At 63.3% G+C, this 110,639-nt stretch carries 109 protein-coding genes and 1 pseudogene (2 of these 110 only partly in view); 66 read left to right on the forward strand and 44 right to left on the reverse strand.

What is annotated here, in order from left to right:
* Positions 1 to 16, forward strand: the final stretch of a protein-coding gene (gene recX / locus ACVRRC_RS07990; RefSeq protein WP_013982303.1) for a recombination regulator RecX. Its footprint begins 452 nt before the window's first position; the window shows 16 of its 468 coding nt (coding positions 453-468); its start codon lies off the left edge, out of view; its stop codon occupies positions 14 to 16.
* Positions 17 to 92: 76 nt separating this feature from the next.
* On the opposite strand, the gene ACVRRC_RS07995 is transcribed toward recX, so the two are convergent.
* Both ACVRRC_RS07995 and ACVRRC_RS08000 read right to left on the reverse strand, forming a co-directional pair.
* Complete coding sequence (locus tag ACVRRC_RS07995) at positions 93 to 1,184, reverse strand: LOG family protein (protein ID WP_045158483.1); 1,092 nt, start codon at positions 1,182 to 1,184, stop codon at positions 93 to 95.
* A gap of 112 nt (positions 1,185 to 1,296) precedes the next feature.
* A complete protein-coding gene (locus ACVRRC_RS08000; RefSeq protein WP_014596282.1) occupies positions 1,297 to 2,706 on the reverse strand; it encodes an MBL fold metallo-hydrolase RNA specificity domain-containing protein in 1,410 nt (469 codons plus the stop codon).
* 132 nt (positions 2,707 to 2,838) lie between these two features.
* Here ACVRRC_RS08000 and ACVRRC_RS08005 point away from each other — a divergent pair, with 132 nt between their 5' ends.
* Positions 2,839 to 5,256, forward strand: a complete 2,418-nt coding sequence (locus ACVRRC_RS08005) for a phosphoketolase family protein (RefSeq protein ID WP_472996839.1) — start codon at positions 2,839 to 2,841, stop codon at positions 5,254 to 5,256.
* Between the two features lie 54 nt (positions 5,257 to 5,310).
* Here ACVRRC_RS08005 and ACVRRC_RS08010 read toward each other — a convergent pair whose 3' ends face one another.
* On the reverse strand, positions 5,311 to 5,706 hold the full coding sequence (locus tag ACVRRC_RS08010) for a PA3611 family quorum-sensing-regulated virulence factor (RefSeq protein ID WP_011912676.1): 396 nt from the start codon (positions 5,704 to 5,706) through the stop codon (positions 5,311 to 5,313).
* Between the two features lie 125 nt (positions 5,707 to 5,831).
* Between ACVRRC_RS08010 and ACVRRC_RS08015 the strand changes: the two genes are divergently transcribed.
* Positions 5,832 to 6,551 carry a tRNA-uridine aminocarboxypropyltransferase gene (locus ACVRRC_RS08015; protein ID WP_423566103.1) on the forward strand — a complete coding sequence of 240 codons (720 nt, stop codon included), beginning with the start codon at positions 5,832 to 5,834 and terminating at the stop codon, positions 6,549 to 6,551.
* Between the two features lie 4 nt (positions 6,552 to 6,555).
* Here the strand turns inward: ACVRRC_RS08015 and ACVRRC_RS08020 are convergent, their stop codons facing one another.
* A complete protein-coding gene (locus ACVRRC_RS08020) occupies positions 6,556 to 7,467 on the reverse strand; it encodes a DMT family transporter (RefSeq protein WP_011912678.1) in 912 nt (303 codons plus the stop codon).
* A 244-nt stretch (positions 7,468 to 7,711) separates the two neighbouring features.
* Here ACVRRC_RS08020 and erdR point away from each other — a divergent pair, with 244 nt between their 5' ends.
* Positions 7,712 to 8,362, forward strand: coding sequence for a response regulator transcription factor ErdR (gene erdR / locus ACVRRC_RS08025; RefSeq protein ID WP_013982309.1), 651 nt, complete (start codon positions 7,712 to 7,714; stop codon positions 8,360 to 8,362).
* A gap of 18 nt (positions 8,363 to 8,380) precedes the next feature.
* Here erdR and ACVRRC_RS08030 read toward each other — a convergent pair whose 3' ends face one another.
* Entirely contained in the window at positions 8,381 to 9,307 is a 927-nt protein-coding gene (locus ACVRRC_RS08030) for a LysR family transcriptional regulator (protein WP_013982310.1), read from the reverse strand.
* Between the two features lie 112 nt (positions 9,308 to 9,419).
* On the opposite strand from ACVRRC_RS08030, the gene fpr reads away from it, so the two are divergent.
* On the forward strand, positions 9,420 to 10,196 hold the full coding sequence (fpr, locus tag ACVRRC_RS08035; RefSeq protein ID WP_013982311.1) for a ferredoxin-NADP reductase: 777 nt from the start codon (positions 9,420 to 9,422) through the stop codon (positions 10,194 to 10,196).
* A 60-nt stretch (positions 10,197 to 10,256) separates the two neighbouring features.
* Here fpr and ACVRRC_RS08040 read toward each other — a convergent pair whose 3' ends face one another.
* Positions 10,257 to 10,742 carry a YchJ family protein gene (locus tag ACVRRC_RS08040; RefSeq protein WP_013982312.1) on the reverse strand — a complete coding sequence of 162 codons (486 nt, stop codon included), beginning with the start codon at positions 10,740 to 10,742 and terminating at the stop codon, positions 10,257 to 10,259.
* A 1-nt stretch (position 10,743) separates the two neighbouring features.
* A complete protein-coding gene (locus ACVRRC_RS08045) occupies positions 10,744 to 11,244 on the reverse strand; it encodes a DUF6231 family protein (protein ID WP_011912683.1) in 501 nt (166 codons plus the stop codon).
* 133 nt (positions 11,245 to 11,377) lie between these two features.
* On the opposite strand from ACVRRC_RS08045, the gene ACVRRC_RS08050 reads away from it, so the two are divergent.
* Entirely contained in the window at positions 11,378 to 12,016 is a 639-nt protein-coding gene (locus tag ACVRRC_RS08050; RefSeq protein WP_011912684.1) for an OmpA family protein, read from the forward strand.
* Between the two features lie 59 nt (positions 12,017 to 12,075).
* Here ACVRRC_RS08050 and ACVRRC_RS08055 read toward each other — a convergent pair whose 3' ends face one another.
* Positions 12,076 to 12,540 carry a CopD family protein gene (locus tag ACVRRC_RS08055; protein ID WP_014596287.1) on the reverse strand — a complete coding sequence of 155 codons (465 nt, stop codon included), beginning with the start codon at positions 12,538 to 12,540 and terminating at the stop codon, positions 12,076 to 12,078.
* An 86-nt stretch (positions 12,541 to 12,626) separates the two neighbouring features.
* On the opposite strand from ACVRRC_RS08055, the gene dinG reads away from it, so the two are divergent.
* From dinG to pdxH, 4 genes are all read left to right on the forward strand, one after another.
* Positions 12,627 to 14,771 carry an ATP-dependent DNA helicase DinG gene (dinG, locus tag ACVRRC_RS08060; RefSeq protein ID WP_472996840.1) on the forward strand — a complete coding sequence of 715 codons (2,145 nt, stop codon included), beginning with the start codon at positions 12,627 to 12,629 and terminating at the stop codon, positions 14,769 to 14,771.
* Positions 14,772 to 14,882: 111 nt separating this feature from the next.
* Entirely contained in the window at positions 14,883 to 16,031 is a 1,149-nt protein-coding gene (locus tag ACVRRC_RS08065) for an EstA family serine hydrolase (protein ID WP_013982317.1), read from the forward strand.
* A 135-nt stretch (positions 16,032 to 16,166) separates the two neighbouring features.
* Positions 16,167 to 16,796, forward strand: coding sequence for an OmpA family protein (locus ACVRRC_RS08070; protein WP_013982318.1), 630 nt, complete (start codon positions 16,167 to 16,169; stop codon positions 16,794 to 16,796).
* Positions 16,797 to 16,987: 191 nt separating this feature from the next.
* Entirely contained in the window at positions 16,988 to 17,635 is a 648-nt protein-coding gene (pdxH, locus tag ACVRRC_RS08075) for a pyridoxamine 5'-phosphate oxidase (protein WP_011912689.1), read from the forward strand.
* Between the two features lie 176 nt (positions 17,636 to 17,811).
* Here the strand turns inward: pdxH and ACVRRC_RS08080 are convergent, their stop codons facing one another.
* A complete protein-coding gene (locus ACVRRC_RS08080) occupies positions 17,812 to 18,048 on the reverse strand; it encodes a hypothetical protein (RefSeq protein WP_011912690.1) in 237 nt (78 codons plus the stop codon).
* 165 nt (positions 18,049 to 18,213) lie between these two features.
* Here ACVRRC_RS08080 and ACVRRC_RS08085 point away from each other — a divergent pair, with 165 nt between their 5' ends.
* From ACVRRC_RS08085 to ACVRRC_RS08115, 7 genes are all read left to right on the forward strand, one after another.
* Complete coding sequence (locus tag ACVRRC_RS08085; protein WP_011912691.1) at positions 18,214 to 18,675, forward strand: outer membrane lipoprotein; 462 nt, start codon at positions 18,214 to 18,216, stop codon at positions 18,673 to 18,675.
* Positions 18,676 to 18,895: 220 nt separating this feature from the next.
* On the forward strand, positions 18,896 to 21,688 hold the full coding sequence (locus tag ACVRRC_RS08090; protein WP_014596292.1) for a monovalent cation/H+ antiporter subunit A: 2,793 nt from the start codon (positions 18,896 to 18,898) through the stop codon (positions 21,686 to 21,688).
* Positions 21,688 to 22,017: a Na+/H+ antiporter subunit C gene (locus tag ACVRRC_RS08095; protein WP_011912693.1), complete on the forward strand. Its 330-nt coding sequence runs from the start codon at positions 21,688 to 21,690 to the stop codon at positions 22,015 to 22,017. The genes ACVRRC_RS08090 and ACVRRC_RS08095 overlap by 1 nt, the downstream gene beginning before the upstream one ends.
* Positions 22,014 to 23,513: a monovalent cation/H+ antiporter subunit D gene (locus tag ACVRRC_RS08100; protein ID WP_017244595.1), complete on the forward strand. Its 1,500-nt coding sequence runs from the start codon at positions 22,014 to 22,016 to the stop codon at positions 23,511 to 23,513. Before ACVRRC_RS08095 ends, ACVRRC_RS08100 begins: the two co-directional genes overlap by 4 nt.
* Positions 23,510 to 24,010 (forward strand): Na+/H+ antiporter subunit E, encoded by a 501-nt coding sequence (locus ACVRRC_RS08105; protein ID WP_011912695.1) that lies wholly within the window; start codon positions 23,510 to 23,512, stop codon positions 24,008 to 24,010. Before ACVRRC_RS08100 ends, ACVRRC_RS08105 begins: the two co-directional genes overlap by 4 nt.
* Positions 23,995 to 24,264: a K+/H+ antiporter subunit F gene (locus ACVRRC_RS08110; protein ID WP_011912696.1), complete on the forward strand. Its 270-nt coding sequence runs from the start codon at positions 23,995 to 23,997 to the stop codon at positions 24,262 to 24,264. Before ACVRRC_RS08105 ends, ACVRRC_RS08110 begins: the two co-directional genes overlap by 16 nt.
* A 9-nt stretch (positions 24,265 to 24,273) precedes the next feature.
* Positions 24,274 to 24,603: a Na+/H+ antiporter subunit G gene (locus tag ACVRRC_RS08115; RefSeq protein ID WP_011912697.1), complete on the forward strand. Its 330-nt coding sequence runs from the start codon at positions 24,274 to 24,276 to the stop codon at positions 24,601 to 24,603.
* Positions 24,604 to 24,645: 42 nt separating this feature from the next.
* Here ACVRRC_RS08115 and ACVRRC_RS08120 read toward each other — a convergent pair whose 3' ends face one another.
* Together ACVRRC_RS08120 and map are read right to left on the reverse strand one after the other, a co-directional pair.
* The gene (locus ACVRRC_RS08120; protein ID WP_011912698.1) at positions 24,646 to 27,348 is read right to left on the reverse strand and encodes a [protein-PII] uridylyltransferase; all 2,703 of its coding nucleotides are present in this window, start codon (positions 27,346 to 27,348) and stop codon (positions 24,646 to 24,648) included.
* Between the two features lie 36 nt (positions 27,349 to 27,384).
* Positions 27,385 to 28,167, reverse strand: coding sequence for a type I methionyl aminopeptidase (map, locus tag ACVRRC_RS08125; RefSeq protein ID WP_011912699.1), 783 nt, complete (start codon positions 28,165 to 28,167; stop codon positions 27,385 to 27,387).
* A 286-nt stretch (positions 28,168 to 28,453) separates the two neighbouring features.
* Between map and rpsB the strand changes: the two genes are divergently transcribed.
* From rpsB to ispD, 23 genes are all read left to right on the forward strand, one after another.
* Complete coding sequence (rpsB, locus tag ACVRRC_RS08130; RefSeq protein ID WP_011912700.1) at positions 28,454 to 29,194, forward strand: 30S ribosomal protein S2; 741 nt, start codon at positions 28,454 to 28,456, stop codon at positions 29,192 to 29,194.
* A 128-nt stretch (positions 29,195 to 29,322) separates the two neighbouring features.
* Positions 29,323 to 30,186 carry a translation elongation factor Ts gene (tsf, locus tag ACVRRC_RS08135; protein WP_011912701.1) on the forward strand — a complete coding sequence of 288 codons (864 nt, stop codon included), beginning with the start codon at positions 29,323 to 29,325 and terminating at the stop codon, positions 30,184 to 30,186.
* Positions 30,187 to 30,385: 199 nt separating this feature from the next.
* On the forward strand, positions 30,386 to 31,129 hold the full coding sequence (pyrH, locus tag ACVRRC_RS08140; RefSeq protein ID WP_011912702.1) for a UMP kinase: 744 nt from the start codon (positions 30,386 to 30,388) through the stop codon (positions 31,127 to 31,129).
* Positions 31,126 to 31,683 carry a ribosome recycling factor gene (gene frr / locus ACVRRC_RS08145; RefSeq protein WP_013982327.1) on the forward strand — a complete coding sequence of 186 codons (558 nt, stop codon included), beginning with the start codon at positions 31,126 to 31,128 and terminating at the stop codon, positions 31,681 to 31,683. The genes pyrH and frr overlap by 4 nt, the downstream gene beginning before the upstream one ends.
* 127 nt (positions 31,684 to 31,810) lie before the next feature.
* Positions 31,811 to 32,572: a polyprenyl diphosphate synthase gene (gene uppS / locus ACVRRC_RS08150; protein WP_017244593.1), complete on the forward strand. Its 762-nt coding sequence runs from the start codon at positions 31,811 to 31,813 to the stop codon at positions 32,570 to 32,572.
* Entirely contained in the window at positions 32,566 to 33,381 is an 816-nt protein-coding gene (locus tag ACVRRC_RS08155) for a phosphatidate cytidylyltransferase (RefSeq protein ID WP_013982329.1), read from the forward strand. Before uppS ends, ACVRRC_RS08155 begins: the two co-directional genes overlap by 7 nt.
* Complete coding sequence (gene ispC, locus ACVRRC_RS08160; protein ID WP_423566105.1) at positions 33,378 to 34,568, forward strand: 1-deoxy-D-xylulose-5-phosphate reductoisomerase; 1,191 nt, start codon at positions 33,378 to 33,380, stop codon at positions 34,566 to 34,568. Before ACVRRC_RS08155 ends, ispC begins: the two co-directional genes overlap by 4 nt.
* 60 nt (positions 34,569 to 34,628) lie before the next feature.
* Positions 34,629 to 35,981, forward strand: a complete 1,353-nt coding sequence (rseP, locus tag ACVRRC_RS08165) for an RIP metalloprotease RseP (protein WP_019407127.1) — start codon at positions 34,629 to 34,631, stop codon at positions 35,979 to 35,981.
* Positions 35,982 to 36,050: 69 nt separating this feature from the next.
* Complete coding sequence (gene bamA / locus ACVRRC_RS08170; protein ID WP_017244591.1) at positions 36,051 to 38,402, forward strand: outer membrane protein assembly factor BamA; 2,352 nt, start codon at positions 36,051 to 36,053, stop codon at positions 38,400 to 38,402.
* A gap of 48 nt (positions 38,403 to 38,450) precedes the next feature.
* Positions 38,451 to 38,954: an OmpH/Skp family outer membrane protein gene (locus ACVRRC_RS08175; protein WP_003295019.1), complete on the forward strand. Its 504-nt coding sequence runs from the start codon at positions 38,451 to 38,453 to the stop codon at positions 38,952 to 38,954.
* Position 38,955: 1 nt separating this feature from the next.
* Entirely contained in the window at positions 38,956 to 40,014 is a 1,059-nt protein-coding gene (gene lpxD, locus ACVRRC_RS08180) for a UDP-3-O-(3-hydroxymyristoyl)glucosamine N-acyltransferase (RefSeq protein ID WP_013982333.1), read from the forward strand.
* 101 nt (positions 40,015 to 40,115) lie between these two features.
* A complete protein-coding gene (gene fabZ / locus ACVRRC_RS08185) occupies positions 40,116 to 40,556 on the forward strand; it encodes a 3-hydroxyacyl-ACP dehydratase FabZ (protein WP_013982334.1) in 441 nt (146 codons plus the stop codon).
* A complete protein-coding gene (gene lpxA / locus ACVRRC_RS08190) occupies positions 40,553 to 41,329 on the forward strand; it encodes an acyl-ACP--UDP-N-acetylglucosamine O-acyltransferase (protein WP_011912712.1) in 777 nt (258 codons plus the stop codon). Before fabZ ends, lpxA begins: the two co-directional genes overlap by 4 nt.
* Position 41,330: 1 nt before the next feature.
* Positions 41,331 to 42,464 carry a lipid-A-disaccharide synthase gene (lpxB, locus tag ACVRRC_RS08195; protein WP_017244589.1) on the forward strand — a complete coding sequence of 378 codons (1,134 nt, stop codon included), beginning with the start codon at positions 41,331 to 41,333 and terminating at the stop codon, positions 42,462 to 42,464.
* Entirely contained in the window at positions 42,464 to 43,102 is a 639-nt protein-coding gene (rnhB, locus tag ACVRRC_RS08200) for a ribonuclease HII (RefSeq protein WP_011912714.1), read from the forward strand. The genes lpxB and rnhB overlap by 1 nt, the downstream gene beginning before the upstream one ends.
* Positions 43,103 to 43,258: 156 nt before the next feature.
* On the forward strand, positions 43,259 to 46,780 hold the full coding sequence (gene dnaE / locus ACVRRC_RS08205; RefSeq protein ID WP_045158464.1) for a DNA polymerase III subunit alpha: 3,522 nt from the start codon (positions 43,259 to 43,261) through the stop codon (positions 46,778 to 46,780).
* A gap of 184 nt (positions 46,781 to 46,964) precedes the next feature.
* Positions 46,965 to 47,915: an acetyl-CoA carboxylase carboxyltransferase subunit alpha gene (locus tag ACVRRC_RS08210; protein WP_014596298.1), complete on the forward strand. Its 951-nt coding sequence runs from the start codon at positions 46,965 to 46,967 to the stop codon at positions 47,913 to 47,915.
* Between the two features lie 125 nt (positions 47,916 to 48,040).
* Positions 48,041 to 49,330 (forward strand): tRNA lysidine(34) synthetase TilS, encoded by a 1,290-nt coding sequence (gene tilS / locus ACVRRC_RS08215; protein ID WP_242630819.1) that lies wholly within the window; start codon positions 48,041 to 48,043, stop codon positions 49,328 to 49,330.
* Between the two features lie 167 nt (positions 49,331 to 49,497).
* Entirely contained in the window at positions 49,498 to 51,129 is a 1,632-nt protein-coding gene (locus tag ACVRRC_RS08220) for a CTP synthase (RefSeq protein ID WP_011912718.1), read from the forward strand.
* Positions 51,126 to 51,971, forward strand: a complete 846-nt coding sequence (kdsA, locus tag ACVRRC_RS08225) for a 3-deoxy-8-phosphooctulonate synthase (RefSeq protein ID WP_013982341.1) — start codon at positions 51,126 to 51,128, stop codon at positions 51,969 to 51,971. Before ACVRRC_RS08220 ends, kdsA begins: the two co-directional genes overlap by 4 nt.
* A 34-nt stretch (positions 51,972 to 52,005) precedes the next feature.
* Positions 52,006 to 53,295, forward strand: a complete 1,290-nt coding sequence (gene eno, locus ACVRRC_RS08230) for a phosphopyruvate hydratase (protein ID WP_014596300.1) — start codon at positions 52,006 to 52,008, stop codon at positions 53,293 to 53,295.
* Positions 53,296 to 53,446: 151 nt separating this feature from the next.
* A complete protein-coding gene (gene ftsB / locus ACVRRC_RS08235) occupies positions 53,447 to 53,725 on the forward strand; it encodes a cell division protein FtsB (RefSeq protein WP_013982343.1) in 279 nt (92 codons plus the stop codon).
* Positions 53,722 to 54,426, forward strand: a complete 705-nt coding sequence (gene ispD / locus ACVRRC_RS08240) for a 2-C-methyl-D-erythritol 4-phosphate cytidylyltransferase (RefSeq protein WP_013982344.1) — start codon at positions 53,722 to 53,724, stop codon at positions 54,424 to 54,426. The genes ftsB and ispD overlap by 4 nt, the downstream gene beginning before the upstream one ends.
* A 28-nt stretch (positions 54,427 to 54,454) precedes the next feature.
* On the opposite strand, the gene ACVRRC_RS08245 is transcribed toward ispD, so the two are convergent.
* From ACVRRC_RS08245 to ACVRRC_RS08255, 3 genes are all read right to left on the reverse strand, one after another.
* Complete coding sequence (locus ACVRRC_RS08245; protein WP_017245786.1) at positions 54,455 to 55,621, reverse strand: baeRF3 domain-containing protein; 1,167 nt, start codon at positions 55,619 to 55,621, stop codon at positions 54,455 to 54,457.
* A gap of 76 nt (positions 55,622 to 55,697) precedes the next feature.
* The gene (locus ACVRRC_RS08250; protein WP_011912724.1) at positions 55,698 to 56,012 is read right to left on the reverse strand and encodes an HPF/RaiA family ribosome-associated protein; all 315 of its coding nucleotides are present in this window, start codon (positions 56,010 to 56,012) and stop codon (positions 55,698 to 55,700) included.
* Between the two features lie 117 nt (positions 56,013 to 56,129).
* Complete coding sequence (locus tag ACVRRC_RS08255; RefSeq protein WP_011912725.1) at positions 56,130 to 57,029, reverse strand: LysR family transcriptional regulator; 900 nt, start codon at positions 57,027 to 57,029, stop codon at positions 56,130 to 56,132.
* Between the two features lie 151 nt (positions 57,030 to 57,180).
* Here ACVRRC_RS08255 and ACVRRC_RS08260 point away from each other — a divergent pair, with 151 nt between their 5' ends.
* Together ACVRRC_RS08260 and fghA are read left to right on the forward strand one after the other, a co-directional pair.
* Positions 57,181 to 58,296, forward strand: coding sequence for an S-(hydroxymethyl)glutathione dehydrogenase/class III alcohol dehydrogenase (locus ACVRRC_RS08260; RefSeq protein ID WP_020308662.1), 1,116 nt, complete (start codon positions 57,181 to 57,183; stop codon positions 58,294 to 58,296).
* 88 nt (positions 58,297 to 58,384) lie between these two features.
* Positions 58,385 to 59,230: an S-formylglutathione hydrolase gene (gene fghA, locus ACVRRC_RS08265; RefSeq protein ID WP_472996843.1), complete on the forward strand. Its 846-nt coding sequence runs from the start codon at positions 58,385 to 58,387 to the stop codon at positions 59,228 to 59,230.
* A gap of 94 nt (positions 59,231 to 59,324) precedes the next feature.
* Here fghA and ACVRRC_RS08270 read toward each other — a convergent pair whose 3' ends face one another.
* Both ACVRRC_RS08270 and ACVRRC_RS08275 read right to left on the reverse strand, forming a co-directional pair.
* Positions 59,325 to 60,374: an alkene reductase gene (locus tag ACVRRC_RS08270; protein ID WP_017245784.1), complete on the reverse strand. Its 1,050-nt coding sequence runs from the start codon at positions 60,372 to 60,374 to the stop codon at positions 59,325 to 59,327.
* A 37-nt stretch (positions 60,375 to 60,411) separates the two neighbouring features.
* The gene (locus ACVRRC_RS08275; RefSeq protein ID WP_014596308.1) at positions 60,412 to 60,714 is read right to left on the reverse strand and encodes an ArsR/SmtB family transcription factor; all 303 of its coding nucleotides are present in this window, start codon (positions 60,712 to 60,714) and stop codon (positions 60,412 to 60,414) included.
* A gap of 181 nt (positions 60,715 to 60,895) precedes the next feature.
* On the opposite strand from ACVRRC_RS08275, the gene ispF reads away from it, so the two are divergent.
* The 8 genes from ispF to ACVRRC_RS08315 all read left to right on the forward strand — a co-directional run bounded on the left by ispF (position 60,896) and on the right by ACVRRC_RS08315 (position 67,455).
* A complete protein-coding gene (gene ispF, locus ACVRRC_RS08280; RefSeq protein WP_472996844.1) occupies positions 60,896 to 61,369 on the forward strand; it encodes a 2-C-methyl-D-erythritol 2,4-cyclodiphosphate synthase in 474 nt (157 codons plus the stop codon).
* Positions 61,366 to 62,406, forward strand: a complete 1,041-nt coding sequence (gene truD / locus ACVRRC_RS08285) for a tRNA pseudouridine(13) synthase TruD (RefSeq protein WP_019407118.1) — start codon at positions 61,366 to 61,368, stop codon at positions 62,404 to 62,406. Before ispF ends, truD begins: the two co-directional genes overlap by 4 nt.
* The gene (surE, locus tag ACVRRC_RS08290; protein ID WP_011912731.1) at positions 62,406 to 63,155 is read left to right on the forward strand and encodes a 5'/3'-nucleotidase SurE; all 750 of its coding nucleotides are present in this window, start codon (positions 62,406 to 62,408) and stop codon (positions 63,153 to 63,155) included. Before truD ends, surE begins: the two co-directional genes overlap by 1 nt.
* A gap of 38 nt (positions 63,156 to 63,193) precedes the next feature.
* Positions 63,194 to 63,829, forward strand: coding sequence for a protein-L-isoaspartate(D-aspartate) O-methyltransferase (locus ACVRRC_RS08295; protein WP_014596311.1), 636 nt, complete (start codon positions 63,194 to 63,196; stop codon positions 63,827 to 63,829).
* Positions 63,830 to 63,848: 19 nt separating this feature from the next.
* Positions 63,849 to 64,784 (forward strand): polyprenyl-phosphate transporter, encoded by a 936-nt coding sequence (locus ACVRRC_RS08300; RefSeq protein ID WP_049326179.1) that lies wholly within the window; start codon positions 63,849 to 63,851, stop codon positions 64,782 to 64,784.
* A 67-nt stretch (positions 64,785 to 64,851) separates the two neighbouring features.
* Positions 64,852 to 65,667 (forward strand): peptidoglycan DD-metalloendopeptidase family protein, encoded by an 816-nt coding sequence (locus tag ACVRRC_RS08305; RefSeq protein ID WP_013982356.1) that lies wholly within the window; start codon positions 64,852 to 64,854, stop codon positions 65,665 to 65,667.
* 98 nt (positions 65,668 to 65,765) lie between these two features.
* Entirely contained in the window at positions 65,766 to 66,764 is a 999-nt protein-coding gene (gene rpoS / locus ACVRRC_RS08310) for an RNA polymerase sigma factor RpoS (RefSeq protein WP_013982357.1), read from the forward strand.
* 553 nt (positions 66,765 to 67,317) lie between these two features.
* Positions 67,318 to 67,455 carry a hypothetical protein gene (locus ACVRRC_RS08315; RefSeq protein WP_013982358.1) on the forward strand — a complete coding sequence of 46 codons (138 nt, stop codon included), beginning with the start codon at positions 67,318 to 67,320 and terminating at the stop codon, positions 67,453 to 67,455.
* Positions 67,456 to 67,459: 4 nt separating this feature from the next.
* Here ACVRRC_RS08315 and ACVRRC_RS08320 read toward each other — a convergent pair whose 3' ends face one another.
* Positions 67,460 to 68,320 (reverse strand): GNAT family N-acetyltransferase, encoded by an 861-nt coding sequence (locus ACVRRC_RS08320; RefSeq protein WP_472996845.1) that lies wholly within the window; start codon positions 68,318 to 68,320, stop codon positions 67,460 to 67,462.
* Positions 68,321 to 68,475: 155 nt separating this feature from the next.
* Between ACVRRC_RS08320 and ACVRRC_RS08325 the strand changes: the two genes are divergently transcribed.
* The gene (locus tag ACVRRC_RS08325) at positions 68,476 to 70,413 is read left to right on the forward strand and encodes a sodium:solute symporter family protein (protein WP_061373176.1); all 1,938 of its coding nucleotides are present in this window, start codon (positions 68,476 to 68,478) and stop codon (positions 70,411 to 70,413) included.
* A gap of 267 nt (positions 70,414 to 70,680) precedes the next feature.
* Positions 70,681 to 71,196: a hypothetical protein gene (locus ACVRRC_RS08330; protein ID WP_026012584.1), complete on the forward strand. Its 516-nt coding sequence runs from the start codon at positions 70,681 to 70,683 to the stop codon at positions 71,194 to 71,196.
* A gap of 66 nt (positions 71,197 to 71,262) precedes the next feature.
* Here ACVRRC_RS08330 and ACVRRC_RS08335 read toward each other — a convergent pair whose 3' ends face one another.
* The 3 genes from ACVRRC_RS08335 to ACVRRC_RS08345 form a co-directional block, all read right to left on the reverse strand.
* Complete coding sequence (locus tag ACVRRC_RS08335) at positions 71,263 to 72,054, reverse strand: SIR2 family protein (protein WP_125885700.1); 792 nt, start codon at positions 72,052 to 72,054, stop codon at positions 71,263 to 71,265.
* Between the two features lie 6 nt (positions 72,055 to 72,060).
* Complete coding sequence (locus ACVRRC_RS08340; protein ID WP_013982362.1) at positions 72,061 to 72,609, reverse strand: non-canonical purine NTP pyrophosphatase; 549 nt, start codon at positions 72,607 to 72,609, stop codon at positions 72,061 to 72,063.
* Between the two features lie 243 nt (positions 72,610 to 72,852).
* Positions 72,853 to 73,293, reverse strand: a complete 441-nt coding sequence (locus ACVRRC_RS08345) for a group II truncated hemoglobin (protein WP_048328815.1) — start codon at positions 73,291 to 73,293, stop codon at positions 72,853 to 72,855.
* Positions 73,294 to 73,426: 133 nt separating this feature from the next.
* Here ACVRRC_RS08345 and ACVRRC_RS08350 point away from each other — a divergent pair, with 133 nt between their 5' ends.
* Positions 73,427 to 73,858, forward strand: a complete 432-nt coding sequence (locus tag ACVRRC_RS08350; protein WP_270066659.1) for a universal stress protein — start codon at positions 73,427 to 73,429, stop codon at positions 73,856 to 73,858.
* 23 nt (positions 73,859 to 73,881) lie between these two features.
* Here the strand turns inward: ACVRRC_RS08350 and ACVRRC_RS08355 are convergent, their stop codons facing one another.
* On the reverse strand, positions 73,882 to 74,226 hold the full coding sequence (locus ACVRRC_RS08355) for a YajD family HNH nuclease (RefSeq protein ID WP_011912744.1): 345 nt from the start codon (positions 74,224 to 74,226) through the stop codon (positions 73,882 to 73,884).
* A 97-nt stretch (positions 74,227 to 74,323) separates the two neighbouring features.
* On the reverse strand, positions 74,324 to 75,022 hold the full coding sequence (locus ACVRRC_RS08360; protein ID WP_472996846.1) for a YebC/PmpR family DNA-binding transcriptional regulator: 699 nt from the start codon (positions 75,020 to 75,022) through the stop codon (positions 74,324 to 74,326).
* 201 nt (positions 75,023 to 75,223) lie between these two features.
* On the opposite strand from ACVRRC_RS08360, the gene ACVRRC_RS08365 reads away from it, so the two are divergent.
* Positions 75,224 to 76,108 carry an EamA family transporter gene (locus ACVRRC_RS08365; protein ID WP_045631934.1) on the forward strand — a complete coding sequence of 295 codons (885 nt, stop codon included), beginning with the start codon at positions 75,224 to 75,226 and terminating at the stop codon, positions 76,106 to 76,108.
* A 38-nt stretch (positions 76,109 to 76,146) separates the two neighbouring features.
* Here ACVRRC_RS08365 and ACVRRC_RS08370 read toward each other — a convergent pair whose 3' ends face one another.
* The 3 genes from ACVRRC_RS08370 to ACVRRC_RS08380 form a co-directional block, all read right to left on the reverse strand.
* Positions 76,147 to 76,281, reverse strand: coding sequence for a hypothetical protein (locus ACVRRC_RS08370; RefSeq protein WP_013982366.1), 135 nt, complete (start codon positions 76,279 to 76,281; stop codon positions 76,147 to 76,149).
* Positions 76,282 to 76,517: 236 nt separating this feature from the next.
* On the reverse strand, positions 76,518 to 77,207 hold the full coding sequence (locus ACVRRC_RS08375; protein WP_019407111.1) for an MOSC domain-containing protein: 690 nt from the start codon (positions 77,205 to 77,207) through the stop codon (positions 76,518 to 76,520).
* Positions 77,208 to 77,215: 8 nt separating this feature from the next.
* Complete coding sequence (locus ACVRRC_RS08380) at positions 77,216 to 77,404, reverse strand: hypothetical protein (RefSeq protein WP_013982368.1); 189 nt, start codon at positions 77,402 to 77,404, stop codon at positions 77,216 to 77,218.
* A 106-nt stretch (positions 77,405 to 77,510) separates the two neighbouring features.
* Between ACVRRC_RS08380 and dgt the strand changes: the two genes are divergently transcribed.
* Both dgt and ACVRRC_RS08390 read left to right on the forward strand, forming a co-directional pair.
* A complete protein-coding gene (dgt, locus tag ACVRRC_RS08385; RefSeq protein WP_125856555.1) occupies positions 77,511 to 79,007 on the forward strand; it encodes a dGTPase in 1,497 nt (498 codons plus the stop codon).
* 303 nt (positions 79,008 to 79,310) lie between these two features.
* Positions 79,311 to 80,519: an ammonium transporter gene (locus tag ACVRRC_RS08390; RefSeq protein WP_192476205.1), complete on the forward strand. Its 1,209-nt coding sequence runs from the start codon at positions 79,311 to 79,313 to the stop codon at positions 80,517 to 80,519.
* Positions 80,520 to 80,545: 26 nt separating this feature from the next.
* Here ACVRRC_RS08390 and ACVRRC_RS08395 read toward each other — a convergent pair whose 3' ends face one another.
* Positions 80,546 to 81,478: a 2-hydroxyacid dehydrogenase gene (locus ACVRRC_RS08395; RefSeq protein WP_472996847.1), complete on the reverse strand. Its 933-nt coding sequence runs from the start codon at positions 81,476 to 81,478 to the stop codon at positions 80,546 to 80,548.
* Between the two features lie 116 nt (positions 81,479 to 81,594).
* Between ACVRRC_RS08395 and ACVRRC_RS08400 the strand changes: the two genes are divergently transcribed.
* The gene (locus ACVRRC_RS08400; protein WP_011912753.1) at positions 81,595 to 81,831 is read left to right on the forward strand and encodes a DUF2789 domain-containing protein; all 237 of its coding nucleotides are present in this window, start codon (positions 81,595 to 81,597) and stop codon (positions 81,829 to 81,831) included.
* 47 nt (positions 81,832 to 81,878) lie between these two features.
* Here ACVRRC_RS08400 and ACVRRC_RS08405 read toward each other — a convergent pair whose 3' ends face one another.
* A complete protein-coding gene (locus ACVRRC_RS08405) occupies positions 81,879 to 82,274 on the reverse strand; it encodes a DUF3597 domain-containing protein (protein WP_013982372.1) in 396 nt (131 codons plus the stop codon).
* A gap of 182 nt (positions 82,275 to 82,456) precedes the next feature.
* On the opposite strand from ACVRRC_RS08405, the gene ACVRRC_RS08410 reads away from it, so the two are divergent.
* From ACVRRC_RS08410 to ACVRRC_RS08420, 3 genes are all read left to right on the forward strand, one after another.
* Entirely contained in the window at positions 82,457 to 83,260 is an 804-nt protein-coding gene (locus tag ACVRRC_RS08410) for an inositol monophosphatase family protein (protein ID WP_013982373.1), read from the forward strand.
* 177 nt (positions 83,261 to 83,437) lie between these two features.
* The gene (locus ACVRRC_RS08415) at positions 83,438 to 83,698 is read left to right on the forward strand and encodes a hypothetical protein (protein WP_013982374.1); all 261 of its coding nucleotides are present in this window, start codon (positions 83,438 to 83,440) and stop codon (positions 83,696 to 83,698) included.
* Positions 83,699 to 84,002: 304 nt separating this feature from the next.
* Positions 84,003 to 84,416: an HPF/RaiA family ribosome-associated protein gene (locus tag ACVRRC_RS08420; protein ID WP_011912757.1), complete on the forward strand. Its 414-nt coding sequence runs from the start codon at positions 84,003 to 84,005 to the stop codon at positions 84,414 to 84,416.
* Positions 84,417 to 84,458: 42 nt separating this feature from the next.
* Here ACVRRC_RS08420 and ACVRRC_RS08425 read toward each other — a convergent pair whose 3' ends face one another.
* Both ACVRRC_RS08425 and ACVRRC_RS08430 read right to left on the reverse strand, forming a co-directional pair.
* Positions 84,459 to 84,920: a DUF3597 domain-containing protein gene (locus ACVRRC_RS08425; RefSeq protein WP_017245769.1), complete on the reverse strand. Its 462-nt coding sequence runs from the start codon at positions 84,918 to 84,920 to the stop codon at positions 84,459 to 84,461.
* Between the two features lie 80 nt (positions 84,921 to 85,000).
* Entirely contained in the window at positions 85,001 to 85,369 is a 369-nt protein-coding gene (locus ACVRRC_RS08430; protein ID WP_472996848.1) for a SpoIIAA family protein, read from the reverse strand.
* Positions 85,370 to 85,666: 297 nt separating this feature from the next.
* On the opposite strand from ACVRRC_RS08430, the gene ACVRRC_RS08435 reads away from it, so the two are divergent.
* Complete coding sequence (locus tag ACVRRC_RS08435) at positions 85,667 to 87,262, forward strand: methyl-accepting chemotaxis protein (protein WP_048328821.1); 1,596 nt, start codon at positions 85,667 to 85,669, stop codon at positions 87,260 to 87,262.
* Between the two features lie 87 nt (positions 87,263 to 87,349).
* On the opposite strand, the gene ACVRRC_RS08440 is transcribed toward ACVRRC_RS08435, so the two are convergent.
* From ACVRRC_RS08440 to ACVRRC_RS08485, 10 genes are all read right to left on the reverse strand, one after another.
* Entirely contained in the window at positions 87,350 to 87,631 is a 282-nt protein-coding gene (locus ACVRRC_RS08440) for a peptidylprolyl isomerase (RefSeq protein ID WP_011912760.1), read from the reverse strand.
* Between the two features lie 99 nt (positions 87,632 to 87,730).
* Positions 87,731 to 88,702, reverse strand: a complete 972-nt coding sequence (locus ACVRRC_RS08445) for a PstS family phosphate ABC transporter substrate-binding protein (protein WP_472996849.1) — start codon at positions 88,700 to 88,702, stop codon at positions 87,731 to 87,733.
* Positions 88,703 to 88,723: 21 nt separating this feature from the next.
* Positions 88,724 to 88,951, reverse strand: coding sequence for a hypothetical protein (locus ACVRRC_RS08450; RefSeq protein ID WP_472996850.1), 228 nt, complete (start codon positions 88,949 to 88,951; stop codon positions 88,724 to 88,726).
* Positions 88,952 to 88,972: 21 nt separating this feature from the next.
* Positions 88,973 to 90,133 carry a Na/Pi symporter gene (locus ACVRRC_RS08455; RefSeq protein WP_472996851.1) on the reverse strand — a complete coding sequence of 387 codons (1,161 nt, stop codon included), beginning with the start codon at positions 90,131 to 90,133 and terminating at the stop codon, positions 88,973 to 88,975.
* A gap of 189 nt (positions 90,134 to 90,322) precedes the next feature.
* Positions 90,323 to 91,858, reverse strand: a complete 1,536-nt coding sequence (gene glpD, locus ACVRRC_RS08460) for a glycerol-3-phosphate dehydrogenase (RefSeq protein WP_125459722.1) — start codon at positions 91,856 to 91,858, stop codon at positions 90,323 to 90,325.
* A 430-nt stretch (positions 91,859 to 92,288) separates the two neighbouring features.
* Positions 92,289 to 93,047: a DeoR family transcriptional regulator gene (locus ACVRRC_RS08465; protein WP_013982384.1), complete on the reverse strand. Its 759-nt coding sequence runs from the start codon at positions 93,045 to 93,047 to the stop codon at positions 92,289 to 92,291.
* Between the two features lie 132 nt (positions 93,048 to 93,179).
* Positions 93,180 to 94,688 (reverse strand): glycerol kinase GlpK, encoded by a 1,509-nt coding sequence (gene glpK / locus ACVRRC_RS08470; RefSeq protein ID WP_011912765.1) that lies wholly within the window; start codon positions 94,686 to 94,688, stop codon positions 93,180 to 93,182.
* 12 nt (positions 94,689 to 94,700) lie between these two features.
* Positions 94,701 to 95,582, reverse strand: a complete 882-nt coding sequence (locus ACVRRC_RS08475; protein ID WP_011912766.1) for an MIP/aquaporin family protein — start codon at positions 95,580 to 95,582, stop codon at positions 94,701 to 94,703.
* Positions 95,583 to 95,766: 184 nt separating this feature from the next.
* Positions 95,767 to 96,531 carry a YoaK family protein gene (locus ACVRRC_RS08480; RefSeq protein ID WP_013982385.1) on the reverse strand — a complete coding sequence of 255 codons (765 nt, stop codon included), beginning with the start codon at positions 96,529 to 96,531 and terminating at the stop codon, positions 95,767 to 95,769.
* A 77-nt stretch (positions 96,532 to 96,608) separates the two neighbouring features.
* The gene (locus tag ACVRRC_RS08485) at positions 96,609 to 98,969 is read right to left on the reverse strand and encodes an SUV3 family DEAD/DEAH box RNA helicase (RefSeq protein ID WP_472996852.1); all 2,361 of its coding nucleotides are present in this window, start codon (positions 98,967 to 98,969) and stop codon (positions 96,609 to 96,611) included.
* A gap of 274 nt (positions 98,970 to 99,243) precedes the next feature.
* Here ACVRRC_RS08485 and ACVRRC_RS08490 point away from each other — a divergent pair, with 274 nt between their 5' ends.
* Positions 99,244 to 99,681 carry a hypothetical protein gene (locus ACVRRC_RS08490; RefSeq protein WP_017245759.1) on the forward strand — a complete coding sequence of 146 codons (438 nt, stop codon included), beginning with the start codon at positions 99,244 to 99,246 and terminating at the stop codon, positions 99,679 to 99,681.
* Positions 99,682 to 99,721: 40 nt separating this feature from the next.
* Here the strand turns inward: ACVRRC_RS08490 and ACVRRC_RS08495 are convergent.
* A pseudogene (locus ACVRRC_RS08495) lies at positions 99,722 to 100,516 on the reverse strand (ion transporter).
* Between the two features lie 90 nt (positions 100,517 to 100,606).
* Here ACVRRC_RS08495 and ACVRRC_RS08500 point away from each other — a divergent pair.
* Positions 100,607 to 101,332, forward strand: a complete 726-nt coding sequence (locus ACVRRC_RS08500; RefSeq protein WP_472996853.1) for a DUF72 domain-containing protein — start codon at positions 100,607 to 100,609, stop codon at positions 101,330 to 101,332.
* A gap of 3 nt (positions 101,333 to 101,335) precedes the next feature.
* Here the strand turns inward: ACVRRC_RS08500 and ACVRRC_RS08505 are convergent, their stop codons facing one another.
* Entirely contained in the window at positions 101,336 to 101,929 is a 594-nt protein-coding gene (locus tag ACVRRC_RS08505; RefSeq protein WP_170800539.1) for a hypothetical protein, read from the reverse strand.
* Positions 101,930 to 102,239: 310 nt separating this feature from the next.
* Here ACVRRC_RS08505 and ACVRRC_RS08510 point away from each other — a divergent pair, with 310 nt between their 5' ends.
* Positions 102,240 to 103,853, forward strand: a complete 1,614-nt coding sequence (locus ACVRRC_RS08510; RefSeq protein WP_234493196.1) for a methyl-accepting chemotaxis protein — start codon at positions 102,240 to 102,242, stop codon at positions 103,851 to 103,853.
* 101 nt (positions 103,854 to 103,954) lie between these two features.
* On the opposite strand, the gene ACVRRC_RS08515 is transcribed toward ACVRRC_RS08510, so the two are convergent.
* The 3 genes from ACVRRC_RS08515 to ACVRRC_RS08525 all read right to left on the reverse strand — a co-directional run bounded on the left by ACVRRC_RS08515 (position 103,955) and on the right by ACVRRC_RS08525 (position 107,693).
* The gene (locus tag ACVRRC_RS08515) at positions 103,955 to 105,952 is read right to left on the reverse strand and encodes a peptidase U32 family protein (RefSeq protein ID WP_472996854.1); all 1,998 of its coding nucleotides are present in this window, start codon (positions 105,950 to 105,952) and stop codon (positions 103,955 to 103,957) included.
* A gap of 147 nt (positions 105,953 to 106,099) precedes the next feature.
* Entirely contained in the window at positions 106,100 to 107,134 is a 1,035-nt protein-coding gene (locus ACVRRC_RS08520; RefSeq protein ID WP_472996856.1) for a MerR family transcriptional regulator, read from the reverse strand.
* 157 nt (positions 107,135 to 107,291) lie between these two features.
* Positions 107,292 to 107,693: a hypothetical protein gene (locus ACVRRC_RS08525; RefSeq protein ID WP_013982393.1), complete on the reverse strand. Its 402-nt coding sequence runs from the start codon at positions 107,691 to 107,693 to the stop codon at positions 107,292 to 107,294.
* Between the two features lie 151 nt (positions 107,694 to 107,844).
* Here ACVRRC_RS08525 and ACVRRC_RS08530 point away from each other — a divergent pair, with 151 nt between their 5' ends.
* Together ACVRRC_RS08530 and ACVRRC_RS08535 are read left to right on the forward strand one after the other, a co-directional pair.
* Positions 107,845 to 108,681, forward strand: coding sequence for a CAP domain-containing protein (locus ACVRRC_RS08530; RefSeq protein ID WP_011912779.1), 837 nt, complete (start codon positions 107,845 to 107,847; stop codon positions 108,679 to 108,681).
* Positions 108,682 to 108,805: 124 nt separating this feature from the next.
* Positions 108,806 to 110,639, forward strand: the 5' portion of a protein-coding gene (locus tag ACVRRC_RS08535; RefSeq protein WP_472996996.1) for a metallophosphoesterase family protein. Its footprint extends 77 nt past the window's final position; the window shows 1,834 of its 1,911 coding nt (coding positions 1-1,834); it begins with the start codon at positions 108,806 to 108,808; its stop codon lies off the right edge, out of view.

The raw sequence follows: 110,639 nt of genomic DNA on the forward strand, positions 1-110,639 counted from the left end.
TGGTTCGGCTGATTGATCGCTGGGTTTGAGCGCAGGCGTGCCTGATCCGGTTTCGCAGTTCGACAGAGCTGAGCCGTGGCGCTGGCGCGCCCTCAGTCCTCGTTGTCCAGCGGCCGCACCCAGTTGGCCGGTTCGTTGACGTAATCGGTGAGCTCGCGCAATCGACCATGGTTGCGGCCGTTGAATACGAAGCTCAAACGCGGCAGTCGCTGCAGTTCCGGTTCGTCCAGTTCGGACTCACAGCAGTTCTGCTGTTCGAACGAGCCTGTCAGGCACAGGTCGACGAATTCCTCGTTCAGGTATTCCATGGCCTGTTCGTTGAGCTTGTGGTTCAGGCGTAGAACGAAGCGATCCTTCAACCAGCGGCTGGAGTGGAAGTTGCGGTAGAAGTTGGCGATCTCCTTCGCCGCCTCGTTGGCATCATCCACCAGGCGCATCAGACGCATGTCGCTGGGCAGGATGTAGCGATTCTCTTCCAGCTGGCCGCGCATGAAGCGCAGTGCATCCTTCCAGTAAGTGCCACCGGGTTCGTCGAGCAGCACGACGGGCACCAGTGGGCTCTTGCCGGTCTGGATCAGTGTCAGCACTTCGAGTGCCTCGTCCAAGGTGCCGAACCCGCCAGGGCAGAGCACCAGGGCATCCGCCTCCTTGATGAAGAACAGCTTGCGGACGAAGAAGAAGTGGAACGAGAGCAGGTTTTCGGTACCGCCAACCGTCGGGTTGGGGTGCTGCTCGAACGGCAGGGTGATGTTCAGGCCCAGGCTGTTGTCGCGACCGGCCCCTTCGTGGGCGGCCGCCATGATGCCGCCACCGGCACCGGTGATGACCATGAAGTTGTAGTGCGCAAGCGTGGCGCCCAGCTGACGCGCCAAGGCGTACAACGGATGTTCGACCGGTGTGCGCGCGGAACCGAATACCGTGACCTTGCGCCGGCGCTTGAACTGATCGAGACGGCTGAATGCATGCTCCATCTCGCGCATGGTCTGCAGCAGGATCTTGGCGTCCCAGCGGCTGCGATCGGCCTGCGCCATGCGTGTGACGGTCACCAGCATTTCCCGATACAGCGGCAGGTTGGGACTGTTGGCCGGAACGACCATGGCCGCCAGCTCATCGATCTTGCTTTCCAGTTCGGCGCCGCTGGTTTGGAAGTGTCGCGACAGATAGTCATCCGGATCAAAGGACATACAACATCTCCATGTATGGGCGTCGCGTTCAGGCTATAGGCTGCGGCCGGTGGGCTCAAGCATTGGCGGCCGCTGGTGGCCCGGGCGCGGAGGCTCGGGCCAGCCGTCCCGCTCAGAGCGCGATGCGATCGCCGAGTTCCGGAATGCGGGCTTCCCAGCCAAGACGATCCCGGATGGCTTGTTGCAGGACCTGCATTTTTTCGGTTTCGCCGTGGACGAGGTAGAGCTCCGGCCGATTCTCGAAGTTGCTCACCCAGTCGATCAGCTGCGATTGGCCGGCGTGGGCCGAGAAACCGCCGAGGGTATGCACCTTGGCGTTCACCGCGATGCGCTGGTGCAGCAGCTTGACGCTGCCGGCACCATCGACGATCGCGCGGCCCAGAGTGCCTCTGGCCTGGAAACCCGGGATGACCAGGTGGCATTCCTCACGCCAGAGGTTGTGTTTGAAGTGATGCAGGATGCGCCCGCCGGTGCACATTCCGCTGCCCGCGATAATGATCACGCCGCTCTTGAAGCGGTTGATCGCCATGGACTCTTCGGGTGTCGGCGTGGACTTGAGAATCGGCAGCCAGCGCTCGGCGTAGAGCTTGCCGCTGGCGCCGCTCAAGGCCGGATCGATGCCGTTGAGATCCAATTGGTCCTTGTAATGTGCGTAGATGGCATTGGCGCCGATGGCCATGGGGCTGTCGAGAAACACTGCCTGCTGCGGCAGTCGCCCTTCACGGTAGAAGCGGCCCAGGTAGTAGATCAGGTCCTGCGTGCGTCCAACGGCGAAGGAAGGCATCAGCACGTTGCCGCCGTCGCGGTGGGCCTGCTGCAGGATACCGGCCAGCTCTTCGATGGTGTCCTCGTGGCTGCGATGGTCGCGGTCGCCGTAGGTCGACTCCATCAGCACCACGTCGGCCTCCTTGAGCACCGTCGGGGCGGGCATCAGCGGTGAGCAGACATTGCCCAGATCACCCGAGAAGACCAGTCGCCGCGTCCTGCCATGGTCGTGTACATCCATCTGGACGATGGACGAGCCGAGGATATGTCCGGCGTTGTGGAAGGTCACCGCGACGCCCCGGGCAACCTCGAAGGTTTCGCCGTAGGGGTGAGGGGCGCGCTGCCCGAGGGTTCGCTCTGCATCGACGCGGGTGTACAGCGGCTGAACCATGGGCTTGCCGATGCGTGCGCGCCACTTGTTTTCCCACTCGGCGTCCTTCTCCTGGATCTGCGCCGAGTCCAGCAGCATCAGCTCCAGCAGCTCGGCTGTCGCCTCGGTGCAGTGCACCGGGCCGCGGTAGCCGAGGGCGACCAGCCGTGGCAGCAGCCCGCTGTGGTCGATATGGGCATGGGACAGGACCACGGCGTCCAGGCTCTTCGGATCGAAGGCGAAGGCGGCGCGGTTGTCGCTTTCCTCCTCCCGGCGGCCCTGATGCATGCCGCATTCGAGCAGAACCCTTGCGCCGTCGTGTGTCTCAATGAGGTAGCAGGAGCCGGTTACCTGTTGAATGGCACCGAGAAAACTGAGCAAAGCCATGTTGCCTTCCTGTTCGTACGATGATGTCCACTGTGCCCGCTCGGTTGCCACGACCACTTGATACATATCAGAGATAACCAAACGAGCCCTGCCTAGACTACAGCACATCCCGCTTACCAACGGAGTGAACCCATGAGTCAGCTACTGCCCAGCCTCGTCGAGCTGGATCAACACGCGCAAGCCGAACCGGAGTTCGCCACCTGGCGTGGCGGCTTCGGGCCGTTCGAGCACGCGCTGGAGACCCAGGCGGCGGTGTTCCGTCTGGCCCATCAGCTGGTACAGGCAGGACATCAGCCGGATCTGGCGAGCGTCTATCGACTGCTGCAGGCGGTCGATCGCGTTGCCAGCGCCGGCCTCTGGCTGGTGGTGCACATGACCTATGCGCAGCAGGTGCACCTGGACGGCACGCCGCTGGCGGCCGACGACTTCAAGACCAATCCCGAAGGCCATACCGGCGGCGCGCTGAACATGGTGCCTGCCTATGCCGGCTATCTGGCGCTCAATGCGTTGACCGGCCGTACCCGAGCCTGGCTGATGGGGCAGGGCCATTGCGTGGCTGCGGTCGACGCACTCAACCTGCTGACCGGCAATCTGCACCCCGAGCAGGCGCAGGCTTATGCTGGCGGCGAAGCGGGCATCAACCGCCTGCTGCAGGACTTCTACGGTTATCGCCAGGCCGCCGATGGCAGCCCACTGGCGCCGCTGGGCAGTCATGTCAATCCGCATACCGCCGGTGGGATTGCCGAAGGCGGTTATCTGGGCTTCGCCGAGCTTCAATATGCCCACATGCCGCTGCCCGGCGAGACGCTGGTGGCGTTCCTGTCCGATGGTGCGGCCGAAGAACAGCGCGGCAGCGACTGGATTCCGCGCTGGTGGCGGGCCGAGGATTGCGGTGTGGCGCTGCCAGTGATGATCGCCAACGGCCGGCGAATCGAGCAGCGAACGGCGTTGGGGACCGAGCAGGGCCTGGAGGATTTTCGCCAGCACCTGAGCCAATGCGGCTTCGATCCGATGCCGTTCGATGGGCGCGACCCGGCCGCATTCGTCGCGACCCTTTGGGAAATGGAGCTGCGCCTGGAGCGCCGCGTGGAGGAAAAGGCACGCGGCATCCTCAACTATCCATTGCCGATTCCCTACGGCATTGCCGAGACGGTCAAGGGCTTCGGCTTCTATGGCGCGGGCAGCAATGCCGCACACAACCTGCCGCTGCCAGGCAACCCGCGCCTAGACGAGGTGTCCCGCAACCTGTTCAACGAGCATACGGCGCGGCTTTTCGTGCCGCAGGGCGATCTTCAGGCGGCCCTCGAGCTGTTCGTGCGCAGCCGTCAGGGACGCCTGCTCGAGCGCGACAATCCGCTGGCTCTGCGGCGCCCGCCGGCGCCGGTCATCCCGCAGCTCAAGTATCGTGACGATGCCTGCTCGCCGATGGCCGCGGTGGATCGCTTCTTCGTTGAGCTGACCGAGGCCAACCCTTCGCTGCGACCACGGGTGGGCAACCCGGACGAGCTGGCGAGCAACCGGCTGGGTGGCGTGCTCAAGGCGCTCAAGCACCGTGTGATCGAGCCGGAGAGCGAACTGGAGGCGATCGACGGCGCCGTCATCACCGCGCTCAACGAAGAGGCCGTGGTCTCCGCCTGCCTGGCCAACCAGGGAGGGTTGAACCTCGTGGCCAGCTATGAGGCGTTCTGCGTTAAGATGCTCGGCGTGGTGCGCCAGAGCATCATCTTCTCCCGTCAGCAGAAGGAGATCGGCAGGCCGGCAGGCTGGCTGGGGTGGCCGCTGATCGCGACGTCGCATACCTGGGAGAACGGCAAGAATCAGCAGTCGCACCAGGACACCACCTTCTGCGAGGCGCTGCTCGGCGAAATGAACGACATGGTCCGCGTGCTTTTCCCGGCGGACCACAACAGTGCTCTGGCGCTGCTGCCTTCGATCTATCAGGCGCGTGGCGAACTGGCCTGCATGGTCATGCCCAAGCGCGACCGGCCGTGCTACTTCAATCGGCAACAGGCCGAGCAGCTGGCCCGCGATGGCGCCATCGTGGTCGAGGAGGTGCCGGGCAGTGAGGCATTGCTGCTGATCGCCAACGGCAGCTACCAGCTGGGCGAGATGCTCCGCGCCGCCAAGCGGCTTAAGGAGGCCGACTGCGCTTACCGGTTGGTCTATCTGCAGGAGCCGGGTCGCTTCCGCGGGCCGCGCGATCATTGGGAAGTCGACGCACGGGCAAGCGAGGGGGTGGCGGAACGACTGTTTCCGGACTCGATGGAGATGCGTGTCTTGCTGACCCACATGCGCCCGGAAGTCGCGCGCGGCCACCTGTGGCCGATCCTGCCGGACGCTCGCAAGTGCTCGGCACTCGGCTATCGCAACCGTGGCGGCACGTTGGACGAGGTCGGCATGCAGTTCGCCAACCGCGCCAGCTGGGCCAATGTGCTGGCAGCCTGTGCGCGGTTGCGCAACGTGCCGCGTACCGCATTGCTCACTCGGGACGAAGCTGCCGCGGTGGCGGGCAAGGGTGATCCGCAGATCCTGCGGCACGACAAAGGCTGAGTTCGGCCCGGCGGGATGCGGCGTGTCCGCCGCTCCCGCCCATTTCTTGCAGCCTTACTTGCAGTCTGCGGCGGTGTAGCGCTCGCTGGCGATGGGCTTGTTGCTCTGGTATTCGCTGAAGTCGTAGCGCAGCACCGCGCCCTGGCTCATCAGCTTGCGCAGCCCCTCGTTGCCGCAGACGCTGACCGCGAGCTGGCTGCGCACGTCGGCGGGGTTGTCGCGCATCTGCGCTGCATGGCGTGGCTGCACACTGAGGTGGTTGACCAGCTGGTTGTTCTCTACGGTGTAACCCTGGTCGAGGATGTCTTCGTTGATCGCTCGAGGCGTGCCGACGTTGCTTTCGCGGGCTACCTGATCGAGCAACTGGCTCAGCTGCTGTTCTTGCAGCGAGGCGGCATGGGCAACGGGCAGGGCGAGGCTCAGGGCGAGCAGGGTGGTCAGACGATACATGGCGGTCTCCTTATGACTGCGCTAGTTCGACCGGCGGGCCGTGGCACGGTTCATTCGTCCGCCATGCCGCCGCCCTGTCCGCGCTGGTAGACTGCCGCGCTCCGCCGTCAATCCCGAGTCGATCCATGCCCCATGCCGTAGCCCGTTTGCGCGACGAGCGCCTGGCGAAAAGCCTGAAGCCCTTCGTCGCGCGCGGCTCGCGAGCACCGCGCTGTCTGCGTTGCCGAGTACCGTTCAGCCATTGCCTGTGCCCTTGGCTGCCCAGGGTCGACAGCGAGTGCGGCGTGTGCCTGTTGATGCACGACATCGAACCGTTGAAGCCGAGCAATACGGGCTGGCTGATCGCCGATGTGGTGCTGGATACCTTCGCCTTCACCTGGCAGCGCACCGGGGTCGATCCGCGCTTGCTGGATCTGCTGGCCGATCCGCAATGGCAGCCGCTGGTGATCTTCCCCGGTGAATACGCGGCCCCGCAGCGGGTGGTCGAGCGAGTCGAGCGACAGCCAGACAAGCGGCCCCTGTTCATCCTGCTGGATGCAACATGGACCGAGGCGCGCAAGATGTTTCGCAAAAGCCCCTATCTGGACGATTTGCCGGTGCTGAGCCTGCAGCCCGAAGCCTTGTCACGTTATCGGCTGCGGCGCTCGACCCGCAGCGATCATCTGTGCACCGCCGAGGTCGCTGCGCTCTGTCTGGAGCTGGCCGGGGATTCGGCTGCAGCCAACACGCTGGACGCCTGGCTCGACGTGTTCACCGAACACTATCTGGGCGCTAAGCACCATCGCCAGCCGGATCTGCACAACGCTGCGCACCGGGCACTGCAGGTACCTGACGGGGCGGAGTGAGGCCTCAGGCCTTGGCCGGGGCAGCAGTAGCCAGCGGTTCCGGTTTGCGCGGCCACAGCTGTGCGGCAAGCATTCCGATGAACATCAGTACACAGCCCATGTAGCCACGCAGGGTCAGACTCTCCTCGAGGAACAGGGCGCCGGCGATTGCCGCAAAGACCGCTTCCAGCGACAGAATGATGGCCGCGTGGGAGGCGATCGCATGCTTCTGTGCGACGACCTGCAGGGTGTAGCCGACCGCTACCGCGAACAGTCCGCCATAGATGAGGGCCGGGCCGGCGAGCCAGATGCTGGCCGGATTGATGTCTTCGAAGATCAGCGCCAGCAACAGGCTCACCACCGCGCAGGTCGCGAATTGCAGGAAGGCCAGCCGGATGGCGTCATGACGGCTGACGAAGAAGCTCACCAGCAGCACGTGCACACCCCAGACGAAGGCGCCGGCCAGCTGAATCCAGTCGCCCGAGGCGACGGTGAAATCCTCGCCGATGCTCAGCAATGCCATGCCGGCCACCGCGAGAAACGCACCGAGCCAGGTACCCAGACCGGTCTTGTGCCCGATGGCGAGCCCCAGCAACGGCACCACGATCACATAAAGGCCGGTAATGAAGCCTGAGTTGGTCACGCTCGTGAACAGCAGGCCGACCTGCTGCAGATTGATCCCCAGGGTGAGCGCGAGGCCCATGCTCAGGCCGCCCAGGATCAGGCCGCGCTGCAGGAAGGGCTCGTGCCGGGCCGCAGTGCGCCCCTGGTAGATCACCAGAGGAAGCAGCGCCAGGGCACCCAGAGCGAAGCGCAGACCGGTGAAAAGAAACGGGCCGATATTGTCCATGCCGATGCGCTGGGCCACGAAGGCGGTCCCCCAGATCATGGCGGTGATCAGCATCAGGAAGTCGGCGCGGAGGGCTTGGCTACGCATGTTTCGGCTCGTCAGGGAAAAGTCGCAGACTTTGCTACAAAGCGCCGCGCTTGACCACTTATTCATCGGTGGGCATGCTTGCGCCGCTTGATTTGTTGCAGCGGGCGGCCGATATTCGGTCTGTCAGTTGAAAATCTACATCGGACCACCCCCGGAGCGGTTTTACGGGGTTTTCTGCCGTCATCTTGTCGGCATCGGCTGCTCAAGCCGATGAAAAGCGCCAATAAAAATTACAGGTCTGCCAATGGCTGCTTACGAAATTATCATTGCCGATGATCACCCGCTTTTCCGCAGTGCGCTTCAGCAGGCGCTCACCATGGGGCTTGGTGAGAACGTACGTCTGGTGGAGGCGGCCAGCATCGCCGAACTGGAAGGCTTTCTGAACCAGGGTGCCGACTGGGATCTGGTCCTGCTGGACCTGAACATGCCGGGGGCCTATGGCTTTTCCGGCCTGGTGCTGCTGAGGGGGCAGTATCCGCATCTGCCGGTGGTCATGATCTCGGCTCAGGAAGACGCGGCGGTCGTTGCGCGTTCGCGCGAGTTCGGTGCCAGCGGCTTCATCCCCAAGTCCAGTTCGCTCGAGACGATCCAGGAGGCCGTACGGGCCGTGCTGGAAGGGGACGTCTGGTGGCCGAGCAACATTCAGGACGAAGCGAATGTCAGTGAGGAAGCCAAGGCGGCCAGCGCCGGACTGGCCAGCCTCACTCCGCAGCAATTCCGCGTCCTGACGATGGTCTGCGATGGCCTGCTGAACAAGCAGATCGCCTACGAACTCAGCGTTTCCGAAGCGACCATCAAGGCCCATGTGACCGCCATCTTCCGCAAGCTCGGCGTGCGCACCAGAACCCAGGCGGCCTTGCTGCTGCAGCAGATGGGTTCCATTCCCACCAGTTGAACTGCTGCCGCCGGCGCTTCAGGCGATCGGCGGCAGCTGGATTTCATCGCTGCGGCGCACGCCAGAGGTCAGCGCCCGGCACTGTTCGACGAACTCCTGCATCGCCGCGGTCTGGTACTTGTGCGTATGCCAGATGAAATAGAACTGGCGTCGCAGATCCAGCTCCGGTGTGGAAACCGGCACCAGGCTGCCGCGGCGGAACGCATCGCGTAGCGCCAGTCGCGAGATGCAGCCGATGCCAAGGCCTGATTCGACGGCGCGCTTGATCGCCTCGGTGTGCTCCAGTTCCAGGCGCACGTTCAGCTTCCCCGGGCGGTGCCGCACGGCCTGCTCGAAGGTCATACGCGTCCCCGAGCCCTGCTCGCGCAGAATCCAGGCCTCGCCCGACAGTTCGGCGAGATCCACCGCATCGCGTCCGGCCAGCGGATGTTGCGGCGCGCAGAACACCACCAGCTCGTCCTCGATCCAGGGCTGCACTTCCAGATCGGGATGCTGGCAGTCACCCTCGATCAGACCAAGATCAAGTTCGTGCTGAGCGATCTGATGCACGATATGCGCGGTGTTATGGACGTGCAGTTTGACCCGGCATTCAGGGTGACGCTGCATGAAGTTGCCGATCAACAGCGTGGCGAGATAGTTGCCGATGGTCAGCGTGGCGCCCACCGCGAGCGAGCCGAACCCGCTCTTGCCGTTCAGCAGATCCTCGATGGCCCGCGCCTGATCCAGCAGGGCGACCGCCTGCGGCAGCAGCTGCTGGCCCAGCGCGTTCAGGCAGAGCCGCTTGCCGGCCCGGTCGAACAGTTGGCAGCCGGATTGCCGCTCCAGCTCGGCCAGTGATGTGCTGGTTGCCGACTGGGACAGCGAAAGGCTTTGTGCAGCCTTGGAAACGCTTTCCTGACGAGCAATGGCGGCGAAAACTTCGATCTGGCGCAACGTGAAATGCATATCTATATAACCGATAACCTATATCTTTATTATCCAGTTAACGAATATGGCGCCGCTCGCTAGACTGCCGCCATTACCGACGTCCGTCGCGACACCATGAGGAATTCGCAGCATGAGCAACCTGAACGTAGAGCGCGTTCTCAGTGTGCACCATTGGAACGATACGCTGTTCAGCTTCAAGACCACTCGCAATGCAGGCTTGCGCTTCGAGAACGGTCAGTTCGTGATGATCGGCCTGGAGGTCGAGGGGCGTCCACTGATGCGCGCCTACAGTATCGCCAGCCCGAACTACGAAGAGTACTTGGAATTCTTCAGCATCAAGGTGCAGGACGGCCCGTTGACCTCCCGGCTGCAGCATCTGCAGGAGGGCGATTCGATCATGATCAGCCGCAAGCCGACCGGCACGCTGGTCCTGGACGATCTGCTGCCCGGCAAGCACCTCTATCTGCTCAGCACCGGTACGGGCCTGGCGCCGTTCATGAGCGTGATCCAGGATCCGGAAACCTATGAGCGGTTCGAGAAGGTCGTATTGGTGCACGGTGTTCGCTACGTCAATGAAGTCGCCTACCGCGAGTTCATCACCGAACACCTGCCGCAAAACGAATTCTTCGGCGAAGCGGTCAAGGACAAGCTGGTCTACTACCCGACCGTGACCCGCGAACCGTTCGAGAATCAGGGCCGTCTGACCGATCTGATGCGCAGCGGCAAACTGTTCAGTGACATCGGCCTGCCGCCGATCAACCCAGAAGATGACCGCGCCATGATCTGCGGCAGTCCGAGCATGCTGGATGAAACCAGCCAGGTGCTGGACAGCTTCGGTCTGAAAGTCTCGCCGCGCATGGGCGATCCGGGGCACTACCTGATCGAGCGGGCCTTCGTCGAGAAGTAAACGACTGCGCTCATGCCGCCGCTTTCACGCAGCGGCACGTCCGCTCATGCTCCGCGCCGCTCAGAGGTAAGCCGCACAGCACTTCTTGAACTTCAGACCGCTCCCGCAGGGGCAGGGGTCGTTGCGGCCGGCCTTGAGCGGTACCGTCGGATCGATGAAATACCAGCGCCCGTCCCGCTGGACGAATGCCGATCGCTCCTGGTGGGCATGTTCGCCGCTCTGGTCATGCCAGCGGGCGGTGAAGGTCACCAGCGCATGCTCGGGCTTGCCGCCCAGCACGCTGCTTTCGTTTACCTCCAGCCCCAGCCAGGTGCTCTCCAGGCTCCAGCGGCGCATCCCCTCTACATCCAGTTCATCCTGCTGCGCGGGAAGCGTAGTGGCCCGCAGATAGTCCACCAGCCCCAGTACATAAGCGCTGTAGCGCGAGCGCATCAATAGCTCGGCGCTCGGCGCGGCCATGCCTGCGTGATAGCGCCCGCAGCATTCGCCGAGGGCATCGCCGCTGCCGCAGGGGCAGTTCAGGTCGGTCGGACGCGGTTCGCTCATGTCACCACCAGTACTTGCCGAACATTTCAGGATTGGCCCAGAACCTGGCATTGAGCCAGTCCGGAACCTGCTTGTATTGCAGCAGGTCGTAAGTGAAGAGCGTCAAGGTCTGTCCGTCGCGCTGGAAGCGTTCGCTGACCTGCAGTGCCAGTGCATAGAAGTCCGTAGTCAGCCATTCGCATGCATCGAGATCGACGAGTACCGCCATCCGGCTGGTATTCAGATTGCGGATGCTGCCGAGCAGCTCCAGGCCGTTGCGCTTGGGCAGATGCTCGAGGCAGTCGACGAATATGGCCAGGTCGTAGCGCTGGTTCGCCAGATCGTCAGGCAGCGGTGCGGGATCGGCGCGATCGAGCTGACACTCCGGGTGGCATTCGGCGTAGGCAGCCAGAGCAGGTTGATCGCTGCGCCCCACGAGCAGCACGCGTGTTGGGGCGTAATGGTCGAGCATTGCCGCAAGCGCTTGCTGCGGCGTATGCAGCGGTACAGGGTTTTCGCTCAACAGAGAATCCTCGTTTCAAAGGTGAAGACTAGCGCGGTGCCGTTTGTCGGCCTAGTCTGAAAAGTAACCGGAGCCGCCCGGATTCCCATGCGTGGCGTTTCTGGCTGAATGTCCATACTGGAGGTTTTGATCGATGAGTACATTACGGACAGCAGTACCCGTTATTGTCATGACCACGTTCCTGGCCGGTTGTGCAGGCGTGCAGAAGCAGGACTGGCCGACCTGTGCGGCTGTAGGTGGCGTGACTGGTGCCGCGCTGGGGGCCATCGAAAGCAGCACCTACGCCGGTTGGGGTGCGCTGATCGGTGGTGGCGTCGCGGCGGCCTATTGTTGGGCCAACGGCATGGAAGAGGAAACCGTCGCGGTCGTGGAAACGGTCGAGCCGATGCCCCAGACCCAGCCTGAGCCGGAACCGGCTGCCGCGCCGGTGCGCGTCGAACTGGACGTCAAGTTCGACTTCGACCGCGACGTGGTCAAGCAGGACAGCTACAGCGACATCCAGAACCTGGCCGATTTCATGAAAGAATATCGCCAGACCACCACCGTACTGGAAGGCCACACCGACTCGGTCGGCACCGACGCCTACAACCAGCGCCTTTCCGAGCGTCGTGCCAACGCCGTTCGCAGAGTGCTGGTGGATGAACTGGGTGTCGAGGGCAATCGCGTGAACGCCGTCGGTTATGGCGAGTCTCGCCCGGTCGCCGACAACTCCACCGAGGAAGGTCGCGCGATCAACCGTCGCGTGGAAGCCGAGGTCGAAGCGCGTCCCTGATCAATCAAGTGAGTACTGATCCAGCCGGGCCTTGCGCCCGGCTTTTTTTTGGGGGCGAGTCAGAACAGGGGGCGGGCGCTGGCCAGTGCGACCACCAGCAGGCCCAGAATCAGGTTGATTCCCACCAGCCGGCGAATCTGCCCCAGCACTGCGCCGCCTGCTGGCCATTGCTCGGCCTCGACGGCTCTTTTGAGCGAGGGTAGCTGCAGCAGCTGGATACGCAGGAACAGCGCCAGCATCACCAGATACAGCCCCGCCATGATGTGCACATAGCGAGGCGCGCTTTCCAGCGCGCCGAATCGCATGTGCCACATGCCGATTCCGCTGATCGGCAGCACCAGCACCGCTACCCATACCCAGACGAAGAAACGGCGGAATACATCGGTCCACAGCCGCAGCCGCTCCGGCGCCTGCAGCATCGCCACGGCCGCTGGTCGCAGGACCATCCAGGCGAAGAACATGCCGCCGACCCACACCGTTGCGGCGAGTACGTGCAGTGCGTAAAGCAAGGCAAATGGTGTCATGGGCAAATCTCCGGTGGCGGTTGGGCGAACGCGCGCTATCATAGCCGCCCGATCGAAGTACTGAAAATATATACAGCTCCGCGCCCATGCTCAGCACCGAACTCAAGTCCCAGATCCAGGGCGCCTATACCCGTTTCCTCGAAGCCAAGGGGCTCAAGGCCCGCTATGGCCAGCGCCTGATGATCGCCGAAGTCGCCAAGGTGCTGGGCACGGTCAAGGTCGACGATGAAGGTCGTCGTAGCAGCGAGCCGGCTGTCGTTGCCGTCGAGGCGGGTACCGGCACCGGCAAGACCGTAGCCTACAGCCTGGCCGCGATCCCCACGGCCAAGGCTGCCGGCAAGCGGCTGGTGATTGCCACCGCGACCGTCGCGCTGCAGGAGCAGATCGTGCACAAGGATCTGCCTGATCTGATGCGCAACAGCGGGCTCAGCTTCAGTTTCGCCCTGGCCAAGGGCCGGGGGCGTTACCTGTGCTTGTCCAAGCTGGACATGCTGCTGCAGGAAGGTCAGGCACAGAGCGCCACCGCGCAGTTGTTCGAAGAGGAAGGCTTTCGCATCGAGGTCGACGAGCGCAGCCAGAAGCTGTTCACCAGCATGATCGAAAAACTGGCCGGCAATCGCTGGGATGGCGATCGGGACAGCTGGCCGGAAGAGCTGGGCGATGCGGACTGGGGACAGCTGACCACTGATCACAGCCAGTGCACCGGACGACATTGCCCCAACTTCCAGCAATGTGCCTTCTACAAGGCGCGGGAAGGCATGACCAAGGTGGATGTCATCGTCACCAACCATGACATGGTGCTGGCCGACCTCGCGCTCGGCGGTGGGGCCGTACTGCCCGACCCGCGTGACACCATCTATGTGTTCGATGAGGGGCATCATCTGCCCGACAAGGCCATTGGCCACTTCGCACATTTCACACGGCTGCGCTCGACGGCGGACTGGTTGGCGCAGGTGGAAAAGAACCTGACCAAGCTGCTGGCCCAGCATCCGCTACCGGGTGAGCTGGGGCGCCTGGTCGAAGGCATTCCGGAGATCGCCCGAGAGCTGCGTACCCAGCAACAGTTCATGTTCAGCGCCTGCGAGCAGGTCGCGGATTTCAAGGCTGGGGAGGACATGGAAGGGCGTGAGCGGCCGCGACATCGTTTCGTCGGTGGCGTCGTGCCAGGGCATCTGGTCGAGCTTGGCACTGAACTGAAGAAAGGTTTCGCCAAGCTGACCGATCTCTTCACCCGCATCGCCGAACTGCTCAAGGAGGCGATGGACGGCGAGACCGGCAGCGGCATCGCCAGCCACCAGGCGGAGGAGTGGTATCCCCTGTTCGGCAGCCTGCTGACGCGCTCGCAGGGCAACTGGGACCTGTGGACGGCCTTCACCGTCGAGGATCCGGAAGACAGCCCGCCGATGGCACGCTGGTTGACGCTGGCCGAAGGCGGCGCGCTGTTCGATATCGAGGTCAATGCCAGTCCGATCCTGGCTGCTGAAACGTTGCGGCGCAACCTCTGGAATGTCGCCTTCGGCGCCCTGGTAACCTCAGCCACGCTCACGGCGTTGAACAGCTTCGATCGCTACCGGATGCGAGCCGGCCTGCCCAAGGCGGCGGTCACTGCCATGGTGCCGAGCCCCTTTCATCATGCCGATGCCGGCGAGCTCAGGGTGCCGGATCTGCAGGCTGACCCTCGTGATGCGCCGGCGCACACCGCCGCCATCGTCCGCGAGCTGCCGAAGCTGGTGGAAGGCGCCCGAGGAACGCTGGTGCTGTTTTCGTCGCGCCGGCAGATGCAGGACGTCTTCGATGGACTGGAGCGGGACTGGCGCCGACGCGTGCTGATTCAGGGCAATCTGTCCAAGCAGGAAACGCTGAACAAGCACAAGGCGCGCGTGGACGAGGGCGAACCCAGTGTGCTGTTCGGCCTGGCCAGCTTCGCCGAAGGCGTCGACCTGCCTGGGGCCTATTGCGAACACGTGGTCATCGCCAAGATTCCGTTTGCCGTGCCGGACGATCCGGTCGAGGCGGCATTGGCGGAGTGGATCGAGGCCCGCGGCGGCAATCCGTTCATGGAGATCGCTGTGCCGGACGCTTCGCTGCGGCTGGTCCAGGCGTGCGGGCGTCTGTTGCGGACCGAACAGGACCGCGGGACCATCACCTTGCTCGACCGGCGAGTGGTGACGCAGCGCTATGGCAAGGCGATTCTCAATGCCCTGCCGCCATTCAGGCGGCACATCGGCTGATCGGGCAGGATCACGGGCTGCGATAGCTGTCCATCACGGCATTGGCTGCCGGTTCCCTTGCCGGGCCGCGCTTGCAAGAATCACCCGCAATCAAACATGAGGGGTAGCGACGTGCAGGTTCAGGGTTATTTCGATCTTCGCTTCGAAGCGGTTCGCGATGCGTTTGCCGCATTGTTCGACGGCACCCAGCAACGCGGCGCCGCACTCTGTGTGCAGATCGGCGGCGAAACGGTGGTCGATCTGTGGGCTGGCGTCGCCGACAACCAGGGCGAGCAGGCCTGGCACAGCGACACGCTGGTCAACCTGTTTTCCTGCACCAAGACCTTTACCGCGGTGGCCGCGCTGCAGCTGGTCGAGGAGGGCAAGCTGGAACTGGATGCCCCGGTCGCGCGGGTCTGGCCGGAATTCGCGGCCAATGGCAAGGAATCGATAACCTTGCGCCAGCTGCTTTGTCATCGCGCCGGGCTGCCGGCCATTCGCCGGCCGCTGGCGCCCGAGGCACTCTACGACTGGACGTGCATGACCGACGCGCTGGCCGCCGAGGAGCCCTGGTGGGCACCGGGTACCGACCAGGGTTACGCCGCCATGACCTACGGCTGGCTGGTCGGGGAGCTGCTGCGTCGTGTCGATGGCTGCGGAGCGGGCGAGTCGATCGTTCGTCGCACCGCGGCGCCCCTGGGGCTGGACTTCCATGTTGGCCTGGACGACAGCCAGGCCGATCGCGTCGCTTACCTGACCAGGACCAAGAACGACTTCGGCGACGCTTGCGCCCAGCGTCTGTTGAAGGCGCTGATGAGTGATCCTGCATCCATCAGCGCCCGCGCTTTCAACAATCCGCCATCCATCATGAGCAGCGGCAACAAGCCGGAATGGCGACGCATGGCGCAGCCGGCGGCCAACGGCCACGGCAACGCGCGCTCGCTGGCCGGCTTGTATACCGGTTTGCTTCAGGGCAGGCTGCTCGATGAGGCGGTCCTGCGTGAGATGACCCATGAGCACAGCGCTGGCGAGGACCGTACCCTGTTGGCCTCGACGCGCTTCGGCCTGGGTTGCTGGCTCGATCAGCCTGACGTTGCCAATGCGACGTTCGCCATGGGGCCGCGCGCGTTCGGCCATCCAGGTGCGGGTGGCTGCATTGGCTTCGCCGATCCGGAGCGTGAACTGGGGTTCGGCTTCGTCACCAATACTCTCGGGCCCTATGTGCTGATGGACCCGAGAGCGCAATCGCTGGCTCGCTGCGTGGCCGCCTGCCTGCATTGAACCACTCGTCACTTCAAAGCGGCCGGACTTTTCAAAAGAAGGACTTGCGTCCACAATTTCGAATCAAACTCAATAGTGGCATCTCATCTTCGATGTCCGTCCAAGAAACGCGTCTGGTGCACGGAAATTTTGCTCATGAACCTGCTGAAGAGCGCCTCCCTGATTCTCTGCATGATCGTCATCGCCGGCTGTAGCTCGAAGGGCGAGAAGAAACCCAGTGAGGCAGCGGCTCCGGTTGCGCCGAAGGTGGATTACGCCTGGCTTGACGAATATGAACCGAAGCTGCGCGATGCGCTGGTGGACAGCCGTTTCGAGGTCGAGCGCCGCGATAACGTGCTAGTGGTCACGGCACCAGTGGATTCCTCGTTCAATCCCGATCGTCCCGGCATGCTGTTGCCGGTGACCCTCGGCCCGATCACCCGCGTTGCGAAGCTGGTCGAGAAGGATGAGAAGACGGCGGTCGTCATCCTCGGGCATGCCGACAGCACCGGTGCGGACGACGTCAATCGCACCATCAGCCGTGAGCGCGCCAGCGCGGTCGCGGCGATCTTCCGCCTCAGTGGCTTCAAGCACGACCGCCTGCGTATTCGTGGGCTGGGCTCCGACATGCCGCGCGCGGCCAATGACAGCAAGGAAGGCCGGGCGATGAATCGTCGTGTGGAGATGGTGCTGGCGCCGCAGACCACGATGCTGGCACTTATCGCCAAGTACGAGCGGCCGGCAGAGCCTGCTACCCAGGTAGCCCAGGCCGAGGTCGCCAAGTAGGGGCTGGATCGAGTTCGACTGCAACAGGCCCGCATGCGGGCCTGTTTTCGTTGTGGCTGGTTGCCTTGAGTCAAGGCGTGACGGGCAAACGCGGATAAGCTTTTTCGGCAGGCCGGCTCGGTTCATGGTCGTCGCCCGATCCTGCGCCCTGATACGCTGAAAGCCTGCCTATTCGATGAAGGAGCCACGCGATGATCCAGACCCTGGCCGATATGCGCCGCGATTACACCCGTGACGGACTCAGCGAGGCCAACGCGCCCGACGACCCTTTCGGTCTGTTCCGTCAGTGGTTCACTGAGGCAACTCAGACCGAGCAGGCGCCCGTCGAACCCAATGCCATGTCTCTGGCAACCGTCGACGCCGACGGTCGGCCCCATTGCCGCATCCTGCTGCTCAAGGCGCTGGACGACCGCGGTTTTACGTTTTTCACCAACTACGACAGCGCCAAGGGGCAGCAGCTGGACGCGTCGCCCTATGCCGCCATGACGTTCTTCTGGCCGACGCTGGAACGACAGGTCCGTATCGAGGGGCGCGTCGAGAAGGTGACGGCAGAGGAATCGGATGCCTATTTCCAGGTGCGCCCGCTGGGCAGTCGGCTCGGAGCCTGGGCATCACCGCAGAGTCAGGTGATTCGCGATCGCGCTGAGCTGGAGCGGCTGCTGGCCGAGACCGAGCAGCGCTTCCTCGATAAGGCGCCCCATTGTCCTCCGCACTGGGGCGGCTACCGGCTGCTGCCGGAGCGCATCGAGTTCTGGCAGGGGCGGCCGAGCCGCCTGCACGACCGACTCGACTATCGCCTGGTCGCCAATGGCTGGCAGCGCGAGCGCCTGGCCCCCTGATTCGGTCGCTGCATTCGTGCCGCTCGCTCCCAGCGGGCTAGCGGCACGACGGTGAGCGGGTTGGTAATTTGCCGTAACTATCCGGCAAACCGGCGGGTTCGGAAAGTCACCTTTTATCCGGTGCGATATGGCAGGCTGGCCGGGCTCGGCGGATGGTACCCGTCGTGTGGCCGCGCTCAGGCGTCGGGGTAGCGTTGGGCTTGTTGCTCGAGCCAACCTTGCAGGTCGCGCCGCTTGACCTTCTGGTTTTTCGCGTCGGCCAGACGTTGCAGCATCCAGGCGCGCCGGTCGGGGTCGCTTCCGGCAATCGACAATGCCAGGTCGCGATCGGCCCAGCGGCGGAAGCGAATGATCAGCCAGGCGTGAAAAGCCAGGCCAGCCACAGTAGTGATGGCTATGATGAAGTAATCCATGGTTCATCTCGTTGAAGGAACCTGATACGCCAGGTTCGACTCGCATAGGTATGCTTGGAAGATGGCGAATGCTGAGTCAGGGCGGTGAAGTTGCCAAGTGCCTTTTCGTCGCTGCCACCTAAGCCATTCCCCGGGAACGAAACAGCAGTCTGCAGGAGACTTTCAATGCGTAAATCCATCGTTGTCGCGTCCTTTACCGCCTTGGCGCTGACTCTGGGCGGCTGCGCCTCGAGCCTTACCGGCGATACCTATTCCCGGGACGAGGCGCGTGCTGTTCAGACCGTACGCTACGGCACAATCGAATCGCTGCGGCCCGTGAAGATCGAGGGAACCAAGACGCCGATCGGTTCAGGCGCAGGCGCCGTGGTCGGCGGCGTGGCCGGCAGTGGTGTCGGCGGTGGGCGCGGCAGTGCGGTCGCCGCGGTAATCGGTGCAGTCGCTGGCGGTATGCTCGGCGCTGCGGCCGAGGAGGGGATTACCCGCACCCAGGGCGTGGAGATTACGGTGCGCGAAGATGACGGCAACATGCGCGCCTATGTTCAGGCCGTTGAGCCGAATCAGGTGTTCCGCGTCGGTCAGCGGGTGCGCATCCTCACTGTCAGTGGCACCAGCCGCGTGGCCCCTTGAGCGCCCCCAACATCGCCCACAGCTGAAGCCGGGGCGCTGTCTTCCGTTCCGATAAAACGGGACGGAGGCGGCGCCTTTTGTTTTTCGAAATACATGAGTCCATGACGTCGGCATCATCCGTATGGATAATCGGGCACACATTTGTGTGCCGTTTCAGGCAGTTGCCGTGCCTGCAAGGATAAGAATGCCATCCGGACTGATGGCTTAAGGGGTCTCGTTCATGGCGCTTGCGCTGATTATCGCTTTGCCATTTCTGGGCATCTTCCTGCCCCTGCTTCTGGAGCGTTTCGGTCGTTCCGCCTGTGCCTTCGGTGCAGGTCTGGCGCCACTGGCGGCACTGGTTCTGTTGCTGACCAAACGGGCCGATGTCTTTTCCGGCCAAACCGAGATCATCCATTACACCTGGTTGCCGCAGCTGGGCCTGAACCTCAGCCTGCGGCTGGACGGGCTGGGCTTTCTGTTCGCCCTGCTGATTCTCGGCATCGGCTTGCTGGTAATCCTCTACGCGCGCTATTACCTGTCGAAGAAAGATCCCATGGGGCGCTTCTACGGGTTCTTCCTGCTCTTCATGGGCGCGATGCTCGGCGTGGTACTGTCCGAAAACCTGCTGCTGATGCTGATGTTCTGGGAGCTGACGAGCCTGTCGTCATTCCTCCTGATCGGCTACTGGAACCATCGGGCCGATGCTCGTCAGGGCGCGCGCATGGCACTGGCGGTGACTGGTGGCGGAGGGCTGGCGCTGCTCGCCGGCATCCTGCTGATCGGCTACATCGTCGGAAGCTTCGAGCTGTCGACCGTGCTGGCATCGGGCGATCTGATCCGTGCCAATGCGCTGTACCCGCTGACGCTGATCCTGATTCTGCTGGGCGTGTTCACCAAGTCCGCTCAGTTTCCGTTCCATTTCTGGTTGCCTCAGGCCATGGCTGCGCCGACGCCGGTATCGGCGTTCCTGCATTCGGCGACCATGGTCAAGGCCGGGGTCTTCCTCCTTGCCCGTCTGTATCCGGCCCTGGCCGAATCGGAGTGGTGGTTCTACCTGGTCAGCATGACGGGCCTGGCCACGCTGTTGCTAGGTGCCGTCATGGCGCTGTTCCAGCACGATCTCAAAGGACTGCTGGCCTATTCGACCATCAGCCATCTGGGCCTGATCACCCTGTTGTTCGGCCTGGACTCGCGTCTGGCCGCCGTCGCAGCGATCTTCCACATCATCAACCACGCGACCTTCAAGGCATCGCTGTTCATGGCCGCCGGCATCATCGATCACGAGACCGGCACCCGGGACATGCGGCGTATCAATGGCATGTGGAAGTACATGCCGCATACGGCTGCGCTGGCCATGGTCGCGTCCCTGGCCATGGCCGGTGTGCCGCTGCTCAACGGCTTCCTCAGCAAGGAAATGTTCTTCGCCGAGACCCTCGATCAGCACCTGCTGGGCAGCTTCTACTGGACGATTCCCGCTGCGGCCACGCTGGCTGGTGCGTTCTCGGTCGCCTATTCGCTGCGTTTCGTGCATGACGTGTTCTTCAACGGCGAGCCGGTCGACCTGCCGAAGTATCCGCCGCACGAGCCGGCGCGCTACATGAAGATCCCGGTGGAGATCCTCGTGCTGCTCTGCCTGCTGGTCGGCATGCTGCCCGCATTCACCGTTGGTCCGCTGCTCGCCGCCGCGGTGTCCGGGACGCTGAACGGCAACGTGCCCGAGTACAGCCTGTCGATCTGGCACGGCTTCAACCTGCCGCTGGCCATGAGTTTCGCGGCACTGATCGGCGGCATCCTGATCTATTCCCTGCGTAAGTGGGCGTTCCGCTGGTATGAGGGCCTGCCAACGGTCGATTCGCTGGAAGTGTTCGAGCGGGTAATGGGTGGGCTGACCCTGGGCGCACGTCATCTAACCTGCCTGCTGGATAATGGTTCGCTGCAGCGCTATGTCGCGCTCATGCTCATCAGCACCCTGGTGCTGGTGGTGTATGCGCTGACGCCGCTGCAAACGCTGCATGGTCCGGTGGCCCTGACGCCGCTCGACGCGATCACGGTGCTGGGCATGGTGATTCTCGCGCTCACGTCGCTGCTCACCGTGCTGTTCCACCGTCAGCGGTTGGTGGCGTTGATGGTGCTCAGCGTGGTCGGGCTCATGGTCGCCCTGGGCTTTGCCCGCTACTCGGCGCCGGACCTCGCGTTGACGCAGCTGTCAGTGGAAGTGGTGACCATCATCCTGCTGATTCTCGCGCTGTTCTTCATGCCCGATCGTACGCCGGCTGAATCCAGCAGCCTGCGGGCGTTCCGTGATTTCGTCCTGGCCGCCGGCTGCGGCACCATGGTGGCGCTGCTCGCCTATACGGTGCTGACGCGCCCCTACGACAGCATCGCTTCCTACTTCCTCGAGAACAGCGTCTCCGGCGGGGGCGGCACGAACGTGGTCAACGTGATCCTGGTCGACTTCCGCGGCTTCGATACCCTGGGTGAGATTGCCGTGCTGGCCATTGCCGGGGTCGGCATCTACAGCCTGCTCAGCGGCCTGCGCCTGCCACATCCGATCCGGGACGCCGGCGGGCGGTTGTGGTCACTGGACAAGCATCCGATGGTGCTGGACGCACTGGCGCGCGCGTTGCTACCGATGGCGCTGCTGATTTCCGCATTCATCTTCCTGCGCGGACACAACCTGCCGGGCGGCGGTTTCATCGCCGGCCTGATTACCGCCGTCGCGCTGATCCTGCAGTACATCGCCCATGGTGTGAGCTGGGCCCAGGCGCGGCAGCCGCTCAGCTACCACTCGCTGTGCGGCGCCGGCCTGCTCATTGCCGGAGCAACCGGCCTGGGCAGCCTGCTGCTGGGCTACCCGTTCCTGACATCCGCGTTCGATCATTTCCATCTGCCGCTCATTGGCGAATTCGAGTTGGCCACTGCAATGCTGTTCGATCTGGGGGTTTATCTGGTGGTTGTGGGCGCGACGTTGCTGATTCTTTCCAATATCGGCCAAGTCAGGCAGGACGATTCCAACAGGGAGGTGGTGTGATGGAAGCGGTATTCGCGATCACGCTCGGAATCATGACGGCAAGCGGTGTCTACCTGCTCCTGCGCGCCCGGATATTTCCAGTGGTCATGGGGCTGACGCTGATTTCCTACGCCGTCAACCTGTTCATCTTTTCCATGGGGCGCCTGGCTACCGGGGTTCCGGCCGTCATCGGCAAAAGTGCCGAGTACGGTGATCCGCTGCCTCAGGCATTGGTCCTCACGGCCATCGTCATCGGCTTCGCCATGACAGCCTTCGTCGTGGTGCTGTCGCTGCGCAGCATCGGCGAAGTACGTACCGACCATGTCGATGGGCAGGAGCCCCGCAAATGAATCATGCGCTGATCCTCCCGCTGCTGGTGCCGCTGTTCGTTGGCGCGCTGTTGCTGCTGTGCCACCGCATGGGCAAGCCGGCCAAGCGAATTCTCTCCTTGGCGGCGACATGGGCGCTGGTACCCATCGCGATCTGGCTGCTGCTGCTGGCCGACGACGGACAGCTGCGCGTCTATGCGCTGGGCAACTGGCAGCCGCCGTTCGGCATCATCCTCATGCTCGACCGTCTGAGCGCGCTGATGCTGCTGGTTACCGCTGTGCTGGCGGGCTTTGCCGTGCTGTACGCCTGCCGGGGCGACGACGAGCGTGGGCCGAATTTCCATGCGCTCTATCAGTTCCAGTTGCTCGGCATCAACGGTGCCTTCCTCACCGGCGACCTGTTCAACCTGTTCGTTTTCTTCGAGATCCTGCTGATCTCGTCCTATGCCTTGCTGTTGCACGGGCACGGCCAGCGCCGGGTTCGTTCGGGCATGCACTATGTGGTGCTGAATCTGCTCGGCTCGTCGCTGTTCCTGATCGGCGTAAGCATGCTCTATGGCCTGCTGGGCACCCTGAACATGGCCGATCTGGCGGGTCGCGTCAGTGCTGCCGATCCGGCGGACGCGCCCTTGCTCGCTGCGGCCGGCTATCTGCTGCTGGTGGTGTTCGCCCTCAAGGGGGCGATCCTGCCGCTGTATTTCTGGCTGCCGCGGGCCTATGCATCGGCTACGGCCCCGGTCGCTGCCTTGTTCGCAATCATGACCAAGGTCGGCCTGTACGCCATCGTCCGGGTGTTCACGCTGGTGTTCGGCAGCGAGGCGGGAACACTGAGCAACATGGTCGAGGACTGGCTCTGGCCGTTGGCGCTGCTGACGCTCGGCGCGGCCGTGATCGGTGCGCTGGCGGCGCGCAACCTGCAGGTACTGCTCGCCTATCTGGTGGTGGTCTCGGTCGGTACCCTGCTGGCCGGCGTGGCGCTGGGCACCGACGTGGGGCTTGCCGCGGCACTGTACTACCTGGTGCATAGCACCCTGATTGCCGGCGGGCTGTTCTTGTTGGCCGATCTGATCGCTCGCCAGCGCGGAGACCTGGGCACCGATCTGATTTCCGCTCCGGCACTGCGGCAGCCGCTGCTGCTCGGCTCACTGTTCTTCATGGGCGCGATCTCGGTGGCCGGCTTGCCGCCGTTCTCGGGCTTCCTCGGCAAGGTGATGCTGTTGCGTGCCATCGACGTAGGCCCCGATGCGGTGGCGCTCTGGGCGGTTGTACTGGTCGGCGGGCTGGGCATGCTGATCGCCCTGAGCCGCGCCGGCAGTCTCGTGTTCTGGCGCCCGGCGTCAGAGGCGGTAGGGCAGGCTGCCGACCCGGTTCGCGTCATCGCCACGCTCGGTCTTCTGCTGGGTAGCGTGGTGCTGGTCGCCATCGCCGCGCCGCTGCAGGCGTTCGTGCAGGCCACGGCTGCGCAACTGCTCGATGTTGCACCCTATCTGCAAATCATCCAGGGAGGTGCGCAATGAAGGCTCGCTGGCTACCCAGCCCCGCGCTGACGATTTTCCTCGCACTGCTCTGGCTGCTGCTGCATAACACGCTGAGCTTCGGCCATGTCCTGCTCGGTCTGTTCCTGGGCTGGGGGATTCCGCTCCTGGTGCGGGGCTTCCTCATCGAGGTACCGCCGATACGCAAACCGCTGAAGCTGTGCCTGTTCACCCTCAAGGTGCTCTACGACATCGTCGTGGCGAATGTACAGGTCGCCAAGCTGGTGTTGGGGCCGAAAGACAAGCTGCGCCCGGCGTTTGTCGAGGTGCCCATGGCGATCGGCAACGAATTCGCGCTGGCGACACTCACCAGCATCATTTCGCTGACGCCCGGAACGGTATCGGCCTGCCTCAGCCCGGATCGCCGCGTGCTCATGGTCCATGCGCTGGACGTGCCGGATGTCGATGCGTTGATCAGTGACGTCAAACGCAATTATGAAGCGCCACTGCTGGAGATATTCGAATGCTCGCCTACGTGATTCCGCTCTGCATGGCCGTGCTTGGAATAGCCGCCGTGCTGAACGTCGTTCGCCTGATCCAGGGGCCGGACATGCCTGATCGGGTGCTCGCGCTCGACACGCTGTATATCAACGCGCTGGCGCTTATCGTGCTGTTCGGCATCTGGCTGGCATCGGACCTGTTCTTCGAGGCGGCGCTGCTGATCGCGGTGATGGGCTTCGTCAGTACCGTGGCAGTCGGCAAGCATATGCTGCACGGCGACATCATCGACTGAGGAGGCGATATGCCATTCTGGATTGAAGTGCTGGTCAGCGTGTTCCTCATCATCGGCAGCCTGTTCGCGCTGATCGGAGCCATCGGGCTGTACCGTCTGCCGGATTTCTACACGCGTCTGCATGGGCCGACCAAGGCGACCACGCTTGGTGTGGGCGGCATCGTCATCGCCTCGATGCTGTTCTTCAGCAGCCGCAATGGCGGGCTGAGCCTGCATGAACTGCTGATCACGCTGTTTCTCTTCCTCACGGCTCCCGTCAGCGCGCACATGCTGGCCAAGGCTGCCATGCAGCAGAAACTGCCCGCAGTGGAGCAGACCCGCGGCAAACCCTGGGATTGATGCCCGCAGCTGACCGCGCGTCATGGCGCGGTCAGCCGCCGTTCAGATGACGATGCTGCTCGGCGAAGGCTGCTGCTCGTTTTCCTGCTGCAGCTCCTTGATGATCGCCTGTTGCAGGCGCAGGCAGAGTTGCGGGTCCGAAAGCGGTTGGTTGTCGGCGTCGGTCACGAAGAACACGTCTTCCACCCGTTCGCCAAGCGTGGCGATCTTAGCGTTCTGCACCGACAGGTCGAAATCCAGGAACAGCTGCCCGACCCGCGCCAGCAGGCCGGGACGGTCGGGCGCGATGATCTCGAGAATGGTCTGCGGGCGCTGCGTGTCGTTGTGAATGGTGACCTGCGGTGGGAAGGCGAAGTGCTTGAGCTGGCGCGGTACACGGCGCTGGATGATGGTCAGGTAGTCGTCCGGATTGCGCAGCGCGGCGATCAGTCCGCTGCGGATTTCCTCAATGCGCTCCGGGTTGTTGCCGATGGGGCTGCCGTCGGCTTCCAGCACGATGTAGGTGTCCAGGGTGAACTGGCTGCTCGAGGTGAGGATGCGGGCGTCATGGATGTTCAGGTTGAGCTGATCCATCGCCGCCACGGTTACCGCAAAGAAATCGTGCTGGTCCGGCGCATAGATGAAGATCTGTGTGCCGCCTTCGAACTCGCGCTGCGTGGTTTCCTTGATCAGGACCAGCGGGCCGCCATTGGCCGGGTGCTCGATGATCGCATCGGTGTGCCAGGCGACATCGGTGGCGGTGTGGCGCAGGAAATAGTCGTCACCCAGCTGCGCCCAGAGCTGCTCGGCATCATCCGGATCGGTGCCATGGCGCACCAGATCGTCGAGGGCGGCGCGCTGTGTCTGGCGAATCTGCTCCTCACGGCCCAGAGGATTCTCGAGCCCGCGCTTGAGCGCGCGTTTGGTCTCCGTATAGAGCTGGCGCAGCAGGCTGGCGCGCCAGGAGTTCCATAGCGTGGGGTTGGTGGCGTTGATATCCGCCACGGTCAGCACGTACAGGTAATCCAGATGAGTCTCGTCGCCGACGCGCTGGGCGAAGTCGTTGATGACCTGTGGATCGGATAGATCCTTGCGCTGGGCGGTGGTGGACATGACCAAGTGGTTCTCCACCAGCCAGACCACCAGCCGGGTATCCCACGCCGGCAGCTTGTGGCGACGGCAGAACTGCTCGGCGTCGACCGCCCCCAGCTCCGAATGGTCGCCGCCGCGACCCTTGGCGATGTCGTGGTAGAGGCCGGCGATGTAGATCAGCTCGGGCTTGGGCAGCTTCTCGACGAGTTTGCTGGCCAGCGGATACTTCTCGGCCACGCCTGGCTTGGTCAGCTTGCGCAGGTACTTGATGACGTTGAGCGTGTGCGCATCGACGGTATAGATGTGGAACAGGTCGTGTTGCATCTGCCCGACGATGTGGCCGAATTCGGGCAGGTAGCGTCCGAGGATGCCGTAGCGGTTCATGCGGCGAAGGTTGCGGTGAATGCCTTCCTTGCACTTGAACAGCTCGATGAACAGGCTGGTGTTGCGCAGGTCCTGGCGAAACGTGTCGTCGATCAGGTAGCGATGGTCGCGTAGCAGGCGGATGGTGTCGGAGCGTACGCCCTGGATATCCGGATGCTGGGCGAGCAGCACGAAGGTTTCCAGGATCGCGAACGGCGTGCGCTTGAAGATCGCCGGGTTGCTGACTTCCAGATAGCCGTCGCGTACCTGGAAGCGGCTGTTGAGCGGAACGATCGGGCCTGATTCGCCTTCCCAGAGGATCACTTCGGCAAAGTGCTGGCCGACCAGATCGCTGAGCTCGGCGATGCTCATCACCACCCGGTAGTACTTCTGCATGAAGCGCTCGATGGCCAGCTTGGCATCGCTGTCTTCGTAACCGAGGAGGGCGGCAAGGCTGCGCTGGTGGTCGAACAGCAGGCGGTCCTCGGCCCGTCCGGCGAGCATGTGCAGGCCATAGCGCACCTTCCAGAGAAACTCCTGGGCGGCGGTCAGCAGGCTATGTTCGCCTTCGGTAATGAACCCCTGGTCGACCATGGCCTGCAGGTTGAGGGTGCCGAACTCGCGACGCGCGATCCAGAGGATGGTCTGGATGTCGCGCAGACCGCCGGGGGAACCCTTGACGTTGGGCTCCAGGTTGTACTCGGTGTTGTTGTACTTGGCATGGCGAGCGCGCTGCTCGTTGCGCTTGGCAAGGAAGAACTCCTTGCTCGGCCACATCTGCTGGGTACTGGTGACCTGCAGCATGGCCTGGCGCAGGCGCTCCGGACCGGCGATCGTGCGGCTTTCCATCAGGTTGGTGATGACGGTGAGGTCGGCACGCGCCTCATCGGCACACTCGGCTACCGAACGTACAGCCTGGCCGACCTCTAGGCCGATGTCCCAGAGGAGGGTGAGGAAGCCCTCGATCGGCTCGCGGAAGATTTCCTGGTCGTTCTCGTCCAGCAGGATCAGCAGGTCGATATCGGAATAGGGGTGCAGTTCGCCGCGCCCATAGCCGCCCACGGCGACCAGGGCGATGTCGGCGCCCTTGTCCCAATCGAAGCGGCTCCAGGCCGAGCGCAGGATCTGATCGACGAACCAGGCGCGATCCTCGATCAGGCGGCGAATGTCCCGCCCGGCCCTGAAGCGTTCGTCCAGCACCTGGCGTGCCTGGCGAATGGCCTTCTTGTACGCAGCGATGGGGCTGGCCTTGAGTGCGAGCTCCGCCTGGAACTGGCTGCGGTCAAACAGCTCCGGATCAACCTGGGGCATGCGAACGTCCTCCCATCAATGCGGCGGCGGGGTGTCTCAGGCTGAAGTGCGGGCGATGGTGTCGTCGCTGCGCAGCGTGAAGATCTCGTAACCATCGGCGGTGACCAGGATGGTGTGCTCCCATTGCGCCGAGAGCTTGCGGTCCTTGGTGATCGCGGTCCAGCCGTCGCCAAGCAGGCGTGTTTCCGGGCGGCCCTGGTTGATCATCGGTTCGATGGTAAAAGTCATGCCTTCCTTGAGCTCCATGCCGGTGCCGGCACGGCCGTAGTGCAGTACCTGCGGCTCCTCATGGAACACCTTGCCGATCCCGTGGCCGCAGTACTCGCGCACCACAGAGAAGCCGTTCTTCTCCGCATGCTTCTGGATGACTTCTCCGATGTCCCCGAGACGGGCGCCCGGACGGACCAGTTCGATGCCTTTATATAGGCATTCCTGCGTCACCTGGCAGAGGCGCTCGGCCCACTCGGGCACCTTGCCGACAATGAACATCTTGCTGGTGTCGCCGTGGTAGCCGTCCTTGATCACGGTGATGTCGATATTGAGAATGTCGCCGTCTTTGAGCGGCTTGTCGTTGGGAATACCGTGGCAGACCACATGGTTGATCGAGGTGCAGATCGACTTGGGGAAGCCCTTGTAGTTCAGCGGTGCCGGAGTCGCCTGTTGAACGTTGACGATGTAGTCGTGGCACAGGCGGTCGAGCTCCTCGGTGGTCACGCCCGGCTTGACGTGTTCGCCGATCATTTCCAGAACCTCGGCGGCGAGACGCCCGGCTACGCGCATCTTCTCGATATCTTCGGGCGTCTTGATGGTGACTGTCATGCAAACCTCTTAGTGCGCCGGCAGGCGAAGGCAATAAACGGAAAGCCGCGATGATAAACCAAAGCAACCATGCCCTGCAGGAGAGGGGGCGATCGGCAGCCAAACACGCGGCGGATGGTCAAAGCAGTAGCCTGTCGATGGCCTTTATGCTATAAAACGCGCCGCTCGACGGGGACACCCCGTCGCGCTTAACCCCACACACGTGTCGACACGGTATCCTGGGTGCTCGCAAGAGTTGGATATCGGGGCGCGTGGAGGCCTAACCCGACTTATTCGAGGACTTATCATGTCTCAAGTCACCATGCGCGATATGCTGAAGGCCGGTGTGCACTTCGGCCACCAGACCCGTTACTGGAACCCGAAAATGGACAAGTACATTTTCGGCGCGCGCAACAAGATCCACATCATCAACCTGGAAAAGACCCTGCCGATGTTCAACGACGCCCTGCGTTTCGTTGAGAAGCTGGCTGCAGGCAAGAACAAGATTCTGTTCGTCGGTACCAAGCGTTCCGCTGGCAAGATCGTTCGCGAAGAAGCTGCTCGTTGCGGCTCGCCGTATGTCGATCATCGCTGGTTGGGCGGCATGCTGACCAACTACAAGACCATCCGCGCTTCTATCAAGCGTCTGCGTGAGCTGGAAGCCCAGTCTCAGGATGGTACTTTCGAGAAGCTGACCAAGAAAGAAGCCCTGATGCGTACCCGTGACCTCGAGAAGCTCGAGCGCAGCCTGGGCGGCATCAAGGACATGGGCGGCCTGCCGGACGCCATGTTCGTCATCGACGTCGATCACGAGCGCATCGCCATTTCCGAAGCCAACAAGCTGGGCATTCCGGTAATCGGCGTGGTCGATACCAACAGCAGCCCGGAAGGCGTCGACTACATCATCCCTGGTAATGATGACGCCATCCGTGCCGTGCAACTCTACCTCGGCTCCATGGCTGATGCCGTTCTGCGCGGTCGTCAGAACGGTGCCGGTGGTGCTGACGAGTTCGTCGAAGAAGTAGCTTCCGAGGCGGCTCAGGGCTGAGTGCGACGCACTGCAGCGTGATACCCGATAAACGAAAAGGGGGCTAGGCCCCCTTTTTGTCTCTTGCGAATTGATCACCTGTGTCTTTGGGTGAGTGGTTTAGAAACCAAATCGAGAGGATTCCCAACATGGCAGAAATCACTGCAGCCTTGGTCAAAGAACTGCGCGAGCGTACCGGCCAGGGCATGATGGAGTGCAAGAAGGCTCTGGTTGCCGCTGGTGGCGACATCGAGAAAGCCATCGACGACATGCGCGCTTCCGGTGCCATCAAGGCCGCCAAGAAGTCGGGCAACATCGCCGCCGAAGGTTCGATCGCCGTTCGCGTCGAAGGTGGCCGTGGTTTGATCATCGAAGTCAACTCGCAGACCGACTTCCTGGCTCTGCAGGACGACTTCAAGGCATTCGTCAAGGAGAGCCTGGACGAGGCCTTCGAGCAGAAACTGACCGAAGTGGCTCCGCTGATCGCTTCCCGCGAATCCGCCCGTGAGGCCCTGGTTGCCAAGTGCGGCGAGAACGTCAACATCCGTCGCCTGAGCGCGGTTGAAGGCGAAGTCGTGGGTGCCTACCTGCACGGCCATCGCATCGGTGTACTGGTCACCCTGAAAGGCGGCGACGCCGAGCTGGCCAAGGACATCGCCATGCACGTGGCTGCCAGCAACCCGGCCGTCCTGAGCCCGGCGGATGTGTCCGAAGAGCTGATCGCCAAGGAAAAGGAAATCTTCCTGCAGCTCAATGCCGACAAGATCGCCGGCAAGCCGGAAAACATCGTCGAGAACATGATCAAGGGTCGTATCAACAAGTTCCTGGCCGAAGCCAGCCTGGTTGAGCAGCCTTTCGTCAAGGATCCGGAAGTCAAGGTCGGTGATCTGGCCAAGAAGGCTGGCGCTGAAATCGTTTCCTTCGTTCGCTACGAAGTGGGCGAGGGCATCGAAAAGGCCGAAGTCGACTTCGCTGCCGAAGTGGCTGCTCAGGTCGCTGCGACCAAGAAATAAGACCGCTTCGGTGGTTCTGGCAAAGAGGCTGCCCGCTCACGCGCGCGGCCTCTTTGTCGAATTGGGCAGCGGATTTGTTTTTTTGTCACGGTATAGTCATCGCTTGGCACCAACCCCGAGTTGCGCTGTCAAAGCGCAGATATTTTTTGTCTGAGTCATTCAGACTTGGTCATAGCACGCCGCAGGAGATAACACGCCAATGGCTCAGCAGATGAGTGCACGCAATCCTCGCTATAAACGCATTCTGCTCAAATTAAGCGGCGAGGCCCTGATGGGGTCCGAGGACTTCGGCATCGATCCCAAGGTGCTCGACCGCATGGCCCTGGAAGTCGGCCAGCTGGTTGGCATCGGCGTCGAAGTCGGTCTGGTTATCGGTGGCGGCAACCTGTTTCGCGGCGCGGCGCTCTCGGCGGCCGGCATGGATCGTGTGACCGGCGACCATATGGGTATGCTGGCCACGGTTATGAATGCATTGGCCATGCGTGACGCCCTGGAGCGCTCGAATATTCCCGCGCTGGTGATGTCCGCCATTTCCATGGTCGGTGTCACCGACCACTACGATCGTCGCAAGGCCATGCGTCATCTCAAGAGTGGCGAAGTGGTGATCTTCTCTGCTGGAACCGGCAATCCATTCTTCACCACTGATTCGGCGGCCTGCCTGCGCGCGATCGAAATCCAGGCGGATGTCGTGCTCAAGGCCACCAAGGTCGACGGCGTCTATACGGCTGATCCCTTCAAGGATCCGAACGCCGAGAAGTTTGCCGAGCTCACGTACGATGAAGTGCTCGATCGCAAGCTCGGGGTGATGGATCTGACTGCCATCTGCCTGTGCCGCGATCACAGCATGCCGCTGCGAGTCTTCAATATGAACAAGCCCGGCGCCCTGCTCAACATCGTATTGGGCGGTGCCGAAGGAACCCTGATCGAGGAATCGAACGAATGATCAACGAGATCAAGCAAGACGCGCAGGAGCGCATGAAGAAAACCCTGGAAGCGCTGGACCATGCGTTCGCCAAGATTCGTACCGGTCGCGCCCACCCCAGCATCCTCGACAGCGTGATGGTCTCCTACTACGGCGCCGACACGCCGCTGCGCCAGGTTGCCAACGTGGTGGCAGAGGACTCCCGTACCCTGGCCCTGACCGTGTTCGACAAGAGCATGATCCAGGCGGTGGAGAAGGCCATCATGACCTCCGATCTGGGGCTCAATCCTGCTACTGCTGGCACCACCATCCGCGTACCAATGCCGGCGCTGACCGAGGAGACCCGCAAGGGCTATACCAAGCAGGCGCGCGCCGAAGCCGAGAACGCCCGCGTTGCGGTGCGCAACATCCGGCGTGACGCGATCGCTCAGCTCAAGGACCTGGTCAAGGAAAAGGAAATCAGCGAAGACGAGGAGCGTCGCGGTCAGGACGATGTCCAGAAGCTGACGGACAAGTACGTTGCCGAAATCGACAAGGCTCTCGAAGGAAAAGAAGCCGATCTGATGGCCGTATAAGGCCGGCATCGAGCTTTCGCGGCCACACGGAAGAACTTTCCGATGTGGTCGCGAGGATGCCATCGAGCTGTTGCTTGCAGCTTTTTCTTTTGGTTCGCAGCGTGTTTTAGCGCAAGTAGAGTTGTTCATGGAAAAGGTCAGGCGGATCCCTGGGCGGAACGTACCCCGCCACGTGGCGATCATCATGGATGGCAATAATCGTTGGGCGAAGCGACGTTTGCTGCCTGGCGTGGCTGGGCACAAGGCCGGAGTCGATGCGGTTCGCGCCGTGATCGAGGTCTGTGCCGATTCCGGTGTGGAGGTGCTGACCCTCTTCGCCTTTTCCAGCGAGAACTGGCAGCGTCCGGCCGATGAGGTCGGTGCGCTGATGGAGCTGTTCCTTTCCGCGCTGCGGCGTGAGGCGCGCAAGCTCGACGAGAACGGCATCCGCTTGCGCATCATCGGCGATCGCTCGCGTTTCCATCCCGAGCTGCAGGCGGCGATGTCGGAAGTCGAAGAAATGACCGCGGCCAACCATCGCTTCGTGCTCCAGGTTGCCGCCAATTATGGTGGTCAATGGGACATCCTTCAGGCTGCTCAGCATCTGGCCACTGAAGCTCAGGCCGGGCGGCTCAATCCAGCCGAGATCACGCCGGCATTGTTCCAAAGCTACCTTGCTACGGGTGACATGCCGCTGCCGGATCTGTGTATCCGTACCGGTGGCGAGCGACGCATCAGCAATTTCCTGCTCTGGCAGCTCGCTTATGCCGAGCTGTACTTCTCCGACCTGTACTGGCCGGATTTCAAGCACGTGGCCATGCGCAAGGCGCTTGCCGATTTCGCGACGCGGCAGCGGCGATTTGGCAAGACGGGTGAGCAGGTCGAAAGCGAGGTCAAGGCCGAATGCTGAAGCAGCGAATCATCACCGCAGCCATTCTGCTGCCCATTGCGATCATTGGTTTCTTCCTACTCGAGGGGCTTGCCTTCGCGGTCTTCATTGGTCTGGTTGTAGCGCTGGGGGCCTGGGAGTGGGCGCGGATGGCGGGTTTTACCAGCCAGCCGGTTCGCGTCGGTTATGCCGCACTGGTGGTGATTCTGCTAGGCCTGCTCTACCAGCTGCCTGGATTGGCGCCGTGGCTGCTGGCGGTGGCCGTACTCTGGTGGATGGCGGCCACCTATCTGGTATTGACCTACCCGCAAAGCAGCCGCCTGTGGGGTGGGGCGGGCGGTAGTCTGCTGATCGGCCTGGCGATCCTGCTTCCGTCGTGGCAGGCGCTGATCCTGCTCAAGCAGTGGGAGCTGGGCAACTGGCTGATCCTGGCTGTGATGATCCTGGTATGGGCCGCCGACATCGGTGCCTATTTTTCCGGCAAGACCTTCGGCAAGCGAAAGCTCGCTCCGCAGGTCAGCCCTGGCAAGAGCTGGGAGGGGCTGATCGGCGGTCTGCTGACCAGTCTTGTGATCACCTTGGCTGTGGGTGTCTATCGTGGCTGGTCGGCGCGCGAGTTGATCCTCGCACTTCTCGGCGCCGCGCTGGTAGTGGCGATCTCGGTGATCGGTGACCTCACCGAAAGCATGTTCAAGCGCAGTTCAGGCATCAAGGACAGCAGCCAGCTGCTGCCCGGACATGGCGGTGTGATGGATCGCATCGATAGTCTCACCGCGGCCATTCCGGTCTTCGTTGTGTTGCTATGGCTTGCCGGTTGGGGCGCGTTGTGAGTCGACCTTTGCAGATCACCATACTGGGCGCGACCGGCTCGATCGGCCTGAGCACGCTCGATGTCGTCGCCCGCCATCCGGATCGCTACGATGTTTTCGCCCTGACCGGCTTCAGTCGGCTTGCCGAGCTGCGTGCGCTCTGCCTCAAGCACCGACCACGCTATGCGGTCGTTGGTGATCAGGCGCAGGCGCGGATACTGCAGGATCAGCTGCATGCCGATGGCGTCAGCACTCGCGTGCTGGATGGCGAAGGTGGGTTGAGCGAAGTGGCAGCGCACCCGGAGGTGGACGTGGTAATGGCCGCCATCGTCGGGGCGGCAGGGTTGAAGCCTACGCTCGCGGCGGTGCAGGCCGGCAAGCGGGTGCTGCTGGCCAACAAGGAGGCGCTGGTCATGTCCGGTGCCTTGTTCATGCAGGCGTTGCGTGACAGCGGTGCCGTTCTGCTGCCGATCGATAGCGAGCACAACGCGATTTTTCAGTGCCTGCCGACGGACTATTCGCAAGGCCTTGGGACCGTCGGTGTGCGCAGGATCCTGCTCACCGCTTCGGGCGGGCCGTTCCGAGAAATGGCGCCCGACCTTCTGAGCGATGTGACTCCCGAGCAGGCGTGCGCTCATCCCAACTGGTCCATGGGGCGAAAGATCTCGGTGGATTCAGCGAGCATGATGAACAAGGGGCTCGAATTGATCGAGGCCTGCTGGCTGTTCGATGCACGCCCGCATCAGGTCGAGGTAGTCATCCATCCGCAGAGCGTCATTCATTCCATGGTGGACTACGTGGATGGCTCCGTACTGGCGCAGCTGGGCAATCCGGACATGCGCACGCCGATCGCGCATGCGCTGGCCTGGCCGGAACGGATTGAATCGGGCGTATCGGCGCTTGATCTGCTGCGGGTCGGGCGTCTGGACTTCCAGGCTCCCGATGATCGGCGTTTCCCTTGTCTGCGACTCGCCCGGACGGCGGCGGAGGTCGGTGGGACCGCGCCGGCAATGCTCAATGCGGCGAACGAGGTGGCCGTCGACGCGTTTCTCAATCGTCGCATCCGTTTCACCGAGATCGCGAGTATCATCGACGACGTGTTGAATCATGAGGCGTCGGTTCCCACCGTTTGCCTCGAAGATGTGTTGGCGGCCGACAGGCGCGCCCGGGATTTCGCCGGGCAGTGGCTGTACCGCAACGGGCGATAGGGGTCTGCCGGCCGAGCGGCTTGCAGTCGAACGTCACCAGACCCACCCCGGAGGAAAGTTATGGGCGCGCTCTACATGATCATCGGCACCCTCGTTGCGCTCGGGGTGCTGGTTACCTTCCATGAATTCGGTCACTTCTGGGTCGCACGGCGTTGCGGCGTCAAGGTGCTGCGCTTCTCGGTCGGCTTCGGCAGTCCGCTGGTGCGCTGGCATGATCGGCACGGCACCGAGTTCGTGATCGCCGCGATCCCGCTCGGCGGGTACGTCAAGATGCTCGACGAGCGCGAGGGTGACGTGCCACCAGCCCTGCTCGACAGTGCGTTCAATCGCAAGACGGTGCGGCAGCGCTTCGCCATTGTCTCTGCCGGTCCGCTGGCCAATTTCCTTCTCGCTCTGGTGTTCTTCTGGCTCCTGGCAATGCTCGGCAGTCAGCAGGTGCGTCCAGTGGTTGGGGCTGTGGAGTCCGGCAGCCTCGCCGCGCAGGCCGGGATGGCGGTCGATCAGGAGATCGTCGCGGTCAACGGCAAGCCTGTCAGTGGCTGGGGAGAGGTCAACCTGCAGTTGGTACGGCGCCTGGGCGAAAGCGGTCAGCTCGACGTGACGGTGCGTGAGGTCGGCAGCTCTGCCGAAAGGCATCTGCAGATTCCGCTGCAGAACTGGCTTAAAGGTGTGGAGGAGCCGGACCCGATTACGGCGCTCGGCATTCGGCCATGGCGCCCACAGATCGCGCCGGTGATCGCCCAGCTCGATCCCGAAGGCCCTGCCCAGGCCGCCGGAATTCAACTCGGCGATCGGTTGATCAGCTTGAATCGGCAACCGCTTGACGATTGGCAGCAGGTAATCGACGCGGTCAAGGTTCTGCCTGACGCGACAGCGGTTCTCGAGGTTGAGCGTGACGGGCAACGTGTTGATGTGCCGTTGACACTTGCCGCTCGCGGAGAGGGTGATGCGCGGCGCGGTTATCTCGGTGCGGGCGTCGAAGGCGGTGAATGGCCGGCCGAGATGTTGCGCGAGGTTCGTTTCGGCCCGCTGGATGCGGTGGTGGAAGGGGCGAAACGCACCTGGACCATGAGCCTGTTGACGCTCGATTCCCTGAAGAAAATGCTCTTCGGGGAGCTCTCGGTAAAAAACTTGAGCGGTCCGATAACGATTGCTAAAGTGGCGGGCGCTTCGGCCCAGTCCGGCCTTGGGGATTTCCTCAATTTCCTCGCCTATCTGAGCATAAGTCTGGGGGTTCTCAATTTATTGCCTATCCCGGTGCTCGATGGCGGCCATCTGCTCTTCTATCTCGTCGAGTGGGTCCGCGGGCGTCCGCTTTCGGAACGGGTGCAGGGATGGGGGGTACAGATCGGCATCAGCCTCGTGGTAGGGGTGATGCTGCTTGCATTGGTCAATGATCTTGGCCGTCTGTAACGCCGAATCCGTAGTGTCGCCGCGCCTAATTGCCGGTTCATTTATCAGGTTTGAATAAGAAAGGACTTCATGAAACGTCTGCTGCTACCTGCGGTTATTTCCGCATTGATGATTGCCGAAGTTCACGCTGAGTCCTTCACTATCTCCGATATCCGAGTCAACGGCTTGCAGCGGGTTTCCGCCGGCAGCGTTTTTGGTGCGCTTCCGTTGAATGTGGGCGAGGCGGCCGATGATGCGCGACTTGTCGATGCTACTCGCGCGCTCTTTCGAACCGGCTTTTTCCAGGACATCCAGCTTGGTCGTGAAGGCGATGTGCTGGTTATCAGCGTAGTCGAGCGTCCGTCGATTTCCGCCATCGAAATCGAGGGCAACAAAGCGATCAAGACCGAAGATCTCCTGTCAGGCTTGCAGCAGTCGGGGCTCGCCGAAGGCGAGATCTTCCAGCGTGCGACGCTCGAAGGCGTGCGCAACGAGCTGCAGCGTCAATATGTCGCCCAGGGTCGTTACTCGGCCACCATCGAAACCGAAGTGGTGGCCCAGCCGCGCAATCGCGTCGCGCTGAAGATCAAGATCAACGAAGGCTCGGTCGCTGCCATCAAGCACATCAACGTCGTGGGCAACTCGGTGTTCCCGGACGAGGATCTGGTCGACCTGTTCGAGCTCAAGACCACCAACTGGCTTTCCTTTTTCCGCAATGACGACAAGTACGCCCGCGAGAAGCTGTCCGGCGACCTGGAACGCCTGCGTTCCTATTACCTGGATCGTGGCTACATCAACATGGATATCACCTCGACCCAGGTATCCATCACGCCGGACAAGAAGCACGTCTATGTGACGGTCAATATCGACGAAGGCGAGCGTTACACCGTTCGCGACGTCAAGCTCAGCGGTGATCTCAAGGTTCCGCAGGAAGAGATCGAGGCGCTGCTCCTGGCGAAGGAAGGCCAGGTGTTCTCCCGCAAGGTGATGACCTCGACGTCCGAGCTGATCACCCGTCGCCTTGGCAACGAGGGCTATACCTTCGCCAACGTCAATGGTGTCCCGGAAGCGCACGACGAGGACAACACCGTCTCGATCACCTTCGTCGTCGATCCGGGCAAGCGTGCCTATGTCAATCGCATCAACTTCCGTGGCAACACCAAGACCGAAGATGAGGTGCTGCGCCGCGAGATGCGCCAGATGGAGGGCGGCTGGGCATCGACCTACCTGATCGACCAGTCCAAGACTCGCCTCGAGCGCCTGGGCTTCTTCAAGGAAGTCAACGTCGAAACGCCTCAGGTGCCTGGTACCGACGACCAGATCGACGTCAACTACAGCGTCGAGGAGCAACCGTCCGGCTCGATCATGGCCAGTATCGGCTTCGCGCAGAACGCCGGCCTGATCCTTGGCGGTTCCATCAGTCAGAACAACTTCCTTGGTACCGGTAACCGAGTCTCGCTGGGCTTGACCCGCAGCGAGTACCAGTCGCGCTACAACTTTGGCTTCGTCGACCCCTACTGGACCGAAGATGGCGTCAGCCTGGGCTACAACGCCTTCTATCGCACCACCGACTACGACGAGCTGGACTATGACGTCTCCAGCTACTCGGTGGATAGCCTGGGTGCCGGTATCAACATCGGCTACCCGATCAGCGAGACCTCGCGTCTGTCCTTCGGGTTGACCGTGCAGCAGGACGATCTGGATACCGGTCGCTATACCGTCGATGAGATTTTCGACTTCATGGAAGAAGAGGGCGATAGCTTCCTCAACTTCAAGGCGTCGGTCGGCTGGTCGGAGTCGACGCTGAACCGCGGCGTGCTGGCCACTCGCGGTCACTCCCAGAGCCTGGTCTTCGAGACCACCGTGCCGGGTAGCGACCTGTCGTTCTACAAGCTGGACTACAACGGCCAGCTGTTCGTGCCGATGACGAAGGATTACACCCTGCGCATGCATACGCGCCTGGGCTACGGTGATGCCTACGGTTCTACCTCCAGCCTGCCGTTCTACGAGCACTATTACGCGGGTGGCTTCAATTCCGTCCGTGGTTTCGAGGACAGCAGTCTTGGCCCGCGGAGTACGCCGAGCGATGGCTCGCGCCCCGGTACCATCGCCGATCCGGACCAAGATCCGTTGCCGTTCGGTGGTAACGTGCTGATCCAGGGTGGCCTGGAGGTGCTGTTCCCGATGCCGTTCGTCAAGGATCAGCGTTCACTGCGAACCTCGGTGTTCTGGGATGTTGGTAACGTGTTCAATACCAATTGCCCGTCCGGTGCCGCCAATTGCAGCGATATCGATTTCGGTGACATGGCCAGTTCGGTCGGTGTCGGCTTGACCTGGATTACCGCGATGGGACCATTGAGCTTCAGCCTGGCGATGCCGGTGGTGAAGCCGGACGATGCCGATACCCAGGTATTCCAGTTCTCGCTGGGACAAACGTTCTAGCATTGGGGCGCCATGCTTCAGTGCTTTCTTTCAGGAGTGGTGTGTACCGTGCGTAAGTTGACTCAACTGTTTCTCGTCGTTGCCGCGCTGGTGGCGACTCCCGCATTCGCCGAAATGAAGATCGCCGTCATGAACTATCAGATGGCATTGCTGGAGTCTGACGCGGCCAAGCGCTACGCGGTCGATGCCGAGAAGAAATTCGGTCCCCAGCTGAGCAAGCTCAAGACGCTGGAAAGCGATGCCAAGCGCATCCAGGACCGCCTGGTCAAGGACGGTGACAAGATGCAGCAGGCCGAGCGTGAGCGCTTGGAGCTGGAGTTTAAGCAGAAGGCCCGTGACTTCCAGTTTCAGTCCAAGGAGCTGAACGAGGCGAAGGCCGTCGCTGACCGTGACATGCTCAAGCAGCTCAAGCCCAAGCTGGATCAGGCAGTCGAAGAAGTCATCAAGAAGGGTAACTACGACCTGGTGTTCGAGCGTGGCGCCGTGGTGGATGTCAAGCCGCAGTTCGACATCACCCGCCAGGTCATCGAGCGCATGAACCAACTGCGCTGACATGGCCGGCGCAGTGTTTACGCTCGGTCAGCTGGCCGAGGAGCTGGGTGGCAGCCTGCGCGGCGATGCCGCCCGAGTCATCGACGGGCTTGCCACTTTGCAGGAGGCTGGCCCGTCTCAGCTGAGCTTTCTGGCCAATACCCAGTATCGCAAGTACCTGGCTTCTACTCGGGCGGGCGCGGTATTGCTTTCGTCCGATGATGTGCAGGGCTACCCGGGCGCGGCGATCATCGTCAGCGATCCGTATCTTGCCTACGCGCGGGCATCCCACCTGTTCGAAACTCGCCCGGCATTTTCTAGCGGTGTGCATCCGACCGCGGTCGTCGCGCCCGATGCCGAGGTTCATCCGTCGGCGAGCATCGGTGCCTACGTGGTGATCGAGGCGGGGGCATGTATCGAGGCGGATGTGGAGATCGGCGCGCAGTCGTTCATCGGTGCGCGCAGTCGGGTCGGTGAAGGCGGCCGTTTGGCGCCGCGTGTGACGCTGTATCACGATGTGCAGATCGGCAAGCGAGTGGTCATCCAGTCAGGTGCGGTGATCGGCGGCGAGGGATTCGGTTTTGCCAAGGAAAAAGGTGCCTGGCAGAAGATCGCCCAGATCGGCGGCGTGCGCATTGGCGACGACGTCGAGATCGGCTCCAACACGACCATCGACCGTGGTGCGCTCTCCGACACGCTGATTGGCAATGGCGTCAAGCTCGACAACCAGATCATGATCGCGCACAACGTGCAGATCGGTGACAACACCGCGATGGCTGGCTGCGTGGGAATTTCCGGCAGCACCAAGATCGGGCGCAACTGCATGATTGCAGGTGGCGTCGGCATGGTCGGCCACATCGAGGTCTGCGACAACGTTTTCGTGACTGGAATGACGATGGTCACGCGTTCCATTACCGAGCCTGGAAGTTATTCTTCCGGTACGGCCATGCAGAATGCGGCCGATTGGAGAAAAAGCGCTGCGCGCATTCGGCAGCTGGACGACATGGCGCGTCGGTTGCAGCAGCTGGAGAAAAGCTTGGCCGCCGTGACTCAGGGTCAGAATCCGTCTTCTGATGCCTGAACTTACCGTCTGATCCGGTTTTTTCGGGGTAACTGCCTGTGAGTGCTGGCGCGAGCTTCGGCGCAGGCGGCCCTATACTTTTTTACAGGCTCTTTCCTGACATGATGGATATCAACGAGATTCGCGAATATTTGCCTCACCGCTACCCGTTCCTGCTGGTGGATCGGGTGACGGAACTGGATGTCGAGGCCAAGCGCGTTCGCGCCTACAAGAACGTGACCATCAATGAGCCGTTCTTCAATGGGCATTTCCCGCAGCACCCGATCATGCCGGGCGTGCTCATCATCGAAGCCATGGCGCAGGCCGCTGGCCTCCTGGGCTTCAAGATGATGGGTGTCAAGCCATCCGATGGCACGCTTTACTATTTCGTCGGTTCTGACAAGCTGCGGTTCCGCCAGCCGGTACGTCCCGGCGACCAGCTGGTTCTCGAGGCGGATTTCCTGAGCAACAAGCGCGGTATCTGGAAGTTCGATTGTCGCGCTACCGTCGATGGCAAGCCGGTCTGCTCGGCTGAAATCATCTGCGCGGAACAGGAAATATGAGTTTGATCGACCCTCGCGCCATCATCGATCCTGCCGCTCGGCTGGCGGATGACGTCCAGGTGGGGCCCTGGTCGATCATCGGTCCGGATGTCGAAATCGGCGAGGGTACGGTGATCGCGTCGCACGTGGTCATCAAAGGGCCGACCCGTATCGGTCGGCACAATCGCATCTACCAGTTCTCCTCGGTTGGCGAAGATACGCCTGACCTGAAGTACAAGGGCGAGCCGACTCGACTGGTGATCGGCGATCACAATGTGATTCGCGAGGGTGTCACCATCCATCGCGGCACCGTGCAGGATCGCTCCGAAACCACCATCGGTGATCACAATCTGATCATGGCCTACGCGCATATCGGCCACGACAGCGTCATCGCCAACCACTGCATCCTGGTCAACAACACCGCGCTGGCGGGGCACGTGCACGTGGGGGACTGGGCGATTCTGTCCGGCTACACCCTGGTCCACCAGTTCTGTCACATCGGGGCGCACAGCTTCTCCGGCATGGGGACGGCGATTGGCAAGGATGTGCCGGCATTCGTCACCGTATTCGGCAACCCGGCAGAAGCGCGCAGCATGAACTTCGAGGGCATGCGTCGTCGCGGCTTCAGCGCCGAAGCCGTGCACGCTCTGCGCAATGCCTACAAGATCGTCTATCGCAAAGGGTTGACGGTGGAGGCAGCGCTCAGCGAGCTGGCCGAGAGTGCGGCGGCCTTCCCGGAGGTGGCGATCTTCCGCGACTCCATCCAGGCTTCGACTCGTGGCATCACCCGCTGAGATGAGCAGGCCGCTCAGGGTTGCCCTGGTCGCCGGGGAATCCTCTGGTGACATTCTCGGCGCGGGCCTGATGCAGGCGCTGAAGGCGCAACACGCCGATGTCGAGTTCATTGGCGTCGGTGGCCCACGCATGCAGGCCGAAGGGCTGCAATCCTATTTCCCGCTGGAGCGACTGGCCGTGATGGGCCTGGTCGAAGTGCTCGGCCGTCTGCCGGAGCTGCTGGCGCGCCGCAAGCGCCTGGTGGATACGCTGATCCAGCAGCGGCCCGATGTGTTCATCGGCATTGATGCCCCTGACTTCAACCTGGGGCTCGAGCTCAAGCTGCGTCGAGCCGGGATCAGGACAGTGCATTACGTCAGCCCGTCGGTCTGGGCCTGGCGCCAGAAGCGGGTGCTGAAGATCCGGGAAGCCTGCGATCTGATGCTGACGCTGTTCCCCTTCGAAGCCAGGTTCTACGACGACCATCAGGTCCCGGTGCGCTTCGTCGGTCATCCTCTGGCCGATACCATTCCGCTATGTGCCGACCGAGCAGCCGCGCGGTTGGCGCTCGGCTTGCCGGAGCAGGGCACGATCGTCGCGCTGATGCCGGGCAGTCGGGGCGGCGAGGTGGCTCGCCTGGGCGAGCTGTTCCTCAGTGCCGCCGAGCGGTTGCGCGCCATGCGGCCCGGCATTCGTTTCGTCATGCCCTGCGCCAGCCCGGAGCGCCGGCTGCAGCTGGAGCAGATGCTGGCGACCCGCGACTTGCCGCTGACGCTGCTCGACGGCCGGTCCCACGAGGCGCTGGCCGCCTGCAACGCAGTGCTGATCGCTTCCGGCACCGCCACGCTCGAAGCGCTGCTGTTCAAGCGCCCGATGGTGGTGGCCTACAGCGTGGCACCGATGACCTATCGCATCCTGCGCCGGTTGGTTAAAAGCCCCTACGTTGCGTTGCCCAATCTGCTGGCGCAGCGCCTGCTGGTGCCGGAGCTGCTGCAGGACGCGGCGACACCGGAGGCGCTGGCCCAGGCGCTATCGCCGCTGCTGGACGATGGCGAAGTGCAGACGGAAGGCTTCGACAGCATCCATCGCACGCTGCGCTGCGATGCGTCGAGCCAGGCTGCAGACGCGGTTTTGCGGCTGGTAGGAGCGCGCTGATGCAGTTCGGGCTCGATTTCAATCTCGTGGAAGAGCTGGTCGCGGGTGTCGACGAAGTGGGTCGTGGGCCGCTGTGTGGGCCGGTCGTGACGGCGGCCGTGATTCTCGATCCGGCAAGGCCGATCGAAGGCTTGAACGACTCGAAGAAGCTGACCGAGGCTCGCCGAGAGGCCCTGTTCGACGAAATCCGGGAGAAGGCGGTCGCCTGGTGCATCGCCCGTGCCGAGGTGGAGGAGATCGACCAGCTCAATATCCTGCATGCCACCATGCTGGCCATGCAGCGCGCCGTCGAAGGGCTGAGTGTCACGCCGCGGCTGGCGCTGATCGACGGCAATCGTTGTCCCCAACTGGCTGTGCCCAGCGCGCCGGTGATCCAGGGTGATGCACAGGTTCCGGCAATCGCGGCGGCGTCCATTCTGGCCAAGGTCAGTCGTGACCGCGAAATGCAGGCGCTGGATCTGTGCTATCCGGGCTATGGTCTGGCCGGCCACAAGGGCTACCCGACGCCGAGCCACCTCGAGGCGCTTCGTCGCCTCGGGCCCACGCCCATTCATCGGCGCTCGTTTGCGCCCGTCCGCGCGATGCTCGAGCAGGTGAGCATCGAGGTAGAGGTTCCGGCCAGCGTCCTGCTGGTCTAGGGCTTGCCGGCTGCCACGGACAGAGGTTCCGCTCTGCCTTCATGCGCTTCTGCGATCACGGTTTGCAATGGCTCTGGCGGTCGGTAGGTTCGCCAGCGGACGATTGCTTTCCGGTACAATCCCGCGCTTGTCGTTCTGCCAGCTCAAGGTCTGTTCATGCCTGCTTCCTTCGTCCATCTCCGTCTGCATACCGAGTACTCGCTGGTCGATGGCCTGGTGCGCGTCAAGCCGCTGATCAAGGCGGTGGCGGCGGGCGGAATGCCCGCGGTGGCGGTGACCGACATGAGCAACATGTGCTCGCTGGTGAAGTTCTACAAGACGGCGCAGGGCGCCGGAATCAAACCGATCTGTGGCGCCGATATCTGGCTGGCTGGCTGCGACGAGGATGGTCCTCTCAGCCGCCTGACGCTGCTGGCGATGAACCCCAAGGGATATCGCAATCTCACCGAGTTGATTTCTCGCGGCTGGACCGAAGGCCAGCGCAACGATCTGGTCATCATCGAGCGGGAGTGGGTCAAGGAAGCGGCCGAAGGGCTGATTGCGCTTTCCGGTGCCAAGGAAGGGGAGATCGGCCACGCTCTGCTCAATGGCGACGAAGCGCTGGCGGCGTCGCGTCTTGCCGAATGGCGCGAGGTATTCGCCGATCGCTTCTACCTGGAAGTGCAGCGCACCAATCGGGTCAATGACGAAGAGCATCTGCATGCGGCCGTGGCGCTGGCCGAGCGCAGCGGCGCGCCGCTGGTGGCGACCAACGACGTGCGCTTTCTCAAACAGGAAGACTTCGAGGCGCATGAAACCCGCGTCTGCATCGGTGAAGGGCGCACTCTGGACGACCCACGACGCCCGCGTACCTATTCCGATCAGCAGTACCTGAAGACGCCCGAGGAGATGGCCGAGCTGTTCGCCGACCTGCCCGAGGCGCTGGAAAACACCGTCGAGATCGCCAAACGCTGCAACATCGAAGTGCAGCTGGGCACCTACTTCCTGCCGAACTTCCCGGTTCCCGAAGGCATGACCATCGACGACTACCTGCGTCAGGTCTCGTTCGAGGGCCTGGAGGAGCGCCTGGAAGTCCTGCTGCCAAAGGACACGCCGGACTACGAGGCGAAGAAGCAGGTCTATATCGACCGCCTCGAGTTCGAACTGGGCACCATCATTCAGATGGGCTTTCCCGGTTACTTCCTGATCGTTATGGACTTCATCAAGTGGGCCAAGAACAACGGCGTGCCGGTCGGCCCGGGCCGCGGTTCGGGTGCCGGCTCGCTGGTGGCCTACGTGCTGAAGATCACCGACCTCGATCCGCTGGCCTACGACCTGCTGTTCGAGCGCTTCCTCAACCCCGAGCGTATTTCCATGCCCGACTTCGACGTCGACTTCTGCATGGACGGCCGCGACCGGGTCATCGATTACGTGGCTGAGGCGTACGGGCGCAATGCGGTGAGCCAGATCATCACCTTCGGCACCATGGCGGCCAAGGCGGTGGTGCGTGACGTGGCGCGGGTCCAGGGCAAGTCCTATGGCCTGGCCGACCGTCTGTCGAAGATGATCCCTTTCGAAGTGGGTATGACCCTCGAGAAGGCCTACGAGATGGAGGAGCCGCTGCGCGACTTCCTCGCCGTCGACGAGGATGCCCGCGAAATCTGGGAGATGGCGCTCAAGCTCGAAGGCATCACCCGCGGTACCGGCAAACACGCCGGTGGTGTGGTGATCGCGCCGACCAAGCTCACCGACTTCGCGCCGATCGCCTGTGACGAGGAGGGCGGCGGACTGGTGACCCAGTTCGACAAGGACGACGTCGAGCAGGCCGGCCTGGTGAAGTTCGACTTCCTCGGCTTGCGCACCCTGACCATCATCAAATGGGCGCTGGAGACCATCAACCGCGAGCAGGCCAAGAAGGGCCTGGAACCGGTCAACATCGACTTCATCCCGCTGGACGACAAGCCGACCTACCAGCTCCTGCAGAAGGCCGAGACCACGGCCGTGTTCCAGCTCGAATCGCGCGGCATGAAGGAGCTGATCAAGAAGCTCAAGCCCGACTGTCTGGAAGACCTCATCGCGCTCGTGGCCCTGTTCCGCCCCGGCCCGTTGCAGTCGGGCATGGTGGACGACTTCATCAACCGCAAGCACGGCCGTGCGGAAGTATCCTATCCGCACCCGGATTATCAGTACGCCGGGCTGGAGCCGGTGCTCAAGCCCACCTACGGCATCATCCTGTACCAGGAACAGGTGATGCAGATCGCCCAGGTGATGGCCGGCTACACCCTCGGTGGCGCCGACATGCTGCGCCGCGCCATGGGTAAGAAAAAGCCGGAGGAAATGGCCAAACAGCGCGGTGGCTTCATCGAGGGTTGCGCCAACAACGGGATCGATGCGGACCTGGCGGGCAACATCTTCGATCTGGTGGAAAAATTCGCCGGCTACGGCTTCAACAAGTCGCACTCGGCCGCCTACGGCCTGGTGTCCTACCAGACGGCCTGGCTCAAGGCGCACCACCCTTCGCCGTTCATGGCGGCCGTGCTCTCGGCGGATATGCACAACACCGACAAGGTGGTGATCCTCATCGAGGAATGCCGCAGCATGAAGCTGCGCATCGATCCGCCCGATGTGAACGTCTCCGAATTCAAGTTCACCGTCAACGACGATGGCCGTATCGTCTATGGCCTGGGGGCAGTGAAGGGCGTGGGTGAGGGGCCGGTTGAGGCTATCGCCGAATGCCGTGCCGAAGGCGGCCCGTTCAAGGATCTGTTCGATTTCTGCGCACGCATCGACCTCAAGCGCATCAACAAGCGCACCCTGGAAGCGCTGATCCGCTCCGGCGCGCTGGACCGCCTGGGGCCGTACTTCTTCGAGGAGGCCAAGGCCTATCAGGCCAACATTGACCGCAATCGCGCGGTACTGCTGGCGGCGATGGAAGAGGCGGTGCAGGCCGCCGAACAGACGGCGCGCAGCGCGGAGAGCGGTCACATGGACCTGTTCGGCGGCCTGTTCGCCGAGCCGGAGGCCGACGTCTATGGCAATCACCGCAACGCCCGCGAGCTGTCGCTCAAGGAACGTCTGAAAGGCGAGAAGGACACCCTCGGCCTGTACCTCACCGGCCATCCGATCGACGAATACGAGGGCGAGATCCGTCGCTTCGCCCGCCAGCGCATCATCGATCTGCGCCCGGCGCGTGGCGAGCAGACCATCGCCGGGCTGATCGTCAATTTGCGAGTGATGAAGAACAAGAAGGGCGACAAGATGGGGTTCATCACCCTGGACGACCGCTCCGGGCGCATCGAGGCCTCGTTGTTCGCCGAAGCGTTCAACAGCGCCCAGGCCCTGCTGCAGACCGATGCGTTGGTAGTGGTGGAGGGCGAGGTGAGCAACGATGATTTCTCTGGCGGTCTGCGCCTGCGAGCCAAACGTGTCATGAGCCTGGAGGAAGCGCGTACCGGTCTGGCCGAGAGTCTGCGGGTCAAGGTCGCCGGCGAGGCGCTCAAGGGCGAACGCATGCGCTGGCTGGCCGAGGTCTGCGGTCGCCATCGCGGGGCCTGTCCGATCACGCTGGAGTACACCGGACATGATGCACGGGCGCTCCTGCAGTTCGGTGAGGATTGGCGGATCGATCCGGCGGACAACTTGATTCAGGCATTGCGTGACCAGTTCGGACGCGACAACGTCTTCCTGCAATACCGATAGATGGCCATGGCCCGGGATGCCACCGAGGTGCGCGTTCCGAGCCAGGCCTGAACGGCCCGGCAGTGACCGGGTCATGGTTTCAGAACAATTTTTGTTCGACCTGAATGCGCCGCTCCCGTAAGGTAAGGCGCAAAAAACGGAACAGCCTCCCGGCCGCCTGGCCGTCGACGCATGACGGATGCCTATGAACCCGAACTTCCTGGATTTCGAACAGCCGATCGCCGACCTGCAAGCCAAGATCGAAGAATTGCGCCTGGTTGGTAACGACAACTCGCTGAACATCGGCGATGAGATTGCCCGCCTGCAGGACAAGAGCGAATCGCTCACCGAAAGCATCTTCGGCAATCTGACCAGCTGGCAGATCGCCCGTCTGGCCCGCCACCCGCAGCGGCCCTATACCCTTGATTACATCAATCACCTGTTCACCGAGTTCGAAGAACTGCACGGTGATCGCCACTTCTCCGATGACGCGGCCATCGTTGGCGGTACCGCGCGTCTGGACGGCCAGTCGGTGATGGTCATTGGCCATCAGAAGGGCCGTGAGGTACGTGAAAAGGTACGTCGCAATTTCGGCATGCCGCGTCCCGAGGGCTACCGCAAGGCCTGCCGCCTGATGGAGATGGCCGAGCGCTTCAAGATGCCGATCCTGACCTTCATCGATACGCCGGGCGCCTACCCGGGGATCGATGCCGAAGAGCGCAACCAGAGCGAGGCCATCGCCTGGAACCTGCGTGTGATGGCGCGACTGAAGACGCCGATCATCGCCACCGTGATTGGCGAGGGCGGTTCTGGCGGTGCGCTGGCGATCGGCGTCTGCGACCAGCTGAACATGCTGCAGTATTCCACCTACGCGGTGATCTCGCCGGAAGGTTGCGCCTCGATTCTCTGGCGTACCGCCGAGAAGGCGCCGGAAGCCGCCGAGGCCATGGGTGTTACCGCCGAGCGCCTGAAGGATCTGGGTATCGTCGACAAGGTGATCCCCGAGCCGCTGGGCGGCGCGCATCGCAATCCGGCCGTCATGGCTGCGGCCATGCGCGAGCAGCTCAACAGCCAGTTGCACATGCTCAAGTCGCTGGATACCGATGCGCTGCTGGCGCGTCGCTATGAGCGTCTGATGAGCTACGGTATCGCCTGAGTCATCCCTGTGCGTGCTTCGCCTCTCTGAGCGAGGCACGCCAGGATTCGCTGTCGGGCCTTCGCTCGCGGCTTTCGCCCCTGAGCCTTATGCTTGCCGGCATTCTCGATTTTCGAAGCGCCCGCATGTCCCTCGATTCCCTTCTCCTTTCCCGTCTTGCTCCGTGGCGCGGCTCATCGGCGTGGTGGGTGGCGTTCTCCGGCGGTCTCGACTCCACCGTTTTGCTGCATGCGTTGACGCGGCTGTCTGAGCGTCAGGCGCTGCCGGTGATTCGTGCGATCCATGTGCATCATGGCCTGCAAGCCGCTGGTGATGACTGGCCGGCACACTGTCAGCGAGTCTGCGACCAGCTCGGCGTCACGCTGGAAATCGTGCGTGTGCGGGTGGTTCCCGGTGCCAGTCTGGAGCGGGCTGCGCGCGATGCCCGCTACCAGGCGTTCAGCGCCTGTGTAGGGGAGGGTGAGCTGCTGCTGACCGGGCAGCACCGCGATGACCAGGCCGAGACGCTGCTGTTCCGCCTGTTGCGCGGCGCCGGTGTGCGCGGGCTGGTGGCGATGCCGGATGCGCGATCGATGGGGCGCGGCAGCCTGGTTCGGCCGTTGCTGGAGGTCTCCCGGGCCGATTTGGAGGATTATGCGCGCGCCAACGGTCTCGCCTGGGTCGAGGATCCCAGCAATCAGCAGCTGGAGTATTCACGCAATTTTCTGCGTCGGGAGGTCTTGCCTTTGCTACAGCAGCGCTGGCCTCGGGCGGCGTCCAGCCTGGCGCGTACCGCCGCGCTTATGGCTGAGGCGCAGCACTTGCTCGACGAGCTTGCGCAGCAGGATCTCGCCGCGGCGCAGACCGGCAGCGATTGCCGATGGTTGAACCTGCCGAGCCTCGCGCTAGCGCCGCTGCGCGAGCTGACATCGGCGCGGCAGCGTAATGCGCTGCGCCATTGGCTGGCAGGGCTGACCCTGGCGCCAGATGAGAATCACTGGGCCGGCTGGGAGTGTCTGCGTGACGCCAAGCCAGATGCCACGCCTCGCTGGCGGCTGGCAGGTGGCGAGCTCCAGCGCAGTGGCGAGCGCGTCTGGTGGCTGCCGGACGGCTGGCTTGCCTCTGTTGGTGGGCCGGTTGACTGGCCCGACCCGTCCGTCGAGCTGCAGCTTCCCGGCAATGGCTCGGTTCGGCTAGAGGGGGCGCCGCCCATTGGCAGGCTGCAGATTCGCTATCGAACCGGTGGTGAAGTCATGGCTGTGTCCGGTCGCGGCCGGCGCGATCTCAAACGCCTGCTGAATGAAGCTGCGGTGCCTGCGTTCGCCCGAAAGCGCCTGCCGCTGCTGTATTGCAATGGCGAGTTGATCGCCGTGGCCAATCTGCCGCAACTGAGCGCTGGCCGGTGCGCCCTGAATTGGTGCGCGCCGGGCTGCTAAGTGGTTTGAGCTGATAGGGCCTTTCCGGTAGACTACGCTCCCGTCTCAATACAGCTTCTGCGGTTTCTTCGAATCCGTGGCAGTTGCGCTATTGCCGATCCGCGCAATGGCACCTTCGCTTTCCCCCGGCGGCGCCGGCCGCTTAACGCAGACTTCTAGGGTTTTTCATGACGCGCTACATCTTCGTCACGGGTGGTGTTGTTTCTTCATTGGGGAAAGGCATCGCCTCGGCTTCATTGGCGGCCATCCTGGAGGCGCGGGGCCTGAAGGTCACGATGCTCAAACTGGACCCTTACATCAACGTCGATCCGGGCACCATGAGCCCGTTCCAGCACGGTGAGGTGTTCGTCACCCATGACGGCGCCGAGACCGACCTCGATCTGGGGCACTACGAGCGGTTCATCCGCACCCGCATGACCCAGAACAACAACTTCACCACCGGTCGCGTCTACGAAGACGTGCTGCGCCGTGAACGCCGGGGCGACTACCTGGGCGCAACCATCCAGGTCATCCCGCACATCACCGACGAGATCAAGCGCCGCATCATCAAGGGTGCCGGCGACGCCGACGTGGCCCTGGTGGAGGTCGGCGGTACGGTGGGCGACATCGAGTCGCAACCCTTCCTCGAGGCCATCCGCCAGTTGCGTGTGGAAGTCGGCGCCAAGCGCGCCATGCTGATGCACCTGACGCTGGTGCCTTACATCGCCACCGCTGGCGAGACCAAGACCAAGCCAACCCAGCATTCGGTGAAGGAGCTGCGCTCCATCGGCCTGCAGCCGGACGTGCTGGTCTGCCGCTCCGATCGCGCCATCGACGTGTCTTCGCGGCGCAAGATCGCGCTATTCACCAACGTCGAAGAGCGTGCGGTGATCAGCCTGCCGGACGCCGATACCATCTACAAGATTCCGGGCATCCTGCATGCCCAGGGCCTCGATGACTATGTCGTCGAACGTTTCGGTCTCGAATGCCGTGGCGCCGATCTCTCCGAATGGGATCGTGTCGTCGATGCCAAGCTGCATCCAGAGAAGGAAGTCAACATCGCCATGGTCGGCAAGTACATGGAACTTCTGGACGCCTACAAATCTCTGATCGAGGCGATGAGCCACGCTGGCATCCAGAGCCGGACCAAGGTGAACCTGCGTTACATCGACTCCGAGGATATCGAGAACCAGGGCACCGGTCTGCTCGAAGGTGTCGATGCCATCCTCGTGCCAGGCGGTTTCGGCCTGCGTGGCGTGGAGGGCAAGATCGCCACCGTGCGCTATGCCCGCGAGAACAAGATCCCCTACCTGGGTATCTGCCTGGGCATGCAGGTTGCGGTCATCGAGTTCGCTCGCGATGTGCTGGGCTGGTCGGATGCCAACTCCACCGAGTTCGACAAGGACAGCGGTCACCCGGTGGTCGGTCTGATCACCGAATGGGCCGACGCCTCCGGCAACACTGAAGTGCGCACCGAAGCCTCCGACCTGGGCGGCACCATGCGCCTGGGTGCGCAGGAATGCGGCCTGGAACCGGGCTCGAAGGTATTCGAATGCTACGGCAAGGAGCGCATCGTCGAGCGGCACCGTCATCGCTACGAAGTGAACAACAACCTGCTGCCGCAACTGCAGGCAGCCGGACTGAAGATTACCGGGCGCTCCGGAGACGGTGCGCTGGTGGAAGTGGTCGAGGCTCCGGATCATCCGTGGTTCGTCGCCTGCCAGTTCCACCCTGAATTCACGTCCACGCCGCGCGATGGTCACCCGCTGTTCAGCGGTTTCGTCAACGCAGCGCTGGAATACAAGGCGAAGAAGGCATGAGTCAGAAGACCATCCGCGTAGGCAACATCGAGATCGCGAACGACAAGCCGTTCGTGCTGTTCGGTGGCATCAATGTCCTCGAGTCCCGTGACCTGGCCATGCAGGCCTGCGAAGAGTACGTGCGGGTGACCGAGAAGCTCGGCATTCCTTACGTTTTCAAGGCGAGCTTCGACAAGGCCAACCGCTCCTCGATCACTTCGTTCCGCGGCCCGGGTCTGGAAGAGGGGATGAAGATCTTCGAGGAAGTGAAGAAGACTTTCGGCGTGCCGGTCATCACCGACGTACATGAGCCGTGGCAGGCGCAGCCGGTGGCCGATGTCTGCGACATCATCCAGCTCCCGGCCTTCCTCTCCCGGCAGACCGACCTGGTGGTGGCGATGGCCAAGACCGGTGCGGTGATCAACATCAAGAAAGCACAGTTCCTCGCACCGCAGGAGATGAAGCACATCCTCAAGAAGTGCGAGGAGGCCGGCAACGACCAGCTGATTCTTTGCGAACGTGGCTCGTCCTTCGGTTACAACAACCTGGTCGTCGACATGCTCGGCTTCGGCATCATGAAGCAGTTCGAGTACCCGGTGTTCTTCGATGTCACCCATGCCCTGCAGATGCCCGGCGGTCGCGCCGACTCGGCCGGTGGTCGTCGTGCCCAGGTCACCGATCTGGCCAAGGCCGGCCTGTCCCAGGGGCTGGCCGGGCTGTTCCTGGAAGCGCACCCGGATCCTGACAATGCCAAGTGCGACGGCCCGTGCGCGCTGCGCCTGAACAAGCTCGAAGCTTTCCTCACCCAGCTCAAGCAGCTGGATGATCTGGTCAAGAATTTCCCGCCAATCGAAACTGCTTGAAAGCCTTGCAGCTATCTATGGAGTGTTAACAACAATGGCAAAGATCGTCGACATCAAGGGGCGTGAAGTTCTCGACTCCCGCGGCAACCCCACCGTGGAAGCCGATGTGATCCTCGATAACGGCATCATCGGCAGCGCCTGCGCGCCGTCCGGTGCATCCACCGGCTCCCGCGAGGCTCTGGAACTGCGCGATGGCGACAAGAGCCGTTACTTGGGCAAGGGCGTGCTGAAGGCCGTGGGCAACGTCAACGGGCCGATTCGCGATCTGCTGCTGGGCAAGGATCCGGCCGATCAGAAGGCCCTGGATCAGGCGATGATCGAGCTCGACGGTACCGAGAACAAGGCCAAGCTGGGCGCCAACGCCATCCTCGCCGTGTCCCTGGCTGCCGCCAAGGCCGCTGCCCAGGCCAAGGGTGTGCCGCTCTACGCGCACATCGCCGACCTCAACGGCACTCCCGGCCAGTACTCGATGCCGGTGCCGATGATGAACATCATCAATGGCGGCGAGCACGCAGACAACAACGTCGACATCCAGGAATTCATGGTTCAGCCGGTTGGCGCCAAGACGTTCGCCGACGCGCTGCGCATGGGCGCCGAGATCTTTCATCACCTGAAAGCCGTGCTGAAGGGCCGTGGCCTGAACACCGCCGTGGGCGACGAAGGTGGCTTCGCGCCGAACCTGGCTTCCAACGAGGATGCGCTGGGTGCCATCGCCGAGGCGGTCGAGAAGGCCGGCTACAAGCTGGGCACCGACGTTACCCTGGCGCTGGACTGCGCTTCCAGCGAGTTCTACAAGGACGGCAAGTACGACCTGGCCGGTGAGGGCAAGGTGTTCGACGCCGAGGGCTTCGCCGATTACCTGGCGGGCCTGACCCAGCGCTACCCGATCATCTCCATCGAAGACGGCATGGACGAATCCGATTGGGCTGGCTGGAAGGCGCTGACCGACAAGATCGGCGAAAAGGTCCAGCTGGTCGGTGACGATCTGTTCGTGACCAATACCAAGATCCTCAAGGAAGGCATCGAGAAGGGCATCGGCAATTCGATCCTGATCAAGTTCAACCAGATCGGCTCGCTGACCGAAACCCTGGAGGCCATCCAGATGGCCAAGGCGGCCGGCTATACCGCGGTGATCTCGCACCGTTCCGGTGAGACCGAAGACAGCACCATCGCTGACCTGGCCGTAGGCACTGCCGCTGGTCAGATCAAGACCGGTTCGCTGTGCCGCTCCGACCGCGTGTCGAAGTACAACCAGCTGCTGCGTATCGAAGAGCAGCTGGCAGGCAAGGCGCCATACAAGGGGCGCGCCGAATTCCGCGGCTGATCCTGCGGCATTAAAAAAGGGCGGCGCGAGTCGCCCTTTTTTGTTTCAATCGGCGTCGTGCCGGCGCAATCATTGTTGCACCGGCGTTGCGCCGGCCACGCCGATGGCGTTCCGATACCCGAATCACAGCCGAAGTCGTTTCATGCCTGCTATGCGTCGCCCCTACTGGTTGTTCGTCGTCCTGCTGCTGCTTCTTGGCGGGCTGCAGTACCGTCTTTGGGTAGGCGAGGGCAGCTTGGCGCAGGTCAACAGCCTGAACAAGCAGATCGCCGATCAGCAGGGTGAAAACGAGCGGTTGCTGGAGCGCAATCGAATCCTGGAAGCCGAAGTGCTGGAGCTCAAGCAGGGCATGGAGACCGTTGAGGAGCGCGCCCGTCAGGAGCTCGGCATGGTCAAAGAGGGTGAAACCCTCTACCAGCTTATCGAATGAGCCAGCCTGCATTCTGGGTGGTGATTCCGGCAGCCGGCGTTGGCAGCCGGATGCGCGCCGATCGCCCCAAGCAGTACCTGCAGGTAGCCGGGCGCTGCATCATCGAACACACCCTCGATTGTTTCCTCGACCATCCGACACTCGCCGGATTGGTGGTCTGTGTCGCGGCCGACGATCCGTACTGGCCGGGTCTCCCCTGCGCCAGTGACCCACGCATCCAGCGCGCGCCTGGTGGTCGTGAGCGGTGCGATTCCGTGCTCAGCGGCCTGCAGCGTCTCGGCCTGATGGGCGCTGCTGACCAGGACTGGGTGCTGGTGCACGACGCCGCTCGGCCTAACCTCGCCCGGGAGGACTTGGACAAGCTCTTGCACGAGCTGGCGGCGGACCCGGTCGGTGGGCTGCTCGCAGTACCTGCGCGGGATACGCTCAAGCGTGCGGACGCGGACGGACGCGTCGCGGAAACCGTGGATCGCAGCGTTATCTGGCAAGCTTTCACACCGCAGATGTTCCGCCTCGGAATGCTGCGCGACGCGCTGGGCGCGGCGCTTGGCGATGGCGTGCCGGTTACCGATGAGGCGTCCGCCATCGAGTGGGCGGGGTATTCGCCGAAGCTGGTGGAGGGGAGAGCGGATAACCTCAAGGTAACCCGCCCCGAAGATCTGCGCTGGCTCGCGCAGTGCTGGAATACCGGTCGTCAGTGATGGCGGGCAAGTCTGCCCGCCATCCTCGTCAGAAACGATAGATCGCCGCGGCACCCGTGCCGGTTGGCATGCGCTCGGTCGGCACCACGACCACATCGCCACCTTGCTCCAGCGTCCAGATCGTCAGTTCGTCGAGCAGGTCCGGCGTGTTGACCTCATCCTCGTTGGCAGCTGTGGCCGTGCCATCGTTACGGTCGACGTGCCCCGGTATCTGCCGCTCGGCTTCCACCAGAAGCGTCGCGACGCGGCCCTGACGCGTGGCCTGGCCGATGTCCTCGAGCTGATCCGACGCCAGGCCTTGGCCATGGGACGCGCCGAACTGGTCGAGCAGACCTTCCAGGCGCTTGAGGTAACGCGGCTGCATCACCATCCAGCTCTTCTCGCGCAATTCCTGGAGGCTCAGCGTGCTCTGGCCGATCTCGATGCCTTCCGGCAGCAGGTTCTCGTTATGGCTGATGCGGCGGAAGTGGGGTTGCTGCTCCGGCAGCGCGGCGAGAATCAACGGCAGTCCCGAGGCTCTCGAGTGGTGCTCGATGATGGCCCGGTCCACCTCACGGAAATAGCGGTCGCGGTCGCGATCGATCTCCGCCTGCTTGCCGCTGCCGCCTGCTTCCACCTGCATCGGGTCGCCACGTTCACTGGCACGGCTGTAGCCCTGGGGAAAACCGCTCTGGCCCTTTTCGGTGAGATCGCCGCCCAACGCGTCCGCGAGTGTCTTGGGCACCGCTTCGTGCAGGTGCACCTCATCGAGCGCGTCGCGGTTGCCTTCGAACAGGCGCACCGAGTCACGCGAGAGGCAGAGGATCTGGAAGCGATCAGCTGACTGGGCGATGCGAACCAGCGGCTTGAGGTGCATGCGCGCATTGGCCACCGCCATTTCCGGCACGCTACGTTGCAGGCGATAGACCTGGAAATAGTCCTTGGCAGCGAAGGCTGCGAGGCCATCGAGGTTGTGGTTCCAGAAGTCGTTGTTGTCGATCAGTGCATGGAACGGCTCGAGCAGGCTGCGTGCCTGTTCGGCATGGCCCTGCTGCTTGAGGGATTCTTCCAGTTGCTTGACCAGTTGCTTGAAGCGGATCGGGTCCTGCTGGCGTTCCGGAAAGCTGCGATGAGTCGGCTGGTACAGGGAGAGGCAGGGCCCGTCCCGGTGTTTCAGCAGTTGGGTAAGGGTTTCACGATCGAGCAGTCGGTTCATGCGTGGCCTCCAGTTGCTGTGGTTCGGTCCCTCGCAGAGATGTCGATGGCCACTCAATGGCCAACGATGGGCCAGGTCAGTGGCGGTTGAGCTTGTCCAGGGCGTGACTGAGCGCGTGGTTCAGTTTCTCCGCGGCGCCGTTGATGGCGAGGTCCAGAGTTTCGGCCTTGTGGGTGGCGGAAATCGGGTCGTGGCCCTTGACGCGCGCCTCCATCTGGCAGCGTTTGTCATGCGGTCCGCTCTTGTTGCTGTTCTCGTCGTTGAGATGGACTTCGACGCGGGTCAGATGATCGTCGAAGCGGTCCAGCTCGGTCTCCACCGTCGCCTTGATTCGCTCTTCGAGATCGGCGGTAACGCTGATGCTGTGGTTGCTGTTCACCAGAACCTGCATGGTTTCCTCCTGATTTGCGGCGCCGCACGACGAGCTGCGGCTACAGAAGGTACGACGTGGCGGATTAAGACGGGTTCCGCCTCGGCGCGGACCTCAGACGCGCGGTTCAACCTTTGTTCAGCTTTGCCCGCCGCGGTACTCCGGGCGCGCGGCGAGACCGACCTTGAGCGCCTCGACGAGCAACCTGACCTTGGGCAGCGGGTAGCGCCGCTGCGGATACACCGCCCACACGGCGGTGTCCGGAGGCTGGTTGGCCTCGAGCAGCGAGACCAGCTCACCCCGGCGCAGCGGTTCGAGCACGTAGTAGTCCGGCAACTGGCACAGGCCGAAGCCACGCAATGCGGCATCCAGCACCGCCTGGCCGCTATTGCAGCGCCAGTTGCCGCTGGGCTTGAAATGCTGCTCGCGCCCGTCGGACTGGAACGACCAGACGTCGCTGGTGCCGATCAGGCAGTTGTGCCGTGCCAGTTCTGAGAGCGTATGCGGCCGACCGTAGCGCTCCAGATAGCCCGGTGCAGCGCACAGGTACATGGCCCGCGGCGCGATCCGCGCGGCCACCAGGCGGGACTCGCCGAGTTTGCCGAGACGGATCGCCAGGTCATAGCCTTCCTGCACCAGATCGAGTGTGCGGTTGGACAGTTCGATGTCGACGCGCAGCTGTGGATGCCGCGCCATGAATTCATTCACCAGCGGCACGATGAAGCGCTCGCCGTAGGCCACCGCGGCGGTCATGCGCAGCAGTCCGGTGGGGGCACTGTGCAGGTCGCTGATGGCGAGGAAGGCATCGTCGCGCTCTTCGATCAAGCGCTGGCAGCGCGCGAAAAAGGTATGACCGGCTTCGGTCAGCGACACGCGGCGAGTGGTGCGGTAGAGCAGGCGGGCCTGCAGGCGCTCTTCCAGACGGGCGATCTGGCGGCTGACATGGGAGGACGACACCCGCAGACGTTCGGCGGCGCGCATGAAACTGCCGCATTCCACAACCGCGACGAATTCGTCGAGCCCTTCCCAGCGATTCATGGTCACCTCCTTGAGGCAGGTTTATCGACGCACAAGATTCAGCATTCGCTGGATTATCCCTGTGCGGCAACAATGTTTTCCAGAATCATCCATCAATCCCTGAATGAGCGTGAATTACACTCTCTGCTTTCCACACAGTCGAGTGATGTTCATGACCATCAAGTCGCGCGCGGCCGTTGCCTTCGGCCCCAACCAGCCCCTGCAGATCGTCGAAGTGGATGTCGCTCCGCCCAAGGCCGGCGAGGTGCTGATCCGTATCGTTGCCACCGGTGTCTGTCACACCGACGCCTACACACTTTCGGGGGAGGATTCGGAAGGTGTCTTTCCCTGCATTCTTGGCCACGAGGGCGGCGGGATCGTCGAGGCCGTTGGCGAGGGCGTCACCTCGGTGGCGGTCGGCGATCACGTGATCCCGCTCTATACCGCCGAATGCCGGGAGTGCAAGTTCTGCAAGTCCGGCAAGACCAACCTGTGCAGCTCCGTGCGCGCCACCCAGGGCAAGGGCCTGATGCCCGATGGCACCACGCGCTTCAGCTACAACGGCGAGCCGATCTACCACTACATGGGCTGCTCGACCTTCTCCGAGTACACCGTGCTGCCGGAAGTCTCGGTAGCCAAGATTCCCAAGGAGGCGCCGCTGGAAAAGGTCTGCCTGCTGGGCTGCGGCGTGACCACCGGGATCGGTGCCGTACTGAACACCGCCAAGGTGGAGGAAGGCGCTACCGTGGCGATCTTCGGCCTGGGTGGAATCGGCTTGGCGGCGATCATCGGTGCGAAGATGGCCAAGGCCAGCCGGATCATTGCCATCGACATCAACCCGGGCAAGTTCGCTATTGCCGAAGAGCTGGGCGCCACCGATTTCGTCAATCCAAAGGATCACGACAAGCCGATTCAAGAGGTAATCGTCGAGATGACCGATGGCGGTGTCGACTATTCCTTTGAATGCGTTGGCAATGTGCAGCTGATGCGCGCAGCGCTGGAGTGCTGTCACAAGGGTTGGGGCGAGTCGACCATCATCGGTGTCGCCGGCGCGGGCCAGGAAATCAGCACGCGTCCGTTTCAGCTGGTCACCGGGCGCGTCTGGCGCGGCTCGGCGTTCGGCGGTGTGAAGGGTCGTACCGAGCTGCCGAGCTATGTGGAGAAGGCGCAGAGCGGCGAGATTCCGCTGGACACCTTCATCACCCACAACATGCCGCTGGACAAGATCAACGAAGCGTTCGACCTGATGCATGAAGGCAAGAGCATCCGGACCGTCATCCACTTCTGATCCCAGGGTGGGCAATGCCGTCGTTCGGCGGCTTGTCCACCTCGACCGGTGGAGGCCTGCGCGGTTTCCACCTTGCGCGAGGCCGCTCATGACCCTTGAAATCGTTTCCAGCAACAAGAGCTTCGGTGGCTGGCACAAGCGCTACCGCCACCGCTCCAACGCCCTGAACTGCGACATGGTATTTGCCGTGTTCCTGCCGCCGCAGTCCGAGCAGGGTGAAAAACTGCCGGTGCTGTACTGGCTGTCCGGCTTGACCTGTACCGACGAAAATTTCATGCAGAAGGCCGGAGCGCTACGCATGGCGGCCGAGCTCGGTCTGATCATCGTCGCGCCGGACACCAGCCCGCGTGGCCCAGGCGTGCCGGATGACGCCGACGGCGCCTGGGATTTCGGCCTGGGCGCGGGCTTTTATCTCAATGCGACGCAAGAGCCCTGGGCCCAGCACTACCGGATGTACGACTACGTCGTCGAGGAACTGCCGGCACTGGTCGAGGCCAACTTCCCGGTCTCCGACCGCCGCGGCATCAGCGGGCACTCCATGGGCGGACACGGGGCGCTCATCTGCGCGCTGAAAAATCCTGGGCGCTATCGCTCGGTATCGGCCTTTGCGCCCATCAGCAACCCGATCACCTGTCCCTGGGGAGAAAAGGCGTTCAGCCGCTATCTGGGCGCGGACCGTTCGCGCTGGCGGGAGTGGGATGCCTGCGCGCTGATCGCCGAAGCCAGCGAGCGGCTACCGCTGCTGGTGGACCAGGGCGACCGCGATGACTTCATGGACGGCCAGCTCAAGCCGCAAGCGCTGCGTGCCGCTGCGGACGCTGTCGGGCACCCGCTGACGCTGCGCATCCAGCCGGGCTACGACCACAGCTACTACTTCATTGCCAGCTTTATCGATGATCACCTGCGCCATCATGCCGAGGCGTTGACGGCGTAGGGTGGGCAACGGCGCTCGCGCCGACTGCCAGAAACGTCAGCCACAAAAAAGGCCCGAGCGGACATGCCGCTCGGGCCTTTCCATCGCCAGGAGCTTAGAGCGACGGATAATCGGTGTAGCCGTCCGGGCCCTGGGCATAGAACAGCTCGGGCTTGGGCTCGTTCAGCGGTGCATCCCGACGCAGGCGCTCGACCAGATCCGGATTGGCGATGTACGGAATGCCGAAGGCCACCGCATCGGCCTTGCCTTCCGCCAGCCAGGCGTTGCCTTGCTCCTTGGTGAAGCGTTCGTTGGCGATGTAGACGCCACCGAAGAGCTGCTTGAGCTGTGGGCCGAGGCTGTCTTCACCGGCCTTTTCGCGGGTGCAGATGAAGGCGATGCCGCGCTTGCCCAGTTCACGGGCAACGTAGCCGAAGGTCTCGGCACGGTTGGAGTCACCCATGTCATGGGAGTCGGCACGCGGCGCCAGATGCACTCCGACGCGCCCGGCGCCCCATACGGAGACGGCGGCATCGGTCACTTCCAGCAGCAGTCGTGCACGGTTTTCCAGTGAGCCACCGTAGGCGTCGGTGCGCTTGTTGGTGCTGTCCTGCAGGAACTGATCGAGCAGATAGCCGTTGGCGCCATGGATCTCGACACCGTCGAAACCGGCTTCCTTGGCATTCTCCGCCCCCTTGCGGTAGGCCTCGATGATGCCGGGGATTTCGTCGATCTCCAGCGCGCGCGGGGTCTCGTAATCCTTCTTCGGACGGACCAGGCTGACATGGCCCGCGGGTTTGAGGGCACTGGGGGCGACCGGCAACTGGCCGTCGAGGTAGAGCGGATCGGAGATACGGCCGACATGCCAGAGCTGCAGGACGATCTTGCCACCTTTGGCATGCACAGCGTCGGTGACCTTCTTCCAGCCCTGGACCTGCTCGGCCGACCAGATGCCCGGAGTGTCCGGATAGCCCACACCCATCGGCGTGACCGAGGTGGCCTCGCTGATGATCAGGCCGGCGTCGGCGCGCTGGGCATAGTACTCGGCGATCAGATCGCCGGGCACGCGGCCAGGCTCGGCGCGACAGCGGGTCAGCGGCGCCATGATGATGCGGTTGTTCAGTTCCAGGTCGCCGATCTTGATCGGGTCGAAAAGCGTGGGCATAGCGATACCGCTCCTGTGTGGTGGTGCGAGAAAAGGCTCAGAGTTCCTGGCCGATGCGCTCGATGAAGGTCTGGATGACTGCGTCGTTGCGCTTGAAGAAGTGCCACTGGCCGACTTTCTGGCAGGTGACCAGCCCGGCCTTCTGCAGGGTCGCCAGGTGAGCCGAAACGGTGGACTGCGACAGGCCGGCGCGCTGGTCGATCTGGCCGGCGCACACGCCGTTCTCCAGCGAATGGTGCTGCGCGGCGAAATAGCGCTGCGGCTCCTTGAGCCAACGCAGAATGTCGCGGCGCAGCGGATGGGCGAGGGCCTTGATGATGTCGTCGAAGTCGTCCGGCATGAGTTTCGGCTGCCTGTATCGGATTGAGACGAACTATATATCGTCAACTGGCGATACAAGATCGATTCGGCTGATGGTGCATATCGTCGAGGTCGATGATCGAGCAGACCGTGACGATCCGCCCGGGGTCATCCGGCTCCTGTAGAATCGCCGCCTCGAGTTATTCCAGGGTGTTTGATCTATGCGTATCGGCCACGGTTACGACGTGCACCGCTTCGGCGAAGGCGACCACATCACGCTTGGCGGCGTGCGGATTCCACACAGGTTCGGGCTGCTCGCCCATTCCGACGGTGACGTGCTGTTGCATGCCCTGAGCGACGCGCTGCTCGGTGCCGCGGCGCTGGGGGATATCGGCAAGCATTTCCCGGACACTGACCCGCAGTTCAAGGGCGCCGACAGCCGCGCACTGCTGCGCCATGTACTGGCGCAGGTGGAGGCCAAGGGGTATGTGGTCGGCAATGTCGATGCCACCATCGTCGCCCAGGCCCCGAAGATGGCGCCGCATATCGAGCGCATGCGCGCGTTGATCGCCGCAGATCTGCAGGTGGAGCTGGATCAGGTCAACGTCAAGGCCACCACCACGGAGAAGCTCGGCTTTACCGGGCGCGAGGAAGGGATCGCCGTGCACGCGGTCGCCCTGCTGGTTCGCCCATGACCGAGGATCAGCTGCTCGGCCCGCGTGCCCACGGCGAGCCTTGTGGCAGCGCTGTGCTCAAGGCGGTCGCCGAGGACTTCCAGGTCGACGAGGTGCTGGACATCCCGCTGTCGGGGGAGGGCGAGCACCTCTGGCTCTGGGTGGAAAAGCGCAACCTCAACACCGAGGAGGCCGCCAAGCGCATCGCCCGTGCTGCCGGCGTGCCACTGAAGCTGATCAGCTATGCGGGCCTGAAGGATCGTCAGGCGCTGACCCGGCAGTGGTTCAGCCTGCATTTGCCGGGCAAGGCCGACCCCGATCTGGCTGCCGCCGAAGATGACAGCCTGCGGCTGCTCCAGCGCGTTCGCCATCAGCGCAAGCTGCAGCGCGGCGCACATTCGGCCAATGGCTTTCGCCTGCGCCTGACCGATCTGCACGCCGATCACGCGCAGCTCGATGCGCGGCTGGAGCGGATCAGGGCGCAGGGCGTGCCGAACTACTTCGGTCTGCAACGTTTCGGCTATGAAGGTGGCAACCTCCTTGGTGCCCGTGATTTCGCCGCCAGGGACGAGCTGCCGGTTCAGCGCAACCTGCGTTCGCGTCTGCTTTCGGCGGGGCGCAGCTACCTGTTCAATCGCGTGCTGGCCCAGCGTGTCGCCGATGGCAGCTGGGCCGAGGCGCGGGTAGGGGACCTGCTGGCGTTCACCGACAGCCGCAGTTTCTTTCCCGCCGCAGAGGCGGAGTGCAGCGATCCGCGTCTGGCGATCCTCGACCTGCATCCCACTGGCCCGCTTTGGGGTGAAGGGGGCTCGCCGGCGGGCGCCGAGATCCAGGCGCTCGAGGATGCAGTGGCTGCAAGTGAAGAACCGATCGCCAATTGGTTGGCGCAGGCGGGGATGAAGCACGAACGGCGCATTCTTCGCCTCCCCATCGGCGGTTTGTCGTGGCATTATCCCGGGCCTGACATTCTGCAACTGGAATTCGTCCTGCCGACCGGATGCTTCGCCACCGCCATGGTGCGTGAGCTGGTCAGCCTGGCAGGGCAGACGGACATCTGATGCGTATTCTGATCGCCAACGACGACGGGGTGTATGCACCCGGGCTCGCCGCGCTTTATGACGCGCTGGCGGATTATGCCGAGTGCACGGTGGTAGCCCCGATCCAGGACATGAGCGGCGCCAGCAGCGCGCTGACCCTGGACCGCCCGCTTCACCCCGTAAGCATGCCCAACGGCTTCATCGGCCTGAACGGCTCGCCTACCGATTGCGTTCATCTCGGCCTCAATGGCCTGCTCGAACACACCCCCGACATGGTGGTGTCCGGCATCAACCTTGGTGCCAATCTCGGGGATGACGTGCTCTATTCTGGCACCGTCGCTGCGGCCATCGAGGGGCGTTTCACCGGGCGGCCGGCGTTTGCCTTCTCGTTGTTGTCGCGCCTGCCCGACAATCTTTCTACAGCGGCGTACATCGCGCGTGCGCTGGTGGAGAAGCACGATCGGCTCGAGCTGCCGCCGCGCACGGTGCTCAGCGTCAATGTGCCCAATCTGCCGCTGGATCATATCCGTGGCATCCAGCTGACCCGCCTGGGCCATCGCAGTCGGGCCAAGCCGCCGGTCAAGCAGGCCAATCCGCGCGGCAAGGAGGGCTACTGGATCTCCGTGGCGGGCGACGTCGAGGATGGCGGCCCGGGAACCGATTTCCATGCGGTGATGCAGGGCTACGTGTCGATCACCCCGTTGCAGCTGGATCGAACCTTCCGCGAGGCCTTCGACGGCCTCGAGAGCTGGCTGGAGAACGTGCTGTGAGACATCGCGGACAAGACAGCCTGCTCCACGGCTCGGGTATGACCTCGCAACGCACACGTGACCGCTTGATTCAGCGACTCTACGAAGAAGGCCTGTCCAACGCCCATGTGCTCGAAGTGATCCGCCGTACCCCTCGTCATCTGTTCGTCGACGAGGCACTGGCGCATCGCGCCTACGAGGACACGGCGCTGCCCATCGGCCACAACCAGACCATTTCGCAGCCGTTCATGGTTGCGCGCATGAGCGAACTGTTGCTGGCTGACGGCCCGCTGGACAAGGTGCTGGAGATCGGGACCGGCTCGGGCTATCAGACCGCCGTGCTGGCGCAGCTGGTCGAGCGGGTGTTCTCGGTCGAGCGCATCCAGGCGCTGCAGGATCGTGCCAAGGAGCGCCTGGTCGAACTCAAGCTGCGCAATGTGGTCTTTCGCTGGGGCGATGGTTGGGAGGGCTGGCCTGCACTGGCGCCTTACAACGGCATCATCGTCACCGCGGCGGCAGCCGATGTGCCGCAGGCCTTGCTCGATCAGCTGGCGCCCGGTGGGCGCCTGGTGATTCCGGTGGGGGCCGGCGAGGTCCAGCAACTCATGCTGATCATTCGAGAGGAAAACGGCTTTTCCCGCCATCTTCTGGATACCGTACGTTTCGTGCCGCTGCTCAATGGACCCGTGATTTGATCATTCAGCGGAAGGAAGCATGAAAAACGCTTTTTTGTTGTACGCCAAAGGCATGGCGATGGGTGCTGCGGATGTGGTGCCCGGTGTCTCCGGCGGTACCGTGGCGTTCATCACCGGTATCTACGATGAGCTGCTGCGCTCCATCAGCGCAGTGCCCTACGCGGTAGGCCCATTGCTGCGGGGGCGCTTCGCCGAGGCCTGGAAAACCGCCAATGCAAGCTTCCTGCTGGTGCTGTTCGCCGGCATTCTGACCAGCATCCTAAGCCTCGCCAGGCTGATCACCTATCTTCTGGAAGCGCATCCGATTCCCGTCTGGTCCTTCTTCTTCGGGCTGATCCTGGTTTCGGTCCATCTGGTGGGCAAGGAAATCCAGCGCCGCAACCTGTCGCGCCTGGTGAGCTTCTGCCTGGGCATCGGTTTCGCCTACTGGATCACCGTGGCTGCGCCGGTGCAATGGGGCAGCAGCAGCCTGAGCCTGTTCTTCGCCGGCGCCATCGCCATCTGCGCGATGATCCTGCCGGGCATTTCCGGCAGTTTCATCCTGGTGCTGCTGGGCTTGTACCCGGTGGTTCTGGGGGCGGTGAAGAGTTTCGATCTTGGCGTGATGGCGATCTTCGCCGCCGGGTGTCTGGTAGGCTTGCTCAGCTTCGCCAAGTTCCTCAGCTGGCTGCTCAAGCGCTGGCGGGACCTGACCCTGGCGTTTCTCACCGGTTTGATGCTCGGCTCGCTGAACAAGGTCTGGCCGTGGAAGGAAACGCTGACCTGGCGCACCAGTTCCAGTGGCGAGAACGTTCCGGTCCTGCAGCAGAACCTGCTGCCCGGCGCCTATGGCGATCTGACCGGCCAGGACCCGCAGCTGCTGCTGTCGGTGCTGCTGGCGGTGGCCGGTATCGTGCTGGTCCTGGGGCTTGAGTGGTTTGCCGGCCGGCGTCAGCCGATGACCGAAGGCGTCTGACGCACTTGTCTATGAAAGGGAGCGGGCATTGAGGCTCACAGCAGTACCGCGGTGGATGCGCGACCCCATGGTCCGTTCGATGCTCGGCGTTCTGGTGATAGCCGGAACGCTGGTCGGTTGTGCGTCATCGCCTCAGGGCGGCGGCGTACAGGTCGTCGACCGCAACCAGCGTGACAAGGTCACCAGCGGCCAGTACATCGTGCGGCGCGGCGATACACTCTGGTCCATCGCGTTCCGTTTCGGCTGGGACTGGCGCGAGCTGGCGCGGGTGAACGGCATTCAGCCGCCGCACGTCATCTACCCTGGGCAGAAGATCCGCTTCGACGGCGGCGCTTCGCGTGTCGCCTCCGCCGCGCCGCGACCGGCGCCTCAGCCAGCCCCAGCACCTGCGCCAACCAGCCCGGTGGTAGTGGCCACGCCGGTGCCGCGTCAGCCTGCCATTACCACACCCGCCAGCCCGCCGCCTGCCGCTCCGCCGGCAAGCACTCCGGTTACGCCGGTTGCCCGCTCGGCAAGCGGTTGGGCATGGCCGGCGAACGGCACGATAATCGGTCGTTTTTCCTCAAACGGTAGTTTGAATAAAGGAATTGATATCGCTGGGGAATTAGGACAGCCTGTTCTGGCTGCTTCTGATGGGACTGTTGTGTACGCCGGCAGTGGATTACGGGGTTACGGCGAACTTGTGATCATCAAGCACAGCGATACCTATGTAAGCGCCTACGGACACAACCGCAGGCTGCTGGTGCGGGAGGGCCAACAAGTCAAGGCTGGGCAAAGTATTGCCGAGATGGGATCGACGGGAACCGACCGGGTGAAGCTGCATTTCGAAATTCGTCGCCAGGGTAAACCCGTAGACCCGCTGCAATATCTGCCAAGACGTTGACCTGTCGCCTGCCTGTTCCAGCACTAGGTTAGGCTTGAGCGTAGCCAGGGACCCGCGTCGCTTGGGCCTGTTGTCGAACTCGGAACAGGACAAGAATAATGGCACTTAAAGACCAAGCGCTGGAGTTTGACGTCGACGATGCGGTTCTGCTCATGGAAACGCCCATCCACTTCGACCAGAAAGACAAAGTGACCAAGGCTGCCTCTGCAGGCAGACCCAAGGCCGCATCCAGCACCAGACAGCACAAGTTCATCGACTACAACCGGGCCCTGGATGCAACCCAGTTGTACCTCAACGAAATCGGTTTCTCCCCCCTCCTGACCCCCGAAGAGGAAGTGCACTTCGCGCGCCTTGCGCAGAAAGGCGATCCGGCGGGGCGCAAGCGCATGATCGAAAGCAACCTGCGACTGGTGGTGAAAATCGCCAGGCGCTATGTCAACCGCGGCCTGTCCCTGCTGGATCTGGTCGAGGAGGGCAACCTGGGGCTGATTCGCGCAGTGGAGAAGTTCGACCCGGAACGTGGTTTCCGCTTCTCTACCTATGCGACCTGGTGGATCCGGCAAACCATCGAGCGGGCCATCATGAACCAGACCCGCACGATTCGCCTGCCGATCCATGTGGTGAAGGAGCTGAATGTCTATCTGCGGGCGGCTCGCGAGCTGACCCAGAAGCTCGATCACGAACCCAGCCCTGAGGAAATCGCCAACCTGCTCGAGAAGCCGGTCGGCGAAGTCAAGCGCATGCTGGGCCTGAATGAGCGGGTCACCTCGGTGGATGTCTCGCTTGGCCCGGATACCGACAAGACCCTGCTCGACACGCTGACGGACGACCGGCCCACTGATCCATGCGAGCTGTTGCTGGATGATGATCTGTCCAACAGCATCGACCAGTGGCTGTCAGACCTTTCGGAAAAGCAGCGCGAGGTGGTTATCCGCCGCTTCGGCCTGCGGGGCCACGAAGCTTCGACACTCGAGGAGGTGGGCCAGGAAATCGGCCTGACCCGTGAGCGGGTGCGCCAGATCCAGGTCGAAGCGCTGCGGCGTCTGCGCGAAATACTGGAGCGAAACGGCTTGTCGAGCGACGCGCTGTTCCAGTGACACCAACGGTACGCCGGGGCCTGGTTTCCGGGCTCCGGCGTTACGCTGTGCCTCCTTTGATCCCGCCGCTCTTATCCGGCATCCGTCCCCGAATGGCATCACTCCATAGGGTTAATCCATTCTTGGGCCGATTTCTTGAATCTCTCATTCGCGTGTAAGCATTTGCTTACACGCTCTGTAAGCAAAGCCCAAGAGTGCGTGCTGACAAACGACGATTCCGTTGTTGATAGTTTTTTAACTCATTGATTTGGATGAGTTTGTTTTCGTTGGTCGTGTATCGTCCGCGGCCCTGCGCGAGTGTGTCGCAGCTTGCTGCGCAAAAGGCTTCCATTAATATCGCTCCCGCGCTCAGGGATTAGCGCGGCCCTCAGGACGAGGGTCAGGACCATCGCAGGACGCGATGTCATCCAGGACGATGAGAAGGGATACAGGGAACAGGGAAGGAGGCGGGCGGGGTCAACCCCGCCCCTTTTTTTTTGCCCGCCGGAAACTCCAGCTGAACCCAGTGGCAGTGGCACGGCCTAAGGTGAACAGCCCATCAGCGGAGGAACCTATGAACGGCGAACAGCACAACGATCAGCCAACCAAAGAGCGGGACGACGTGGTTCGTCGGCCGGATGAAGCGGACGAGGATCAGCTCGATGAGGCGATCGAGGAAACCTTTCCCGCCAGCGATCCGATCTCGCCCTGATTTCCTACCTGGCCCGCGTCGCGGATTGGCTCTCGGCTTGCGCCGCGCGGGCCAGCAGCGCGGGCATGATGTGCCTGCGTAGCAGCGGCGCGATGTCCTCGCGCTCGCATGGCGCAAGCGCCAACCATCCCAGTTCTTCCAGTTCGGCCTGCACGGTGACGGCACGAGGCAGCCGAGCCATGAACACGTCTGCCTCGACCTGATGGCCCGGCTCGTTGGCGGCCGGCGCCTGGAAGTGCCCGAGCGGCTGGAAATCGGCTTCTGCGAGTTGTAGGTCGAGCTCTTCGTGCAGCTCGCGTCTCAACGTGTCCAGCGGACGCTCGCCTCTTTCCGCCTTGCCACCGGGCAGCATGAAAAAGCGGGTCCCTCGTTTGCGTACCACCAGCACCCGGCCTTGTTCATCGAACAGGCAGGCAATGGCGATTGTCAGGGTCGCGACGGGCATAGGCTCTATCCTTCGGTCATTGAGTAGCGCAATCAGCGTCTTGGTGCGTCGATAGCGCGCGAGACGCTCGGCCAGCGTATCCGGTAGCTGGTCCGCGACACCAAAGCCCAGACGCGTATAGAAAGGCAACAGTTCGGGCTTGCAGAACAGCCAGACCGGCCCCGCGCTGGCGGCCAGTGCCTCGCGCACCAGTCGTGCACCGATTCCGCGATCGCGTTCCGGCGGGGTTACCAGCAGCCCGGTCAGGAAATGCCCGTGGGCGACGGGCGTCAGGCATAGACCCGCCAGGATGCCGCCCCGCCTGGCGACCCAGCAGACCGCTTCGGCGCGCACCCGGTTACGGCTGTTATGCGCTCGATAGAATCTCACCAGCAGCGGTTGCAGGGCTTGTGGAAGCGGCGAAAAGTCGAGAGCGGGCATGGCCAACCGGGCTGTTTGCGGAGCCCGCTAGTCTAGCGTCTGGGCCGCCGGCGCCAAACTTTCTTCGCCGATGTGTGCCGTTTGTCCGTTCGCTGCATCTTTTCCGTCGCCGAGGTGTTCTCACCCTTAGCACCTCCAACGACAGGAATAACAACATGTTGGACCTACTGATTGTGCTCGCCTTCGTCTTCTACGGGCTGTCTGCGGGGATGCGAGCGCGCAGCAAAGCCTCTCAGAGTCTGCACGAATACTTCCTTGCCGGACGAACCATCAAGGGTTGGCGGGCCGGCGTATCCATGTCCGCCACCCAGTTTGCGGCCGACACGCCACTGCTGGTCAGTGGACTCGTCGCCACCGCCGGGGTTTTTGCGTTATGGCGGTTGTGGATCTACGGCCTGGCCTTTCTCCTGCTCGCGTGGGTATTCGCGTCTGGCTGGCGGCGCGCCGGCGTGCTTACCGATGCCGAACTCACCCGGGTGCGTTACAGCGGCCCCGCCGTCGTGCCGCTACGGCTGTTCAAGGCGATCTATTACGGCACGGTGATCAACTGTGTCGTCCTGGCGATGGTGCTGGTCGCGGCGATCCGGATCGCCGAGGTGTTCCTGCCCTGGCACGACTGGTTGCCGGGCGGGCTGTACGAAATGATCAAGGGCGTGGTCGAAGCCAGCGGGATACGCCTGGGCGACAGCATCACCGGGCTCGATCAACTGACGACCAGCACCAACAACCTCATTTCGATCGTGCTGATTCTGGTCTTCACCGCCATGTACTCCATCACCGGCGGCTTGCGCGCGGTCGTCCAGACCGACGTCATGCAGTTCAGTGTGGCCATGCTGGGCACGCTGGCTTATGCCTGGTTCGTGGTCGATGCGGCCGGTGGACTCGGGGGGCTGACCGACCGGATCGTCGAGATCTATGGCAGCGAGCAGGCGGCCAAGATGCTTTCATTCTCGCCGCCCAGCAACGCGGGTGAGGCGCTGATGCCATTCCTGGTGATCGTCGGGCTGCAGTGGCTGTTTCAGATGAACTCGGACGGCACCGGCTACCTGGCGCAGCGCAGCATGGCCTGTCCGACCGATCGCGAAGCGCGTATCGCCGGTCTGGTGTTCACCTGGCTGCAGATATTCCTGCGCAGCCTGTTCTGGCTGGCAATTGCCATTGGCCTGCTGGTGCTCTATCCGTTCAGCCCCGAGGAAATGAATGGTGACGGCTTTACGGCCGCCCGCGAGGCGCTGTTCGTCACTGGCATCGACGAGCTGCTGCCGCCGGGCTTCCGCGGCCTGATGCTGGTAGGGCTGCTGGCAGCCCTGGCCTCGACGGTGGATACGCATCTGAACTGGGGCGCCTCGTACTGGAGCAACGACGTCTACGGTGGTGTGGTGGCGCCGAAGCTGCTCAAGCGCAAGCCGAAGGACAAGGAGCTGGTACTGGTGGCGCGACTGTCCAACGTGCTGATTCTGCTGATTGCCATGGTCATCATGGCCAATCTGGGCTCGATCCAGACCGCCTGGTTCATCTCGCTGCTGTTCGGGGCCGGCATGGGGTCGGTGCTGGTGCTGCGCTGGTTGTGGGAGCGGATCAACCTGTATTCCGAACTGACGGCCATGGTGGTGTCGCTGATCACGGCGCCGCTGCTGCTGTATTTCCTTGGGACTGACCCTGAGCGCGAGTGGATACGCCTGGGCATCATGTCATTGGTGACTTGCAGCGCGGCAATTCTGGTGAGCTTCGTCACCCCTGCGACCGATACGCAGACGCTGGATCGCTTCTACCGCAAGGTGCGCCCGTTCGGGTTCTGGGGGCGGACGGCGTCGCGTTGTGGCGTCACCCGCCGTGAATCGCTAAAGGCGCTGGGTGCTCGGTTGTTCGCCGTGGCGGTAACGGCTCTGTCGGTGTACACGCTGCTGATCGGTGTAGGTCGCCTGCTCTTCCCGCAACCCGACGGCAGCCCGATGTTGGCCTGGATATGTGTGGTGATCGGCCTGCTCTTGATGCCGGTCTGGATGTATCTCGCTTTCAGCCGTTATTTCGATGATCAGCATGAAGAAGAGGCACCCGAACTTCAGGCCGAGCGGCCGGACATGGCAGGTTAAATAGCGGGGCGTTTCGTTACATATATAACGCCCCGTTTTTGAGTTGTGTCATTTTAATAGCACTTGGCGGTAGCGCGTACTGGCGAAACAATATCGTATGTATACATAAAATGATAAGAATCATCGTATTAACGCATTTTTCTCTAGTTTTTGATGAAAAGTAGGTCATTCGTCGATTCTTTGGGCAACCATTGGAATTAGCTGCTTGTCTCACCACTACGCAGTGCTTATTGCGTATTTCAAACAAGCATAAACAGAGGTGCCGTCATGAATCGACTTTTCAAAACTTCCTTAATGGTTGCCGCAATGCTCCCGGCTATTGCCGGTGCGGCGCCGATGGCCGGTGACAAGGAAATCACACTCGGTGGTGCAGGAAGCAGCGACAAGGACTTTGACGATACTGTGTTTTCCGTACAGGGAAGTTGGGGGCAGTATTTGAGCGAATCGTCCTTGTGGGGCGTCCGGCAGACTGTCAATGCGCGGGATACCGAGGGTGAGAGCGTCAAGTTCGATGGCTCGACTCGCGTGTTCTATGACTACCACTTCGGTAACGGCAAGGCGCGGCCTTTCATCGGTGCCAGCATCGGCGGTGTCTACGGTGATCGCGTCGATGAGACCTTCATGGCCGGCCCGGAGATCGGATTCAAATACTGGGTTCAGGACAAGACGTTCATTACTGCAATGGCGGAATATCAATTCCTGTTCAAGAGCGGCAGTGATGCGCAGGACCGATATGATGACGGCGTATTCCTCTACAGCATCGGTATTGGCTTCAATTACTGATCGAAGCATGCGCGGCGCCTCGTTGGCGTCGCGCAACTTTTTTACTTCCTGTCGCGTATTTTTCTATCAGGCTTCCACCAGTTGCCGCAGGAAATTCCTGAGTGCAATGCCGGGCTCATCGTCCTCGGATGCAATCATGCGAATTCCCCATTGGCGCAACACCTCCTCTTGAACCGGATTCGGCTTGTGCGAGAACACATATGAAATAGGGCGCACGCCCAGTGTTTCGTGTTCATTCCATATCTTCGACAGCTTGTGGAAAAGCAATCGGATATTGGTGTCCGACAGGCTGTAGCCGATAAACAGGACGGCCTTGCTCAACGTGTCGGCGCGTAATTTGATATCCAATGGCGTCTCGAATTGCAGCCGTTGGTAATAGCTGGTCTCGTCGAGCACGATCGAGGCGTCGTCATCGAAATCGCCATGAAACTTGACGATCTGCCGGACGCCATCACGCGCCTTGGTGAGGTCGCTGGCATTGGCGATCTTGATGTAGTCCACCGCGTAGGCGTCATGGGCATATTCCAGCCAGCGGTCGTAGTTGGTGGTGTAGATCGCCGGAAAACGGCCATGAACGATGAGCCGGTGGATCTCGGAGTCGCGGATCTCGATGTTGCGGTGCCACTCGCGGTCCATCCAGCTGCGTAGTGGGCCGATGCTGCCTTTCTTGATCCGGTAGTACTCAGCCAGGGCGAGGAAATTGCCGTAGGTGTTGAAGACCTCCGGGTCATAGTCCAGCTGCACGGCGATCTCGTCGATCAGCTCTTTCCAAGGCGGCAGGCCGATGTTGGCCGACACCCCGGAGCCAACGAAGAGGATCAGTCGATTGTTGCGGTAGGCGTCGCGCAGCTGGTCCATGATGCGTCAGGACTCCCGCAGAAAGGTGACGAAGGCATCCAGCGCGCGACGGCGCATGGACAGGCCGTTCTTCTGCGTGCCCAGCTGCGCGAACGTCTGGTTCTGGCCTTCGGGAATGAACACGTCGTCCCACTCGAAGCCGCCATGGCCGGCCGGCGACGGCGAGATGCGACCCGGCACCACGCCTTCGAAGAAATGTCGCTTGCGCCCATCGCAGTAGCCGATCAGGGTTCGCGCTTCGGCTGCGGGGTCGTCGAGCCTTCCGATCAGCTCGGAAAAGCGCTCGGCCTGCAGGCGGTCCCAGAATATCTGGGTCAGACCGCCGGGAAAGCCGTTGAGGCTGTTGATGAACAGCCCGGTATGCTCGACGAACACCGGCTTGCCGATCATCTTGAACGCCACCAGCAGCTTGTCGCTGACCAGCTGGTAAAGGTCCTCGGTACGCAGCTCTTCGATGCGGATCGGAAAGGGCTTCACCTCGATTCCACTGGGCTCGAGGATCTCGCGAACCTCGCGGATCTTCTGCTGATTGATGGACGCAAAGCGGATTTTCATCGAGCGAGCCAGCTCCGGTTGCGCAGCGAATGGATGTCGCGTCGGTATAGCCATGCTTGTATGACGCAAGGGGAAGGGCTCGGTTCTCCTGCGTGGCGGATTTCGCCGCGCAGGCGCGACGCGATCATCGATGCGAACGGCGGTTGAAACGCAAGCCAGGATGATCAGGCGAGGCGCTGGCCGCCCTGTGCAAGGGCATGCCTTCGGTTGTTTGCGTCGGGCCGACCGCCTCGGCCACTGCGTTCAGTTCTGACCTGGGCGGGCAGGGCAGGCGGCCTGCACTTGGCGGATACGCTCGGCCGGCACGCGCAGCTGGCGTAGCAGGTACTCGGAAAAGTCCGGGCTGTAGGGTTGCCTGGCGAGCGCCTGCTCCATACAGAACAGCCAGGCATCGCGTTCGGCTTCGCCGACCGGCCAGCGGGTATGAAATTGCGGGATGCTGATGGCGCCATATTTCTCGGCGTAGCGTTTCGGTCCACCCAACCAGCCGCACAGAAAGCTGGCCAGTCGATCGGCGGCTTCGCTGACGTCCGCTGGGTACATCGCGCGGACGTTCGCGGCCTCGGGCGCTTCGTCCATCACCCGATAGAAATCGGCCACCAGCCGCTGCAGGCCGGCTTCGCCACCGGCTGCCTGGAACGAGGCGTCACCGACGCCGAAAACGGGACGTTGATCGGGATTCATAGTGCGCCTCTGGCTTGGAAACGGGGCGCGGGATGATGCGCGCTTGTGCCAGATCAAGACAAGTGCAAGCAGTGGCCACAACGCCGCGGCAGCTGGTCTAAGCTGAAAGCCTACCCAACAGCGGAGACAGGAAATGCGCAGGCTTCTGGTTGCATACGATGGTTCGGACAACTCCAAGCGCGCCCTGCAGTATGTCGTCGATCTGGCCCGGGACACCGGGATGGCGCTGCAGGTCCACGTGGTCAATGTTCAACACGAGCCGATCATCTATGGCGAGTACGTCACCTCGGCGATGATCGACGAGCTCAACAACAGCCTGATGGCCAAGTCCCGCAGTGTGCTCGACGAGGCGGCGGCGATGCTGCAGGCCGCTGGGCTGACCTGCGAGACCCACACCCAGCTGGGCAACGTGGCCGAACAGATCAACGATGCGGTCAAGCGGCTGGGCTGTGACACGGTCGTGATGGGCACTCGCGGCCTGGGCAGCTTCACCGGACTGGTGCTGGGCTCGGTGGCGAGCCGGGTGATCCACGAGGTGTCGGTTCCGGTTCTGCTGGTCAAATAGAAGGAGGCATCCGGCCTGGCCGATCAGCCCTGCTTGCCCTTGAGCAGGTCGGCCAGGTTGGCGAAGGCCTTGAAGGTTTCCTTCGGGCCCAGATCACTGCCGGGCCGGGCTTCGGCCTGGTACTGGTTGTCGGTATAGCGGGAATGCTCGTTGTCGTGACAATAGAGGCACAGCAGCTCCCAGTTGGAGCCGTCTTCGGGGTTGTTGTCGTGATTGTGGTCCTTGTGATGGACCGTCAGCTCGCTCAGGCGCTTGCCGGAAAACTCCCGAGCGCACCGCCCGCAGACCCAGGGATACATCTTCAGTGCCTTTTCCCGATAGCCCTGCTCGCGCTGGCTGTAGGGCGTGGTGGGTTTGTTGCTGCTCATGATGAGTACTCGCCGGTTGCTTGGGTTGTCGGTGACATCCGGTCACGGCGTGGCCGCGAACCGAACGCCACCAGGGCCTAGTAAAGACGATGGGCCATCAGCCCGCCAAGCCGACATAGACGTTCTGCACGTCGTCATGGGCGTCGATGGCCTCGAGGAAGGCTTCGACCTCTTCCAGCTCGGCACCGGACAGACTGACCGGGTTCTTGGGTCGATAGCCCAGCTGCGCCGATTGCACGGTGAAGCCGAATTCCGGCAAGGCCTTGCACACGGCATCGAGGTCGGTCGGCTCGGTAATGAACAGCGTGGCGCCATCGTCGGCAGCCTCGAAATCCTGAGCACCAGCCTCGATGGCGGCCATTTCCGGGTCGGCGTCGCCTGCGGGTGCGGCTTCGATCATGCCGACATGGTCGAAATCCCAGCTCACCGACCCGGAAGAGCCCAGCTGGCCCTTGCGAAACAGCACGCGGATCTCGGCAACGGTGCGGTTCACGTTGTCGGTCAGGCATTCGACGATCAGCGGCACCTGATGCGGAGCGAAGCCTTCGTAGAGGGTGCGCTCGTAGTTCACCACCTCGCCGGTCAGGCCCGCGCCTTTCTTGATGGCGCGCTCCAGGGTGTCCTTGGGCATAGAAGCCTTCTTGGCCTGCTCGACCACCAGACGCAGGCGTGCGTTCATGTCCGGGTCGGCACCGCTGCGGGCCGCGATCATGATTTCCTTCGACAGCTTGCCGAAGATCCTGCCCTTGGCGTTCGCCGCCGCTTCCTTATGCTTCGCTTTCCACTGTGCGCCCATGCTCGTACTCGTCTGATGTGAGGGAACCAGGCGCGAATTCTATAGCGTCACCGCGGGTTTCGTCGCCGGTGCTGGGCGAGGATGAGCTTGGACCGATCGACGGCCAAGCCGGACTGTGCCGGCCAATTCGCTGCTCACTGTATGGAGCGGTACAGTCATCGCGCCGCTCTAATGGATGTTTTCGTAACAGGGTGCGTCGTCATGTCGCCTCGGGACCTGCTGCTCGCACTGGTAGTCATCGTCGTCTGGGGAATGAACTTCGTGGTCATCATGGTCGGCCTGCACGACGTCCCGCCCATGTTGCTCGGTGCCCTGCGATTCATGCTGGCGGCGGTACCGGCGGTATTCTTCATCAGACGGCCACAGGTGCCGCTGCGCTGGATGCTGGCCTACGGGCTGACCATCTCGCTGGGCCAGTTCGCCTTTCTCTTCACCGCCATGAAGCACGGTATGCCCGCAGGCCTGGCGTCGCTGGTGCTGCAGTCCCAGGCGTTCTTCACGCTGTTCTTCGCTGCGCTGTTTCTCGGCGAGCGCTTGCGCGCGGCCAACCTGCTGGGCCTGTTGATCGCGGCCTGCGGCCTCGCACTGATCGGCGCGCAGAGTGGGCTGGGCATGACCCTTGGCGGATTTCTTCTGACGATCTGTGCCGCCTCGATGTGGGCGCTGGGCAATATCGTCACGCGCAAGGTCGGCAAGGTGAATCTGGTCGGGCTGGTGGTGTGGGGCAGCCTGGTGCCGCCGTTGCCGTTTCTCGCGCTGTCGTTATGGCTGGAAGGCCCGGGCGTGATCGAAGCGGCGCTGCGTGGTATCGGCTGGCAGACGATTCTGGTCCTGGTGTACCTGGCCTTCGGCGCGACCATTCTCGGTTATGGCCTGTGGAGTCGGCTGCTGTCGCGCTATCCGGCCAGCCAGGTGGCGCCGTTTTCGCTCTTGGTGCCGGTGGTGGGGCTGACCTCGGCCAGTATCTTGCTGGGCGAGCGGTTGGCCCTGTTGCAGCTGGCCGGTGCGCTGCTGGTGATGATCGGGCTGGCGGTCAATGTCTGGGGAGGCTGGCTGTTCGGCCGGTTGCGCCTGGCGCGCGTCTGAAAACGCCCGGCATCAGCCGGGCGTTGTGGCGATCAGGCTCAATGGGTGGCGGCGTGGGTGCCGAGCAGTGTGGTGGAACCGCTCTTCTTGTCGCGCTTGGCCATACGTTTTTCCTGTGCCGTTTTCATCGGCTTCTTCTTGCTGTTCTTCTTTGCGTCCATTCCCTTGCTCATGGTGTTCACCTCTGATTGCTGGCTGGACATGTCCTGATGGGCGAAGGCCTGACTGTCGCTGCAGGAGCGATGCCTGTTTCCGGCCTGCCGTCTTCCGTGACTGCTGCAGTATGGCATTGCTGGGCCGCAATGCACGCGTTGCGTTGCTTAGGACTGTTCCCGTTTCGTTGCAAGGCGCGTCGCTGCGCCAAACGACTCCCGCGCGGCCGCGTACGAAACGGGACAGACCCTAGGTATCAGTCGAACAGGCTGTGCTGGTCCCGCTGGCCGCGGAGCACGTCGTAACGCTGGCGAAAGATCGCCCGATAGTGCATGGCCAGAGGCTGCAGCTCGGCAAGTTGCAGCAGGCTGTCTCGCGGCTGGTTCGGATCGAGAAAGCAGCGCCACAAGTAGGCGACGCTTATGTCCGGGTGCGGGCGCTCCAGCAGTTGCAGCGTGTCGCCAGGGCGCACGTGGCCTGGCTCCAGGGTCCGATAAAGCCAGCCGGTGCGGCCACTCGCTGACAGCTCTCGCGCCAGACCGCGCATGCCGTGTCGGGTGTCCAGGCGCACGCAGGGCGAGCGCGGCTGACTCACCTCGATCAGCGCATCGCCCCAGCGCAGGCGATCACCGATGCACAGCTGCGCTTCGTTCAGCCCTTCGCCACCCAGATTCTCGCCGAAGGCGCCGAGCCCCAGCTGCGTGCGCAGCGGCGCAAAGCGCTGCGCCCAATAGAGGTAATGTTGCGTCGGGTAATGGCACAGGGCACGGTCCGGTCCGCCATGAAAACGCCGCTCGGCGACCCGGTCGCCCTGCAGGCCATCCCGGCCCAGCCAGAGCGGGCCGTCTGCCGGTTGCTTGTCCATCGCGGTCGCCTTGCGGCTGCCCGGCAGCGGGGTGAACGCATGGCACAGCAGTGGACCGCTAACGGTCCAGGACGCAGCCATTTTATCGCTCAAGGTTGGGCCAGACGTTCGAGTTCACGACGAACCATCGAGGCGTATTCCGGCGGGCTCAGGCGATACAGCTCGCCGGCGACCCAGTCCAGCCAGCGAGCGCCCAGAATGGCGCGCTGTTCGATCAGACGTTGGGCTTCGGCGCTGGCTCGTTCGGCGTTGCGGTGGTGGAAGTCGGCACGACTCACGGCTGGTCTCCGTCGCGATGTTCTGGCTGGCAGGTGGGCGGCGATGGTAAACCCGGAACGCTCGCGTTAGGCTCCGGGGCTGTTTGTCGCGCCATGAGAACGATGCATGTCCGAGCCCGTGAACTTCAAGCACAAGATTTCCCGTCAGCGTCCTTACGGCAAGGCCGAGCCCGGCCTGCGCGCCAGCGAGGGCAATCTGGGCGCGGTCATCGACCAGTTGGAAAGCGATCGCGGGCGCATCATCAATTCCGCGGCGGTGCGCCGCCTGCAGCAGAAGACGCAGGTCTTTCCGCTGGAGCGCAATGCCGCAGTGCGCAGCCGCCTGACCCACTCGCTGGAGGTGCAGCAGACCGGCCGCTTCATCGTCCGTACGCTCTACAAGCAGCTTGGCAGCCGTGCCGCGGCGTTCGGCCTGGATGGGCTGGAGACGGCACTGGAGAGCCTGGTGGAGATGACCTGCCTGATGCATGACATCGGCAATCCGCCATTCGGCCATTTCGGTGAATACGCCATCGGCGAATGGTTCGAGCGCCACCTGGATGAACTGTTCGCCGCTGCCGTGCCGCCAGGGCAGGGCGACACCGGGCTACGCCAGCGCATGCTCGATGACCTCAACCTCTTCGAGGGCAACGCTCAGGCGATTCGTCTGGTGGTCTCGCTGCAGCGCCTGAACCTGACCTACACCCAGACCGCCGGCCTGCTCAAATACGTCCGCCCGGCCTACATGCCGCGACCGGACAAAGGCACGCCGGGCGCCTATCTGCAGAAGAAGCCCGGCTTCTACCTCTCCGAAGAACCCTTCGTGCGTGCCTTGCAGGCGGCCCTCCAGATGGAGCCCTGCACGCGCCACCCGCTGGCCTACGTGATGGAGGCGGCGGACGACATTGCCTACTGCCTGGCTGACATCGAGGATTCGGTGGAGAAGGGCATCTTCAGCATCGAGCAGCTGGCACAGCTGCTGCTGGACAAGTTCGCCCTGCATGGCGACGTCGATGCGCCCGTGCCCGGTCCGGAGCGCAGTTTCCGCAGCATGGTCAGCTACGCCCTGGAGCGGGCGCAGAAGGAGCCGATCAACAAGGCCGGCGAGTTCTTCATCTGGCTGCGGGTGAACATGATCCACCCGCTGGTGCAGCACGCTGCCCGTCAGTTCATCGACAACATCGAAGCGGTGTACCACGGCACGCTGGACCGCGCCCTGCTCGAGGACGACAGCCTGCCCAACGCCATCGTGCAGACCTTCAAGGATGTGGCGATGGACAAGGTGTTCTGCCACCGCGAGGTGGAAACGCTGCAGCTGCAGGGCTATCGCATCCTCCAGGGACTGCTGGACTTCTATGCGCCGTTGCTGCGCGTGCCGGCGCCGGTGTTCGACGCGCTAACCCTGGGCGGCTGTCGCAGCGAGCCGCATCTGCAGATGCTGGCGCGGCGGCTGCCCAATCAGCTGGTCAAGGCCTATCACGAGGCGCTCAAGCCCCATGCCGAGACGTCGGACGATCGCCCGCTGTGGGAGTTCTACTACCGCAACCGCATGCTGCAGGACTTCATCAGCGGCATGACCGACCAGCTTGCCCAGGACGAATACCGCGCGCTGTCGGCGCTCTGAGCCCAGGTCAATCGATGAGGCTGAAGCCGGTCTCGGCAGCGCTCAGCGCTGCGCTTGGTACAGGCATTGCTATGGCTTGGTGCAGCAGTCGTCGTGCAAGCCCCGCAATGGCGCACGATGAAATCCCGGCAGTTCCCATAACCCGTTGAAAACAAAGGTTTCATGGTGCCTCGGCAATTCTACCGAGGCAGGCTCCGGCTGCAGGTGGCGGTAGTCGTCGCGTGCGCGGTGATGCATCTCGGTGCATTCGCACTCTGGCGATTACCGTTTTGGTGCGTATTCCCGCTGAGGCTGTAGTAACCCATGGAAAACCTCAACAGCGCCGTGGAAACCCTGGTCCATGGCTCCAATACCCTGTTCCTCCTGATGGGCGCGGTGATGGTGCTGGCCATGCATGCCGGCTTCGCCTTCCTCGAAGTCGGGACCGTGCGGCTGAAGAACCAGGTCAATGCCCTGTCGAAGATCATCACTGACTTCGCCGTATCGACCCTGGCGTACTTCTTCATCGGCTACTGGATCGCCTATGGCGTGACGTTCATGCAGCCGGCCGATCAGCTGGTGGCCGACCACGGCTATGCCCTGGTGAAGTTCTTCTTCCTGCTGACCTTTGCTGCGGCGATTCCGGCAATCATCTCCGGCGGCATCGCCGAGCGTGCGCGCTTCGGTCCGCAGCTGTGCGCGACGCTGTTGATCGTGGCGTTCGTCTATCCGTTCTTCGAAGGGCTGATCTGGAACGGCAATTTCGGTTTTCAGGCCTGGCTGGAGCACCAGTTTGGTGCACCCTTCCATGACTTCGCCGGCTCCGTGGTGGTGCACGCCATGGGCGGATGGCTGGCGTTTGGTGCGGTCATCCTGCTCGGACGTCGCAACGGCCGCTACCGCGACGGCCGGCTGGTGGCCTTCGCCCCGTCGAATATTCCGTTTCTGGCGCTGGGCTCGTGGATTCTCATCGTCGGCTGGTTCGGCTTCAACGTCATGAGTGCGCAGTCCATCGAAGGCATCAGTGGCCTGGTAGCAGTGAACTCGCTGATGGCGATGGTGGGCGGCACCGCCGCGGCCTGGCTGGCCGGCCGCAACGACCCGGGCTTCCTGCACAACGGCCCGCTGGCCGGGCTGGTGGCGGTTTGCGCCGGCTCAGATCTGATGCATCCGGTCGGTGCGCTGGCCACCGGCGCGATTGCCGGGGCGCTATTCGTCTGGGCGTTCACCGCCACGCAGAACCGCTGGAAAATCGACGACGTGCTGGGTGTATGGCCGCTGCACGGTCTGTGCGGGATCTGGGGCGGCATCGCCTGCGGCATCTTCGGCCAGGCGGCGTTGAGCGGGCTCGGCGGCGTCAGCCTGATCAGCCAGGTGATCGGCAGCGGTCTGGGCATGCTGGTGGCACTGGTTGGTGGCTTCGGCGTCTACGGCCTGCTCAAGCATTCCATGGGCATTCGCCTCAGCCAGGAGGAAGAATTCAACGGGGCGGACCTCTCGATCCATCGCATCGGCGCGCTCAGCCACGACTGAGGCGCTGCGCTGGCGCAAGCCGCGGCTCAATAACCGCGCTTGCGCTGCACCAGATGGCTGATCGGCCGGCCGTCGCGCAGGGCCTGCAGGTTCTGCGCGACGATCGACGCGGCGCTGCGCATGTCCGTCGCCGCGGCGCTATGCGGCAGGACCGTCACGCGCGGATGGCACCAGAACGGATGGTCCGTCACCAGCGGCTCCTGGCGAAACACATCCAGCACCGCACGATCGAGTTGCCCGCTGTCCAGCGCCTGCAGCAGGTCGGCTTCCACCAGGTGCCCGCCACGGGCGAGGTTGACCAGAGCAGCGCCGCGGCGCATGGCGGCGAAGAACCGTCGGTCCAGCAGATCGGCGGTCTGTGCGGTGAGAGGCAGCAGGTTGATCACGATGTCACTGCGTGCCAGCAGCGGCCACAGCGCTTCCAGGCCGTGCTCCAGCGCCATGCCGGCGATGGCGCCACCGTGCAGATTCCAGCCGGTCACCCGGTAACCCGTTTCCAGCAGCCGCCGCGCGCAGGTCCGGCCCATCTGGCCCATGCCCAGCACGGCTACCTCGATCTCGTCGGCGCGCCGCTGCGGCAGAGGGTACCAGTGGCGATCGCGCTGCTGTTGCGCATAGTCGAAGAAGCGGCGATGCAGCGAAAGCGTTGCCCACAAGGCGGTTTCCGCCATGGCCGCGCTCATGGCCGGGTCGACCATGCGCGCCAGGGGCACGTCCGGCAGGCTGGGATCGTCCAGCAGACGATCGACGCCGGCCCAGAGCGACTGGATCAGGCGCAGCCCGGGCAGGCCTTGCAGGGAGCCTGGCGGTGGGTTGGCAACCACGGCGGCGACGATGCGCCCGGCGCTCTGCGTCGGGGCGTGCAGGTGCCAGCGGGCATCGGGCATGGCGCGTTGCAGCTCGACGAGCCAGGCGTCGCGTTCTTCGCTGTCGAAGCTGCCGCAAAGCAGTAGGTCCATGGAATGGCTCCAGGTGGGCGAAGCGGAACTGTAGTCAGCCGCGGAGTCTCTGAATAGGCAAGTCACGGACCGCGCTCGCGCCGTCCGGCCCATTGACCAAGCCCAAGGAGAATCTCATGGAACTGCCCAACAAAGACCTCGGCACCCTGTTCGAACAGCTCGGCCTGGAATCCGATCCTGCCAGCATCGATGCCTTTATCGCCAAGCACGGCCGGTTGCCGGAGGATGTCCGTCTGGCCGATGCCCCCTTCTGGAACGAGTCGCAGCGCGCGTTCCTGCGTGACGAATGGGTCGAGGACGCCGAATGGGCGCCCATCGTGGACGAGCTGAACGTGCGCCTGCACGAGCATTGATCGCCACGCAGGCTGCGGCAGCGACCGCAGCTTGCGCGGGCTGTGGCTCAATCCAGCAGATCGGCCGGCACATTGCCGCCGTTCTCGGCCAGCCGCTTCAGCACGGCCTTGTGCAGCCACAGATTCATCTGCGCCGAATCGCCCATTTTGTCCGCTGGGCAGCCGAGTTCGGTGGCAAGCTCCTTGCGCGCCGTCAGGCTGCTGTCCAGGCCCAGCAGCTTGAGCAGGTCGACGATGGAGGTGCGCCAGTTGAGCTTTTCCGGATGATTGTTGGCCATACCGTCCAGCTTCGCGGCTACGTCTACCTGATCCACGGCAGGCGTCGTGGGTGCGCCGGCACCACCGGTGGACGCTTCCGGCGGGGTAGTGGGTGCGGTGCTGTCCGGCTCGGCGTGCGCCCGGCCGATGCCGATCTTTTCCAGAATCGAACTGAACAAGCCCATGAGGATTCTCCTGTCTGCGTGGATACGTGAGCCTTGGCTCGCAGTTAGGACCGCCGGCGCTTCGATTAGTCGCGCCTCGTTGCTCGTGGCCGGCTACCAGCCGAAGCCGTCGGGCTGCACACCACTCCTCGTGCTGGGCCTCACGTCCGCCTAGAATGCCGCTTTTGCCCGGGAAATCCGCCATGAGCAACCTCGACATCGACGCCCGCTATGCCTGCGCCAAGAGCCTTGCGCTGGAAGCTGCGCAGCTCGGCATGACCTATTACCGTCAGCGCGAGACACTGGATGTGGAGCACAAGGGCAGCGATCGCCAGGACGTGGTCAGCATCGCCGACAAGCGCATCGAGGACTTCATTCGCGGGCGGCTCGCCGAACGTTTTCCCGAAGACGGCTTTCTCGGCGAGGAGAGCGGCTCGGCCGGTCTCAAGGCACGCTGCGTCTGGGTCATCGACCCCATCGACGGCACCGCCTGCTTCGTCAACGGCCTGCACAACTGGTGCGTCTCCATCGGACTGCTGGTGGACGGCGAACCGCACGTCGGCGCGATCGCCGATCCGAATCACGACGAACTCTTCCATGGTTGCCTTGGCCGGGGCGCCTACGTCAACGAGACGCCGCTCAGAGCCAGCACCGCGACCCACGTGTGCGAGGGGCTGACCGGCGCCGGTACCTTCCATCCACGCGGCAAGGAACATTTCATTCCGTTTCTGGAGAAACTGCTGGCCGAAGGCGGCATGTTCATCCGCAACGGCTCCGGCGCGCTGATGACCGCCTACGTCGCTGCGGGTCGCCTGATCGGTTACTACGAGACCGAACTCAAGAGCTGGGACTGCCTGGCCGGGCTGGTGCTGGTGGCCGAAGCGGGTGGCCTGCGCAACGACTTCTTCCGTAACGACGGTCTGCTGCGAGGCAATCCGTATCTGGTGGCGGCGCCCGGGGTATACAGCCAGCTGGCCAAACTGATCGGCCCTTCGCTGGATGCCTGAGCCGCGCGTTCGTCGATCGCCGCAGGCGCGGTCCGCAGCCTGTGCTATACCGTTGTGACGCACCGAGGGCCGGCCTATCCGCCTGGCCCGCTCTGAACAGGGGGGAATTCCGGCAGCCATCGGGCCCGAGCCAACCTGCGTGATCGATGGCTGCCCGCACATAGCGAGGTAACGATCATGACCATGATGCAATGCACCTACCGCGACCACATCATCACCGCCGAGGTGATGGAATATCCTGGCACCTCCACTCCCTGGGCCGGCGGCTGCCGGATCACCGCCCCCGACGGACACGTCACCCGCCGCCTGCCGCTGCCACTCGAGCATGCGTTCATGGACGAACTGGACAAGGCCCAGCGGTTGTCCATCGCCCACGGCAAGTGGCTGGTGGACCAGCACCTCGACCACGGGCGCGAGCTGTTTCAGAAGGCCGCCTGACCGCTCTTGCTACTGCGCGCCGGACGCCTGCGTTCGGCGCGTTTTTGTTGTCCTGGATCAGGCCGATAGCACTTGGATAGGGCTCAGCGGCCCCTCCGCGCACGAGGCTGCGTGCCGGCATTTTCAGACCCATGCTGGCATTGGCTGCAATTGCGCAGTCTTCCTGAGTGCAACGCCATCACGTCGCATTGCCCAGGAAAGGTTCGGCGACATTTGGCGCATTGCTTAATGATCCAAACGGTGGCATAGCTATCACCAAGCCACCGGCAACGGTGGTGTTCATAAGCGGAAGTAAGGACGACTTATGCAAATCCAGGTTCATAGCGATAACCACATCGAAGGCAGTGCCCGTCTGGCTGATTGGGTCAGTGCCAGTGTCGCAGGCAAGCTGGACCGGTATGACGACGAGCTGACACGTGTCGTCGTGCACCTCAACGACGAAAACGGCGACAAGGCCGGCGCGCATGACAAGCGCTGCCAGATCGAGGCGCGGCCCAAGGGCCTGCAACCCATCTCCGTCACCCACAAGGCTGAATCGTTGGAGCTGGCCATCGACGGCGCGGTCGACAAGCTGAGCAATGCGCTCGCTCACCAGTTCGGCAAGCTGCGCAGCAAGCGCGCCGGCGCCCAGCCGCAGATGATCGACGGTGCCGTAGCCGGTCGCGACGCGCTACTGGAGGAAGATTTCCTCGCGGACGAACTGGTCCGCAATTCATAAGCCCCCGATGAAGGGCCTTCCCAGCGGAAGGCCCTTCGCGCATCAGTGCAGCAGTTCCGGCGGAATGCTTCCGCCATTCTCGGCCAGCTTCTTCATCACCGCGCGGTGCAGCCACATGTTCATCTGCGCCGTATCGGCCATCTGATCGGGCGGGCAGCCCAGCTCGGTGGCAAGCTCCCGGCGCGACTCCAGGCTGCTGTCGAGGCCCAGCAACTTCATCAGGTCGACGATCGAGGTGCGCCAGTTCAGCGCTTCGGGGTGTGCCGCCGCCTTCGCTTCCAGCTGCGCTACCACGTCCACGCCACGGGCGGCGGCAGTCGGCTGGTTCAGATCCCTGTCCGGCCCGAGTGTCGCGTTGGTAGTGGTCGACGGCCGCTCGCTCAGTGTTATGCCTTCGGCGCTGGAGTGGGTGGCGTCAGCCGGCGGCGTGTCGGCCTTGCGCTCCGCTTCGTTGGAGACATCGCCCAGGCCGAGCTTCGCCTTGATCGAATCGAAAAGTCCCATGTCCGTTCTCCGTGCTGTTGGTGTCTGCGTTCGACAACAACCCACGGCGTGCCATTCGTTCCACAGGTCGGTTCGCTCGGTCAGCTGTGTTCGAGCCAGGCGAGGGCTTCGGCTTCCTGGTGCAGATCGAAGGCCTTGATGGTCAGTCCGGGAATCAATGCGCCCTCGATTTCGCTGGCCTTGCGCAACCACTCCTTGCCGGCGATCACCGCACAGCGGTCGAAGCGGCGGATGAAGCGCAGCAGCTGGGGCAGGCGTGACAGCTCCACGCCGACGGCACCCAGGGTCGGCAGATCGAAGTCGCCGATGCGGTAGAGCATGCGGCCGTGGCTGATGCCTTCGGACTTGAATAGCAGGTCGTCCAGCGCGGCGCGCATGGCCTGGCTGTCCAGCTTGCCGGAGAAGTCGATATCGATGCGGTTTTCGCCTCTGCGCGATACCTGAAACATGACGAGTCCCTCTCGGTTCTGTGGGTGGCCGCGATGTCCTCAGACCATAGTCGCTGCGAGGGGATCGAGCCAAAAAAACAGGCGAAACGCGGGCGATTCCATTGACCTGGATCAGCATACGAAGCGTTGATCCGTGCGTTAGCAAAAGTGCCTGCAGGCCGCGTGGTGCCTGGCTTTCAAGGCGGCGGACCAACGGTATCAAGTTGCTCGCTGGCCGGCCGAGAAACGGAATAACTGCGACGCCAGCGAGTGGCGGCGGCGCGTTCTTTCCTGCTTTTCTGCAGTTGGAATTCCTTCATGACCAGCACCTTGGCGAACGTCATCCAGTCCGTACTGCGCGGGCTGGGCCTACGTACCATCAACCTGCAATTTTTCTTTTCCTACAGCCTGATCTTCCTTTGCGCGGCGCTGACCGCCGGGGTGCTGTTCATGTCCAGCAAGGACGCCAGCCAGATCGACATGGCCGGCGCGCAGCGCATGCTCAGCCAGAAGATGATGAAAGAGGCGCTGCTCGCTGCGCAGGGCATCGGTAGCCCGGCGGATGTCGACAAGACCATCCAGCGCTTCGAGCAATCCCATCGGCTGCTGCTCAACGGCGACAGCGCCCAGGGTATCGTCCGCGTCGAGCTGGCCAGCGCACAGCCGTACCTGCAGCGCGTCGATCAGATCTGGCAGCGCTACCGTCCCGCCGTACAGGCGCTGGCCGCAGGGCAGAGCGCCGATCTGAAGACCCTGGCCGGCGACTCCAACGATATTCTCGCGGCCTCCAACGAAGTGGTGTCGCTGATCTCGGCGCAGGCCAATCGCAGTGCCTCCCAGCAGCTGTGGGTCGCGCTGGGTTCCACCCTGTGCATCCTGCTGCTGGTGGTGCTCGGACGGATCGCCGGCATGAACTGGCTGATGCTGCAGATCGACGAGCTGCGCGGGCGCCTGGAGAAGGTCAGCCAAGGCGATTTTTCCGCGCCGCTGCAGGTGCGTCATGCCGATGACGAGATGGGCAGGATCACCCTGGCCTACAACAGCCTGCTGGGTCAGGTTGGCGAGATGATCCGCGGCGTGCGCCAGGCGGCCGATGACGCTGACGGGCAATGCAAGCACATGGCGAACCTGGCCGGGGACAGCGCGCGCAATGTGGAAGGCCAGCAGGCGGAGATCGATCAGGTCGCTACTGCCATGAATGAAATGCTCGCCACCTCCCAGGAAGTTGCACGCAGCACTGTCGAGGCCGCCAATGCCGCTGACGTCGCCGAGCAGGAAACCAACGCCGGCAGCGCCGTGATGAACGAATCTGTCGGCGCCATCCGCACGCTCAGTGGCCATGTCGATGGCCTGGCGGACGTGATGCAGCAGCTGGTGCTCGACAGCCACGAGATCGGCAAGGTGCTCAACGTGATCAGCGGCATCGCCGAGCAGACCAACCTGCTGGCGCTCAACGCAGCCATCGAGGCAGCACGGGCCGGTGAGCAGGGCCGCGGTTTCGCGGTAGTTGCCGACGAGGTGCGCAGCCTCGCCAGTCGCACCCAGAGTTCGGCCAAGGAGGTCGGCGTGCTGGTCGAGCGCCTGCAGAGCCAGGCCTCGCGCGCCGGGCAGGCCATGGATGCCTCGCGCCAGAGCAGCACCATCACCCTGACGCAGATCGAGGCGGCGCAACATGCGCTGGGCCAGATCGTCGGTGCGGTGCAGACCATTCGTGGCATGACCAATCAGATCGCCACGGCTGCCGAGGAGCAGTCGCAGGTCGCCGAGGACATGAACAAGTCGCTGACGCGCATCGCCCAGGTGGCTGATCAGGCGGCGAGCGTCACGCACGATACCGCGGCATCTGGCAATACCATCATGCAGAGCATGAATGGGCTCAAGACGCTGACGGGGCGTTTCCGCCTACAGGCGTGACAGGAAGGTGAGGCGGGGAGGTGCGGCGGATAGCGCACCGCTCGGTGCGAGTGCCCCCGCGCATGGACGCGCGGGGACAGGGGTGGATCAATCCTGGCGGCTGGTCACTTCCAGCAGGTGATAGCCGAACTGCGTCTTCACCGGGCCCTGCACGACATTCAGCGGCGCGCTGAACACCACGGTGTCGAATTCCTTGACCATCTGACCCGGACCGAACGAACCCAGATCGCCGCCCTGGCGGCTGGACGGGCACGTGGAGTTTTCCTTGGCGACCTGGGCGAAGTCGGCGCCGCCTTCGATGGCAGCTTTCAGCTCGTTGCACTTTGCTTCAGTGGAAACCAGGATGTGGCGGGCAGTGGCTCGGGCCATGGTGTGTACTCCTGTGGAAAAGCTGCGAGCCTACCGCAATTGCCCTGCGAGTCAAACGTCGTGGGTGATCGTACCCGCAGTGCACCGGCTCAAGGGTTCTCACCGAGTGCCCGCTGGATCCGCCGCCGGCGCTGCGTTGAACGACTCGAGACTTTGCAGGCTCTGCGCGTAGCGCTCGGCGCGCAGCGGCATGAAACCGGTGAAGTGGATCCAGGTCGGCAGGCCTTGCAGGTAATGCATCACGAATGCTCGTGTGGTCGGCTTTTCCTGCAGGCTCCGCTCGCTCAGATAGATGAAAAGCGGCCGGGTCAATGGCTGGTAGTGCGCCTCGCTGACGGTTTTGAGCGTCGGGTAGACCGGGCCCTTGCCACTGTCGATGGCAAGCAGCTTCAGCTCGTCCCAGTGCCGGTGATAGGCGCCGATTCCGAAGAATCCGAGCGCATCCGGCTCGGCAGCGATGCCGGCGGCCAACTGCTCTTCGTTCTCGCTGGCGGTATAGTCCTGGCGGCTGCGATGCGCCTCGCCGACGATCTGCTTGGTGAAGACGTCGTAGGTGCCGGAGTCCTGACCTCGGCCGAACAGTTTCACCGGCCGGTCGGGCCAGCCGGCACGGATGTGACTCCAGTGCCTGACCTTGCCTTCGGCTGCGGGCGTCCAGAGTTTCTTCAGCTCTTCGACGGTGATGTCGCTCGCCCAATCATTGCTCGGGTGTATGACGACCGTGATCGCGTCCATGGCCAGGGGCACTTCACGATAGCCGATGCCGTTCTGCGCGCAGAGTGCCTGCTCGTTGCTGTTCATCCTGCGCGAGGCGTCGTTGATGTCCGTCTTCCCCGTACAGAAGCGGCGAAAACCAGCGCTGGTCCCGGAAAACGCCACCTCGATCGGATGCCCAGGCTGCGCGCGCTGGAAACGGCTTACCGCTTCGCGGGTCAGTGGGTAAACGGTGCTGGAGCCATCGATGAGCAGCCCTTCGGCGGCGGATTCGGCAGCGCTCACGGCTGGCGTGGATGCCAGCTGCAGGCCAAGCGAAAGACTGATCAGCAGTAGCGGGCCGGTTTTGACATGCATGCTGTCGCTCCTTGGCCTGGCTCAGGGCTTGGCCTTCAGCCAATAGTGCTTCAGTGAGTTCCAGAACACCTGCAGGCTGTGGAAGCGGGTGTCTACCGCATTGATGTAGTCATCCAGCCGATCGATTTCCCGATGCTGGGCCTGTTGTTCCTGAGCATCGATCTGCTTGAGCTGTGCTTCGAGCTCATTGAGCGATTCGCGCAGTTCGCGGATGCGATTCTCGGTCTGGCTACGACGTTCGCTTTGCATAGGTGCGGGCTCCCGACCAGGTCAGAGTTGGCTGCCGCCGATCAACAGCAGAGGCAGGCCGAAAAACACACCGCCGATGTAGGCCCCGACGTACAGCTTGCTGCGTTGCGCCAGACCGGCGAGATGCGTGGCGATGGCAGGCGGAACGCCGCGCAGGAACGGTAGTACGTAGATCAGGACGATTCCGAACAGGTTGAACAGCAGATGTACCAGTGCGATCTGCATCGCCAGTTCGGCGGTGGGCCCGGAGATGGCGGTGGCCGCCAGCAGCGCGGTCACGCAGGTTCCGATGTTGGTGCCGAGGGTGAACGGATAGACCTGTTTGAGCGAAAAGACACCGGTTCCTGCCAGTGGCACGATCAGCGCGGTGGTGGTCGATGAGGATTGCACCAGGATCGTGATGATCGTTCCCGAGGCGATCCCCGAAACCGGGCCACGCCCGACGCTGGTGTGCATGATCTCTTTGGCGCGGCCGACCATGACCCTGCGCAGCACCTTGCCGATGGCCTGGACCACGAACAGGATCAGGCCGATCCCGATGACGATCAGCGCGACACCAGACCAGACCTGGCTTGGCAGCCAGGCCACGCTGGCGTTCAGCAGGTCGCTGGCAGGGGTGAGGAGAGTCTTCATGAAGTTCACGCTCTTCATGTCGACGCTTGTGCTGTCGCTGACCAGCAGGCCGGCCAGAACTTCGGACATCTGCGCCAGCGGATGGAACAGCAGTTCCAGCGGCAGGAGGATCGCCACCGCCGTGATATTGAATGCGTCATGCACGGTTGCGGCCGCGAAGGCCCGGTGAAATTCGACGCCGTTGCGCACATGGCCGAGGCTGACAATGGTGCTGGTGAGGGACGTACCGATGTTGGCGCCCATGATCAACGGGATCGCGATCGGAATGGGCAGCCCGCCGGCAACCATCCCGACAATGATGGACGTTACGGTGCTGGAGCTCTGGATCAGTGCGGTCGCTGCAACACCGATCATCAGGCCGACAAAGGGGTTGGTGGCGAACGCGAACAGTTCCTTGGCGTTGTCGCCGACCGCCGCTTTGAAGCCATCTCCGATAGCGCCGACGGCTGCCAGCAGCAGATAGATCAGTGTGATGACCAACAGCCACGACAGCCATTGGCGCGTAGCGGGTGTGGAGTGGTCGGCTAGGGCGCCGGTATTCGTCGTCATCTGGCAACTCCCGCGAGCAGGTCGGTCGCTCGACGGTGTGCCATGGGTGTGAACGCTTGATGACCGACGCGGCCTGTACGGATGAACGGTGCCCTTGGGATTGAACCGTTTCCTGCTCGATCGAGCGTATGCGACCGGTCAGTACCAGATCCGCACGAGCCTGCGTAAGGCAGGCCCGTGTTCTTGCGCTCAGGCCGCGTCGCTGCTGTGGGTGGACTCAGCAGCCGGTCGCTCCGCCAGATAGCGTGCCAGGCGGGATTTTTCCGGCTCGCTGAAGGCCAGGCCGAGTTTGGTGCGTCGCCAGAGAATGTCGTCCGGCTGCATTGCCCACTCATCCCGGCAAAGGTACTCGACCTCCTGCGCATAGAGCTGTTGGCCAAGGTCTTCACCCAGGGCGTCGAGGGAGCGGGCGTCGCCGAGCATCCGCCAGACGCGATTGCCGTACAGCGTGGCCCATCGTTTGGCCAGGGGCAGCTCCAGCCCTTGCACATGGGCGACCAGTGCCTCGGCCAGTGCTTCGGGCGTGCCCATGTCTTCGCCGCCGGGCAGCGCGGCATCGGCCGTCCAGCTGTCGCCCATGCCGGGGAAAAATGGCTTGAGCTGAGCCATCGCCGATTCGGCGAGCTTGCGGTAGGTGGTCAGTTTGCCGCCGAATACCGAGAGCAGCGGCGCCTGCTTTTCCTCAGCAACCAGCGATAGGGTGTAGTCACGGGTGACGGCAGACGGATTGTCCGATTCGTCATCGCACAAGGGGCGAACGCCTGCGAAGGTATGCACGATGTCCCTGGGTTCCAGCTGCTTGCGAAAGTGCGTATTGGCCACACCCAGCACGTAGGCGATCTCTTGCTCGGTGATGCTCACCTGGGCCGGATCGCCGTGATACTCGCGGTCGGTGGTGCCGATCATGGTGTAGCGGTCCAGGTAAGGAATGGCGAAGACGATACGCCGATCTTCGTTCTGCATGATGTAGGCCTGCTCACCTTCATACAGCCTGGGCACGATGATGTGGCTGCCCTGAATCAGGCGGATGCCGTACGGCGAGCGCTGCTGCAGATTCTCGCCGATGAACTGTGCGACCCAGGGACCCGCGGCATTCACCAGGGCCTTGGCCTTTAGCGAGAAGCGACTGCCGTCCTCGCGCTGCAGCTCGACGTGCCAGATGCCCCCAGCACGTTTGGCGCTCAGGCACAGCGTGCGGGTATGGATATGCGCCCCTTTTTCCCGCGCCGCCATGGCGTTGAGCACCACCAGGCGTGCGTCGTCGACCCAGCAGTCGGAGTACTCGAAACCGCGGGTGATGGCCGGCTTGAGCGGGCTCTCGCTGCCGAAGCGTAACCCCTGCGACGCCGGCAGTTTCTTGCGCATGCCCAGATGGTCATAGAGGAACAGACCGGCGCGGATCATCCACGCCGGGCGCAGGTGAGGGCGGTGCGGCAGCACGAAGCGCATCGGTTTGACGATATGCGGCGCCTTGGCCAGCAACACCTCGCGCTCGGCCAGTGCCTCGCGGACCAGTCGGAATTCGTAGTGTTCCAGATAACGCAGCCCGCCATGAATGAGCTTGCTGCTCGCTGATGACGTATGACTGGCCAGGTCGTCGCGTTCGCAAAGGAACACCGACAGCCCACGGCCGGCGGCATCGGCCGCGATGCCGACACCATTGATACCGCCGCCGATCACGGCGATGTCATAAAGCTCGGAGACGGGCTGGGCAATATGGGGCACGGGTTCCTCCTCGAATACGAATGCGATGTTCGTTTTTGAACATGCTATTCATGAATGAACATTATTGAAAGTGAAAAATGTTCGAAATCGATAAAAGGAAGGGCGGGTTTCTGCTCCGCGGGCATGGTTGTTCCGTCTGGCTCGTGGTCGCGGTCGCTTCCAGCGGCTTGGCATCGCTCGAGGGAACGACTTGTCCGCGAACAGGTGCGGCAGAGCAGGGGCGATGCAGAGGGCTTCCACGCTTAGGGCGTGGGCGCCGGCTGCTGACATTGGCAGGTCGCGCGCGCGCCCAGGCGGAGCATGCGGACAATAGGCGGGGCGGGTGAATCTTAGCCGGCCGCCGTTAGCGGCCTGGACGATGGCGACCGCGGGTCCTGGATTCTCCGTTCGTGGGAGCGGACCGGGCCGCGAAGAAGGGCTGACGCCGAACCTAGTCGGCGATCTCCAGATGCACCTTGTACCGTGCCAGCAGTTCGGCGAACACGTCGTCCGGCTGGGTATCGGTGAACAGGCAGTCGATCTGCTCCAGGGAGCCGAGCCGGGTCATGGCGCTGCGGCCGAACTTGCTGGAGTCCGCGGCGAGGAAGACCTTGCGTGCGTTATGGATGATCGCCTGGGAGACGCGGACTTCCTGGTAGTCGAAGTCGAGCAGGGTGCCGTCCTCGTCGATGCCGCTGATGCCGATCAAGGCGAAATCGACCTTGAACTGGCTGATGAAGTCTGCGGTTGCCTGGCCCACCACGCCGCCGTCGCTGCGCACGTTGCCGCCTGCGATCAGCACGTCGAAGTCTTCCTTGGTGCTGAGGATGCTCGCCACATGCAGGTCATTGGTGATGATCTTCAGATCGCGATGGTTGAGCAGGGCGCGGGCGATGGCTTCGGTGGTGGTACCGATATTTATGAACAGCGAAGCCTGGTCGGGGATGCGTGCGGCCATGGCGGTGGCGATGCGCTGTTTTTCGTCACGCATCTGATGCGCGCGCTGGCTGTATGCAGTGTTCTGCACGCTGGAGTCGTAGGCCGCGCCGCCGTGGTAGCGCCGCAGCAGGCCGGCGTCGCCCAGCTGATTGATGTCGCGGCGGATGGTCTGCGGGGTGACGGCGAAGTGCCGGGCCAGTTCGTCGATGCTCACATAGCCGCGTTCGCGCACGAGTTCGAGAATGTTCTGCTGTCGGGGCGCTAGGCTCATGGGGCTTCCTTGTTCGCGGTGGTGGCGGAAGCATGCCCCAGTCTGACGTTCGATTAAAGCGCGCTTTGTTCGAATTCGCGCAATACCGCGCCTGCCTGCGACCCGGTCGCGGGCAGGCGCGGGGTGGGCTTCTCAGTCCTCGGCCCAGTTGCGGGTGCGCTCGACCGCCTTCTGCCAGCCGCGATAGAGCGCTTCGCGCTGTTCGCTTCCGCACGCCGGTTCGAACACGCGCTCGATGCTGCTCTTGCTGCGCAATTCGTCGAGGTCACTCCAGAAACCGGTCGCCAGCCCGGCCAGGTAGGCCGCACCAAGGGCGGTGGTTTCCTTCATCTGTGGGCGCTCGACCTGGGTGCCGAGCAGGTCGGCCTGGAACTGCATGAGGAAGTTGTTGGCCACGGCGCCGCCATCCACACGCAGGGCGCGCAGGCGCTCGCCGGCATCCTGCTGCATGGCGTCGAGCACGTCGCGGGTCTGGTAGGCGATGGATTCCAGCGCAGCACGGATCAGGTGATCGACCTTGACCCCGCGGGTCAGGCCGAACAGTGCGCCGCGGGCACGCGGGTCCCAGTAGGGCGCGCCAAGGCCGGTGAACGCCGGCACGAGGTAGATGCCGTTGCTGTCCGGCACCTTGGTGGCGAAGTACTCCGAATCCAGCGATTCGTTGAGCACCTTCAGTTCGTCACGCAGCCACTGCACGGTGGACCCGCCATTGAAGATGGCGCCTTCCAGCGCGTAATTCACTTCGCCCCGCGGCCCGCAGGCGATGGTCGTCAGCAGACCATGTTCGGACTGCACTGCCTTGGTCCCGGTATTCATCAGCAGGAAGCAGCCGGTGCCGTAGGTATTCTTGGCCTGGCCCGGTTCGACGCACATCTGGCCGAACAGCGCGGCCTGCTGATCGCCGGCAATGCCCGCGATGGGAATGCCGGTGCTCTGGCCGGAACCGATATAGGCGTGGCCGTAAACTTCCGAGGATGAGCGCACCTCCGGCAGCATCTCGCGGGGAATGTCCAGCGCTTCGAGCATCACCGGGTCCCAGTCCAGCTTGTGGATATCGAACAGCAGCGTGCGCGACGCGTTGGTGTAGTCGGTGACGTGGGCCTTGCCCTGGGTCATCTTCCAGATCAGCCAGCAGTCGACGGTGCCGAACAGCAGCTCGCCACGGCGAGCGCGCTCGCGGCTGCCTTCGACGTGATCGAGAATCCACTTGATCTTGGTGCCGGAGAAGTAGGGGTCGATCACCAGACCGGTGGTCTTGCGGATGTGGTCTTCCATGCCGTCGCGCTTGAGCTGGTCGCAGATCGGCGTGCTCTGGCGGCTCTGCCAGACGATGGCGTTGTAGATCGGACGGCCGGTTATCTTGTCCCAGACGATGGCGGTCTCGCGCTGGTTGGTGATGCCGATGGCGGCCACCTGCTCGTTGGTGATGCCGGCCTGGGCCAGGGCTTCGACGAACACGCCGCTCTGGGTCGCCCAGATTTCCATGGGGTCATGCTCGACCCAGCTCGGTTGCGGGTAGATCTGCGCGAACTCGCGCTGGGCGATGGTCACCACGTTGGCGTTGCGGTCCAGCACGATGGCGCGGGAACTGGTGGTGCCCTGGTCGAGGGCGACGATGAATTGCTTGTTCTGGTTGCTCATGGCGACGTTTCCTTAGCGAACTTTGCTGACATCGGGCTGCGCGGAGCCCATTTCGGCAGTGGCCTTTTCCTTGGGTTTGGGTGCATCACAGGCGGCCGAGCCAACCCCTGGCAGGTGCCGGCAGATGAGTGCCTTGTAACCTGCAGCGCCGAGGCAGGCACCGAGAATCGGGGCGAAGATCGGAACCAGGAAATACGGGATGTCTCGCCCACCGGTGAAGGCCACGTCACCCCAACCGGCCAGGAAGGTCATCAGCTTAGGCCCGAAATCCCGCGCCGGATTCATCGCAAAGCCGGTCAGCGGTCCCATCGCACCACCGATCACGGCGATCAGCAGGCCGATCAGCAAAGGGGCGAGCGGGCCGCTGGGCAGGCCATTGCCGTCATCGGTGATGGCCATGATCATCGCCAGCAGAATGGCCGTAATCACCACTTCCACAAGGAACGCCTGACCGAACGACAACGAGGCGTGCGGATAAGTAGAGAAGATCGACGCGAGCTCGAGACTCTCGACGCTGCCGCGAACCATCTGCTGGGCCTGTTCGAAATCGAAAAACAGGCTGCTGTACAACCCGTAGACCAATGCCGCGGAACAGAAGGCGCCGGCCACCTGCGCCAGGATGTAGGCCGGCACCCGGTGCCGCTCGAAGGTGCCGAACAGCCATAGTGCGATGGTGACGGCCGGGTTCAGATGGGCACCGGAAACGCCAGCGGCAAGGTACACCGCCATCGAAACGCCGATACCCCAGATGATGCTAATTTCCCACAGCCCCAGGTCGGCGCCGCCGAGCTTGAGCGCTGCGACGCAGCCGGTACCGAAGAAGATGAGAAGGGCAGTGCCGAGAAATTCGGCGATGCATTGTCCCTTGAGCGTCGGGACGATGGGCGTACTCATGCGCGGAGCCTCGTTCGTTTGTTTTTGTTTTATTCCGAGCACTGCGTGGGTTCGGAATTGTTCGGAAACGAAAACTTAGAGGCAAAGAAAGCCGCTGTCAAAGTAAAAAATCGAACATTTTTCAGGCTGGCCACGGAACCAACGGGTGCTGCTGTGGTCAGCGCCGATTCGCTGGGGCGGTGATTCAGCGCCGCCGACGCCAGAGGCGCCAGCCTAGCCGCAAGTCGTCGGCCATCGGCACCAGCGCCAGAGTCAGCAGCAGAGCGGCCAGCGGTACGGTGGAGAGAAAGCCGAAGTGCTTGAAGCCCAGTGCGCCGCTCAGGCCGCCGATAAAGAAGCTGCCGACCAGCAACGCATTGATGCGCAGACGTTCGCGATTGGCCCGCACCGGCGGCAGTTCACCATCGCGATTGCGGTTGAAATAGATCAACCGCCCCAGCTCGATGCCGATGTCGGTCACCATTCCGGTGATGTGCGTGGTGCGCACCTCGGCGTTGGAAAGCTTGGTGATGATCGCGTTCTGCAGGCCCATGATGAAGCACAGCAGCACCACCGTCAGCGGCACGAAGAAGCCCGGAACCGACATCAGCTGCGCGCCGAGGATACCGAACAGCAGCAACAGCCCGGCTTCCAGCGCCAGCGGCAGGGCGTACTGGCTGTGCAGTCGGCGCCGTCGCGAAAAGTTGATCATCAGCGTCGAGCACATGGCGCCCAGGACGAACGAGAGCAGTGCGCCGAAGCCAGCCAGCGCCAGATCGGTGGCGCCGAGGGCGAGGTTGTCGGCCATCGCCGAGACGATGCCGGTCATGTGCGAGGTGTATTGCTGCACGGCCAGAAAGCCTCCGGCGTTCGCCGCGCCGGCGACGAAGGCCAGGCAGAGTCCGAGCTGGCGGTTGCTGCGGGTGGAGCGTCGGCGATCGGTCAGGCGACGGGCATAGTTGATCGGCATGCGGGGCTCGCGCTTGGCGGCAAAGCGGCGATTATAGCGACGCGCGCGGGCCTATCTCGCGTGTCGGCAAGCGAAACTCAGCGCCGCCGGCCTGCCTTGCGCCCGCCACCGCGCTTCCCCGCCCGTGGCTTGCGCTGGCGCGACAGCTCGCGGGTGATGGCATCGTTGAGCAGCTTGCGGGCCTCCTCGCCATCGTCGTGTTCGGGAAAATGCTCGGGGAGGCTGCGGGCCAGGTGCAGGTAGGTTTCCACCACGTGCAGCGTGCTTTCCAGACTGGCCAGGTCGGCGCCGAGCAGCAGGCGCGGCATGGGGATGGCGTGGCCTTCGGCGACGCGCTTGATCCAGCGCTGTGCATGCTGGCTGGCCGGACTGTCGAAACCGCCGCGGATCGGCGTGCAAGCGAACGTCCAGCGCAACCAGAGTGGGATTTTCGGATCGTCGATCAGCTCGATCCACTCGGCCAGTTCGTCCGGCAGCACCGAGACGAACGCTTCGCCGTAATTGATGTTGCGGTTGAAGGTCAGCCAGGACCGCAGCAGGCTCGGCTCGCCCATCAGCTCGGAGATGGCGGACAGGTGATCGATGGATGGGCGCACCTGGAACTGGCTGAGGTCCACCGGCGCGTCCGGACTGTTGAACAGGCGGCGGATGGACTTGAGCGTCTGCGGGTCCAGCGCGGTGATTTCGCCGCTGTCGTGGTGGCCGAAACGGCCCGCGCGGCCACCGATCTGCTTGACCTCCTGCACCTTGAGCTGGCGATTCTGGATGCCGTCGAATTTCTCGTCGGTGTAGAAGCACAGTGTGTGCGCCGGCAGGTTGAGGCCCATGCCCACCGCGTCGGTGGCGACCATGATGTCCGCCTCGCCTTCGCGGAAGCGGCGGGCCTGCTCGCGGCGCACCTCCGGCGAAAGCGCGCCGTAGACCACCGAGACGCTCTTACCGGCGCTTTCGAGCATGCCCTTGAGTTCCAGCACCAGCTTGCGGCTGAACGCCACCAGCAGCGAGCCGGGCTCCAGGCGCTCCAGCGTGGTGGCGTGCTTGGCCACCTCCACTGGCGACAGGCGCTTGGTGCGCTGCACTTGCAGCTGGTCCTCGCAGAGTTCGCAGAGCGTGCGCAGCGACGGCTCGATCAGCGCCGGGCCGGTCATCATCAGCTTCGGCGTATGCGCGCTGACCAGCGCATCGACCCAGGCCCAGCCGCGTTGCGGGTCGGCCATCATCTGCACCTCGTCGACCACCACCACGTCCCAGTGCTGGTGCCGGAAGCGGGCAAATTCCTCCACGGTGCAGCAGAAGTGCGTGGCGCCTTCGCGAATGATTTCCTCCTCGCCGGTGACCAGCGAACAGGGCACGCCCATCGATTCGATGCGCTCCTGATTCTCCAGTGCCATCAGACGTAGCGGCGAGAGGTAGATGGCGTGCTCGGCGGCGGCCATCGCCTCGATGGAGCGGTGCGTCTTGCCGCTGTTGGTCGGGCCGAGCAGGGCGATCCAGCGTCGCGTCAGCCGGCGCGCCGGATAGAGCTTGTGGTAATGGACGAAGCGCGGGTTGTTTTCCAGCAGCACGGCGAAGGCCATGCGCTCCTCATGCTCGCGGCGCGCGGCGCGAATTGCCTTGCGCATGCGTCCGGGTTCGAGCGCGATGAGTTCGGTGAGGCGCTTGTGGCCGAGCTGCTGCAGGTCGAAGCCGTCGGCGAGTTCGAGCATGCGTTCGAAGCTGGCCTGCAGGTCGGCCCGGTCCTGACGTTGCCAGGCCTCGACTTCGGCAGCGCTGAGCAGGTGGTCCTGGTCGGCGGGAATGCGCCGCTGCAGTTCCAGCTCGAGCGGGCCATGGTGCAGCGTCACCAGATAGCGCAGGTCGTTGCGGATCTCGTTGACCGCGGCGACCGCGTGCTGCAGGAACTCGTCGAGTCGCGACAGCTCCGGCCGGATCCGCGCGAGGCAGCGCTGGCGGTCCTCTTCGTCCATCTCGGCGAAGGGCTGCTCGAGCAACTGCAGACGACCGCGTACGTACTGCTGGACGGCCGCCTGGAGATTGCCTGGGAAGTCGTCACGCTGCGGGCTGTCGGCCAGGCGCAGTGCCCATTCCGGTTCCAGCAGGTGGGCGGGCGAACCCAGGGTGAACGTCTTCGGGCTGCCGTACACATCGATGTTGCAGGGGATCTCGCCGAGGTCGCGGCTGACGATCCGCTCGAGCAGTTCATCCGTCGCGGGCTCGGCCATCAACTGGTCCACTGCCGGGCCTTGCAGCCCCAGCCAGAACGCTTTTGCCGCCCGGCCGAGCCCCGGCATCGGGTAGCCGATATAGGGAGCAAACCACTTTTCCTGGTGGTGCTTCTTCGCGACGAAATCCGGATAACGCGCCATTGCCCACTCGATGAACCGCGCCAGGCGCTCGAGCCTGATGGATTTGAACTGCTTGCCTCCGGCCTTTGCCATGATCGACGCCTTTGCTGATCAGTGTTCTGTTACGACTCGTGCGGCGGCCATTTGCTCGACCGGCCGGCGATTATAGGCCGCGCGGTAAAGGTTTCCGGGCGGCGTTGGGCTGACGTGACCACGATCAAGAAAGCGAGCCGTCCGTCGCTATGGCGGTTGGCCATTATGCTTGCGGTGCCCTATAGTGCGCGCCGCAATGGATGGCCGACAGCCCGGCTGTGCCGGACTGGACGAGAGCTGTCACTGCACGACAGACAAACAAGGGACTAACTCGATGAATGCCAAACACGTTCTGGCCGTAGCCGTTACTGCCGCACTGCTTTCTGCCTGTACCGCCACCACTTCGCTCCGCTCCACCGATCCTGATCTGGCCATCAAGATCAACCAGGACGCTCCGCTGGTGCTGAAGAACCCGGTCAGCAAGACCTACAAGGCCACTAGCTTCGGCCAGTACCGTTTCCGCGCCGAGAAGCCCGGCATGGAGCCCATGTACGGTCTGATCCCGCTGAAGTTCAACAGCGGCTATCTGGTCGCCGACATCCTCTTCTTCGCACCCGCCGCGTTCTACAACCTGCGCGAGGTCTACCCGTTCTACGAGTTCGATGTGGAGAAGGGCGAAGTCCGCTACAAGAAGAACGAAGCCGACCAGTGGACCGTGTACAAGCCGACGCCGGCAGAAGTAGCCCGCGCGCAGGCCTACTTCGCTAATTGATCAGCTCGGCAGCCCTTGTGCCTTCATGGCGCAAGGGCTCTCAGTTCAACTCCCCTCGCTCCACCGTATCGCGATCTTCACGGCGCTTGTCACTCAGCTGCAGCTTCAGGCTGCGCACTTCCTCGGTGAGACACTCCACCTGCAGCAGCAGCCGCTGCATGGCTTCACGATTGGCCAATTGCTCGCGGTTGCCTTCCTCGCTTCTGTCGGCAACGAACAGCGAACCGATATACGCCGCGAAGCTGCCGAAAAGACCTACGCCTGACACCATCAGCAGCACAGCAACGATGCGACCTTCGGTCGTGACTGGGTAGAAATCGCCGTAGCCGACCGTGGTGACGGTAACAAACGCTCACCACAATGCTTCTTCGGGAGTGTTGATCGAACTCTGCGGGTTGGGTGCCTCGACCAGCAGCATGGTCAGCGCGCCGAATGCCACCAGCACCATGGTCGCGGTGGCGGCAGAAGCGACGATGCCCTCGGCGCGATTGCGGAACAGGATTCGCCAGATCAGCCGCAGCGACTTGATCGCCCGTAGCACCCGCAGCACCTGGAAGGCGCGGAACAGCTTGGCTGCCTGCAATCCGCCGGCCGGCACACTGGCCAGCAGATCGATCCAGCCCCAGCGCATGAAGCGCAGCTTGTCTTCCGCCTGTTGCAGGCGCATCCAGAAATCGAGGAAGAAAAAGAAGCAGACGACGTTGTCCAGATAACCGAGCAACGTCGAAACATCGTCAGGCAGGTCGAATACCAGGTCGGCTACCAGTGCGCCGATCACATAGACAGACAGGACCAGAATCAGGATCTGAAAGGGGGTGACGGGGCGCTGCTTCATGGATTGACCGTGAGTCGTGAACTGCGAAAAGCGCGCAAGTCTAAAGCACCGGCTCGGTGTCGCGTGGATATCGGAGAAGAAGAGGTCGCGATGACGAAGAGCTCACACATTCGCCTCGGCTGTGCCGGCTGGAGCCTGCCGCGCGACGCCGGGCGAGTCTTCCCCGCGCAGGGGACTCATCTCGAGCGTTATGCACAGGTGCTTCACGCGACGGAAATCAATTCTTCCTTTTATCGCCCGCATCGCCCTGCGACCTACCGCAAGTGGGCCGCCAGCGTGCCGGAGGGGTTCAGCTTCTGCGTGAAGCTGCCGCGGCAGATCAGCCATGAAAAGCGCCTGCGAGATTGCACGCAGGAACTGGAGCGCTTTCTCGGCGAAGTTTCCGAGCTGGGTGCCGGGCTCGGCTGCCTGCTGCTGCAGTTGCCCCCATCGCTGCCCTATGAGGACACGCTGGCTGAGGCGTTCTTCGCAGAACTGCGCGAGCGCTACGGAGGCGACCTGGCGCTGGAACCACGACATGCCAGCTGGCTTAAGGCCGACGCCCAGCTCCGGCACTGGCGTATCGCCCGCGCCGCCGCGGACCCGTCGCCCCTCCCGGGTGGCGGTGAACCGGGTGGCTGGCCGGGCCTGCGCTACTACCGCCTGCATGGATCCCCGCGGATCTATTACTCGGCGTATTCCTGCCAATGGCTGAAGTGCCTGGCCGAGCAATTGCGTGACTACAGCGATACACCCTGCTGGTGCATCTTCGACAACACTGCCAGCGGCGCCGCAGTGACCGACGCGTTGACGCTGCAGTCGCTGCTGCAGAGCTGACGATCAGCGCGGAATGATGCGCACGCGCCCAGCAGTGTTGTCGCGTCGGGCGGCTTTTTCATTCTCGGCTCGGCCGGGGATACTGCCGGAGTGCTGGCCGCGCTCCGGCGTCGCGGTACCGTTCAGCTCTCGCTCGTCGACGCTGATGGAGGTGGCGTCAGGGTAGCCGGTTGTCAGTGTCTCCGTGCTGGCGGTGACGGGCGTGGCATCGTCATTCCAGCTTGCGCTGCGTTCGTCGATGTCGATGGCGCCGTTGCGCTCCATGATCTGCTCGACGATCGGCACCCGCTCTTCGTTCTGAAGCGATACGGTCACGATGGTCGATCCGCGTCGGGCCGCCTCGGGATAACGTCCGGCATGAGCGGCGGCACCATCGCCGAAGACCTTGCGGAAGAAGTTGCCGATATGTTCGGCCGCCGTGGCGTCCGAGGCCGGCTCCTCGCCAACGACCTCTACGCGACTGCCATCGACGTTCGACGGGTTCATGGACATCGACAGCTGGATGTCGTCATGGGAGACACCCTCGGTCACGAGTTCGGCTTTGACTTGCTCCGCCTGGGCATAGCGGTCAAACGCGGCAATCAGTATCTGGGTCATGGCTTCACCTATCTTGTCGAGTGCACGAGTTGAGGTTGCTCTCCGTTGGCCTCTGGACCACGGGTGGCGCGGTGCATACCTACTGGCTGTTGGGCGCTGCGACCCGCACGATGGTTCCATATTTACTAAGGGCGATCGGAGCATCGGCCCTCGCAGACGGTGCGAAGGGGGTTCTACTTCTTTGGTCTGATGTCGTCGTGATATCGATGGACGGATCTTGTACAGCTATTGGACCGGTGAAACACTCTGTATCACTTCGAAGCAGCCCGGCTTCGATGCCTCCCCCTCACGGTGCCCCATGTTCCGCTCAATGAACGTATCCACCCGAGCTGCTGCCAGCTTCTCGGTCATCGCGTTGATGTTGCTGTTTGTCGGATGTTTTTCGCTGTTTCAGGTCCAGGCGCTGCGGGAAACGGAGCAGGTCATCGAAACCAACTGGCTAGCCGGCGTTCGAGACACTGGCCGGCTTCGGGGAGATGTGCTGGAGCTGCGTCTGACAGTAGCGCGTTCCCTCATTCCGTCCGACGATGGCTCGGCATCCTCGGCAAGCAGTGAGATTGGTCGGCGCCGGTCGCACATCGAAGAGCAATTGGGAGCGTATCTGGGCTCACCGGTCATCGACGAGCATGAACGGCAGCTCGTGCGGAGCGTTCAGGGTGCGGTCGATCGCTACGGCCAGTCGCTCGATCGCCTGCTGGCGTCGCTAGAAAGTGGCGACGTGGCCGCTGCCGTCGCGTTGTTCAACGGCGACATGCGACAGCAGGGTACGGATATCAATCAGGTACTCGCAGCGTTGACGGCTTACAACGACGAAGGGGCCAAGGCATCGAGTGTATCGGCTGGCTTGGTTTATACCCGCAGTCTGTGGGTCCTGCTCGGTGTAATGGGTTTCGCGATCCTGGCCACGTCGGGCTTGGCGATCGGCTTCACGCGCAGCATCACCAAGCCACTGGGACAAGCTGTGCAGGTGGCTGAAAGCATCGCCGGGGCTGACCTGAGCCAGCCAATCGAGTTGGAAGGCACCGACGAGCCTGCCCGCCTGCTGGCCGCCCTGGCCACGATGCAGGCGACGTTGCGCGCGACGCTTAAGCACATAGGCGATTCCTCGACCCAGCTGGCGACGGCAACGGAAGAGATGACCAGCGTTGCACACGAAGGCAAACGCGGCCTGCAGCGGCAGAATGAGCAGGTTGAGCTGGCCGCGACAGCTGTCAACGAGATGACGGCTGCCATTGAAGAGGTAGCGAGCAATGCGGCCTCGACATCTGACAGCGTGCGCGACTCGACGGCTGCTGCCGAGGCGGGCCGCCATCACGTCAACGATACGGTCAAGGCGATCGATAGCCTATCGGCGCGCATCAGTGACACCGGCGGGCATGTCGAGGGCCTTGCTGGACAGGCACGGGATATCAGCAAGGTGCTCGATGTGATACGCAACATCGCCGAGCAGACCAACCTGCTTGCCCTGAATGCCGCTATCGAAGCAGCACGTGCCGGAGACCAGGGGCGTGGCTTCGCCGTGGTCGCCGATGAGGTTCGGGCGCTCGCTCACCGTACGGGGCAATCGACTCAGGAAATCGAACTGATGATTGCGGCGATCCAGGCCGGTACCGATAGCGTGGTCAAGGCTACTGCCCTGAGCACGGAAGAGGCTGGCAGAACCTTGGGTGTGGCTCGTGAGGCAGGGGCCATGCTGGATAACATTGCCGCCTCGGTAGCGATCATCAACGAGCGCACCGTCATGATCGCGACAGCCGCCGAACAGCAGGCACAAGTCGCTCGGGAAGTGGACCGCAGCCTGATGGCCATACGGGACCTCTCCATTCAGTCGGCGGCTGGCGCCGATCAGACTGCGGCCGCCAGCGATGAACTGGCCAGACTGGCCACCGACCTCAACCATATGGCTCTGCGTTTCAGGACGTGACGCTCATACGGCGTCGCATCGCCTCTGCGTAGCTTCTCGCGCCGAGATTCGATCAGCGGCACAGGCGTCCATGACGAACGCCTGTGCCGCCGGCCAGCGGGTTACGCCGGCTTGTGGCGAATGGTCTTGAGCAAGTCGTCCGGCGTGATGTGCCCGACCACGCTGGCGGCGCTACCCGGCTGCGGCAGGTCGAGGATGTGGCCCTTCATCTTGCCGATCACGTGCATCTCGCAGGGTTTGCAGTCGAACTTCAGCGTCAGCACCTCGTCACCGTGCACCAGCTGCATCGGCGCGACCTTCGTGCGCACGCCGGTGACGCCCTTGGCCTGCTTCGGGCACAGATTGAAGGAGAAGCGCAGGCAGTGCTTGGTGATCATCACCGGCACTTCACCGGTCTCCTCGTGGGCCTCGTACGCCGCGTCGATCAGCTGCACGCCGTAACGGTGATAGAAGGTCCGGGCCTTCTCGTTGTAGACGTTGTAGAGAAACGACAGGTGCGATTCTGGATAGACCGGCGGCGGCACGCTGACCGGCTTGCGCCCGCCGCGCGGGCGGATGGCTTCGCGCGCTTCGGTGAGTGCCTCGATGGCTTCGCGGCGCAGCGCCTTGAGTTGCGAATTGGGGATGAAGAACGCCTGCGGCGCATCCACCTCGACCTCTTCGGCGTGATAGATGGTGGTGCCCAGCTGGCTCAGCAGGTCGGAGATCTGGCCGGGCACCTGCTCGGGCTTCTTCGCTTCGCCGAAGGGGCCGGGCAGTGTGGCCGTGGCATAGGCGCCTTCCTCGCTGGTGACATGCAGCTCCAGCTCATCGGCGCGCAATTTTGCCAGCCACCGCACACCGATGCGGCGCTCGGCGGAGGTCTTGAGCAGCGCGTTCTGCCAGTTGTGGTCCAGGTTGCGGTTGAGCGGGTGGTTCGGGCGCACCTGGCGCATCGCGGCGGGCATTTCGTTGGGTTCGACGCGGTACTGCCAGAACGGCTGACCGTCCTCCTCGAACTGCTTCAGCGGCTCGACCACGCTGGCACGGAAACCCACCACCTCGCGCTTGATCAGCGCGTTAAGGCCGTCGCCGTTTGAGAGCGGCTCGCGGGTCTGCACGGTCAGGTCATGCTTGCCGACCTTGAGCACTTCACCCACGGCGAGGCCGGTGAAGGTCGGCGAGTCGAAGGCGCCGATGTCGATCTTGCGGTCGGTGACGAAGTAGTCGGTGCTGCCGCGGTGGAACGTCTTGTCCGGGTCCGGGACGAAAAAGTGATCGGTGCGGCCGCTGGAGGCGCGGGCCAGGTCCGGGCGCTCGGCAAGAATGCCGTCCAGGCGCTGGCGGTAGTAAGCGGTGATGTTCTTCACATAGCTCACATCCTTGTAGCGCCCCTCGATCTTGAACGAACGCACGCCGGCATCCACCAGCGCGCTCAGGTTGGCGCTCTGGTTGTTGTCCTTCATCGACAGCAGGTGCTTTTCGAAGGCCACCACGCGGCCTTGATCGTCCTTCAGCGTGTAGGGCAGGCGGCAGGCCTGCGAGCAGTCGCCGCGATTGGCGCTGCGCCCGGTCTGCGCGTGGCTGATATTGCACTGCCCGGAAAACGCCACGCACAGCGCGCCGTGGATGAAGAATTCCAGGGTCGAATCCACTTCGTCGTAGATCGCGCGGATTTCCTGCAGGTTCAGCTCGCGGGCGAGGACCAGCTGCGAGAAACCGGCCTTGTCGAGGAACTTGGCCCGTTCCAGCGTGCGGATATCGGTCTGGGTGCTGGCATGGATCTCGATGGGCGGAATATCCAGCTCCATGATGCCCATGTCCTGCACGATCAGCGCGTCAACGCCGATCTCGTACAGCTGCTGGATCAGCGCGCGCGCTGCTTCCAGTTCGTCGTCGTGCAGGATGGTGTTCAGCGTGACGAACACCCGCGCGTGGAACAGATGGGCAAATCTCACCAGCTCGGCGATGTCGGCCACGCTGTTCTCGGCGTTGTGCCGGGCACCAAAGCTGGGGCCGCCGATGTACACCGCATCGGCGCCATGCAGGATGGCCTCGCGGGCGATGATGGCGTCACGGGCAGGGGCGAGCAGTTCGAGATGGTGCTTGGGAAGGGACATGGGCACGGACCGGCTGTGTTTCGAGGTCGTGCATTGTAAAGACTTGCCGCGCAGCGTCCATGCGCAACGCCTCCGTTGGCGACGATCTGTTGCCGCCGAGCCGGGAGCCTGCGTGGCCGGCACGCAGGCTCATCGCCGGCGGTCTGCCTAGCTGCGGGCGTGCTGCATCAGGGCCGTCATGGCCTGCCGCAGGTAGTCGATCAGCTCGGGCGCTATCCAGGTACCGGCCTGCAACTCCGGTTCCTGCTGCTCGGCCTGCTGGATTCGGCGCTGGGTGTCGGCGTTCGGGCCGGCGTAGGCGCTGAACAACTCACCCCAGCGGCGGGCCAGTGCGGTCACCCGCTCGTGCTCCGGCGGGAGACGCTCGCTACGGCAGCGCTGAAGTTGCGCGAGCAGTTCCGGCCATTGGCGCAGGCTTGCGGCGTAATGCGTGCGCATGCGGGCGAACTCGTCGTCCGTCAGGTGGCGGCGGTAGATCGCCAGGCGGTGCTCGGCGAACGCCGCCAGCACATAGTCGCGTATGGCCTGGCTGACGCCGGTTCGCTGCTGCAGCCCTGGCTCGGCTGCGTGCATGGTGTCGAGCCTGGTCAGCAGGGCTGGGTCCTGCGCGGTGTCGCGCTCGAGCTGGATCATCCAGTCCCGCGCCAGCCGCTGTGCCTGCTTAGCCTGCGGCGGTACGCCGGCCTCCATCAGTGCCTTGGCCTGCTCAGCCAGGGCGGGCCAGGCACTGGTGCCTTGGTCGAGTCGTTCGGTGAAGGCCAGCCTGGCCAGTTCGTCGGCGGAAAAGTGCTTTTCGTACATGATCATCGATCCCAGGGTATCCAGTAGGTCGGTCAACGCGGGTTCCTCGCGCAGAACGTAGCGCTCGCGCAGCCTGTGCAATCGGCTGAGCAGGCGCTGGATGCTCTGCAACTGGCGATCGAGCTGCAGCAATTGCTGGTCGATCAGTCCAGGCAGGGAAACCGCGCGCTGGTTCAACAGGGCTCCGATGTCGGTCAGCGACAGGCCAAGGCCACGCAGTGCCTGGATGTGATGCAGGCGCTCGATGTCCTTGCGGTCGTAGAGCCGATAACCGGCATCGGAGCGTGCGGACGGTTTGAGCAGATCAAGGTTGTCGTAGTGATGCAGCGTCCGGACGGTCACGCCGGAGCGCTTGGCCAGTTCGCCTACCTTGAGCAACATTGATGTCTCCTTTTCGTTTCGCACGGCAGGGATCGTCGGGGCTGCCGCTGCGTGAGGGTCAAGCGGCAGGAACGGATTTTTTTCGAAGGGGGCGGGCTCGGCTATGAAACCGCCCATGGCAGCGAACGCAGGTCGATTGCGACGGGGCGCAGGTTGCTCATAACCCACCCAGCAAATCGTGCGCATCGAGCAGGCGCCAGGCGATTTCCGGGCGCTGCGCCAGACCGCGGCGAACGGCGGCGGCAATGGCGGGGCGGGTCTTGCGGCAGAGGCCGGGTTGCTCGGCGAACTCGATGGCGATGCCGCGCATGCTGCGCACTTCGTTGTGGCCGGGGGCGATCGTCATGCGAATGCCCAGCTGTTCGAACATGCGCTGCTGCAGCCGTTCCAGTTCCTCCAGACTCTGCACGTTGGCCAGACGCTCGAGCAGGCGGTTTTCCTCGTGGCGGGTGAGCAGCAGGATGCGCACGTCGGCGCCCGGTGCTTCCAGCAGCTCGTCCCGCCGACAGGTGCAGGTGCCGGGTGGGCAGGATTGGCGAATCGGCGGTTGGCTGTTCATGGCGCCTGATCATAGCCAAGGCCGCCAGCGGCGCCCAGCCGGTGGCCTTGTGCCGCTGCGGTGATGACAAGCGCGGCGGTGTCGCGCACCATGGCGCCAGTTTCCGCGCCGGGTGCGCGTCGTTCCGTCAGGGAATTGCTGGAGAATTGTCATGCGTGTTCTGTCATCCGTCCTGCTGCTGGCGACCCTTTGCGTTGCCGGCGCCGCTGCGGCCGAGGAGGCCCGGCTGGTCGAGTCGATCAATGCCTACCGTGGCGAGGTGCAGCGCTGCGGCAGCAAGGCCAGCGAGGAGCTGCCGCCACTCACGGCCGATTCGCGGCTGAACTTGCCGGTCGGCGCCGCCGGTGACCTGCAGGATGCCTTGTCCCGCGCTGGCTACCCGATGGTCACGGTGCAGGCGATCACGCTGTCCGGTCCGCGGGATGCCCAGGCGGCGATGCAGGCGCTGCGCGAAAGCTTCTGCCGGGTGATCCTCGATCCTCAGTTCACCGATATCGGCGTCAGCCGCGAAGGTCGCGACTGGCGCATCGTGGTGGCGCGGCCGCTGCTCGATGGTCGCCTCGGCGACTGGCAGGCCGAAGGGCAGAAGCTGCTGGAACAGATCAATCGTGCCCGGGCCTCGGCGCGCCGTTGCGGTAGCCAGGATTTCGCCGCCGCGCGGCCGCTGGCCTGGAACGCGACGCTGGGCAGCACCGCCGAGGCTCACAGTCGGGCGATGGCCAATCGCAACTTCTTCAGTCACTTGAGCGAGGACGGCCGTACGCCGGGCGATCGCGCCGAACTCGCCGGCTACGCCGGCAGCCTGGTCGGTGAGAACATCGCCGCGGCGCTGCCGACCGCGCGCAAGGTATTGGAAGGCTGGCTGGCCAGCCCGGGGCACTGCGCCAACCTGATGAACCCGGCGTACACCGAGCTGGGCGCGGCCTATGCGGTCGATCCGCAGAGCGACGCGGCCATCTACTGGACGGCCATGTTCGGCGCCCCTTGAACGGCAAGTCGAGCCCCTCGTTGCTTCCAATGAGCGATCGGGGCCGGTGTGCTGTCAGAGAAGCCTGTTGCCACAGACAGGGTTGCCCTTGACCGACATTTCCACCCACCAGGATCTGCCGCCCGTGCTGGCCGGCCCGTTGCTGCGTCGAGCCGAGCCTGACGGTCTGACCTTCTGGCTGATCGCGTCACGCGTGCTCGAGCTGTCGCTGATCCTTGAAAGCCCCCAGGCCGGCCAGCAGCGGCGCATTCGACTCGAAGGCGAGGCCTGCCAGCGGCTGCGGCTTGGCCATCATGCGGTGCTGCACCTCATCCGTTTCACGCCCGATGCAGCGCTGCCCGGCGACTGCCTGATCGAGTACGACCTTTTGCTCCACGAGGGCGAGCAGCAGCGGGGCATCGCCGACTGGGCGCCACACCTGCTGCACGACGGCGCCACGCGGCCGAGCTTCGTCATCAAGTCGCGGCTCGACCGCGTGCTGCACGGCTCCTGTCGCAAACCGCACCATGCGGCCGCGGATGGGCTGCTGTGCGTGGATGAGCTGGTGCGCCGCGGCTTGACCGATCCGGACGCGCGCCCGGCAGTGCTGCTGATGACCGGCGACCAGGTCTACGCCGATGATGTCGCTGGGCCGATGCTGGTTGCCATCCACGCGCTGATGCGCCGGCTGGGCCTGTACGGCGAGCATCTCCAGGGCGCGGTGGTGGACGACAGCGATGAACTGCTGGCCCACCCGGCCACCTACTACCGGCGCGAGCAATTGCTGCCCGCGTTCAAGTCCAACGAGGCGTTGCGCGAACGCTTCTTCGGCGGTGTGGAAAAGCCGGTGTTCACCACCGCCAACGGACAGAACCACCTGATCACCCTCGCCGAGGTCATGGCCATGTACCTGCTGGTGTGGTCGCCCACGCCGTGGTCGCTGATCGAACCGGTGATGCCTGCGCTCGAGGCGAAGCACGCCGAGCGCTATCGCCGCGAAGAACACTGTCTGCGGGGGTTGCGGCGCACTTTGCCGCAGGCTGCGCGGGCGCTGGCCCATGTGCCGTCGTTGATGATCTTCGACGACCACGACATCACCGACGACTGGAACCTGTCGGCTCGCTGGGAGGAGACCGCCTACGGCCACCCGCTGTCGCGGCGAATCATCGGCAATGCGCTCATCGCCTATCTGCTCTGCCAGGCCTGGGGCAATCAGCCCGAGCGTTTCGGCGCGCTGCTGGCGCAGGTGCAGCAGCTGCTGGAGGCGGCTCGGGATGGCTGGCTCGATTGCGCCGAACAGGACCGTCTCATCGAGACGCTGCTGCGTCTGGACGGCTGGGGCTACGAATTGCCAAGCGAACCGCCGCTGGTGGTGCTCGACACCCGCACCCGGCGCTGGCGCAGCGAGCGCAATCTGAGTCGCCCTTCCGGCCTGATGGATTGGGAGGCGCTGAGCGAACTGCAGCAGAACATCCTCGACAAGCCCTCGGTGCTGATCGTCTCGCCGGCGCCGATGTTCGGCGTCAAGCTGATCGAGGCGGTGCAGCGGGTGTTCAGCTGGGCCGGCCAGCCCTTGCTGGTGGATGCGGAAAACTGGATGGCCCACCGTGGTGCCGCGCACGTGATGATGAACATCTTCCGTCATTCGCGCACGCCGGGTAACTACGTGATCCTCTCCGGTGACGTGCATTACTCCTTCGTCTACGAAGTGCACATCCGCGCCCGCGACAGCGGGCCGAGGGTCTGGCAGATCACCAGCAGCGGGGTGAAGAACGAGTTTCCACGACGCCTGCTGGACTGGTTCGATCGCCTCAACCGCTGGCTGTATGCGCCCTGGTCGCCGCTGAACTGGCTGACCAAGCGGCGGCGCCTGGAAGTCGTGCCGCGTGTGCCGGACCGCAGCCAGGCGGGCGAGCGTCTGTGGAACGGCTCGGGCATCGGCCTGCTGGTGCTGGATGAGCAGGGCAGGCCGCGGGAAA

Source organism: Stutzerimonas sp. LR2, from assembly GCF_055755175.1.

Bases quoted from the DNA above. Each gene is read 5' to 3' on its own strand.
- glpK (WP_011912765.1), bottom strand. From the start codon at position 94,688: ATGAGCAACCAGAACAAGCAATTCATCGTCGCCCTCGACCAGGGCACC.
- truD (WP_019407118.1), top strand. From the start codon at position 61,366: ATGACCGAGGATCAGCTGCTCGGCCCGCGTGCCCACGGCGAGCCTTGT.
- ACVRRC_RS08440 (WP_011912760.1), bottom strand. From the start codon at position 87,631: ATGGCCCGAGCCACTGCCCGCCACATCCTGGTTTCCACTGAAGCAAAG.
- lpxD (WP_013982333.1), top strand. From the start codon at position 38,956: ATGGCCGGCGCAGTGTTTACGCTCGGTCAGCTGGCCGAGGAGCTGGGT.
- ACVRRC_RS08110 (WP_011912696.1), top strand. From the start codon at position 23,995: ATGCTCGCCTACGTGATTCCGCTCTGCATGGCCGTGCTTGGAATAGCC.
- pyrH (WP_011912702.1), top strand. From the start codon at position 30,386: ATGGCTCAGCAGATGAGTGCACGCAATCCTCGCTATAAACGCATTCTG.
- lpxA (WP_011912712.1), top strand. From the start codon at position 40,553: ATGAGTTTGATCGACCCTCGCGCCATCATCGATCCTGCCGCTCGGCTG.
- ACVRRC_RS08250 (WP_011912724.1), bottom strand. From the start codon at position 56,012: ATGCAGGTTCTGGTGAACAGCAACCACAGCATCAGCGTTACCGCCGAT.
- ACVRRC_RS08055 (WP_014596287.1), bottom strand. From the start codon at position 12,540: ATGACACCATTTGCCTTGCTTTACGCACTGCACGTACTCGCCGCAACG.
- rseP (WP_019407127.1), top strand. From the start codon at position 34,629: ATGGGCGCGCTCTACATGATCATCGGCACCCTCGTTGCGCTCGGGGTG.
- ACVRRC_RS08220 (WP_011912718.1), top strand. From the start codon at position 49,498: ATGACGCGCTACATCTTCGTCACGGGTGGTGTTGTTTCTTCATTGGGG.
- fghA (WP_472996843.1), top strand. From the start codon at position 58,385: ATGACCCTTGAAATCGTTTCCAGCAACAAGAGCTTCGGTGGCTGGCAC.
- tilS (WP_242630819.1), top strand. From the start codon at position 48,041: ATGTCCCTCGATTCCCTTCTCCTTTCCCGTCTTGCTCCGTGGCGCGGC.
- ACVRRC_RS08155 (WP_013982329.1), top strand. From the start codon at position 32,566: ATGCTGAAGCAGCGAATCATCACCGCAGCCATTCTGCTGCCCATTGCG.
- ACVRRC_RS08305 (WP_013982356.1), top strand. From the start codon at position 64,852: ATGGTCCGTTCGATGCTCGGCGTTCTGGTGATAGCCGGAACGCTGGTC.
- ACVRRC_RS08000 (WP_014596282.1), bottom strand. From the start codon at position 2,706: ATGGCTTTGCTCAGTTTTCTCGGTGCCATTCAACAGGTAACCGGCTCC.
- ACVRRC_RS08500 (WP_472996853.1), top strand. From the start codon at position 100,607: ATGACGAAGAGCTCACACATTCGCCTCGGCTGTGCCGGCTGGAGCCTG.
- ispF (WP_472996844.1), top strand. From the start codon at position 60,896: ATGCGTATCGGCCACGGTTACGACGTGCACCGCTTCGGCGAAGGCGAC.
- erdR (WP_013982309.1), top strand. From the start codon at position 7,712: ATGGCTGCTTACGAAATTATCATTGCCGATGATCACCCGCTTTTCCGC.
- ACVRRC_RS08330 (WP_026012584.1), top strand. From the start codon at position 70,681: ATGAATCGACTTTTCAAAACTTCCTTAATGGTTGCCGCAATGCTCCCG.
- ACVRRC_RS08485 (WP_472996852.1), bottom strand. From the start codon at position 98,969: ATGGCAAAGGCCGGAGGCAAGCAGTTCAAATCCATCAGGCTCGAGCGC.
- ACVRRC_RS08415 (WP_013982374.1), top strand. From the start codon at position 83,438: ATGACCATGATGCAATGCACCTACCGCGACCACATCATCACCGCCGAG.
- ACVRRC_RS08345 (WP_048328815.1), bottom strand. From the start codon at position 73,293: ATGAATCCCGATCAACGTCCCGTTTTCGGCGTCGGTGACGCCTCGTTC.
- ACVRRC_RS08275 (WP_014596308.1), bottom strand. From the start codon at position 60,714: ATGCCGGACGACTTCGACGACATCATCAAGGCCCTCGCCCATCCGCTG.
- ACVRRC_RS08030 (WP_013982310.1), bottom strand. From the start codon at position 9,307: ATGCATTTCACGTTGCGCCAGATCGAAGTTTTCGCCGCCATTGCTCGT.
- uppS (WP_017244593.1), top strand. From the start codon at position 31,811: ATGGAAAAGGTCAGGCGGATCCCTGGGCGGAACGTACCCCGCCACGTG.
- ACVRRC_RS08435 (WP_048328821.1), top strand. From the start codon at position 85,667: ATGACCAGCACCTTGGCGAACGTCATCCAGTCCGTACTGCGCGGGCTG.
- dnaE (WP_045158464.1), top strand. From the start codon at position 43,259: ATGCCTGCTTCCTTCGTCCATCTCCGTCTGCATACCGAGTACTCGCTG.
- ACVRRC_RS08040 (WP_013982312.1), bottom strand. From the start codon at position 10,742: ATGAGCGAACCGCGTCCGACCGACCTGAACTGCCCCTGCGGCAGCGGC.
- ACVRRC_RS08360 (WP_472996846.1), bottom strand. From the start codon at position 75,022: ATGGGCGCACAGTGGAAAGCGAAGCATAAGGAAGCGGCGGCGAACGCC.
- ACVRRC_RS08210 (WP_014596298.1), top strand. From the start codon at position 46,965: ATGAACCCGAACTTCCTGGATTTCGAACAGCCGATCGCCGACCTGCAA.
- ACVRRC_RS08080 (WP_011912690.1), bottom strand. From the start codon at position 18,048: ATGGATTACTTCATCATAGCCATCACTACTGTGGCTGGCCTGGCTTTT.
- ACVRRC_RS08400 (WP_011912753.1), top strand. From the start codon at position 81,595: ATGGAACTGCCCAACAAAGACCTCGGCACCCTGTTCGAACAGCTCGGC.
- map (WP_011912699.1), bottom strand. From the start codon at position 28,167: ATGACAGTCACCATCAAGACGCCCGAAGATATCGAGAAGATGCGCGTA.
- ACVRRC_RS08490 (WP_017245759.1), top strand. From the start codon at position 99,244: ATGAATGCCAAACACGTTCTGGCCGTAGCCGTTACTGCCGCACTGCTT.
- ACVRRC_RS08005 (WP_472996839.1), top strand. From the start codon at position 2,839: ATGAGTCAGCTACTGCCCAGCCTCGTCGAGCTGGATCAACACGCGCAA.
- ACVRRC_RS08320 (WP_472996845.1), bottom strand. From the start codon at position 68,320: ATGCCCGCTCTCGACTTTTCGCCGCTTCCACAAGCCCTGCAACCGCTG.
- surE (WP_011912731.1), top strand. From the start codon at position 62,406: ATGCGTATTCTGATCGCCAACGACGACGGGGTGTATGCACCCGGGCTC.
- tsf (WP_011912701.1), top strand. From the start codon at position 29,323: ATGGCAGAAATCACTGCAGCCTTGGTCAAAGAACTGCGCGAGCGTACC.
- ACVRRC_RS08375 (WP_019407111.1), bottom strand. From the start codon at position 77,207: ATGGCTGCGTCCTGGACCGTTAGCGGTCCACTGCTGTGCCATGCGTTC.
- ACVRRC_RS08085 (WP_011912691.1), top strand. From the start codon at position 18,214: ATGCGTAAATCCATCGTTGTCGCGTCCTTTACCGCCTTGGCGCTGACT.
- rnhB (WP_011912714.1), top strand. From the start codon at position 42,464: ATGCAGTTCGGGCTCGATTTCAATCTCGTGGAAGAGCTGGTCGCGGGT.
- dinG (WP_472996840.1), top strand. From the start codon at position 12,627: ATGCTCAGCACCGAACTCAAGTCCCAGATCCAGGGCGCCTATACCCGT.
- ACVRRC_RS08270 (WP_017245784.1), bottom strand. From the start codon at position 60,374: ATGCCCACGCTTTTCGACCCGATCAAGATCGGCGACCTGGAACTGAAC.
- ACVRRC_RS08525 (WP_013982393.1), bottom strand. From the start codon at position 107,693: ATGAACAGCCAACCGCCGATTCGCCAATCCTGCCCACCCGGCACCTGC.
- ACVRRC_RS08100 (WP_017244595.1), top strand. From the start codon at position 22,014: ATGAATCATGCGCTGATCCTCCCGCTGCTGGTGCCGCTGTTCGTTGGC.
- ftsB (WP_013982343.1), top strand. From the start codon at position 53,447: ATGCGTCGCCCCTACTGGTTGTTCGTCGTCCTGCTGCTGCTTCTTGGC.
- dgt (WP_125856555.1), top strand. From the start codon at position 77,511: ATGTCCGAGCCCGTGAACTTCAAGCACAAGATTTCCCGTCAGCGTCCT.
- ACVRRC_RS08010 (WP_011912676.1), bottom strand. From the start codon at position 5,706: ATGTATCGTCTGACCACCCTGCTCGCCCTGAGCCTCGCCCTGCCCGTT.
- ACVRRC_RS08095 (WP_011912693.1), top strand. From the start codon at position 21,688: ATGGAAGCGGTATTCGCGATCACGCTCGGAATCATGACGGCAAGCGGT.
- frr (WP_013982327.1), top strand. From the start codon at position 31,126: ATGATCAACGAGATCAAGCAAGACGCGCAGGAGCGCATGAAGAAAACC.
- ACVRRC_RS08325 (WP_061373176.1), top strand. From the start codon at position 68,476: ATGTTGGACCTACTGATTGTGCTCGCCTTCGTCTTCTACGGGCTGTCT.
- ACVRRC_RS08255 (WP_011912725.1), bottom strand. From the start codon at position 57,029: ATGAATCGCTGGGAAGGGCTCGACGAATTCGTCGCGGTTGTGGAATGC.
- ACVRRC_RS08050 (WP_011912684.1), top strand. From the start codon at position 11,378: ATGAGTACATTACGGACAGCAGTACCCGTTATTGTCATGACCACGTTC.
- ACVRRC_RS08365 (WP_045631934.1), top strand. From the start codon at position 75,224: ATGTCGCCTCGGGACCTGCTGCTCGCACTGGTAGTCATCGTCGTCTGG.
- ACVRRC_RS08295 (WP_014596311.1), top strand. From the start codon at position 63,194: ATGACCTCGCAACGCACACGTGACCGCTTGATTCAGCGACTCTACGAA.
- ACVRRC_RS08090 (WP_014596292.1), top strand. From the start codon at position 18,896: ATGGCGCTTGCGCTGATTATCGCTTTGCCATTTCTGGGCATCTTCCTG.
- eno (WP_014596300.1), top strand. From the start codon at position 52,006: ATGGCAAAGATCGTCGACATCAAGGGGCGTGAAGTTCTCGACTCCCGC.
- ispD (WP_013982344.1), top strand. From the start codon at position 53,722: ATGAGCCAGCCTGCATTCTGGGTGGTGATTCCGGCAGCCGGCGTTGGC.
- ACVRRC_RS08070 (WP_013982318.1), top strand. From the start codon at position 16,167: ATGAACCTGCTGAAGAGCGCCTCCCTGATTCTCTGCATGATCGTCATC.
- lpxB (WP_017244589.1), top strand. From the start codon at position 41,331: ATGAGCAGGCCGCTCAGGGTTGCCCTGGTCGCCGGGGAATCCTCTGGT.
- ACVRRC_RS08465 (WP_013982384.1), bottom strand. From the start codon at position 93,047: ATGAGCCTAGCGCCCCGACAGCAGAACATTCTCGAACTCGTGCGCGAA.
- ACVRRC_RS07995 (WP_045158483.1), bottom strand. From the start codon at position 1,184: ATGTCCTTTGATCCGGATGACTATCTGTCGCGACACTTCCAAACCAGC.
- ACVRRC_RS08520 (WP_472996856.1), bottom strand. From the start codon at position 107,134: ATGTTGCTCAAGGTAGGCGAACTGGCCAAGCGCTCCGGCGTGACCGTC.
- ACVRRC_RS08530 (WP_011912779.1), top strand. From the start codon at position 107,845: ATGCGTGTTCTGTCATCCGTCCTGCTGCTGGCGACCCTTTGCGTTGCC.
- ACVRRC_RS08420 (WP_011912757.1), top strand. From the start codon at position 84,003: ATGCAAATCCAGGTTCATAGCGATAACCACATCGAAGGCAGTGCCCGT.
- ACVRRC_RS08260 (WP_020308662.1), top strand. From the start codon at position 57,181: ATGACCATCAAGTCGCGCGCGGCCGTTGCCTTCGGCCCCAACCAGCCC.
- rpoS (WP_013982357.1), top strand. From the start codon at position 65,766: ATGGCACTTAAAGACCAAGCGCTGGAGTTTGACGTCGACGATGCGGTT.
- ACVRRC_RS08370 (WP_013982366.1), bottom strand. From the start codon at position 76,281: ATGAGCAAGGGAATGGACGCAAAGAAGAACAGCAAGAAGAAGCCGATG.
- ACVRRC_RS08350 (WP_270066659.1), top strand. From the start codon at position 73,427: ATGCGCAGGCTTCTGGTTGCATACGATGGTTCGGACAACTCCAAGCGC.
- ACVRRC_RS08115 (WP_011912697.1), top strand. From the start codon at position 24,274: ATGCCATTCTGGATTGAAGTGCTGGTCAGCGTGTTCCTCATCATCGGC.
- ACVRRC_RS08455 (WP_472996851.1), bottom strand. From the start codon at position 90,133: ATGACGACGAATACCGGCGCCCTAGCCGACCACTCCACACCCGCTACG.
- ACVRRC_RS08105 (WP_011912695.1), top strand. From the start codon at position 23,510: ATGAAGGCTCGCTGGCTACCCAGCCCCGCGCTGACGATTTTCCTCGCA.
- ACVRRC_RS08505 (WP_170800539.1), bottom strand. From the start codon at position 101,929: ATGACCCAGATACTGATTGCCGCGTTTGACCGCTATGCCCAGGCGGAG.
- ACVRRC_RS08015 (WP_423566103.1), top strand. From the start codon at position 5,832: ATGCCCCATGCCGTAGCCCGTTTGCGCGACGAGCGCCTGGCGAAAAGC.
- fabZ (WP_013982334.1), top strand. From the start codon at position 40,116: ATGATGGATATCAACGAGATTCGCGAATATTTGCCTCACCGCTACCCG.
- fpr (WP_013982311.1), top strand. From the start codon at position 9,420: ATGAGCAACCTGAACGTAGAGCGCGTTCTCAGTGTGCACCATTGGAAC.
- ACVRRC_RS08020 (WP_011912678.1), bottom strand. From the start codon at position 7,467: ATGCGTAGCCAAGCCCTCCGCGCCGACTTCCTGATGCTGATCACCGCC.
- rpsB (WP_011912700.1), top strand. From the start codon at position 28,454: ATGTCTCAAGTCACCATGCGCGATATGCTGAAGGCCGGTGTGCACTTC.
- ACVRRC_RS08335 (WP_125885700.1), bottom strand. From the start codon at position 72,054: ATGGACCAGCTGCGCGACGCCTACCGCAACAATCGACTGATCCTCTTC.
- ACVRRC_RS08405 (WP_013982372.1), bottom strand. From the start codon at position 82,274: ATGGGCTTGTTCAGTTCGATTCTGGAAAAGATCGGCATCGGCCGGGCG.
- ACVRRC_RS08340 (WP_013982362.1), bottom strand. From the start codon at position 72,609: ATGAAAATCCGCTTTGCGTCCATCAATCAGCAGAAGATCCGCGAGGTT.
- ACVRRC_RS08355 (WP_011912744.1), bottom strand. From the start codon at position 74,226: ATGAGCAGCAACAAACCCACCACGCCCTACAGCCAGCGCGAGCAGGGC.
- ACVRRC_RS08475 (WP_011912766.1), bottom strand. From the start codon at position 95,582: ATGAGTACGCCCATCGTCCCGACGCTCAAGGGACAATGCATCGCCGAA.
- ACVRRC_RS08120 (WP_011912698.1), bottom strand. From the start codon at position 27,348: ATGCCCCAGGTTGATCCGGAGCTGTTTGACCGCAGCCAGTTCCAGGCG.
- ACVRRC_RS08480 (WP_013982385.1), bottom strand. From the start codon at position 96,531: ATGCCGATCAACTATGCCCGTCGCCTGACCGATCGCCGACGCTCCACC.
- ACVRRC_RS08430 (WP_472996848.1), bottom strand. From the start codon at position 85,369: ATGTTTCAGGTATCGCGCAGAGGCGAAAACCGCATCGATATCGACTTC.
- ACVRRC_RS08425 (WP_017245769.1), bottom strand. From the start codon at position 84,920: ATGGGACTTTTCGATTCGATCAAGGCGAAGCTCGGCCTGGGCGATGTC.
- ACVRRC_RS08300 (WP_049326179.1), top strand. From the start codon at position 63,849: ATGAAAAACGCTTTTTTGTTGTACGCCAAAGGCATGGCGATGGGTGCT.
- pdxH (WP_011912689.1), top strand. From the start codon at position 16,988: ATGATCCAGACCCTGGCCGATATGCGCCGCGATTACACCCGTGACGGA.
- bamA (WP_017244591.1), top strand. From the start codon at position 36,051: ATGAAACGTCTGCTGCTACCTGCGGTTATTTCCGCATTGATGATTGCC.
- ACVRRC_RS08445 (WP_472996849.1), bottom strand. From the start codon at position 88,702: ATGCATGTCAAAACCGGCCCGCTACTGCTGATCAGTCTTTCGCTTGGC.
- kdsA (WP_013982341.1), top strand. From the start codon at position 51,126: ATGAGTCAGAAGACCATCCGCGTAGGCAACATCGAGATCGCGAACGAC.
- ACVRRC_RS08390 (WP_192476205.1), top strand. From the start codon at position 79,311: ATGGAAAACCTCAACAGCGCCGTGGAAACCCTGGTCCATGGCTCCAAT.
- ACVRRC_RS08395 (WP_472996847.1), bottom strand. From the start codon at position 81,478: ATGGACCTACTGCTTTGCGGCAGCTTCGACAGCGAAGAACGCGACGCC.
- ACVRRC_RS08510 (WP_234493196.1), top strand. From the start codon at position 102,240: ATGAACGTATCCACCCGAGCTGCTGCCAGCTTCTCGGTCATCGCGTTG.
- ACVRRC_RS08410 (WP_013982373.1), top strand. From the start codon at position 82,457: ATGAGCAACCTCGACATCGACGCCCGCTATGCCTGCGCCAAGAGCCTT.
- ACVRRC_RS08515 (WP_472996854.1), bottom strand. From the start codon at position 105,952: ATGTCCCTTCCCAAGCACCATCTCGAACTGCTCGCCCCTGCCCGTGAC.
- ACVRRC_RS08245 (WP_017245786.1), bottom strand. From the start codon at position 55,621: ATGAACCGACTGCTCGATCGTGAAACCCTTACCCAACTGCTGAAACAC.
- ACVRRC_RS08315 (WP_013982358.1), top strand. From the start codon at position 67,318: ATGAACGGCGAACAGCACAACGATCAGCCAACCAAAGAGCGGGACGAC.
- ACVRRC_RS08450 (WP_472996850.1), bottom strand. From the start codon at position 88,951: ATGCAAAGCGAACGTCGTAGCCAGACCGAGAATCGCATCCGCGAACTG.